General features: G+C 27.0%; 102 protein-coding genes, 1 riboswitch and 1 other annotated feature. Of the genes, 25 read left to right on the top strand and 77 right to left on the bottom strand.

Going from position 1 to position 115,343, the window contains the following annotated elements:
* Nucleotides 1-187 precede the first annotated feature (187 nt).
* Nucleotides 188-2,311: a BglG family transcription antiterminator gene (locus ACYUET_RS05605; protein WP_460278304.1), complete on the bottom strand. Its 2,124-nt coding sequence runs from the start codon at nucleotides 2,309-2,311 to the stop codon at nucleotides 188-190.
* Between the two features lie 384 nt (nucleotides 2,312-2,695).
* Here ACYUET_RS05605 and ACYUET_RS05610 point away from each other — a divergent pair, with 384 nt between their 5' ends.
* From ACYUET_RS05610 to ACYUET_RS05625, 4 genes are read left to right on the top strand one after another with little or no spacing between them, the layout of a single operon-like run.
* A complete protein-coding gene (locus tag ACYUET_RS05610) occupies nucleotides 2,696-2,947 on the top strand; it encodes a kinase to dihydroxyacetone kinase (protein WP_460278305.1) in 252 nt (83 codons plus the stop codon).
* A 52-nt stretch (nucleotides 2,948-2,999) separates the two neighbouring features.
* On the top strand, nucleotides 3,000-3,530 hold the full coding sequence (locus tag ACYUET_RS05615) for a GNAT family N-acetyltransferase (protein ID WP_460278306.1): 531 nt from the start codon (nucleotides 3,000-3,002) through the stop codon (nucleotides 3,528-3,530).
* Between the two features lie 49 nt (nucleotides 3,531-3,579).
* On the top strand, nucleotides 3,580-4,152 hold the full coding sequence (locus ACYUET_RS05620; RefSeq protein ID WP_460278307.1) for a hypothetical protein: 573 nt from the start codon (nucleotides 3,580-3,582) through the stop codon (nucleotides 4,150-4,152).
* Nucleotides 4,153-4,188: 36 nt separating this feature from the next.
* Nucleotides 4,189-4,644 carry a GNAT family N-acetyltransferase gene (locus tag ACYUET_RS05625; RefSeq protein ID WP_460278308.1) on the top strand — a complete coding sequence of 152 codons (456 nt, stop codon included), beginning with the start codon at nucleotides 4,189-4,191 and terminating at the stop codon, nucleotides 4,642-4,644.
* Nucleotides 4,645-4,744: 100 nt separating this feature from the next.
* Here the strand turns inward: ACYUET_RS05625 and ACYUET_RS05630 are convergent, their stop codons facing one another.
* From ACYUET_RS05630 to hypB, 24 genes are all read right to left on the bottom strand, one after another.
* Nucleotides 4,745-5,056 carry a PTS lactose/cellobiose transporter subunit IIA gene (locus tag ACYUET_RS05630; protein WP_460278309.1) on the bottom strand — a complete coding sequence of 104 codons (312 nt, stop codon included), beginning with the start codon at nucleotides 5,054-5,056 and terminating at the stop codon, nucleotides 4,745-4,747.
* Nucleotides 5,057-5,085: 29 nt separating this feature from the next.
* Nucleotides 5,086-5,694, bottom strand: a complete 609-nt coding sequence (locus ACYUET_RS05635) for a copper homeostasis protein CutC (RefSeq protein WP_460278310.1) — start codon at nucleotides 5,692-5,694, stop codon at nucleotides 5,086-5,088.
* A gap of 214 nt (nucleotides 5,695-5,908) precedes the next feature.
* Complete coding sequence (gene recQ / locus ACYUET_RS05640; protein WP_460278311.1) at nucleotides 5,909-7,672, bottom strand: DNA helicase RecQ; 1,764 nt, start codon at nucleotides 7,670-7,672, stop codon at nucleotides 5,909-5,911.
* A gap of 23 nt (nucleotides 7,673-7,695) precedes the next feature.
* Entirely contained in the window at nucleotides 7,696-8,217 is a 522-nt protein-coding gene (locus ACYUET_RS05645) for a hypothetical protein (protein ID WP_460278312.1), read from the bottom strand.
* A gap of 2 nt (nucleotides 8,218-8,219) precedes the next feature.
* Entirely contained in the window at nucleotides 8,220-8,630 is a 411-nt protein-coding gene (locus tag ACYUET_RS05650; protein WP_460278314.1) for a DUF4430 domain-containing protein, read from the bottom strand.
* A gap of 352 nt (nucleotides 8,631-8,982) precedes the next feature.
* Nucleotides 8,983-9,654 carry a hypothetical protein gene (locus tag ACYUET_RS05655; RefSeq protein WP_460278316.1) on the bottom strand — a complete coding sequence of 224 codons (672 nt, stop codon included), beginning with the start codon at nucleotides 9,652-9,654 and terminating at the stop codon, nucleotides 8,983-8,985.
* A 13-nt stretch (nucleotides 9,655-9,667) separates the two neighbouring features.
* Nucleotides 9,668-10,231, bottom strand: coding sequence for a hypothetical protein (locus ACYUET_RS05660; protein ID WP_460278318.1), 564 nt, complete (start codon nucleotides 10,229-10,231; stop codon nucleotides 9,668-9,670).
* Nucleotide 10,232: 1 nt separating this feature from the next.
* Complete coding sequence (locus ACYUET_RS05665) at nucleotides 10,233-10,931, bottom strand: hypothetical protein (RefSeq protein ID WP_460278319.1); 699 nt, start codon at nucleotides 10,929-10,931, stop codon at nucleotides 10,233-10,235.
* 10 nt (nucleotides 10,932-10,941) lie between these two features.
* A complete protein-coding gene (locus ACYUET_RS05670) occupies nucleotides 10,942-12,231 on the bottom strand; it encodes an SPFH domain-containing protein (RefSeq protein WP_460278321.1) in 1,290 nt (429 codons plus the stop codon).
* 340 nt (nucleotides 12,232-12,571) lie between these two features.
* A complete protein-coding gene (locus ACYUET_RS05675) occupies nucleotides 12,572-14,551 on the bottom strand; it encodes an ABC transporter permease (RefSeq protein WP_460278323.1) in 1,980 nt (659 codons plus the stop codon).
* Nucleotides 14,544-15,311, bottom strand: coding sequence for an ABC transporter ATP-binding protein (locus ACYUET_RS05680; RefSeq protein WP_460278324.1), 768 nt, complete (start codon nucleotides 15,309-15,311; stop codon nucleotides 14,544-14,546). The genes ACYUET_RS05675 and ACYUET_RS05680 overlap by 8 nt, the downstream gene beginning before the upstream one ends.
* 142 nt (nucleotides 15,312-15,453) lie before the next feature.
* Nucleotides 15,454-16,470 carry a sensor histidine kinase gene (locus tag ACYUET_RS05685; protein WP_460278325.1) on the bottom strand — a complete coding sequence of 339 codons (1,017 nt, stop codon included), beginning with the start codon at nucleotides 16,468-16,470 and terminating at the stop codon, nucleotides 15,454-15,456.
* A 1-nt stretch (nucleotide 16,471) separates the two neighbouring features.
* Complete coding sequence (locus ACYUET_RS05690) at nucleotides 16,472-17,146, bottom strand: response regulator transcription factor (protein WP_460278327.1); 675 nt, start codon at nucleotides 17,144-17,146, stop codon at nucleotides 16,472-16,474.
* Between the two features lie 302 nt (nucleotides 17,147-17,448).
* Entirely contained in the window at nucleotides 17,449-17,808 is a 360-nt protein-coding gene (locus ACYUET_RS05695; protein ID WP_460278328.1) for a hypothetical protein, read from the bottom strand.
* Between the two features lie 101 nt (nucleotides 17,809-17,909).
* The gene (locus tag ACYUET_RS05700) at nucleotides 17,910-18,680 is read right to left on the bottom strand and encodes a DUF2087 domain-containing protein (RefSeq protein WP_460278800.1); all 771 of its coding nucleotides are present in this window, start codon (nucleotides 18,678-18,680) and stop codon (nucleotides 17,910-17,912) included.
* A 264-nt stretch (nucleotides 18,681-18,944) separates the two neighbouring features.
* Nucleotides 18,945-19,307: a response regulator gene (locus ACYUET_RS05705; RefSeq protein WP_460278329.1), complete on the bottom strand. Its 363-nt coding sequence runs from the start codon at nucleotides 19,305-19,307 to the stop codon at nucleotides 18,945-18,947.
* Nucleotides 19,308-19,341: 34 nt separating this feature from the next.
* Nucleotides 19,342-22,188, bottom strand: coding sequence for a PAS domain-containing hybrid sensor histidine kinase/response regulator (locus tag ACYUET_RS05710; protein ID WP_460278330.1), 2,847 nt, complete (start codon nucleotides 22,186-22,188; stop codon nucleotides 19,342-19,344).
* A 16-nt stretch (nucleotides 22,189-22,204) separates the two neighbouring features.
* Nucleotides 22,205-23,275: an HD-GYP domain-containing protein gene (locus ACYUET_RS05715; RefSeq protein WP_460278331.1), complete on the bottom strand. Its 1,071-nt coding sequence runs from the start codon at nucleotides 23,273-23,275 to the stop codon at nucleotides 22,205-22,207.
* Between the two features lie 296 nt (nucleotides 23,276-23,571).
* Nucleotides 23,572-24,408 (bottom strand): ABC transporter ATP-binding protein, encoded by an 837-nt coding sequence (locus tag ACYUET_RS05720; RefSeq protein WP_460278332.1) that lies wholly within the window; start codon nucleotides 24,406-24,408, stop codon nucleotides 23,572-23,574.
* A 2-nt stretch (nucleotides 24,409-24,410) separates the two neighbouring features.
* Nucleotides 24,411-25,490 carry a FecCD family ABC transporter permease gene (locus ACYUET_RS05725; RefSeq protein WP_460278334.1) on the bottom strand — a complete coding sequence of 360 codons (1,080 nt, stop codon included), beginning with the start codon at nucleotides 25,488-25,490 and terminating at the stop codon, nucleotides 24,411-24,413.
* Nucleotides 25,490-26,512: an ABC transporter substrate-binding protein gene (locus ACYUET_RS05730; protein WP_460278335.1), complete on the bottom strand. Its 1,023-nt coding sequence runs from the start codon at nucleotides 26,510-26,512 to the stop codon at nucleotides 25,490-25,492. Before ACYUET_RS05730 ends, ACYUET_RS05725 begins: the two co-directional genes overlap by 1 nt.
* 134 nt (nucleotides 26,513-26,646) lie before the next feature.
* Entirely contained in the window at nucleotides 26,647-26,988 is a 342-nt protein-coding gene (locus ACYUET_RS05735) for a hydrogenase maturation nickel metallochaperone HypA/HybF (protein WP_460278337.1), read from the bottom strand.
* An 86-nt stretch (nucleotides 26,989-27,074) separates the two neighbouring features.
* Complete coding sequence (locus ACYUET_RS05740; RefSeq protein ID WP_460278338.1) at nucleotides 27,075-29,774, bottom strand: FAD-dependent oxidoreductase; 2,700 nt, start codon at nucleotides 29,772-29,774, stop codon at nucleotides 27,075-27,077.
* A gap of 36 nt (nucleotides 29,775-29,810) precedes the next feature.
* Nucleotides 29,811-30,482, bottom strand: a complete 672-nt coding sequence (gene hypB, locus ACYUET_RS05745) for a hydrogenase nickel incorporation protein HypB (RefSeq protein ID WP_460278339.1) — start codon at nucleotides 30,480-30,482, stop codon at nucleotides 29,811-29,813.
* 420 nt (nucleotides 30,483-30,902) lie between these two features.
* Here hypB and ACYUET_RS05750 point away from each other — a divergent pair, with 420 nt between their 5' ends.
* Nucleotides 30,903-31,292 (top strand): hypothetical protein, encoded by a 390-nt coding sequence (locus ACYUET_RS05750; protein ID WP_460278340.1) that lies wholly within the window; start codon nucleotides 30,903-30,905, stop codon nucleotides 31,290-31,292.
* 103 nt (nucleotides 31,293-31,395) lie between these two features.
* Here ACYUET_RS05750 and ACYUET_RS05755 read toward each other — a convergent pair whose 3' ends face one another.
* The 8 genes from ACYUET_RS05755 to ACYUET_RS05790 all read right to left on the bottom strand — a co-directional run bounded on the left by ACYUET_RS05755 (nucleotide 31,396) and on the right by ACYUET_RS05790 (nucleotide 45,210).
* Nucleotides 31,396-33,057, bottom strand: coding sequence for a glutamine--tRNA ligase/YqeY domain fusion protein (locus tag ACYUET_RS05755; RefSeq protein ID WP_460278342.1), 1,662 nt, complete (start codon nucleotides 33,055-33,057; stop codon nucleotides 31,396-31,398).
* A gap of 191 nt (nucleotides 33,058-33,248) precedes the next feature.
* Nucleotides 33,249-34,910, bottom strand: a complete 1,662-nt coding sequence (gltX, locus tag ACYUET_RS05760) for a glutamate--tRNA ligase (protein ID WP_460278343.1) — start codon at nucleotides 34,908-34,910, stop codon at nucleotides 33,249-33,251.
* 277 nt (nucleotides 34,911-35,187) lie between these two features.
* Nucleotides 35,188-35,408: a binding site (T-box leader), on the bottom strand.
* 117 nt (nucleotides 35,409-35,525) lie between these two features.
* Nucleotides 35,526-37,415 carry an ABC transporter ATP-binding protein gene (locus tag ACYUET_RS05765; protein ID WP_460278801.1) on the bottom strand — a complete coding sequence of 630 codons (1,890 nt, stop codon included), beginning with the start codon at nucleotides 37,413-37,415 and terminating at the stop codon, nucleotides 35,526-35,528.
* A gap of 10 nt (nucleotides 37,416-37,425) precedes the next feature.
* Nucleotides 37,426-39,165, bottom strand: a complete 1,740-nt coding sequence (locus ACYUET_RS05770; RefSeq protein WP_460278344.1) for an ABC transporter ATP-binding protein — start codon at nucleotides 39,163-39,165, stop codon at nucleotides 37,426-37,428.
* A 50-nt stretch (nucleotides 39,166-39,215) separates the two neighbouring features.
* Nucleotides 39,216-39,647, bottom strand: coding sequence for a MarR family winged helix-turn-helix transcriptional regulator (locus ACYUET_RS05775; RefSeq protein ID WP_460278345.1), 432 nt, complete (start codon nucleotides 39,645-39,647; stop codon nucleotides 39,216-39,218).
* Between the two features lie 281 nt (nucleotides 39,648-39,928).
* The gene (locus tag ACYUET_RS05780) at nucleotides 39,929-41,224 is read right to left on the bottom strand and encodes an endonuclease (protein WP_460278346.1); all 1,296 of its coding nucleotides are present in this window, start codon (nucleotides 41,222-41,224) and stop codon (nucleotides 39,929-39,931) included.
* A 512-nt stretch (nucleotides 41,225-41,736) separates the two neighbouring features.
* The gene (locus ACYUET_RS05785; protein WP_460278347.1) at nucleotides 41,737-43,446 is read right to left on the bottom strand and encodes an ABC transporter ATP-binding protein; all 1,710 of its coding nucleotides are present in this window, start codon (nucleotides 43,444-43,446) and stop codon (nucleotides 41,737-41,739) included.
* Complete coding sequence (locus tag ACYUET_RS05790) at nucleotides 43,447-45,210, bottom strand: ABC transporter ATP-binding protein (RefSeq protein ID WP_460278348.1); 1,764 nt, start codon at nucleotides 45,208-45,210, stop codon at nucleotides 43,447-43,449. It lies immediately after the preceding gene.
* A gap of 224 nt (nucleotides 45,211-45,434) precedes the next feature.
* Here ACYUET_RS05790 and ACYUET_RS05795 point away from each other — a divergent pair, with 224 nt between their 5' ends.
* Nucleotides 45,435-46,412, top strand: a complete 978-nt coding sequence (locus ACYUET_RS05795) for a helix-turn-helix domain-containing protein (protein ID WP_460278350.1) — start codon at nucleotides 45,435-45,437, stop codon at nucleotides 46,410-46,412.
* 229 nt (nucleotides 46,413-46,641) lie between these two features.
* Here ACYUET_RS05795 and ACYUET_RS05800 read toward each other — a convergent pair whose 3' ends face one another.
* The 3 genes from ACYUET_RS05800 to ACYUET_RS05810 all read right to left on the bottom strand — a co-directional run bounded on the left by ACYUET_RS05800 (nucleotide 46,642) and on the right by ACYUET_RS05810 (nucleotide 49,345).
* Nucleotides 46,642-47,802, bottom strand: coding sequence for an alpha/beta hydrolase family protein (locus ACYUET_RS05800; RefSeq protein WP_460278351.1), 1,161 nt, complete (start codon nucleotides 47,800-47,802; stop codon nucleotides 46,642-46,644).
* A gap of 219 nt (nucleotides 47,803-48,021) precedes the next feature.
* Nucleotides 48,022-48,795 carry a helix-turn-helix domain-containing protein gene (locus tag ACYUET_RS05805; protein WP_460278352.1) on the bottom strand — a complete coding sequence of 258 codons (774 nt, stop codon included), beginning with the start codon at nucleotides 48,793-48,795 and terminating at the stop codon, nucleotides 48,022-48,024.
* A 13-nt stretch (nucleotides 48,796-48,808) separates the two neighbouring features.
* Nucleotides 48,809-49,345, bottom strand: a complete 537-nt coding sequence (locus tag ACYUET_RS05810; RefSeq protein WP_460278353.1) for a cysteine hydrolase family protein — start codon at nucleotides 49,343-49,345, stop codon at nucleotides 48,809-48,811.
* Nucleotides 49,346-49,519: 174 nt separating this feature from the next.
* On the opposite strand from ACYUET_RS05810, the gene ACYUET_RS05815 reads away from it, so the two are divergent.
* On the top strand, nucleotides 49,520-50,377 hold the full coding sequence (locus ACYUET_RS05815) for a LysR family transcriptional regulator (RefSeq protein WP_460278355.1): 858 nt from the start codon (nucleotides 49,520-49,522) through the stop codon (nucleotides 50,375-50,377).
* 112 nt (nucleotides 50,378-50,489) lie between these two features.
* On the opposite strand, the gene ACYUET_RS05820 is transcribed toward ACYUET_RS05815, so the two are convergent.
* Nucleotides 50,490-51,110 (bottom strand): hypothetical protein, encoded by a 621-nt coding sequence (locus ACYUET_RS05820; protein WP_460278356.1) that lies wholly within the window; start codon nucleotides 51,108-51,110, stop codon nucleotides 50,490-50,492.
* Nucleotides 51,111-51,451: 341 nt separating this feature from the next.
* Here ACYUET_RS05820 and ACYUET_RS05825 point away from each other — a divergent pair, with 341 nt between their 5' ends.
* Nucleotides 51,452-51,592 (top strand): hypothetical protein, encoded by a 141-nt coding sequence (locus tag ACYUET_RS05825; protein WP_460278357.1) that lies wholly within the window; start codon nucleotides 51,452-51,454, stop codon nucleotides 51,590-51,592.
* 426 nt (nucleotides 51,593-52,018) lie between these two features.
* Here the strand turns inward: ACYUET_RS05825 and ACYUET_RS05830 are convergent, their stop codons facing one another.
* Nucleotides 52,019-52,669, bottom strand: a complete 651-nt coding sequence (locus tag ACYUET_RS05830) for a CatB-related O-acetyltransferase (RefSeq protein WP_460278358.1) — start codon at nucleotides 52,667-52,669, stop codon at nucleotides 52,019-52,021.
* 700 nt (nucleotides 52,670-53,369) lie between these two features.
* On the opposite strand from ACYUET_RS05830, the gene ACYUET_RS05835 reads away from it, so the two are divergent.
* Nucleotides 53,370-54,683, top strand: coding sequence for an FAD-binding oxidoreductase (locus tag ACYUET_RS05835; RefSeq protein ID WP_460278359.1), 1,314 nt, complete (start codon nucleotides 53,370-53,372; stop codon nucleotides 54,681-54,683).
* Nucleotides 54,684-55,505: 822 nt separating this feature from the next.
* Here the strand turns inward: ACYUET_RS05835 and ACYUET_RS05840 are convergent.
* On the bottom strand, nucleotides 55,506-56,015 hold the full coding sequence (locus ACYUET_RS05840; RefSeq protein WP_460278360.1) for a GNAT family N-acetyltransferase: 510 nt from the start codon (nucleotides 56,013-56,015) through the stop codon (nucleotides 55,506-55,508).
* Nucleotides 56,016-56,221: 206 nt separating this feature from the next.
* Here ACYUET_RS05840 and ACYUET_RS05845 point away from each other — a divergent pair, with 206 nt between their 5' ends.
* On the top strand, nucleotides 56,222-57,547 hold the full coding sequence (locus ACYUET_RS05845; protein WP_460278361.1) for a DUF4317 domain-containing protein: 1,326 nt from the start codon (nucleotides 56,222-56,224) through the stop codon (nucleotides 57,545-57,547).
* 307 nt (nucleotides 57,548-57,854) lie between these two features.
* Here ACYUET_RS05845 and ACYUET_RS05850 read toward each other — a convergent pair whose 3' ends face one another.
* The 6 genes from ACYUET_RS05850 to ACYUET_RS05875 all read right to left on the bottom strand — a co-directional run bounded on the left by ACYUET_RS05850 (nucleotide 57,855) and on the right by ACYUET_RS05875 (nucleotide 62,995).
* The gene (locus ACYUET_RS05850; protein WP_460278362.1) at nucleotides 57,855-58,001 is read right to left on the bottom strand and encodes a hypothetical protein; all 147 of its coding nucleotides are present in this window, start codon (nucleotides 57,999-58,001) and stop codon (nucleotides 57,855-57,857) included.
* 87 nt (nucleotides 58,002-58,088) lie between these two features.
* Nucleotides 58,089-58,676 (bottom strand): rubrerythrin, encoded by a 588-nt coding sequence (gene rbr / locus ACYUET_RS05855; RefSeq protein WP_460278363.1) that lies wholly within the window; start codon nucleotides 58,674-58,676, stop codon nucleotides 58,089-58,091.
* Between the two features lie 152 nt (nucleotides 58,677-58,828).
* Nucleotides 58,829-59,104 (bottom strand): CD3324 family protein, encoded by a 276-nt coding sequence (locus tag ACYUET_RS05860; protein WP_460278364.1) that lies wholly within the window; start codon nucleotides 59,102-59,104, stop codon nucleotides 58,829-58,831.
* Between the two features lie 514 nt (nucleotides 59,105-59,618).
* A complete protein-coding gene (locus tag ACYUET_RS05865) occupies nucleotides 59,619-60,239 on the bottom strand; it encodes a DUF1062 domain-containing protein (RefSeq protein WP_460278365.1) in 621 nt (206 codons plus the stop codon).
* A gap of 528 nt (nucleotides 60,240-60,767) precedes the next feature.
* On the bottom strand, nucleotides 60,768-61,745 hold the full coding sequence (locus ACYUET_RS05870; RefSeq protein WP_460278366.1) for a hypothetical protein: 978 nt from the start codon (nucleotides 61,743-61,745) through the stop codon (nucleotides 60,768-60,770).
* Nucleotides 61,746-62,083: 338 nt separating this feature from the next.
* Nucleotides 62,084-62,995: a PhzF family isomerase gene (locus ACYUET_RS05875; protein WP_460278367.1), complete on the bottom strand. Its 912-nt coding sequence runs from the start codon at nucleotides 62,993-62,995 to the stop codon at nucleotides 62,084-62,086.
* A gap of 166 nt (nucleotides 62,996-63,161) precedes the next feature.
* Here ACYUET_RS05875 and ACYUET_RS05880 point away from each other — a divergent pair, with 166 nt between their 5' ends.
* Nucleotides 63,162-63,515, top strand: a complete 354-nt coding sequence (locus ACYUET_RS05880; protein WP_460278368.1) for a winged helix-turn-helix transcriptional regulator — start codon at nucleotides 63,162-63,164, stop codon at nucleotides 63,513-63,515.
* Nucleotides 63,516-63,560: 45 nt separating this feature from the next.
* Here ACYUET_RS05880 and thiE read toward each other — a convergent pair whose 3' ends face one another.
* From thiE to ACYUET_RS05930, 10 genes are all read right to left on the bottom strand, one after another.
* Nucleotides 63,561-64,196 carry a thiamine phosphate synthase gene (gene thiE / locus ACYUET_RS05885; protein ID WP_460278369.1) on the bottom strand — a complete coding sequence of 212 codons (636 nt, stop codon included), beginning with the start codon at nucleotides 64,194-64,196 and terminating at the stop codon, nucleotides 63,561-63,563.
* Nucleotides 64,197-64,627: 431 nt separating this feature from the next.
* Nucleotides 64,628-65,458, bottom strand: coding sequence for a hydroxyethylthiazole kinase (gene thiM / locus ACYUET_RS05890; protein WP_460278370.1), 831 nt, complete (start codon nucleotides 65,456-65,458; stop codon nucleotides 64,628-64,630).
* A gap of 2 nt (nucleotides 65,459-65,460) precedes the next feature.
* Complete coding sequence (gene thiC / locus ACYUET_RS05895) at nucleotides 65,461-66,777, bottom strand: phosphomethylpyrimidine synthase ThiC (RefSeq protein WP_460278371.1); 1,317 nt, start codon at nucleotides 66,775-66,777, stop codon at nucleotides 65,461-65,463.
* 385 nt (nucleotides 66,778-67,162) lie between these two features.
* Nucleotides 67,163-67,969 carry a bifunctional hydroxymethylpyrimidine kinase/phosphomethylpyrimidine kinase gene (thiD, locus tag ACYUET_RS05900; protein WP_460278372.1) on the bottom strand — a complete coding sequence of 269 codons (807 nt, stop codon included), beginning with the start codon at nucleotides 67,967-67,969 and terminating at the stop codon, nucleotides 67,163-67,165.
* A 127-nt stretch (nucleotides 67,970-68,096) separates the two neighbouring features.
* Nucleotides 68,097-68,615, bottom strand: a complete 519-nt coding sequence (gene thiW, locus ACYUET_RS05905) for an energy coupling factor transporter S component ThiW (RefSeq protein ID WP_460278374.1) — start codon at nucleotides 68,613-68,615, stop codon at nucleotides 68,097-68,099.
* Nucleotides 68,616-69,079: 464 nt separating this feature from the next.
* A riboswitch (TPP riboswitch) is annotated at nucleotides 69,080-69,190 on the bottom strand.
* A 94-nt stretch (nucleotides 69,191-69,284) separates the two neighbouring features.
* Complete coding sequence (locus ACYUET_RS05910) at nucleotides 69,285-70,505, bottom strand: FMN-binding protein (protein WP_460278376.1); 1,221 nt, start codon at nucleotides 70,503-70,505, stop codon at nucleotides 69,285-69,287.
* 69 nt (nucleotides 70,506-70,574) lie between these two features.
* Nucleotides 70,575-71,621 carry an FAD:protein FMN transferase gene (locus ACYUET_RS05915; RefSeq protein ID WP_460278377.1) on the bottom strand — a complete coding sequence of 349 codons (1,047 nt, stop codon included), beginning with the start codon at nucleotides 71,619-71,621 and terminating at the stop codon, nucleotides 70,575-70,577.
* Nucleotides 71,622-71,801: 180 nt separating this feature from the next.
* The gene (sdaAA, locus tag ACYUET_RS05920; protein WP_460278378.1) at nucleotides 71,802-72,680 is read right to left on the bottom strand and encodes an L-serine ammonia-lyase, iron-sulfur-dependent, subunit alpha; all 879 of its coding nucleotides are present in this window, start codon (nucleotides 72,678-72,680) and stop codon (nucleotides 71,802-71,804) included.
* 1 nt (nucleotide 72,681) lies between these two features.
* Nucleotides 72,682-73,362, bottom strand: coding sequence for an L-serine ammonia-lyase, iron-sulfur-dependent subunit beta (sdaAB, locus tag ACYUET_RS05925; RefSeq protein ID WP_460278379.1), 681 nt, complete (start codon nucleotides 73,360-73,362; stop codon nucleotides 72,682-72,684).
* A 624-nt stretch (nucleotides 73,363-73,986) separates the two neighbouring features.
* Nucleotides 73,987-75,636, bottom strand: coding sequence for a nucleoside kinase (locus tag ACYUET_RS05930; RefSeq protein WP_460278381.1), 1,650 nt, complete (start codon nucleotides 75,634-75,636; stop codon nucleotides 73,987-73,989).
* A 129-nt stretch (nucleotides 75,637-75,765) separates the two neighbouring features.
* Between ACYUET_RS05930 and ACYUET_RS05935 the strand changes: the two genes are divergently transcribed.
* The 3 genes from ACYUET_RS05935 to fba all read left to right on the top strand — a co-directional run bounded on the left by ACYUET_RS05935 (nucleotide 75,766) and on the right by fba (nucleotide 78,175).
* Complete coding sequence (locus ACYUET_RS05935; protein ID WP_460278382.1) at nucleotides 75,766-76,479, top strand: DUF421 domain-containing protein; 714 nt, start codon at nucleotides 75,766-75,768, stop codon at nucleotides 76,477-76,479.
* Nucleotides 76,480-76,482: 3 nt separating this feature from the next.
* On the top strand, nucleotides 76,483-76,863 hold the full coding sequence (locus ACYUET_RS05940; protein ID WP_460278384.1) for a DUF4363 family protein: 381 nt from the start codon (nucleotides 76,483-76,485) through the stop codon (nucleotides 76,861-76,863).
* A gap of 379 nt (nucleotides 76,864-77,242) precedes the next feature.
* On the top strand, nucleotides 77,243-78,175 hold the full coding sequence (fba, locus tag ACYUET_RS05945) for a class II fructose-1,6-bisphosphate aldolase (protein WP_460278386.1): 933 nt from the start codon (nucleotides 77,243-77,245) through the stop codon (nucleotides 78,173-78,175).
* Nucleotides 78,176-78,705: 530 nt separating this feature from the next.
* Here the strand turns inward: fba and ACYUET_RS05950 are convergent.
* From ACYUET_RS05950 to ACYUET_RS05960, 3 genes are all read right to left on the bottom strand, one after another.
* A complete protein-coding gene (locus ACYUET_RS05950; protein WP_460278388.1) occupies nucleotides 78,706-79,671 on the bottom strand; it encodes a WG repeat-containing protein in 966 nt (321 codons plus the stop codon).
* A 181-nt stretch (nucleotides 79,672-79,852) separates the two neighbouring features.
* Nucleotides 79,853-79,981, bottom strand: a complete 129-nt coding sequence (locus tag ACYUET_RS05955) for a hypothetical protein (protein WP_460278389.1) — start codon at nucleotides 79,979-79,981, stop codon at nucleotides 79,853-79,855.
* Between the two features lie 49 nt (nucleotides 79,982-80,030).
* Complete coding sequence (locus ACYUET_RS05960; protein ID WP_460278391.1) at nucleotides 80,031-80,792, bottom strand: lysostaphin resistance A-like protein; 762 nt, start codon at nucleotides 80,790-80,792, stop codon at nucleotides 80,031-80,033.
* A 470-nt stretch (nucleotides 80,793-81,262) separates the two neighbouring features.
* On the opposite strand from ACYUET_RS05960, the gene ACYUET_RS05965 reads away from it, so the two are divergent.
* From ACYUET_RS05965 to ACYUET_RS06000, 8 genes are all read left to right on the top strand, one after another.
* Nucleotides 81,263-82,486: an argininosuccinate synthase gene (locus ACYUET_RS05965; RefSeq protein WP_460278393.1), complete on the top strand. Its 1,224-nt coding sequence runs from the start codon at nucleotides 81,263-81,265 to the stop codon at nucleotides 82,484-82,486.
* Between the two features lie 2 nt (nucleotides 82,487-82,488).
* Nucleotides 82,489-83,877, top strand: coding sequence for an argininosuccinate lyase (gene argH / locus ACYUET_RS05970; protein ID WP_460278395.1), 1,389 nt, complete (start codon nucleotides 82,489-82,491; stop codon nucleotides 83,875-83,877).
* A 1-nt stretch (nucleotide 83,878) separates the two neighbouring features.
* Complete coding sequence (gene argC, locus ACYUET_RS05975; RefSeq protein ID WP_460278396.1) at nucleotides 83,879-84,913, top strand: N-acetyl-gamma-glutamyl-phosphate reductase; 1,035 nt, start codon at nucleotides 83,879-83,881, stop codon at nucleotides 84,911-84,913.
* 155 nt (nucleotides 84,914-85,068) lie between these two features.
* Complete coding sequence (gene argJ, locus ACYUET_RS05980; RefSeq protein WP_460278397.1) at nucleotides 85,069-86,292, top strand: bifunctional glutamate N-acetyltransferase/amino-acid acetyltransferase ArgJ; 1,224 nt, start codon at nucleotides 85,069-85,071, stop codon at nucleotides 86,290-86,292.
* 271 nt (nucleotides 86,293-86,563) lie between these two features.
* Nucleotides 86,564-87,418 carry an acetylglutamate kinase gene (gene argB / locus ACYUET_RS05985; protein ID WP_460278398.1) on the top strand — a complete coding sequence of 285 codons (855 nt, stop codon included), beginning with the start codon at nucleotides 86,564-86,566 and terminating at the stop codon, nucleotides 87,416-87,418.
* 76 nt (nucleotides 87,419-87,494) lie between these two features.
* Nucleotides 87,495-88,676 carry an acetylornithine/succinylornithine family transaminase gene (locus ACYUET_RS05990; protein WP_460278399.1) on the top strand — a complete coding sequence of 394 codons (1,182 nt, stop codon included), beginning with the start codon at nucleotides 87,495-87,497 and terminating at the stop codon, nucleotides 88,674-88,676.
* An 87-nt stretch (nucleotides 88,677-88,763) separates the two neighbouring features.
* Nucleotides 88,764-89,684 carry an ornithine carbamoyltransferase gene (gene argF, locus ACYUET_RS05995; protein ID WP_460278400.1) on the top strand — a complete coding sequence of 307 codons (921 nt, stop codon included), beginning with the start codon at nucleotides 88,764-88,766 and terminating at the stop codon, nucleotides 89,682-89,684.
* A gap of 227 nt (nucleotides 89,685-89,911) precedes the next feature.
* A complete protein-coding gene (locus tag ACYUET_RS06000; RefSeq protein ID WP_460278401.1) occupies nucleotides 89,912-91,627 on the top strand; it encodes a diguanylate cyclase domain-containing protein in 1,716 nt (571 codons plus the stop codon).
* Nucleotides 91,628-91,703: 76 nt separating this feature from the next.
* Here ACYUET_RS06000 and ACYUET_RS06005 read toward each other — a convergent pair whose 3' ends face one another.
* Nucleotides 91,704-93,101 (bottom strand): glycoside hydrolase family 1 protein, encoded by a 1,398-nt coding sequence (locus ACYUET_RS06005; protein WP_460278402.1) that lies wholly within the window; start codon nucleotides 93,099-93,101, stop codon nucleotides 91,704-91,706.
* Nucleotides 93,102-93,512: 411 nt separating this feature from the next.
* Nucleotides 93,513-94,553, bottom strand: a complete 1,041-nt coding sequence (locus ACYUET_RS06010; RefSeq protein ID WP_460278403.1) for a nucleoid-associated protein — start codon at nucleotides 94,551-94,553, stop codon at nucleotides 93,513-93,515.
* A gap of 381 nt (nucleotides 94,554-94,934) precedes the next feature.
* Here ACYUET_RS06010 and ACYUET_RS06015 point away from each other — a divergent pair, with 381 nt between their 5' ends.
* Entirely contained in the window at nucleotides 94,935-95,495 is a 561-nt protein-coding gene (locus tag ACYUET_RS06015; protein ID WP_460278404.1) for a class IV adenylate cyclase, read from the top strand.
* A gap of 265 nt (nucleotides 95,496-95,760) precedes the next feature.
* On the opposite strand, the gene ACYUET_RS06020 is transcribed toward ACYUET_RS06015, so the two are convergent.
* The 9 genes from ACYUET_RS06020 to ACYUET_RS06060 all read right to left on the bottom strand — a co-directional run bounded on the left by ACYUET_RS06020 (nucleotide 95,761) and on the right by ACYUET_RS06060 (nucleotide 103,434).
* Nucleotides 95,761-96,687, bottom strand: a complete 927-nt coding sequence (locus ACYUET_RS06020) for a 1-phosphofructokinase family hexose kinase (RefSeq protein WP_460278405.1) — start codon at nucleotides 96,685-96,687, stop codon at nucleotides 95,761-95,763.
* Between the two features lie 123 nt (nucleotides 96,688-96,810).
* Nucleotides 96,811-97,668 (bottom strand): tagatose bisphosphate family class II aldolase, encoded by an 858-nt coding sequence (locus ACYUET_RS06025; RefSeq protein WP_460278406.1) that lies wholly within the window; start codon nucleotides 97,666-97,668, stop codon nucleotides 96,811-96,813.
* A gap of 44 nt (nucleotides 97,669-97,712) precedes the next feature.
* On the bottom strand, nucleotides 97,713-98,144 hold the full coding sequence (locus ACYUET_RS06030) for a PTS sugar transporter subunit IIA (RefSeq protein ID WP_460278407.1): 432 nt from the start codon (nucleotides 98,142-98,144) through the stop codon (nucleotides 97,713-97,715).
* 360 nt (nucleotides 98,145-98,504) lie between these two features.
* The gene (locus ACYUET_RS06035) at nucleotides 98,505-99,668 is read right to left on the bottom strand and encodes an SIS domain-containing protein (RefSeq protein ID WP_460278408.1); all 1,164 of its coding nucleotides are present in this window, start codon (nucleotides 99,666-99,668) and stop codon (nucleotides 98,505-98,507) included.
* 53 nt (nucleotides 99,669-99,721) lie between these two features.
* Nucleotides 99,722-100,447 (bottom strand): GntR family transcriptional regulator, encoded by a 726-nt coding sequence (locus tag ACYUET_RS06040; protein WP_460278409.1) that lies wholly within the window; start codon nucleotides 100,445-100,447, stop codon nucleotides 99,722-99,724.
* 182 nt (nucleotides 100,448-100,629) lie between these two features.
* Nucleotides 100,630-101,478 carry a PTS system mannose/fructose/sorbose family transporter subunit IID gene (locus ACYUET_RS06045; RefSeq protein ID WP_460278410.1) on the bottom strand — a complete coding sequence of 283 codons (849 nt, stop codon included), beginning with the start codon at nucleotides 101,476-101,478 and terminating at the stop codon, nucleotides 100,630-100,632.
* A complete protein-coding gene (agaW, locus tag ACYUET_RS06050) occupies nucleotides 101,468-102,235 on the bottom strand; it encodes a PTS N-acetylgalactosamine transporter subunit IIC (protein ID WP_460278411.1) in 768 nt (255 codons plus the stop codon). The genes ACYUET_RS06045 and agaW overlap by 11 nt, the downstream gene beginning before the upstream one ends.
* Nucleotides 102,236-102,295: 60 nt before the next feature.
* On the bottom strand, nucleotides 102,296-102,772 hold the full coding sequence (gene agaV / locus ACYUET_RS06055; RefSeq protein ID WP_460278412.1) for a PTS N-acetylgalactosamine transporter subunit IIB: 477 nt from the start codon (nucleotides 102,770-102,772) through the stop codon (nucleotides 102,296-102,298).
* 110 nt (nucleotides 102,773-102,882) lie between these two features.
* Entirely contained in the window at nucleotides 102,883-103,434 is a 552-nt protein-coding gene (locus ACYUET_RS06060; RefSeq protein WP_460278413.1) for a hypothetical protein, read from the bottom strand.
* 277 nt (nucleotides 103,435-103,711) lie between these two features.
* Between ACYUET_RS06060 and nagA the strand changes: the two genes are divergently transcribed.
* Complete coding sequence (nagA, locus tag ACYUET_RS06065; RefSeq protein WP_460278414.1) at nucleotides 103,712-104,848, top strand: N-acetylglucosamine-6-phosphate deacetylase; 1,137 nt, start codon at nucleotides 103,712-103,714, stop codon at nucleotides 104,846-104,848.
* Nucleotides 104,849-105,245: 397 nt separating this feature from the next.
* Nucleotides 105,246-105,977, top strand: coding sequence for a DUF6033 family protein (locus ACYUET_RS06070; RefSeq protein WP_460278415.1), 732 nt, complete (start codon nucleotides 105,246-105,248; stop codon nucleotides 105,975-105,977).
* 240 nt (nucleotides 105,978-106,217) lie between these two features.
* On the opposite strand, the gene ACYUET_RS06075 is transcribed toward ACYUET_RS06070, so the two are convergent.
* From ACYUET_RS06075 to aroE, 8 genes are all read right to left on the bottom strand, one after another.
* The gene (locus tag ACYUET_RS06075; RefSeq protein WP_460278416.1) at nucleotides 106,218-108,803 is read right to left on the bottom strand and encodes a helix-turn-helix transcriptional regulator; all 2,586 of its coding nucleotides are present in this window, start codon (nucleotides 108,801-108,803) and stop codon (nucleotides 106,218-106,220) included.
* A 315-nt stretch (nucleotides 108,804-109,118) separates the two neighbouring features.
* Nucleotides 109,119-110,090, bottom strand: coding sequence for an ABC transporter permease (locus ACYUET_RS06080; protein WP_460278417.1), 972 nt, complete (start codon nucleotides 110,088-110,090; stop codon nucleotides 109,119-109,121).
* A complete protein-coding gene (locus ACYUET_RS06085; RefSeq protein ID WP_460278418.1) occupies nucleotides 110,084-110,824 on the bottom strand; it encodes an ABC transporter permease in 741 nt (246 codons plus the stop codon). The genes ACYUET_RS06080 and ACYUET_RS06085 overlap by 7 nt, the downstream gene beginning before the upstream one ends.
* 11 nt (nucleotides 110,825-110,835) lie before the next feature.
* On the bottom strand, nucleotides 110,836-111,774 hold the full coding sequence (locus ACYUET_RS06090) for an ABC transporter ATP-binding protein (protein ID WP_460278419.1): 939 nt from the start codon (nucleotides 111,772-111,774) through the stop codon (nucleotides 110,836-110,838).
* 137 nt (nucleotides 111,775-111,911) lie between these two features.
* Nucleotides 111,912-112,745, bottom strand: a complete 834-nt coding sequence (locus ACYUET_RS06095) for a prephenate dehydrogenase (protein WP_460278420.1) — start codon at nucleotides 112,743-112,745, stop codon at nucleotides 111,912-111,914.
* A gap of 19 nt (nucleotides 112,746-112,764) precedes the next feature.
* Nucleotides 112,765-113,778: a 3-deoxy-7-phosphoheptulonate synthase gene (gene aroF / locus ACYUET_RS06100; protein WP_460278421.1), complete on the bottom strand. Its 1,014-nt coding sequence runs from the start codon at nucleotides 113,776-113,778 to the stop codon at nucleotides 112,765-112,767.
* 180 nt (nucleotides 113,779-113,958) lie between these two features.
* The gene (locus ACYUET_RS06105) at nucleotides 113,959-114,468 is read right to left on the bottom strand and encodes a shikimate kinase (RefSeq protein WP_460278422.1); all 510 of its coding nucleotides are present in this window, start codon (nucleotides 114,466-114,468) and stop codon (nucleotides 113,959-113,961) included.
* Between the two features lie 12 nt (nucleotides 114,469-114,480).
* A complete protein-coding gene (aroE, locus tag ACYUET_RS06110) occupies nucleotides 114,481-115,293 on the bottom strand; it encodes a shikimate dehydrogenase (protein WP_460278423.1) in 813 nt (270 codons plus the stop codon).
* Between the last annotated feature and the right edge of the window lie 50 nt (nucleotides 115,294-115,343).

The following is a 115,343-nucleotide window of genomic DNA, read 5'->3' on the forward strand; positions in this document are numbered from 1 at the left end:
GAGCGAACTGGCATTGGAATTTACTTTTTAGAACTCTTAATGAAGATTTGTACAATTAATTGCTTGTCAGCAATCTTTGATTGGGAACATGCATTAATTGGACTAATCTTTATTTTTAGAGTTCTTAAAGTAAATTCCTCTGTCCATGAGCTTTATCTATAATATAAACATATAATTAAAAAATAGCTTAATATTTTTTAATTATCTCTATCACTTCATCTTTTGAAGAAGTAGATATTAAACTATTTAAATCATTTGAATTATTTATTAAATTCATAAATCCAAGTAATGCATTTAAATGAGATTCTTTATCCTTTGTTGCAAAAGTTAATACAACTCTTACTGGATCATTAAATTTACTATTAAATTTAATAGGATATTTTAAATTTATAAGACTCATACAAGTTCTATTTATCTCATCTACCATATCTACATGTGCTAAACATACTCCTGGTGCGATAACCATATATGGTCCTATTTCTTCTAACTTTTCAATTATTCCCTTTTTATAATTTTCTGTTATATAATCTTTTTTTATTAATATATCTGAACCTTTAGAAATAACATCTTTCCAATCTTTGCAGTTTAACTTTAATTCTATATTCTCCTTCTTTATAAAATGACTTAGTGAATACTTTTCCTTGTTCGAAAATTCTATTTCCTCTTGCTTTTTCATTTCATATAAAATTTCATATCTTAACTGCTCTTCATCTCTAATTTCGCAATATTTCTTTACCTTTTCTATAATTCTATCCAATAATAATATCTCATCTTTACCCTTATCTATTTTTGTAATTGGGTTCATGTACTGTTCTAATTTCTCTAAGTCTTTAGTTGTAACAAGTGGAGAAACTTTTATATATTTATCTTTATTTAAACTTGGTATATCTATAGTACTTACAATATAATCACAACTATTTTCTAATTCTGATGTTATGTTTCTACTACTATAAGTTCCTAAAATATTAACATCAAATCTTTCTAGTATTTTAGATGCAACCAACTTAGATGAACCAATTCCTGAGCCACAAACAACTATAATGTTAGCTTGCCCATTAGTTTTTTGTTCATATCTAGCTATAGCAGCTGCATAATGAAGGACTATATATGAAATTTCATGTTCTCCTAAGTCTTCACCTATGTATTCTTCTAAATATTTGCATGCTGTTGTAACAACTTTAAATAATCTTGATTGTTCTGATTTTATTCTTTCAAAAAGTGGATTTATTATTTTTGATCCATATTTAACTCTATATAGACTGGGTCTTAAATGTAATAATAATCCTTCATATAATCCATCTCTTTCTTCATCAAGATTTATTTTGTAATATGACTCTATATATCTAGTCATGAAATTAATTATATCTAATAATTTATTATCTTCTTTCTTATTTACCAAAAACTTATTGTTAACAACTTTTGCACCTAAAAGATGAATAACTATATAACCTACCTCTTCATTTGGCACTTTTATTTTATATTTATCTTCAATTTTACTAATAATATCTTTTGTAACTTCATATTCTAATGTTTCTTTAACAAAATCATTACTAAATGGTTGTATGCTTATTACTTTTCCTATTTGCACTCTTTTTATCATTATTGCTAAATGTGTTACTAAGCCACCATATGCTTCATCACTGAATTCTCTTTTTAATTTAACTTCAGCATTTTTTATAAGCTCATCTATAAAATCAATATCTATTTCCTTAAATAATGCATCAAATTGAAGCATACTTATTTTGGATTGACTTGATTTTTTTGAAACATAGTTAACAACATCCTCTACAGATACACTTTCTGAGATAATATCTATTACAGCATTTCTTTTATCTATTTCTAGACCTTCAACGGTAAGTCCAACCCCTGATTTTCTAATCAAATTTAAATTGTACTTTTTTAAATTTTCTTGTATTACATCAATTTCTTTTAATAATGTATTTTTAGAAACACATAATTTCTCTTCAAACTCCTTCATTTTAATATTTTCATTTTGTTGAAGAAGTCTTAATGTGATAAAAAGGATTCTCTCCTCTTTTGAATATGCATATTTATATGGTGTAAATTCTGAAACGAATTTCTTTATGTATACCTTTACTTCTTTGGTATTAGTTACTCTAATGCCTTTTCCATACTTTTTTTCAAAATATTCAAAACCGTTTTTAACTAAAAATTTTTCTATTTTGTCTATCTTGTATCTAATAGCTCTATCAGTTATCTTATATTTTTTAGCTAATTCCTCAGTTTTTATGTAATCATCTTTTTCAAGCATATATCGAAGTATTTCCATGCACTCTTTATTAAGTTCCATGTATATCACTCCTTTTCTTCTCATTTTAATTATATAAAATTAACCATTAACATTTATATACTGTTATCGCATCTTTCTTTTCTGTTTAAATTTGAAAATTTGAACTTATTGATTTATATAATTGGCTATGCTTTAAGTAAATGTTGATATTGTAGCAATATAATTAAATCTTTATAATCTATAAAAAACAATCTTATTTTATAAAAATATAATCTGTCAAAATATCATCTAATCATTTAATTGTATTTTTTTGAAACTATTGTAAATATAGTTATTATTATGTACAATTAATAATAATTTAAATTAAATATGAAGTAATTATTGTTTATATAATTCATAAACAAATATTAATTTTTATAATAGAAAAATTAAGGAGATTTTATTATGCTTGAATACAAATTTGATACCCAATTACTAATAGAAGGACATAATCTTTCAGAAGATGCAATAAACGAATATATTACGCAAAATATTGAAGGTGACTGTTTACTTGCTGTTGGTGATGATGAATTAATTAAAATTCATTTTCACACCAATACTCCATGGAAAGTGCTTGAGTATTGTGCTTCTTTAGGGGAAATTTTTGATATAGTTATAGAAAATATGGAACGCCAAGCCAATGGTCTTAAAGGTTAAACAATTTTTATCTTATTATAATTATTAGCAAAGTTAAGGGGGCAATATAAAAATGAGTTATTTTAAAAAATTAATAGGCAAACGAGTCTATTTATCACCTATGAATGTTGAAGATGCAGCAACTTACGTTAAATGGCTTAATGATTTTAATATTACAGATGGATTAGGAACTTCATCTATAATTATATCTTTGGAAGGGGAAAAAGAATGGATTTCACACAACTCTGATAAATACCACTTCGCTATAATCAATTTAGAAAATGATGAATTAATTGGTAATTGTGGATTTAATGAACTTGAACAATTAAGACAATGTGCAGAAGTTGGATTATTTATTGGTGATGAAGAAAATCGTAATAAAGGATATGGGGAAGAAGTACTTAATTTATTATTAAATTATGGATTTAATTATTTAAATTTAAATAATATAATGTTAAAAGTTTTTTCATTTAATAAGAGAGCAATTAATTGTTATAAAAAAGTTGGTTTTAAGGAGATAGGAAGAAGAAGACAAGCATACTATTTAAAAGGCAAATTCTATGATGAAGTGTATATGGACATATTAAGGGAGGACTTAAAATAAATAATGTTTCTTATATTAGATTTTATAATATGAAGAGAAGTGATTTAAAGTGATAAAAAAATGTTTATTAGCTATTATATTAATTATTTTTATTTTCTGCATTGCTAGATGTAATAGATCAAGTTCAAATATTAAAGATTATCTTAATAGTGATACTCAAATTGATTTTAGAGCAAAAGATATTATGCCTAATCTTGATGATTTACCTAAATATAAGAATATAGACTATAAATATACTCATACACCAATGTTTATATTTGAAGCTGATTCCGTTGCTCTTATTGTAAATTATGATGATACAACATATAAGAATGAAAAAGATAAATTAGATCAAGAGTATATTTTTTTAGATAAAAAAGTTAAATTTAATATTGATGACAGTGACTATGTTATTCCTCAAAATGAGTTTTCAATAAATAGTTATAATTTTAAAGTTGTATCTAGAAATAAAAAAGATTATACAGATTTTCCAAAATCCTTTGGTATGATTGGAACATCTGACGAGAAAAAAAGCATAGCATATTTATATTTTTATGATAGTGATTTAGATTTCATAGGAGAAAAAGATGATAAATCACCTATGGCTAATTTTGTTAAGAGGTATTTTAAATATAATTTTTAGTTATGTATTTTTGAGGGATAAAGGAGATGATTTAATATGCTAATTATCGAACACTTAGCAGACCATAAAGAATATTTAGATAATGTAATAGATTGGCTTTGGAAAGAATTTGGTAATGAAGATAATTATGCTTTTTGGGAAAGTATAGTGAAAAATAGTTTGAGAAAAAATCAATTACCTTTAACATTTATTGCACTTATGGATAATAAGTTGGTTGGAACTATAGGATTATGGAGAGGTGATTTATTGAGTAGACAAGATCTTTATCCATGGTTGTCAGCATTATTTGTTAAAGATGAATATAGAAGTAAAAATATTGGACAAGAGTTACAGCGATTTTTAATTGATTATTGCAGAAAAAAAGGATATGAAGAACTTTTTCTTTATACCGATATTCACAATTATTATGAAAAAACTGGATGGCAGTATCTTGAAGACGGTATTGAATACTCGGGTGGAAATATAAAAATATATAAGAAAAAACTAAGTTAATAATAAATAATATTCATATATTGCAAAGAAAAGCACTATAAATAGTGACTGTGTCATACTTTTTTTGATACAGCCACTATTTTATAATAATTTAAACATATTATTTTGAAAATTTTTTATTCATTAATATCATTTCTTTTACAATACTTTTTAATGTTTCTGTTGTAATTAATTGATCTTCTGCATGCATTAAAAGCAATGATATTTCAACTTTATTTCCTGATGCTTCCTGTTGTATTAATGAAAAATGAGATTCATGAGCCTTTAACATACTAGTTTCTGCTTCTTCAATCTTTTTTTCTGCTTCTTCAAAGTTTCCTTCTCTAGATTCTCTTAATGCTTCAAACAATAATGATCTTGCTTCACCAGAATTACTAATTAATTGGAATGATATCTCTTCTAAGTTATTCATCTTTCTTCCTCTTTTCTCATAATTATATCTTACACTACTTTACTACCATGAATTTCTTTTGCTCCAGTAAAATTTAATATAAATTCTCTATTTTCTTTCGTTACTCCTTTTCCTGGCATAATAGAAATTCTATCATTTGAATATTCAACTAAACTTTTTATCATTTCTTTTCCACTTAATGCATCTTTATTTCCACCTTTAGTCAATATTCTATCTACACCTAAAATTACCAGTTCATCAATAGCTTTATACTTATCTTCTATTTCATCAAAAGCCATGTGAAAGGTTATACTCATAGGTTTTGCTATTTTCACAAGTTCTTTAATTGCATTTATATCTATAGCATTATTCTTAAGCGCACCTATAACTACTCCATATGCTCCGAGTTTTTTACAAATTCTAATATCCTCTTTCATTATTTCAATTTCTTCTAAAGAATAGTTAAACTCTCCTCCTCTTGGTCTAATAATAACCATGACCGGAATATTTAAATCTTCTATTGTTCTCTTTATAGTCCCATAACTTGGAGTAGTTCCATCTTCTAAAAGATTGTCACACAATTCAATTCTATTAGCACCTAGACTTTCAGCTTTTAAGGCTTCATTATAGTTACCTACACAAGCTTCATATATATTCATTAAAAGTTTCCTCCATTAAATTTTATTTTTGAACTATGTTTTATAATATTGTAGTATAATTTTAAATTCCACTGTCCATGATTCTTTATCGATAACTAATATCTATAATTTCATAACAACTACACGTTCCTACATGACTACTTATAAACATCACCTAAAGATAAGCTTTATGTCATGCTAAGAATTCTGTTTATACTACAATATCAACATTTACTTAAAACATATTTATAATTTTTAATATTTCTTCACCATATGCACTTATCTTCTTCTCTCCGACGCCTCTAATTTCTAATAATTTTTCTAACGTACTTGGTTTATTATTAGTAATATCTATTAATGTAGTATCTGAAAAAATTATGTATGGTTTTATTCTATCTTTATACGCTCTTTCTTTTCTCCATCTCTTTAATTCTTCAAATAGCTCCTTATTTAATATGGTATCTTCCTTATCCAAAATCTTAAAAACTACTTTTTCCTTACTTTTTAATACTCTAAATGAACGTGCATTAAGTTTTAACATTGAATATGTCCTTTCTTTTAAATCAACATATCCATCATTTAATAAGCTGTTAATTAAATCTTTAATAAGCCCACTTCCATACTCCTTCATTATTCCATATGTAGTTATCTGATCTAAATGATTTTTTATTATTTTAGGGCCTTTAAAGCCTTTTAAAATATCTATAAGTACTGATATTCCATACTGCTCCTTTGTTCTAAAAACAGTTGATAAAATCATCTGACTTTCTCTTGTAAAATCTTTTAATTCATCATCATTTAAACAGTTGCTACAATTGTTACAATAACTCCCTTGAACATCATTTTCAAAATATTTTAAAATAAAGTTTCTATAACACTTTTTTATATTACAATAATCAATCATTGATTGTAGTTTTCTTAATTCAATCTCTCTTCTACTCAAAGTAGAACTTTTATTTATTATGTATTCAACTCTACTTATATCGTCTTCTGAGTAAAATAAATAACAATTGCAAAGTTCTCCATCTCTTCCCCCTCTACCTATCTCCTGATAATAACATTCTATATTTTGAGGAAGAGTAAAATGTACGATAAATCTAATATTAGATTTATCTATTCCCATACCAAAAGCATTAGTAGCAATAATCACATCTAATCTTTCATATAAGAAATCTTCTTGAAAATTTTCTTTTTCTTCATCTTTTAAACCACCATGATATTTACCTACATTAAAACCTATATCTTTTAAATAATAATATAAATTATCTACTTCACTCCTTGCAGCACAATAAACTATTCCTGATTCACCCTCATTATCTCTAATTATATCTTTAAGCGTTTCAAGCTTATCTATTTCCTTTAATACAGTTAAATTTAAATTTTCTCTATTAATATTCCCTTTATATATATAAGGATTTACAAGACCTAATAATTTAACTGAATCCCTTCGTACTTCTTCTGTTGCAGTTGCTGTAAATGCAGATATTACTGGTTTAGTTTTTAGTTCTTTAACAAAACTTTTAATAGATAAATAACTTTTTCTAAAGTCATGTCCCCATTGTGATACACAATGGGCCTCATCAACAGCAATTTGAGATATTTTTAGTTCCTTTATCATATCCCTAAATATTTTAGATTCAAGTCTTTCAGGTGAAATATATATTATCTTATATTCACCAATTGACGCATCAAATAATATTTCTTTTATTGTATCTGTATTTTGAGTACTATTTATATAAGTTGCTTTAATACCTAATGAAGTTAAATTATCAACTTGATCCTTCATAAGTGAAATTAGTGGAGATATTACAATAGTTATACCCTCTAAAATTATTGCAGGAATTTGATAACAAATAGATTTTCCTCCACCTGTTGGCATAAGACAAAATGTATCTCTTTGTTGAAGTATACTATTTATAATCTCAAATTGCCCTCTTCTTAAAGTATTAAATCCATAATATTTCTTTAAAACGAAAAAAATCTTTTCTCTATTATCCACTATATCCCACCTCTTTTTTTGTATTAATTTAAATTATATTTTTTATTCAAATTAATTATTAAATTAAATAATCTTTCTCCTAATAAAAGCATTATAAAATAATTGCTAACTCCATGTATTATATCAAATGGAATTCCTGCAACCCAATAAGTTATACCTGCATTTATTCCTCCAAATATAGCATAAGGAATTGCATAAAAAAATCCAAAAAGTAGTCCAAAAATCCCTGAATAAATTGATAATAATAGATACTTATTTAATAAAACGCTTCTTATTAAAACTGTTAAAATAGATAGTAACGGCCATAATATCAAATATCCTATCCACCATGTTCCAAACCCATGTATAAGTCCCATTGCTACTACAAAAATTCCAGTAATATATAATGCCTTTCTTTTATATATTAAAGAAAATAATATAATTAATAATGTAACTAGCTCAACATTAGGAATAAAGCTCAAAGCTATCTGAGAGACTATAACTACTCCTGAAAGTATTCCAAATAATATAAGTTCTCTTATGTTTATTTTAATATTTGTATCCATATTTACCAACCCTTAGTTAGCACAAATTCTATTTTATCCTTATTTTTTATGTATGTACTGTCTATTCCTGTTTGAGAATTCTCTCCATTAATTTTTAAATTCCACCATTCTTCCTTTGAGACATCAGCTTTTATCCCATCAACAAGGGTTACAAACCTACTAACCCCACTATTATCAGTTTCTATAATATTTTTTTCATCTAGAGCTTCTCCTAATAATTCTTTATCTGTGTTAAACTTATATTCTTTATTATATGTATTTTCATAATCTCTAACTATTAATGTATATTGCTTATTACCTTCTTGTTTATTTAAATTCTTGAAAAAACTCTTATATCCTACCAAAGATAAAACTGCAATTAAAACTACTATTACTGATGTTAGTATTGTTTTATTTTTTATTTGTGTTTTCATACTTTTTAATCCTTTCTTTTGTTCTATGCCCATTTAAAAATAATATCTAAATATTATTTTTATAGCTTAGTTTTTTTAATTTTATATTAATAGTATATACCAGAGATAATAATTCTCAAACATAAGTTCACTTATTTTTACTATAATCTATATTTTAACTAAATTATTATATTGTAAAACATATTCCAAATAAAAAAGTAATATCTAAATATTAAATTATCTAGATATTACTTTTTTTTACTTAATTTTAATATACTCTGTATATCAAATACTTTAATTAAATTTTAACATTTACTTTTCTAAACCTTAATATTATTTCCATAAAACAATTAAATTCTTTAAATTAAAATATTTACTTATCACTTAATATAGAACCACAGAATTCACATTCACAAGTTTCTCCTGATATAAATTTATTATTAGCGCCACAATTTTTACACTTAATTTCCTTAACTTTCGGCTCTTTATTTATTGAATTATCTTTCTCAGAAGTATTATTAAATTGTTGAATTTTTTGCTGTTGTAAAATTATTTTTCCATTATTTATATCTATATGAGAACCTTGGAAGTATCCTTTATCTATCATTTCATTTAAATCTTTAAAGACTTGATCATAATTTGTTGAAAATATCTTTGATATATCATCGATAGATGTTTGATTTTCATTTGCTATAACAGAAATATATTTTTTACATTTTTCTGCATTCTGCTTCATTTTTTTTGCAGCACTTAACATAAAACTACCACCAATAGCAAAGAAAATAGTTACCACATATAAACGAATCTGTGGATTTCCATTTAAATCTTTTGCATTTCCTGAAGCTATCATAATAAAATAAAAAATAGCTAAAAAAGTAAATATATATCCAATAACATTTAAAGTTTGACTGTTTTTTAATGCTGCTGTTTTATCACTATTTACTTTTTTATAAAATAAATATAATCCAATCGGCCAAAATATAATAAGTGCTATAATTACAAGCGCCCATGAAGTAGATTTTTTATTGTTAGCATCTGATAACATGTTCATTATCCCCCTATTTTATTTGTGAGCCACAAAATTCACATTCCCCAGTCGTTCCTTTAGGTATTTTATTTTCTGCTCCGCAATTTTTACATTTTACTGTAGTATATTCTATGTTAGATTCAGGTATTTTTGAAGATTGTTGAGTTGTAGACTTAATTTGTTCTGATTTTGATGGAAAAACAATACAATTCCTTTCAGTATCTAGATATGCATTTACAAAATATTTTTTATCACACATTAATTTTAAGTTGTTTTTTACTATATCTTGAGATGTACCTAAACTAGATGCTAAATTTTCTAAAGATCCTGTTGGATCAACTGATAATACAGAAACATAGGTTTTAAAATTTTTAATTAGCTTATTACGTTTTCTACTTAAAATTATAAGCCATACACCTAAAGAAAGAAAAACAATTGCTAAAATAATAGTTACAGTATCAATATTTCCATGAGAAATACATCCTAAAAAGCCTATTCCAAAAAAACATATAATTATTATACCTACTATTAACTGTATTTTTTCTACTATTTGACTTACAACAATAGTAGTTTTTGATTTACTATCTTGATCCATTTTAAATTCCCCCCAATTTTATATTTTTTACTTCACTTTTTCTTTTATTAATTAACATTAATATTTCTTCTATCAAATTTATTACTCTATCATTCTTATCGTCATCATTACTTAATAAAGCAACTTCCAATTTAGTAATTTTAACCTCTAAATCTGAATCACTAGGTACTATCTCTGAAATGTCACTATACCTTAAATTCTCATAAACTTTTTCAAGCAATTTTTCATAATTTTTATTATTAGAATCAATTTTAAGTAAATTAATTCTTTCAATAAAAATATTAATTCTATTAGTAGCATTTAATACTTTGTTGCTATCTTGTCTAACCTTATTTCCACTAATTATAAATACTATAATTAAAACAGTAGTAAAAACCAAAAGAATTGCTTGTAAGCTTATAAAATACTTAATAGATTCTCTTTCTGATTTAATAAACATTAATGAAATAAGAAAAGAAATTATCCCATATCCAACCAAAGTAACACCAATGCCAGCTCTAATAATAATTTGAGATGATCTTTGTGCAATATATTCAATAGATACATGTCCACCAAATAAAATAAGTTCAGATAATAACATAAAAATTAGGCAAATCCAACTTATAGATGTTCTATCTTTTATAAGCATGAAAAATATGAAAATAGTTAAAACTTCAACAAGCAATCCAATAATAGAAAATGCTTTTATTCTATTATTCATAGCATCCTCCTTAACAAAGATTATTTCCGCATTCTGGACAGAATTTAGGTGTTCCTTCAATTATCGAATTACACTTTGAACATTTATTAACTAAAGACTCACCACATTCTGAACAAAACTTAACCTTTTTAGATATCATAGCACCACATTTAGGACACTTACGTGGAAGTTCATGTCCACATGATTGGCAAATATTACTATCTATTGACATATCTGCTCCACATTCTTTACACGGATTATATTTTTTTCCGCACTCTGGACAAAATTTTGTTTTTATTGTTAGTTCACAACCACATTTACAACATAATATTTTAGTCTTCTCTTTATCTACTTTAGTTTCTATATCATATCCGCATGCTCCACAAAATCTCTGATTTATATCTAACTGAGAATGACATTTAGGACACTCCCTTTTATTTATAGAAGCTTTTGTGTTAATTTCTTTAGAAACATTTCCAAATGCTCCTCCTAGACCAACACCCATTCCAAGTCCCATTCCTGCACCCATTATATTTGAGCCAGATGAATTTGTATTTTTAGCTGCACCTTCTAATGTATCAAAAGAACGTTCTTGCTCATAATTGTAGCCTATTATATTCATTTCAGCTCTTTTAGCCAATGCATCCTTTAACTTAATTACAGCTGTATCATCTTCGGGCACACTTATATCATTTACATAAAAATTAACTAGTTTGATTCCATATTCACTTAATGTTGGTTTAATTCTCTCCATCATATAATTAGAAATTTCATCAATATAAGCATTAATTTCTAAAACACTTACTTGCTTATGTATCAAATAAGAAGAAACTGCATCTTTTACTTTTGTAACATATAATCCCCTAAAATACTTTACAAGACTACTTTTATCAAACATTTCCAAGGTGCCTACAAGTTTTATTAAAAATTTCTTTGAGTCTTCTATTTGTATACCAAACATACCATTAGAACGAACAGGCACAAATACCCCATACTTTGGGTCTTGTATTTGAATAGGTGAAGACGTTCCCCACTTAATATCTAATGAATAAACTTTATTAACGTACCAAACCTCGGCAGTAAATGGTGAACGTCCACCAAAAGGCAAATTTACTATTTTATTAAGCAATGGAATATTTCCAGTATCTAAAGTATGTCTTCCACTTTCAAAAACATCTAAAACCTTTCCACCTTTAAGAATAATTGCTTGTTGTGATTCATTAACGATTAATTGTGTCCAAGTTCCTAATTCTTCACTAGGATACTTCCATGCAAAAACATCTGGTCCACCATTATATTTAACAACTTCTACTATAGACATATAATACCTCCTAAGCTAATAATCATCAAGAATTTTACATAAATATACATAGTATATTATACCATTTATAGATATTTCATTCAACTTTAACATTATATTGTTATGGTTCGTTTATTAGTATTAAATATAAAATTATGCCACATTACTATTACTTATATTATAATATTTTAAATTTCTATAATTTTTAAAATAAAAAAGTAATATCTAAATATTAAATTATCTAGATATTACTTTTCCGCATTATATATAAATTCCTCATTATACTAGTTAATTAATCAACGAACTTTATTGGAACTTATATATTTAAATTTTTTAACTATGATATTATTAATTTTAATTTTTAATCTTCTTGTTGAACAATATTATAATAAGTTTTTGCTGTTAATTTATAAACTAATATATAAACTATAGCAAAAGTAATCATTGTTCCTAAAGTACATTGCAAAAATAAACTTGTATTGCTTATTGCAAATAAAGCTAACATTTTTTTCATTACTTTGAATGCAAAAACAATATGAATTACAGCTGTAACTAATGGTAAGAAAAATACCATTAATATTTGTTTACTAATCGTCTTTTTAACTTCTCTTTTACTCATACCAACTTTTTGCATTATCTTAAATCTTTCACTATCATCATAGCCTTCTGAAATTTGCTTATAATAGATTATTAAAACTGTAGCCATTGTAAATAATAATCCTAAAAAGACACCTATAAATAAGAATCCGCCATTAAATGTATAAAAATCTTCCCTTTCAGTATATATACTATGACAATTCCACTTAGCCACATTATTAACCTTAGCCTTCAAGTTATCAGAAAAATTCATAATAGAATTATTATTTTCTCCTTGAATATCAAAAGTAACATTATAGCTCATAGCCTCTAATTCTTCATTATTCATATCTTTATATATTTCTTTTAGAATGCTTTCATCTTTTGCAACAATATAATATTCCTTAATCATAGGATTATCTTGCTTTTTTGATATTTTCAATTCATTTAATTCTTCTTTTATATTAAAATTTCTATTTCCCAAAGTTATAGAATTTTTTCCAAAATTATCTTCTACAGAAAATATAAGAACTTCATTGTTATCTAGAGAAACCTTTTTTCCTTCTAATTTATTATAATCATCTAATGTTAAAAATTCTAAAGACATCATATTTTCCATGCTAGACATATTAGGTTCTGTAACTTCAAATGTTTCTCCATTTTTTCTTACCATCATATCTATAGAATTAAAAGTTAATTCATTTTTTAAACTTACATTATTAACTTGCAATTCTTGATTTATCATCATATCAATTTTTTCAATATTTTCTTTTGTTGATTTATCTAATGATATATTTACATCTTGAGTGTATTTATTTCTAAGACTATCTTCCTGTCCAATATATAAACATACTGTAGTAGATACTGTTAATAATACTGCTGTACTAAGAATACATATGTTAGCAAGTCCTATAGCATTTTGCTTCATTCTATATATCATTCCTGATATTGAAATAAAGTTATTTGTCTTATAAAAAAATTTATTATTCTTTTTTAATAGTTTTAATAAAGCTATGCTACCAGCTCTAAAAGTACTATATGTTCCTGCCATTACTAAAAGTACTGCGATAAAAAATACTTGAATAGCAGCTACTGGAGATTCCACGGTAAGTGCTATACCATAGCCTATCATTAATTCAATAATTCCTGAAATAGCCAACCATCTTGATGTTTTTGGCACTCTTTCTCCCTTTTCTCCACCTTTTAATAATTCTATAGGATTAGAAATTTTAACTTCTATAAAATTTTTAATTAATATAGCTATAAAAGTTATAATAAAAATCTTAACTGTAGAAATTATTGCTGGAATTGATATTGAAAAAGATAATGTAACTTTAAATCTTATTAAATTAAGCAGTATTAAAAACAATAACTTGCTTATTATAATTCCCCCTATTAATCCTAACACTAAACTTGTAATTGCTACTATTAGTGTTTCAAAAAAGAGTACTTTTGCAATATGTTTTTTTTCCATTCCAAGAATATTATAAAGCCCAATTTCTTTTTTTCTACGTTTTATTAAAAAACTATTAGTATAAAATAGAAATATTATAGAAAATATAGCTATTACATACGATGTAAATCCTAATAATGATTTTAATGCATCAGCACCTCTCATTGTGTCTAATCCTTTGTTTAATACCATAGACTTCATAGTATAAAATGTAATTACTGCACAAATTGCCGCTATAATATAAGGAAAATAAGTCTTACCATTCTTCTTCAAATTAGTCAGAGCTAATTTAAAATAAAATGAATTATTCAATTTCAGCACCTCCTGTTGTTAAAACAGTAAGACTGTCTGAAATTTTTTGATACATTTCATCATTTTTCATAGACCCACGATAAATTTGATGAAAAAGCTTTCCATCCTTTATAAATAATACACGATTAGCATGACTAGCTGCTTTAGTACTATGAGTAACCATTACTATTGTTTGACCTGCTTCATTTATATCTGAAAATAAATTTAATAGTTCAGTAGATGATTTTGAGTCTAATGCTCCTGTTGGTTCATCTGCTAATACTAATTTGGGATTTGTTATAAGTGCTCTTGCCACTGCTGCTCTTTGCTTTTGTCCTCCAGATACTTCATATGGATACTTTTCTAATAGATCTCTAATTCCTAATTTACTAGCAATTGGTTTTAATCTTTCATTCATCTCTTTATATTCTTTTCCTGATAACACCAAAGGTAAAAATATATTGTCCTTTAATGAAAATGTATCAAGTAAATTAAAATCCTGAAATACAAATCCTAAATGATTTCTACGAAAAGCAGAAATTTCTTTTTCATTTATATTAACAATATTATTTCCTTCTAATAAAACCTCACCACTTGTTGGTTTATCTAATGATGCTAATATATTAAGTAGAGTAGTTTTTCCTGAACCTGATTCTCCCATAATAGCAACATATTCTCCCTCTTCCACTGAAAATGAAATATCAGATAATGCCTCTACCTTATTTCCACCAAATCTTGTAGTATATATCTTCTTTAAATTTTTAACTTCTAATAATGCCATTTATTATTACCTCCAAATATTTTTCGATGTTCCTTATTACAAATTAAGTATAATAAAAAAAGAAATGTATTGCCTTAATCTTGACTTACATTTCTTCTTTTAACCTTACATATGTGTAAGATTAGGCACATTTTATTGTGCCTTACTCTATTTCAATCTTCTTTCTTGAAAAATCAATAGTTACCATTGTTCCTTTTCCTACTTGTGAGGTAATAAATATTTTATGAGAAATATTATTTAAAATATTCTTACATAAATATAGCCCTATACCTGTAGACTTTTTATTCATTCTACCATTATATCCTGTAAATCCTTTTTCAAATACCCTAGGTATGTCCTCTTCTTCTATTCCAATTCCAGTATCCTTAATTATTAAAGTATCTTTATTTTGTTTATCCATATAAATAGAAATTGTACCTTCTTTGGTATACTTTAGTGCATTAGATAAAATCTGTTCTAATACAAATGTAAGCCACTTTTCATCAGTTATCACTCTATAATCTATTTCTTCTAAATCCAATTTAATCTTCTTATTAATAAACATTAAAGCATGCTTCTTAACTACTTGATGAAGAATATTTTGTAAATTATATTCTTCCAATCTTAAATCAGAAGACATACTTTCTAATCTAAGGTAATGAAGTACCATCTCAACATATTGCTCTATTTTAAATACTTCTTGATTCATAAGTTTCTTATTTTCAAATGAATCCATAGATTGTAAAATCATATGTAATGCTGAAATAGGTGTTTTTATTTGATGTACCCACATTGTATAATAATCTATCATTTCACTACGATTATTATTAATCTTATACTCTAAGTCTGACTTACTATTATATATTTTTTTAATAATCTCTTGGTAATCTTCTTCTATCAACTTATTATTTTCTGGCATCTTTTCTAATTTATCTTCTACTGTATTAAAAATATATTTTAAAAATATATGCTTATTATAAAATCTATAGAAATCATATAAGCTAAATAGAAACCCTAATGTAATTGTTAATAAACTAGCATATAAAACAGGTTCTAACGGAAGATGATATAATAAATATACAACTAAAAATATACTAATAAATATAAAAAATGCACCAATAATCTTTGTTCTTTCTTTAAAATAAGAGAATATCATAAAAAAAATAGATTCTTTTTGCATACTAATCACCTACCATATAACCAATTCCTTTTTTAGTTTTAATAAAATCTTTAAGTCCTATATCCTCTAATTTTTTTCTAAGCCTAGTTACATTAACAGTTAATGTATTATCATCAATAAAACTGTCACTATTCCAAAGATGATTCATAATGTCATCACGAGAAACAGCTTTATTTTTATTTTCAAAAAGTATTTGTAATATCTTAAATTCATTTTTGCTTAATTCCAATTTGTCATCATTATATGTAAGAGTTGTATCCCCTAAATTAAGAACTGCTCCATTGCTTTCTAATATATTTACTTTTCCTTGAAATGAATAAGTTCTTCTAATTAATGCTTGTATTTTTGCAACTACTACATTTAAATCAAAAGGCTTTGCAATAAAATCATCAGCACCCATATTAATAGCCATGATTAGATTCATATTATCACTAGCAGATGATGCAAAAATTATAGGCACCTTTGATATTTTCCTAATTTCTGTACACCAATGAAAGCCATTATAAAAAGGTAAAGTAATATCTAAAATTACTAATTGAGGATCATATTTAATAAATTCATCAATAACATTATTAAAATCAGAAATAATTTCTGCTTCATATCCCCATTTACATAAATGATTTTTTAAAATACTTGCTATAGTTATATCGTCTTCTACAATTAATATTTTGTACATTAATTTCCTTCTCCTGTGCTTGATTTTTCAATTTTAATTATTACTATAATTTTTTAACTATATAATTAATATAGCTTTGTTTTATTTTTCTACTCTTATAGATTCTATTAAATAATCTAAATTCCCTTTATTGCAATAATTTAAAAATTTATAATTGTGTTGTCTATAAATTATAATGTTATCCCCCTTTTTGTTATTTATCATTAATCTTAATATTACATAATTATGGTATAATATTCAAATTAAAAATAAAAACTAGTAACATTAAAATATAATTTAATAATTACTAGTTTTCATATGAATTATTTTTTTCTCTTCTTTTTAAATATCTTGCCTAAATTTTCAAAACAATTTACAAAATTAATATATTCTTTTGTATCTTTTATAGCGTTTCTAAACTCTTCATCCCTATAATTACATTTTGGTGTTGTATAGACATCTTTTCCATCTATAGAAACATTAAAACTATATATATTATTTTTTCCTTCTATTTTTATTAATTCATCTTTATTAAGTTTAATAATAACATCTAAGTACTGTATTCTTTTACTATCTTCTGTAATTTCCTTTTGTTCAGCTTTTAATATAGTGCCTATTTGGGTTCTAGTTGTATAATGACTTATATCCTTAATTAGTTGTGAATGATATTTATTAAAATCCATTCTACGTTCCTCCAATCATATATTCTATAATAAATTAACTTTTTATAAATATATTCTGTTAAGTACATTTGTATTACAGATTATATGATTTGTTTTAAGAACTATTCTTTTATCCAATAGCTACTACAATCATTAGAACGTTCAATAAATCCATATTCTATCAGTGCTCTTCTAATCGAAGCATAATCTTCATATATTCTTTTCAAAATCCTATTTATTTCTTTTTCTGAATATTTCTTTCCCTTTGAAAAATTCTTAACTACTTCTCCTAATATTATTATCTTCTTTTTCTCTTTAGCCGGATATGTCTTTATAGCTCCATTTTCATCCATATAGTTTTTAATTGTACTTTCTCTTTCCTTATCAGTAATGTTATATCTGTCATCTATAGTAGTTGCTGTTTTATGTGCATCACATAAAGACTCTGTATCTAATTTATTTATCTTTTTCTTTGTTCCACTAGATATAAGCTCCATCATTGCTAAAAATAATCTTGCTTGTTTCTCTTTTTCACGTAATTTATAACGATGATTTCTTATTGTTGAATGTGCAACACCTAACTTTACAGCAATTTCTTTATCCGTTAACCCTGAAGCTATTAAAACTAACAATTCCCTTTGCACCTCAGATATGCCTGTAAAAGTATTATTCATTTCTAATAGATACTCTAATGATGAACCATGACTTTTTTCTATATGAAGTTCTGTTGCCTTTTTTGCATCATAAAGCATAGAATCTATTTCATATATTCTTCCTTTTGTAAATTCCTCTTCACAAATAATGCACTTATAACTCTCATCCCCCTCAATATACCCTCTTTTTACCTCTTCAATCGTTGCATCCCAAAATAATTCTTTATTATTTTCATTCATATTACTCAATACCTCTTTCATTTTTATCTCTATATTCATATTATGACTATTTTGCAATTTTGTCTATATATAAATAAACTTTTTATGATAAAGTTTATATTTAAAATTGTTGACTGTTCGATAGTTGAAATTTTACGAGCTATTTTCTATCACAAATTATTCTATTAACTCATTAAAAAATTCTAAATCTATGTATAAGAAAAACCCTAGACTAATCTAATTAATCTAGGGTTTTTCTGTTAGTATAAATAATATTTCTGTATACTATTTATATTCTTCTAATGTTTTTAATAATTCTTCAGTATCAAAAGGTTTCCTAATATATCCTTTAGCTCCTAGTTCTATACATTGATTTTTTACACTTTCATATCCTACTGCTGAGATAATAAATACAACTGCTTTAGGATTAATTTGCATAATTTCAGTCAATACATCAATACCATCCATTGTAGATTCAGACATGTTTAAATCCAGAAACACAATATCTGGATTTTCAGCATTAAATATCTCTATGGCATCTTCTCTACCTGATGCCTCGAATATTGTATGGAAACCTCCTTGTTCAATAATCTTTTTTACAAACATCCTCATAAAAGATGAATTATCAACAATTAAGATCTTTTTCACATTAAAAACTCCTTTATATATGTTTTTTAATTTCCTAGCAAAGTAAGTCTTTTATTTTACCAAAAAATCTAATACATTCATCTATTTCTTGTTTTAAAACTGCTTCCTCCAGCTTTATGGCTAATTCATAAATAGAAATTATTCTTAAATTTCCGGAAGAACCTTTTAATTCATGAACTAATCCTGCTAATTTATGAAAATCACTATTATCAATAGCTTTATTAATATTTTCAAATAAATCAGGTAAATATTTTATATATTCTTCAAGAATTTCTTTTGCATCTTCTTTTTTAAGCCCTGTATTTTGAACAAAATAATTAATATTATTTTCTATAATATTATTATAATCGAGTACTTTACAATTTTCTTTAGTATTATCTTCTATCATATTAAACATAATATCAAAATTAATAGGCTTACTAATATATGCATCCATTCCAGCTTTAATACACTTTTCATAGTCACCTTCCATCACATTAGCAGTCATTGCAATAATTTTAGTATGTTTTTTAGTCCCTTCAATCAACCTTATTTTGGATGTACATTCATATCCATCCATTACTGGCATTTGACAATCCATAAAAATAACATCATAATCTTTTCCTTCTACTGATTTTAATGCTTCACTACCATCAACGGCTATATCACAGGTCATATTATGAGTTTTAAGCATACTTATAACAATTTTACGATTCATTTCATTGTCTTCAACCAATAAAATTCTTGGTTTTAATGCATTTTTAACTTCTTTAACTATATGTTTTGTTACAACTTGAGGTTCTTCATTCTCTTTTTTCAAACCCAATGTTATAGCTATACACTCAAACAGTTCATCTCTTCTTACAGGCTTACCTAAATATGATGAAAATCCATATTCTTTTGCAAGTTTAGTATCTCCTTTTTGAGTTACTGAAGTTAAAAGTATTAGTTTAATATCCTTTGCAAAAGGTATTGTTTTTAATGTAGTTGCAAGTTCATAACCAGTCATATCAGACATTTTATAATTTATAATGGCAATATTTATTTTATTTTTTGTATTTACATTTGAAAGAATTGTAGTAATTGCACTATTACCGTCTTTTGCTTCAAATACTTTTAAGCCAGTAGCCTGAAGATATGATGTAACAATTCCCCTATTATTTGTATTATCATCAACAATCAAAATATTTAAACCATTAAGCTTTTCAAATGCAAATTTCTGCTTTAAAACTCCCTTAGCAATTTTCAATCTTACATTGAATTTAAATGTAGACCCTTCCCCTAGTGTGCTTTCAACCTGGATTTCACCGCCCATCATTTTCACCAATTCATTAGATATTGCAAGTCCAAGTCCTGTTCCTCCATACTTTCTAGTCGTAGAAGCATCTCCCTGACTAAAAGATTGAAAAATTGTGTTAATATGCTCATTATGAATTCCAATTCCAGTATCCTTCACTTGAAAGTTAAGCATAACTATTCCATTCTCTTCTTCTAAAGAATCAACTGTAACAGTAATCTCACCCTGTTCAGTGAATTTTACTGCATTGCTTATAAGATTGTTTAAAATTTGACTAAGTCTTGCTGGATCACCAACAACCTTTTCTGGAACTCTTGATGTAATCATAGTATAAAGTTCAATTCCTTTTTCTTCTGCCTTAGGAGCAAGAAGTGAAACTGCATCTTCAATAGTATTTCTTAAATCAAACTCAATTTTTTCCATATTTAACTTTCTAGCTTCAATCTTTGAAAAGTCCAATATATCATTAATAATATGTAATAATACCTCTGAAGCAGCTTTTGCTTCACGTATAAACTCGTTTTGTTCTAAAGACAGATTAGTTGATTGCAACAACTTAAGGAATCCAAATATTCCATTTATCGGTGTTCTTATTTCATGAGACATATTTGCAAGAAACTGGCTCTTTGCTATACTAGCTGCTTCTGCTTGTTCTTTTGCCTTATATAGCTCCAGCTCTGCTTTCCTCTGTTCTGTAATATCTTCAGCAGTACAAACTAGATATTTAATATTACCATCCTCATCTTTATGTGGTTTACTTTTAATTTTAAGTAATCTATTTTCACCTTTATAATTCTTAATCTCAAGCTCTTTTTCTGCTAATTCATTTTTTTCGAATAACTCCCAATTATTTTCAGAAAATTTATTTGCGGTTTCTATATCGAATATATCATATAAATCCTGATATTCTAAATCACTTTTCTTCTTACCAAAAAACTTTGCATGTGCTTCATTAACAGTTGCATAAGAAGTAACATTACTTAAAGCCCAAATCTGTGATTCAGAATTATTAAGCAAAATTGATTGTCCATTAAGTATTAATTCATATGATTTTTCCTTTGCAATCCTTGATTTTGTATATGAAAAAGCTTTTGAAGTATCTATTAATATGTTAATTTTCTCTTCTTCCCATATTATAGGTTTTGATAAACTTTCATATCCTATAAATCCAATCAACTCATTTTGACTCTTTAATGGAATTATAAGCGCAGATTTTATTCCTTCCTTTAAAAAAGCTTCAGTTGCAAACACAGCTTCAGGTGGCAATTCCTCTATGCTATTTATTGCAACAAAATCATTATTTTTAATTTCACGCATCAGCCATGGAAGAGCATAAACTACCTCTTCTTCCTCAATTTTTCTTTTAGGGGGTATTTCTTCTTTATTCCATTGACATTCTATTTTCATAAAAGTAGGGTCTTTAGAAAAATAATAAATATAAATCCTATCTAAATCAAAAAATAAACCTATTTTTTCTAATGAGCTTTTTAACTCACTTTGATAATTAACACTATTTACATCTAAAACTTTCTTAAAAATATCATTAATTAATTTTAAACATTCATTAGAATATCTGATATTTGTATAATCATCTTCACTACTCATAAAGTCCTCCACTAAATTAAAGTTCACAGGTTTTTATAATAAAAAGAGTTAATTCTTTTAATAAGTCAATTTCATAAGGTTCTAAAAGTAAATTTCCAAGTTTATCATATATAACTTTTACCACAGGTCTTGTTGGCATTGATGTATTTTGTCTTATAACTAAACCCTTTTCATTTGAACTTAGAATAACAGCACATCCAGTCGGGAAAGCAGCTATATTACTAGTAAATTTTTTTACTATCTCTCCATCAAAATAAATGTTACTCATACCAACAAGGTACTCAATAACCTCAGGAACAGTTTTACTTTCCTTCATATTTCTACCTGATATTAAATTATCAAATACATCACATATAGACACTATCTTTGCAATTTGGTTTATTTCATTTCCTTGTAATTTTAAAGGATAACCACTCCCATCACTTCTTTCATGATGCATTAATGCTACCACTTTAACAGCTGCATTCCAAATATACTGTTCTCCTAAAAAATCATAACCAACCCTTGGATGCATTGATTTAATATACTTATCTAATTCATCCTTAGTCTTAAACTGGGTTAAAAGCTTTTTATCATTCATGATTTTTATCTTTCCTATATCATGCATTAATGCACCCGCAGCTATATCTTTAAGTTTTAACATACTATATCCCATATGAGTTCCTATTATTGTAGACAATACACAAACATTTACTGAATGTGAATATATATTGTTATCACTTGAACTTATTTCTGCAACATTTATTAAAACATTTTTATTTGATAATATATCTTCAATGACTGAATTTACTGAATTCATAACACTTGTACTATCAGTTTTTCCTTCACGACAATATCTTTGAATCATATCCTTAACAGCATGTTTACTCATTTGCCTTGTCTTTTCGGAAATGCTTTCTTCAATATCTACATCTTTTGATATATCATCATCAATGTATACTGAGTTAATTCCAATTTCTTTAATCTTTTCAATATAATAAGGTTTCAATTTTACTCCAACATTAAGTAAAACTCTACCTAATTCATCATAAATCTGTCTTCCTAGAATTTCGTCTCCCTTTAGGCTGGAGACACTAATAAGTCTCATATATACCTCCAACTAAAATAATTAGTTTTTTACTAGATACTAAAAGAATCATATAAAAAATCGCCAGAGTAGCTTTGAAGCCATCAAATTTTTCACTCATCTATATTTTTGAACATATTTGAAAAAATCTAGCAAAAATATCTTTCATATTAAACACAAAAGAAAACACCATCCGTAACGATTATTATTTAAATATCTTAGCATACTCTTACATTTTTGACTACACAAAATAATGTGTAAATTTAGGCACATGAAATAAAATAATAAATCAAAGAGGCGTTGTCTATTTTAGCCTTTTAATGAGTATGAACTCCTGTAAATCCATCTTCATGTATATGATCAGTTCCAAGACCTTTGATATGCTTATGTGTGTGCATAAATGATACTTGTAATTTTTTATTTATAGGATTAACTCCCACATACGCATTTACACCAAATACCTCTTTTAACATTTCAGAATTTATTACTTCTTCTACTGTTCCGAAATTCTTTATCCGTCCATCTTTCATTACAATCAAATAATCACAATACATAGATGCTAGATTCATATCATGTATAGCTGCTAAAGTAGTTATATTAAGACTTTTAACTAAATCCATAAGTTGTATCTGATAGCCTATATCTAAATGATTTGTTGGTTCATCTAGTATTAAAAAATTAGTATTTTGAACTAAAGCTCTTGCTATTAAAGTTCTTTGTTTCTCTCCTCCTGATAATTCTGAAAAACTCCTCTGACTATAATTTTCTAAACCCACCTTTTTTAGCATTTCCTTAACCATCTGTAAATCGTATTTAGAGTAATTTTCTAAAACAGATTTATATGGATATCTTCCCATTTTTACTATTTGTTCAACCGTAAAATCAAAGTGAGTATTACTTTCTTGAGCTAAAACTGCAATCTCTTTTGCACAATCTTTATGTTTCATTTTAATTAACTCTTTATTATCTAATAATATACTTCCACTTGATGGTTTATAGAGTCTATATATATTTTTAAGTAATGTAGATTTTCCTGAACCATTAGGACCTATAATTCCTACAAATGAACCTTTCTTAATATTAAAAGATATATCTTTTAGTATTGCTTTTTTATCTATGCTAAAACTTAAATTTCTAACCTGCACTTTAAACATTACTATTTTCCTCCAAATGAATAATTTTTCTTAGAAATCAAATATAAGAAGAATGGACCTCCAACTAATGAAGTTATTATTCCTATAGGTATTTCTATTGGTGGGAAAAGACCTCTAGCTACAATATCTGATAATATTAGAAATATAGCACCTATTAATGATGAAAGTACTATAAGTTTTTTATGATCACTTCCTACTATAGTTCTAGATATATGTGGCACTACAAGTCCTATAAATCCTATCGCTCCAGTTATAGAAACTAATGTTGATGTAAGTAATGTAGCTAGTATTAAAATTGTAGATTTTATAAGTTTTATGTTAATTCCAAGTATTATTGCGCTATCATCACCAAGAAGTAATATATCTAATGATTTAGACATTATTAATGCTCCTATCATAACTATAATTAATATAATAAACGGAAATATTAAAACATCCCATTTCGCTCCCCCTAAACTACCAACAGTCCAAAACAAAGCAGTTTTTGCTTGATTTGAATTTTCTGCTGAATATATAAGTAAATTAGTAAGTGACGAAAATATTGTTGATATTGCCATACCTGATAATACTAATCTTGTTGTAGACGTTGTTTTACCCATTTGAGTGCCTATAGCAAAAACTAATATTCCTGATATAAGAGAACCTACAAACGCCCCTGCTCCAACACTATTTATCCCAAGTGATGATATTCCTCCTAAAACTATAACAAAAACAGCACCACAAGATGCTCCTGATGATATACCTAATATATAAGGTTCAGCTATTGGATTTTTAGTGACACATTGCATAAGGACTCCACAAATGGCAAGTCCCGCTCCACATATAAATCCAAGCAATACTCTAGGGAATCTTATTTCCCATATTATATTTTGTGTCATTACACTTCCAATATCGCTATACAATGTTCCATTTGTTAATTTGCTAAGTAGTATTTTATATACTTCTCCAGGTTTAATATACGTACTACCTACAGCTATTGCTGCAATTATTATAACTACTAAGATTAAACTTAAAGCTATAAGCCAAAGTAAAAAACCTTTCTTTTTAGAAAGGCTTTTTTTCTCCTCTAAAGCTACTTGCATTACTTATTTTCTCCAAAAAAATATCCATACATTTGCTCAATAAGCTTAGGATTTCTAACACCTGGAGATAAATCAGCTAATCCTACAACATATATTTTGTTATTTTTTATAGCAGGTACATCTTTAAGCGCAGGATGTGCTTTCAAGAAATCTATTTTTTCTTGTACTGGTTCCCCTGCCATAAAATCAGTTACTAATATAACTTCTGGATTCTCTGCTACTATACTTTCCCATGAAACATGTATATAAGGCTTGTTTGCATTCTTAGCAAACACATTTTTTCCCCCTGCAAGGTTTATTAAGTTATTAGCAAGCCCTGCTCCAACTACCATTGCATCATTTTCACCTGAATCATATACCATCATTTTCACTCTATCTTCTTCTTTTATATCCCCAACTTTATCAGTCACAACTTTTATATCACTTTTCATTTTAGTTATTACGTCTTTAGCTTTATCTTGTACTCCGAATATTTTTCCTAATAATTCAAAATCTTCATAAACAGTCTCTACTGTAGAGTCTGCCCTATAAGACTTAGCCATAAATGGGGTTATATCTTTTGATATAAGTTCATCTGGTGCTCCTGTAGTTTGTTCACTTATAGATGAATCCCATCCACTTACAAAATCTGCACCGGTAGCTATAAAAGCTTCTTTAGATATCGAATGACCTTCTCCAATTTTAAGTACTGGTATTTTGTTATACGCTTCTTCAAATTCAGGTAATATAGGATTATCTAAAAGAGCTGTTCCCACCATTCTATCCCCTAAATCTAGTGCTAATAGCATTTCTGTCATAAATTGAGATAATGTTACTGCCTTTTGTCTTGGTGATTTTACTGTTACATCATAATCTTTAGCACCATCTGAATATACATATTTTACTGTTTCAAAATTACTTTCATGAACTTCAGCATTTGTTTTTTTTACATTATCTTTTCCATTATTAGAACATCCTACTGCACTTACAGATAATGTAGCTATTGTTAATGTTATTATAAATTTTATTAGCTTATTATTCATCCCTATTTTCTCCTCCTTAATTATGTTACTTAAATATAGAAAATTCACTAAGTTACTGTGGAACGTCTATTTTTTTATCTATGCACCCATTTCCAAACGTAGTGCATGAACAATGGTGCGCCCTTCTAACAAGTTTAAAAAGCAATGACTTCCTTAATAATAAACTCTTTTCCACCTAATATATCAAAATCTGTACTTTGGCAGTATGGACATTTACCATCATTCTCTATAAGATTAAAAACTTTACTACATTTTTTACATATACCATTCCCCGGTAATATTTCAATTTTCAATTTTGTGTTCTGCAATAATGTACCATCCACAGCTGCAGGATAACATGATTCAATATATCTTGGAATTATAGATGATAGCTCACCAATTTGGAGCACTAGTGTATCAATTTTGGTTAATGAATTTTTTCTTGCGAAATTTTCGATAGTTTTAACAACTTCAATTACAACTCCTAATTCATGCAATTAGCCTCACCTCGCTTATATAAGTTTAAGGAACATGAAAGCGAGAGAAACATAGTTCTCCCGTCTTTTATTTTGTATGATTTATATTATTTGTCTTTTTCACTGTAAAAAATTGATTTTAATGCTTTTACTGGCTTTTTCACAGCAATTCTTACCTTACGTTTCAACGCATATTTTATAATCGTAGATTTCATATCTTTAAATTCTGGATTTTGCTTGTCATACTTTCTTACAAGTTTAATTGCATCATATTTACATTTTGTAGTACATACACCACATCCTAAACATAGATATTGATCTGCAACTGTTGCTCCACAACCAAGACATCGCTGTGTTTCTTTTTTTACTTGTTCCTCTGTAAATGTACCACGTAAATCTTTAAATGTTTCTTTAGATTCATTTTGGCTAATATTCCTTGCTTTTTGTCTTGGAATATTATCATATCCTTCAATAATAAGATTTGCTTTATCAAAAGCACGATATTCTCTCTTAATACGACCAAGAGTTAAACTTTGTCCTGGTTGAACATAACGATGAATTGAAATTGCACCTTCCTTGCCTAAAGCAATTGCATCAATAGCAAACTTAAGACCTGTCAGTGCATCTCCACCCGCAAATACATCTGGTTCTCCTGTCTGTAAAGTAAATGGATCAGCTTTAATCGTCTTATTGGGATTTAACTCCATTTTAGAGTTTTCTAATAACTCGCCCCAATCCATTCCTTGACCTACTGAAATTAAAACATTATTTGCTTTTACTATTTTAGTCTCGTTTTCATTAAATTTAGGGTTAAATTTTTTATTTTCATCAAAGACAGAAATGCATTTTTTAAATTCTACACCTACAACATGTCCATTTTCCACAAGAATTTGTTTTGGTCCCCATGAATTATTAATACTAATGTCTTCCTCTAATGCTTCTTCAATTTCTTCATCAAGAGCGGGCATTTCTTCTCTGCTCTCAAGACAATACATATGAACTTTTAATGCACCAATACGTGTAGCAGTTCTAGCAACATCAATAGCAACATTTCCTCCACCAATTACAATAGTTTCTCCTTCTATCTTCAAACCTTCACCTAAATTTACTTTACGTAAAAATTCTACACCAGTAATTACCCCATCAGCATCTTCACCATGAAGTCCTAATTTTCTACCAATTTGAGCACCTATTGCAAGATAAAATGCTTTAAATCCTTGATCTCGTAAATCATTAAGACTTACATCTTTACCAACTTCAATACCATTCTTAAACTCAACACCTAATTCTTTTAAAATATCAATTTCTGCATTTACCACATCTTTTTCCAATCTAAAAGAAGGTATTCCTAGTGCCAACATTCCTCCAAGTACTTTCTGCTTTTCAAATACAGTTACCTTATAACCATCAATAGCTAAATAAAAAGCGCAAGAAAGTCCTGAAGGACCTGCACCGATAACAGCAATTTTTTTCCCATATTGATGTCTTTTTTCAGGTATATAACGAATATCTTTATTCAAATCTTGCTCTGCAATAAATTTCTTGATATCATCAATAGCAATGGGATCATCAATATCTCCTCTGGTACAAGCTGATTCACATTTTCTTGGACAGATACGTCCACATACTGCTGGAAATGGATTTTCATGTTTAATAAGTTCTAGCGCTTCAGTATACCTTCCTTGAGATGCCAACTTGATATACCCCTGAATCCCTATATGAGCAGGGCATTCTGCTTTACAAGGACTTGAACCGGTATCTACAACAACTTTTCTATTGGTACGATAATCAATATTCCATTTGTCCGGACCCCATTCTGTATCATAAGGAAGTTCTCTTTTCTTTTCTGGAATAGGTGTTTTTGTACATATTTTTTGACCTACTTTTAATGCACCTGTAGGACAATTTTCAACACATTCTCCACAAGCAACACATTTCTCTGTATCTACTTGTGAAACATAATTTGAACGTACCATATCATGATTTACAAACATATTAGCAATTCTCACAGCAAAACAGCCACACCCACAGCAGTTGCAAATCGCATGAGTTTTTCCTTTACCATCTGTATTTGGTATATTATGCATCAACCCATTTGCTTCAGCTTTTTTAATAATTTCAAAAGCTTCTTCACGAGTAATCTGTCTTCCTCTACCTGTACGAATATAATATTCAGCAGCATGTCCTAGTTGAATACACATATCTTCCTTTAAGTGACCACAGCCTTCTCCCATAACTTCTCTTGCTGTACGACAAGAACAATCGGAAACTGAAAAAATAGTATTTTCATTAAGATATTTGGAGACTTCCTCATAAGATGCTCTTCTAGTTTCACCTGAAATAGACTGTTCAATAGGGATAACACGCATAGGACCAGAACCTACAGGAACATTACCTGCCGCTTTTGGACCTCTTAATTTTCCATAATCATCAAAAGCTTTCCCGATTTGAGGATACTTTTTAACATTTTCCTTGTTGTTAACCATCATTTCCATGTGACCTGGGACCCAAATTTCATGCCAGTATTTATCAACTCCGTCAATTTTATTAACAAAAGCAGCCCCAGCCATTGCTAATTCCCATAAAAGTTTCTCTGTTTCCTCTACTGATTTACCACATAAAGGGGAAATTTCCTTAGCACTCATTGGTTTACGTAGCTCAAGGCAAAGTCCTACTTCTGCCATTTCATCTGTAACAACAGGTTCCAAAATTTTATATTCAGGATCTTCTGGTTTAATTTCTGTTTTTGAACCACGTTTTTGCCTGCTGAACTTATTTGCCAGATTAAGTACTTTTTCTTTTACCATATAAATTTACCTCCAAATTTAATTTTTATTATGGTACTATTTCTCATTCCAATTTTTCACTTCAGTACGTATCCAATCAGCCCATTCATTAATTCCATTTCCATTTTTAGCGGATATAGGTATAATCTTGATATTTGGATTCAATTTTGTTGCATATTCTTTAACTGCCTCTAAGTCAAAATCAAAATAATCCATTGCATCAATTTTATTAATTAATAATACATCAACAATTGAAAACATTAATGGATATTTTAATGGTTTGTCATGTCCTTCTGGTATGCTTAAAATCATAGCATTTTTTGATGCACCAGTATCAAATTCTGCTGGACATACCAAATTACCTACATTCTCCAAAATTGCAAAATCAATTTCTTCTGTTCCTAATCCCTCTAATCCCTGTTTTGTCATATCTGCGTCTAGATGACACATTCCCCCTGTGTGAAGTTGTATTACTTTGGCACCAGTTTTAGATACTATATTAGCATCTACATCTGAATCAATATCTGCTTCTAAAATTCCTATTCTCATTTCATCTTTCAAAGCCTCAATAGTTCTTAAAACAGTTGTTGTTTTGCCTGAACCTGGTGATGACATTAAATTTAATAAAAAAGTTTTGTCTCTTTTTAATTCTTCTCTAAGCAAATTTGCTTGTTTATCGTTATTTTCGAAAACACTTTTCTTAATATCAATAACTTTATACGTATCCATATCATTCCCACCCCCACTTTGTTAAATTTTATCTTTTTATTTTTTAATTTAAACCATAAAAAAATATTATTTCAATCAAAATTATACCATATATTACAAATTAAAGAAATTAGTTTTGATTATATTAAGATACGGAAAATTAAATGGATTTTAGTTCTATCAAATATAGTCTAATAAAAAAAAATGTTCTTCAAGATGAAATACAGTTGATTTGATAAAAGAATTAAATTGATTATACATAGTAGTCATAAAAATATTATTTTAACTTATTTAATTGCAAAAACATTGTATAACCTCATTAACTCTAAATTAGATTTTGTTTTTATAATTATTAAATAGTAACATTTTAATTATAAAATCATATAATAATATAAATAATAGTTACTAATTCTATAATTAGTGGGGGAACTAAAAATTACTATGGATGATGCATTTGTTATTCAATTAAAAAACTTAGCAATACAATTAGGGGAAGTTGGTGTTCAATACGCTATAGAGTCATTAGCTGATTGGATTATTCCTAAAAATTCAATTACTTTAAATAGAGATGGTGGATCTGAATTAGTTCGTACAATTTCTTTTGAAGATGGTACAACCTTTGATATAATTATAAGATTAAGACAAGAAATGGTAGCTGAATTATTAAGTAAGAGTTCAAGACTAATTTATAATTCATATGTTACTCAATTTTCAGAGGAAGGAAACCAATGCCCTAACTATGAAGATAATGTATCTGTTCAAATAAAAGCTCATTCACCTAACAGAGGAGGAATTAGTCTTATTAATGGTTTAATCGGGATAAACTGGTAATATAGTATAAAATAAAAAGGCCGTCTCAAATTTGAGACGGCTTGTTTTTTATCACTTTAATTATTGGTTTATATATTTAATTTTCTATTTCTTTTCTTCTTTGTTATTTTAGCTTAAATGAACTTTTAAGTGATACTATTCTATTAAATACTAATTTTTCATCAGTAGTATATTTTGAATCTACTGTAAAGAATCCATTTCTAATAAGTTGTAACTTATCTTGTGCCTTAACATTTTCTACAGCTGTTGGTTCAATAAATCCTTGTAATACTTCCATTGAGTTTGGATTTATTTGTTCTAAGAAATTCTTTCCTTCATTTTCTTCTTCATCATCTAATATTAAAGGTTCAAATAATCTAAATTCTGTTGGTTTTGCTGTTTTAGCATCTACCCAATGAATAGTCCCTTTTACTTTTCTTCCTGTAAATCCTGAACCTGATTTTGTTTCTGGATCATAAGTACAGTGTATTTCTACAACTTCATCATTTTCATTTTTTATAACATCTGTACATTTAACAAAATATGCACCTTTTAATCTTACTTCGTTTCCTGGGAATAATCTGAAATATTTCTTTACTGGAACTTCCATAAAATCTTCTTGTTCTATATATAATTCTCTTGAAAATGGTACAAGTCTCTTTCCTTGAGTTTCATCCTTAGCATTATTTTCTACTTCTAACATTTCTGTTTGATCTTCTGGATAATTTGTAATAACTAATTTTAATGGTCTCATAACAGCCATTGCTGATGGTGCTTTTAATTGTAAATCTTCTCTTATAAAGTATTCTAACATTTGAGAATCTACTAATGAATTAGATTTAGCTACACCTATTGCTGTGCAGAAGTTTCTTATAGCTTCTGGTGTATATCCTCTTCTTCTTAATCCAGATATAGTAGGCATTCTTGGGTCATCCCATCCATCAACTATTCCTTCATCAACTAATTGCTTTAATTTTCTTTTACTCATAACTGTATTAGTCATATTTAATCTTGCAAATTCAATTTGTCTAGGAACAGACTCCATTTCACATTCCTTTACAACCCAATCATATAAAGGTCTATGATCTTCAAACTCTAAAGTACATATTGAATGAGTTATTCCTTCAATAGCATCTTCTATTGGATGTGCAAAATCATACATTGGATATATGCACCACTTATCTTTTGTATTATGGTGTTCTGCATGAGCAATTCTATAAATTATAGGGTCCCTAAAATTTATATTTGGAGAAGCCATATCTATTTTAGCTCTTAAAACTTTTTCCCCATCTTTAAATTCACCTTTTCTCATTCTTTCAAATAAATCAAGGTTTTCTTCAACAGTTCTATTTCTATAAGGACTTTCTTTTCCTGGTTCAGTTAAGCTTCCTCTATATTCTTTCATTTCTTCTGGAGTTAAATCACAAACATAAGCTAATCCCTTCTTTATTAAAAGGATAGCTTTTTCATACATTGTATCAAAATAGTTTGATGCAAAGAATATTTCATCCCAATTACCACCAAGCCATTTTACATCTTCTTTTATTGATTCAACATATTCAGTATCTTCTTTAGTAGGGTTTGTATCATCAAATCTTAAATTAAATTTTCCATTAAACTCTTCAGCTAATCCTGAATTTAAAACTATTGATTTAGCATGCCCTACGTGTAAATAACCATTTGGTTCTGGTGGGAAACGAGTTATTATTTTTTTATGTTTTCCAGTCTCTAAATCTTCAACAATTATATTTCTTATGAAGTTAGATGAATTAATTTCATTAGACATATCTTATCTCTCCTATTAATTATTTTCACATCTGAAAGTGACTACATAATATACTTATATGTATTTACATCTATTGTTAATTTTAATCTAATATATTAAAAAAATAAAGGTATTGAATTATGAATTTAAATATTCAATTTATTTTTTAAGATTCCATAATAAGACGAGCTTCTAATCTCGTCTTATTATGCCTATATTTCTAAAAATTTCTCAAATCTTTCTTTTGATTTATCTTGACCTAGTATATTCATAATAGTATAAAGATCTGGTGTGTTGCTTCTATGTGATATAGCGGCTCTTACTGCGCCTGCAACATCTGAAATCATACCTTTATATTGGTCTGGATTTGCTTTATATTCTTTTCTGTTTGCACAATATCCTAAATCTAAACCAATAGCTTTTAAATCTTCAAACCATTCCTCTTGACTATTAACATTAGTGTTATATTTATTCATATAAACTTTTATTACTTCTTTTGCTGATTCTAATGTTACTGTCTTGGGTAATTCAACTTGTTCTGCCTCTTCCTTATAGAATAATTCATCAAAGAAATAAAAGATTTTTTCTTTTACTTCATCCCACTTAGCATAGTCTTTTCTTGGTTTTGGACCTTCTTTATCTATATTAAACATTTCTTTAGACATTTTTTCATTAGCTGTAACTAATTCATAAATCTCTTTATCAAATTCTTTTGCCCAAGCCACATAATTATCATAAACTACATCTGCTTTCATTTTACAAATAACATTTTTACTTACATCATGTAATTTTACTATATCAAATAAAGCTCCTGATTTACTCATTTTATCTAAAACTACTTTAAACTCATGATAATCAGCTGTAGGATTTTCTTCTCTCCATTCTTCAAATGTTGAATTGATTATATTTAATAAATACTCAATAACTGAAACAGTTGGATATCCAACTTCATTATAATAAGAAACAGCAGCTTCAGCATCTTTTCTCTTTGATAATTTTCTCTTTGAACCATTGTCATTTTTCATTATTGTTGGAATATGAGCATATTCTGGTCTTTGTAAACCTAATACTTCAAATAATTGAACATGTATAGGTAATGATGATAACCATTCTTCTCCTCTTATAACATGAGTAGTTCTCATTAAAGAATCATCTATAGCATGTGCAAAATGATATGTTGGTAGTCCATCACCTTTTATTAAAACAATATCTTGATTGTTCTCTGGGAATGATATATCTCCTTTTATTAAATCATAAAATTCAATTCTATTTTCTATGTTTCCAGGTGATTTTAATCTTAATATATACTTTTCACCTGATTCTATTTTAGCTATAGCTTCTTCTGGAGTTAAATTTCTATACTTAGCATATTCACCATAATATCCTGGTGTTATTTTTTGAGCTATTTGCTTTTCTCTTAATTCTGATAATTCTTCTGGAGTACAAAAACATGGGTAAGCTAACCCTTTAGCAATTAAGTCCTTAGCAAAAGTTTTATATATTTCCGCTCTTTGACTTTGTCTATATGGACCATATTCCCCTTTAAAAGTTTCTTCTCCTGTCATACCTTCATTAAAGTCCATTCCAAAGTTATGCATTGTTTTTATTGTATCTTCAATTGCACCTTCAACTTCTCTTTTTTGATCTGTATCTTCTATTCTTAAATAAAAAATCCCTTCACTTTGACTTGCTAATCTTTCATTTATTAAAGCTGCAAATACTCCACCTATATGTTGAAACCCTGTTGGTGATGGGGCATATCTAGTAACAACTGCACCTTCTTTTAAATTTCTCTTTGGATATTTTTGAATATAATATTCTGGTGTCTTATCAATATCAGGGAATATTATATTAGCTAATTTTTCTAAACTCATTCTCTTTCCTCCTAAAAATTGTATAATGCACATGAAATAAAATAATAAACCCAAGAAGCCTTGTATATTCTTTATCAAATAAATAGATAAGTTCAGCTAATAGAAAACTATTAGCTAAATTTACTTACACAATATGATGTAAAATAGACGAGTATACTGATCTATTATTTTTTTAATGTGCCTAAATATAACTACTATGTTTTAAAACAGTGTTTATATTTTAGTATAAACATTCACTTAAAACATAGAAAAATATAAAAAAACTTTCGCCCTAAAACCTTAGGACGAAAGTTAATTCCGCGTTACCACCTAAATTGATTAAGTAAACTTAATCCACTCATTATCTCTATATGGGGAGATTACCCTAAAACTACTACACAATAAAGCTTTCATTTTAAACTCCAGAGCTTCTTTCTATAAAACTAACTATCAGGCTTACACCATCCCTAACTCGCTTTAAATTAATATTTATATACTCTTCTCTTTCAATGCAATTATCTATATTAATCTTTATAAAACATAGTATTATTATATATATACAAATTATTATTGTAAATAGTATATTAGATAATATCTTTGAATTAATGATATTATCTTAATAGTTATAAAATTTCTTTAAGATAATTCGAAAGCTCCTGTATAAAGTTGATAATACTTACCTTTTTGTTTAATTAAATCATCATGATTTCCTCTTTCAATAATTCTTCCTTGATCTAATACCATAATTACATCAGAGTTCTTAATTGTAGAGAGTCTATGAGCAATTACGAAAACTGTTCTTCCTTTCATAAGTTTATCCATACCATCTTGAACAATAACTTCTGTCCTTGTATCAATACTAGATGTCGCTTCATCTAATATTAAAACTGGTGGATCAGCAATAGCAGCTCTAGCGATTGTTAATAGCTGTCTTTGTCCCTGTGATAAATTTCCTCCATCACCTGTAAGAACTGTTTCATATCCATTTGGTAGATGTTTTATAAATTGATCTGCATTTGCAAGTTTTGCTGCTGCATAAACTTCTTCATCTGTTGCATCCAATTTTCCATATCTAATATTATCTGCAACTGTTCCAGTAAATAAATGTGCATCCTGCAGTACAATTCCAAGTGACTTTCTTAAATCAGCTTTCTTAATTTTATTAATATTTATACCATCATATCTTATTTTCCCATCCTGAATATCATAGAAACGGTTAATTAAATTAGTAATAGTAGTTTTTCCTGCACCTGTAGCACCTACAAAAGCTATTTTTTCTCCTGGCTTTGCATAAAGTTTTATATTATGTAATATAATTTTTTCATCATTATAACCAAAATCAACATCATCAAATACTACATCTCCAAGGAGTTTTTTATAAGTAACTGTTCCATCTTCATGTGGATGTTTCCATGCCCAAATTCCAGTACGTTCTTTTGCTTCTATTAATTCTCCATTTTCATCTTCTTTAGCATTAACTAAGGATACATACCCTTCATCCATTTCTGTTTTTTCATCAAAAAGTTTAAATATACGTTCAGCTCCTGCTAAAGCCATAATAACAAAATTAAATTGTTGAGCCATTTGATTTACTGTTTGGCTAAAACTTCTTGTTAATTGTAAGAATGATGCAAGTCCTCCAATAGTAAATCCACCAAATGATCCAATAGCAAGTATAGATCCTAAAATAGAAACAGATACATAATTTATATATCCGATATTACCCATAACTGGCATTAAAACATTTGCGTATTTATTTGCATTATTTGCACTATTAAAAAGCATATCATTTAATTTATCAAAATTAACTTTAGCTTCTTCTTCATGACAAAACACTTTTACAACCTTTTGTCCTTCCATCATTTCTTCTATATAACCATTTACTGCACCTAAATCTTTTTGTTGAAGACCAAAATATTTTCCACTCTTTTTGCCAATAAATTTAGTAACATAAAACATTAAAATTATAATTAAAACTTCAACCCCTGTTAGTGGTAAACTTAAATAAATCATAGAAATAAATATACTAACAACTGTTATGATTGCCGATAACAATTGTGGTATACCTTGACTAATCATTTGTCTTAATGAATCTGTATCATTTGTATATAAGCTCATTAAATCTCCATGTGAATGTGTATCAAAGAAGCTAATAGGTAAAGTTTCCATATGCGCAAACATATCATCCCTTATTCTTTTAAGAGATCCTTGAGAAATTATAATCATTATACGACTATATATATATGTTGATAAAACTCCAATATAATAAATTACTGCCATAGTAATTATCATTTTAAGTAATGGTGCAAAATCTACCCCAGATTTATTCAAAAGCGGTGTTATATAATCATCAATTAAATTTCTCAAAAATAATGTACCAACAACATTAGCAAGAGAACTTATAATAATAGTTAATAATACAATAAAAAATAGAAACTTATATCCCTTAAATACATAAGATAATAATCTCTTCAATGTTTTTAAAGAATTCTTACTAACCTTTGCATGGCCACCTCGCCTATTCATCCCTCTTGTTTTACTTTGACTCATTCCTATCAGCTCCTTTCACTTGAGATTCATAAACTTCAATATATATATCATTCGAATTTAATAACTCTTCATGAGTTCCAAATCCATCTATTTTCCCATCATTTAATACAATAATTTTATCTGCATCTTGAACTGAAGAAATACGTTGTGCAATAATAATTTTTGTAGTATCTGGTATTGTTTCTTTAAATGCTCTTCTAATAAGAGCATCAGTTTTAGTATCTACTGCACTAGTAGAATCATCTAAAATTAATATTTTAGGTTTCTTAAGTAAAGCTCTTGCAATACATAGTCTTTGTTTTTGCCCTCCAGATACATTTGTTCCACCTTGTTCTATAAAAGTATCATATTTGTCAGGGAAACTTTCTATAAATTCATCTGCTTGTGCTTGCTTACATGCTTTAATTAAATCTTCATCAGTAGCATTCTTATTTCCCCATCTTAAATTTCCCTTTATCGTTCCAGAGAATAATACATTCTTTTGTAATACCATTGAAACTTCATTTCTAAGAGTCTCTATATCATATTTTTTAACATCAACTCCGCCAACTTGTACACTTCCTTGTGTCACATCATATAATCTTGGTATAAGTTGAACAAGAGTAGATTTAGCACTACCTGTTCCCCCAATGATACCTATAGTTTCACCAGAATTAATTTTTAAATTTATATTTTCTAAAGTTAAGTTGTCCATATTCTTGCTATAACTAAAATCAACATTTTCAAATATTATAGACCCATCTTTTACTTCATAAACTGGATTTTCTACATTTGTTAAATCGCTTTTTTCATCTAAAACTTCTATAATTCTTTCAGCAGATGACTTTGACATAATTACCATTACAAATACCATAGAGATAATCATAAGACTGATTAATATATTCGTTGTATATGCAAATAAACTCATTAATTCTCCAGTTGTCATGGAATTTGAAACTATAGCCTTTGCTCCAAGCCAAGATAAAAGTAAAACACAACTATAAATTGTAAACTGCATTGCAGGAGCATTAAGTATAATTAATTTTTCAGCCCTTATGAAATATTTATATATTGTTTCAGATGCTTTATAAAATTTGCTTATTTCATGCTCTTCTCTTACATAAGCCTTTACTGCACGAATACCAGTCAAATTTTCTTGTACACTAGCATTTAAATCATCATATCTTTTAAAAACTTCTAAAAAATATGGATGTGCTTTAGTCATAATAAAATATAATAAGATTCCAAGAAAAACTATTGCCCCTAAAAATATTAGAGATAATTTTGCATTAATATAAAATGACATTGCCATTGCAAAAATCAGCATAAGTGGTGCTCTTACAAATATTCTTATTATCATTTGAAATGCATTTTGAACATTTGTTACATCTGTAGTTAATCTAGTTACAAGACCTGCTGTAGAATATTTATCTATATTAGAAAAAGAATAATTTTGTATATTATAATACATTCCTCTTCTTAAATTTCTAGCAAAACCGGAAGATGCTTTGGCTGCATATTTCCCACCTAATACACCAAAAGTAAGAGATAAAAATGCTGTTACTATCATCACTGTTCCAATAATACATACATACTTCATATCCCCTTTTCCTACTCCATTGTCAATGATTAATGCCATTAATAATGGAATGATTGTTTCCATTATTACTTCTAAAACAATATATACAGGAGTAATAATACTATCTCTTTTAAATTCTGCTACATACTTTGCTATTTTTTTTATCATGAATTTCCTCCTTTTGTTAGATTTCTAACTAATTATTTAAAAAATTGCATTTAATCAGCAATCTTTCTTGATAATCTATCAATTAAATTAATTAAGGTTTCTACTTCATCCTCACGTAACTCATCTCTTAAAGATTTTTCAAATTTAAGGATAAAATCATATACTTTTTTTTGGATTTCTAAACCTTTTTCTGTAAGGATTATCTTTTTAAGTCTTGCATCTTCACAGACGCTTACTCTTTTGATAAGTTCATTTTTTTCCATTAATTTAAGAACACTAGTTACAGAAGAACGTCTAACATCAAGTTCTTCTTCTATATCTTTTTGAAATATATCTTTTTTATTGGACTTATGATATATAAAACCAAGAATCCTCGCTTGAACACCTGTTAAACCATATTGTGAAGCTTCTTTGCTTATTTTTCTACCAATTCTATTAGCAAAAATAGCTACTTCTTTCCCAATATGTTTTTCATTATTCATTACTTCACCCCTATTATTTGTTAGATTTCTAACTAATTATATTTTTAATTATTTTATTTGTCAATGAAATTTATATATTTTTTCTATAGCATTATTTATAAAAAATCTCAAAAAAAATAGTAACTCCAATTTTGAATTGAAAGCTACTAATTATAAATAAACTCTTCTATATTTAATATTATTATTAAAATAATTTTTACTGCCTATTTGGGCTTTTTCTATATAATTTTTTAATTCTTATATTATATAAATTCATATATTTAATTTAGATTTTTTTAATTTTAACCCCATATTTGATTTACCCATTCTGGATGATCAATAAATGGATTTCTGTTGTGCTGATATTTTTTATATATTATTTCATTTCTCCTTTTTTCAAATTCATCAACGGGATCTTGCATATTCCATTTAAGCAATGTACTTAATTTTCCAAAGTACGGATCAAATCCATTATTAACTTTATCATTTAATTCTAAATTTATTTCTCCATTATCACCTTCGTATCTTACATCCATATAAAATAACATTCTAGCTACATCACCTTTTACACTATCTCTTGGCTCCCATGAATCATTATCATATTTACATAAAGTTGCTTCACTGTGTGCCACTCCACCATTGTCAAAATCTAAATTTCCCCTTGTACTGTTTACAGATACATCTGCTGGTTTTAAGTGATGTAAGTCTGTTCCTGGACCTGGTTTAGTTCCAAAATTACCATGTGATTTTGCCCAAACATGTTCTCTATTCCAATTATCTACACCTGATCCTTTTGTAGCTTTTGGTTGTGAACGACCTGTATATAATAGTATTACATTATTTGTATGATTAGGATCTTCATCAGTATCCATCAATGCTTCCCAAACAGCAGCGTATGATAACTTTTTATTATTATCAATTATTTCATGAAGTGATGATTTTAAAGCTGTTCCTGTCTTTCCAATAGCATTTGCATAATACGTAGAATCATATGAAGTTGTTGTCTCAATCCTACTTCCTTCAGTTATTTCTTCATTATCTCCACTATTATTTCCACTATTATCTTCATCAATTCTCTCGTCTGAAGTGTTATCAACCGAAATGCTGTCATCTGAAGTATTATCATCTGGAATAGTCACATCTGATGAATTTACTTTTGTTATACTCTCAATATCTTTTAATCCATCATGTGAAAAATATGAAGTCAAATAACCTGTAACATTAACTTGTGTGCCATTTAAACTTGGATTTGTTTTTAGTCCAAAAGAGTCTCGATAATTTGCAGGGAGTTTAACATAAATCATATTTGAAGTCTTAGTTTCCTCTGCATTATCTGCAATTGCAATAGCAGTATCAGTAGTATATCTTTTTGTCAAAACCTTAGTATTAGATATTGGCTGTCCAATTATATATCCCTGAACAGTTTTTAATGTATTATCTTGATTTTTCATAGCTTGTGATACTGAATATGGCTCTGTAGTTGTACCTGTTCCAGTTATAGCATATGTTACCTTAGTTATAGACAAAGAAAACACTACTATTAAACTAAGTATAAATAATTTTGTAAACCTTTTCTTTTTAAGCTTTTTTAATTCCAAAGCTACCCCTCCAAAAATATTTATTAATAATCCACTTTTTAAGACCTAACCTCCCCCTCCTTCTAGTCATATATTTAAATATCATTGAATTATTATATTAAAAATATATTCAGAACATTGAATAATAATTTCAAATTTTTTCAATATATATTTTTATTAAATTAATAGATTTATATTCTTTTTAAAAAGAGTACTGCTCTACTACCTTATGAATACCACAAATTATCTTTAATTAACAATATAAACTTAAAATCATATATATAATAAATTTACTATATAAGTCCCTCCTATACTGGTGATCAATGTGATTTATAAAGATTTTAATATTTATATTAATGAACAAACTTTATTAAATCTTACATATAAATACTTATTTACTTATAACAAAGAAATTATTCTACATGATAAACAATAATAAAAAAATCTGAATCTTAAATTAATGCTAACACTAACCGTTAATAGATCTAATTTCAGTGTTTTTATTAATTAAAGATTCAGATAAACTAAAAATGTTATTTATTTAATTCTTCTTCCGCACTCCACATTGAAGCAAATTTTCCCTTTTCCTTTATTAAATGTTCTGCTGTACCCATTTCAATAATATTACCATTGTCAATCACTATAATTTTATCTGCATTTTTAATTATAGATAAAGTATGTGCTATCATTATTACTGTTTTTTTAGCATTTAATAAATTTTTAATAGCTTCTTTAACTGCAATCTCATTTTCTATATCCAAAGATGATGTAGCCTCATCAAGTAAAAGAATTGGACTATTTTTTAGTATAGCTCTAGCTATAGAAATCCTCTGTCTTTCACCCCCTGATAACTTGTCACCATTCTCTCCAACTGCTGTATTATAACCTTGTTTCATTTTAATAATAAAATCATGGCAGTTAGCAAGTTTACATGCATTTTCTATTTCTTCATCTGTAGCTTCAGCTCTTGCATATCTTATGTTATTTTTAATAGTATCATTAAATAAAAATACATCCTGATCTACCATAGAAATTTTATCTAATATTTTTGATGAAGATATTTCCTTTATTGATTGTCCACCAATTTTTATATCACCTGTATCTGGAACATAATATTTTGCTATAAGGTTAAGAATTGTAGACTTACCTGAACCTGATCCGCCAACAATAGCAGTTAACTTTTGATTTTCAGCTTTAAAATTTACATTTTTTAAAACTTTTTCACCCTTTATATAAGAAAATCCTACATTTTGAAATTCTATACTATAATCATTTGGTACAAAATCTAGATTATTATCTTTTTCTTCTTCTTCATTCATAACTTTTAAAACTTGTTTTTTAGATATAATCAAATTTTTATATGCTGTTAAATCTATAAAAATTGTCATAAAAAGTTTACATGTAAATATCGGAATTATACTAACCATAAAGAAACTAGTAGTATCTAACACCCCTTTAGCCCAAGAATCTCCTGCTAAATACATTACAAGAGGTAAACTACACCAATTTAATATAAAAAATATCATACCTATAGGTATAACTTTCTTTTCATATAAATAACTTACATTGCTATATTCTCTCATAGATTCAGTAACACTCTTATTCTTTGTTCCAGCAATTCCATAAGCACGAAGAGTCTGTATTCCTTTTATGTACTCAACAATATTACTAACATTCTCTGTTAACACTCTATTTTTATGATTTCCATATTTTTTTACTGAATAAAAGGACAATGCTAATGCTGGTATTAGTAATAAATTTGCAAATAATATTACAATTCCTGCTGACAAAAATATTTTTCCTACAAAAACTATAACTAAAAGTATCAGTGTTATGTTTTTTACAATATCTCCACTTTTATGCGTTAATATATTTTCATAATTATTGATACTATCAGTTGTAGCATTTATATATTCTCCTGTTTGGTTTTTAGTAAACTTTGTTAGTGGAATTTTTTTTATTTTATTTCCTAAAAATATTCTTATTCCTTTACTAATACTAGCTCCACCTACTTGACCTATAGTATATCCTATACTATAAGCCAAAAGTCTTATTATAAATACTAAAGCTAGAATTCCTGTAAGAGTAAGTAATAACTTTTTATTTAAATTTTTATTTATTAAAGCATCCATTGTAAAATATAAAACCATAAAGTTACATCCTGACAATAATCCTTCTATTATATTCAATAACATTGATAAATAAAAAGCTGAATTTTTCTTCATTACTTTTTTTGAATTCATCTAACATCCCCCCTGTTCAGCTTTTAAGTTATAGCTAATGCCCCTTGCTTCTTTATAATCTTTCCATATGTTTTTGTAGTAATCATTCTTTTTTAATAGTTCTTCATGGGTTCCAAAATTTGAGACTGTATTCTTTTCAACAACAGCAACTCTCTTACATTGTTTAACTACGCCTAATCTATGTGCAACTATTATAACTGTCTTACCTTTACATAAATTGTTTATTGCCTTATCAATCTCAACTTGATTTTCTGGATCTGCTGCTGATGTAGCTTCATCTAAAATTAATATTGGAGAATTTTTAAGAATTGCCCTAGCAATTGCTATTCTTTGCTTCTCTCCTCCTGAAAATCTTGAACCATAACTCTTAACCAATGTATTATATCCTTCTGATAATCCCATAATAAAATCATCAATTTGTGCTTTCTTTGCTGCTTCTCTAACCTCTTCTAAACTTTTATTCATCCCCATACATATATTTTCAAATATAGTTCCACTTGTTAAAAAAGTCTTTTGAAATACTATTGATACTTTTTCTAATAATTTTTCATAATCAATATCTTTTATATTTTTTTTACCAATTAAAATCTCACCTTCTTTTGTATCATAAAAACGAGAAATTAATTGAATTATTGTACTCTTACCAGCTCCAGATTGTCCAACTATTGCTATCTTTTCTCCTTCATTAATTTTGAGATTTACGTCTTTTAATATGTTTGTTTTATTATCATAAGAGAATGTTACATTCTTCATTTCAATATCATAATTTTTAGGGAATTCTCCTCCCTCATTAAAGACTTGTATATTTAATATATTTTTTAGTAAATTAACCGAATTAAGAACTTGAGCAAATTTAGAACCTAGTTCTTGTAATGGTCTAATTTCTGTTAAATATAAAGATCCAACAAAAGCAAATAATATAAATGTACTTTGAATTACAGAACCCTTTAAAAACCACATTCCACCAATAGGTACCATTAACAATAGTCCACATTCAATAATAACAACATAAGCTGCATATGGAGGCCCCATCTTCCAAGACATCTCTTTCCACACATTATATTCATCATCAACAGCATTTGAAAATTTCTTAAAAGATTGACTTCCCATATTGTAAGCTTTAATTATTCTCATTCCAGTAATATACTCAATTATAGAAGAATTTAAATTTGCAATTGACTTTGTTGCTCTCTGCATCATTTTATCTGTACCTCTAAACATAATTGCAATAACCATTAATGCAAGTACTAAAGGAACTAATGATATTAAAGCTAGCATAATATTTACTGAACATAAATATATAAATATGACAATAGGACCTGTCATATAGAATATTAATTCTGGTAAATGGTGAGCTAAAAATAATTCTAATTTTTCAATTTCTTCATTTAACAAAGTTTTAATATCACCTGTATTTTGTTCACTCAAATTTCCTAAAGGCACCTTTGCCATATGATCTACCACCATACAACGTACCTTAAATAAAGTGTTGTAAGCTCCTTTATGAGATAATACTCCTGATGTAGAAAACAATACAAATCTAATTACAATAGCTAAAGCTAATATAAATAGATAATTAACAAATTCTTCTCTGCTAAAACTATTTTCATAAACTTTTCCCATTACCTTGTAGATAATATAATAAGGAACCATTGTTAATATTCCACTTATAAATGAACATATTATCGATAAATACATATAATATTTATCTTTTCCTGCCCATTTTAAAAGTAAAGAAATTGAATTTTCCTTTTTAAAATTCATAAAATCACGTCCTTTCACGATACGATAAAAATTTTTAAATTAGGCTATCTTTTAAAACAGCATTGACCACATAAAATAATAATGTTACAATAAGCCAAAGTTATATTTTACCAATCCGACACTTGTAAGTATACATTGCAAGCCATAGTCTAACAATATCTAAACATATGAAACGCCTAATCATAATATTTTTTCGTCTAATCGTAATATACGGAGGGAATTAAATGAAAGATAGTATTATAGATATGAGAGAACCGTATTTATTAGAAAATGGATTCAAAAATGAAAAGAATAATAAACTGTTTAATGAAGAAGGTTTATGTTATCATTTTGATCCAGAGATAGGGGATGGTTGGTATTGGATTTATACTCATGAAAATTTATTTTCGATAACAATTCATGATTTTGTTGTATATAAAGATACTTTTATCAACTGCACCATGCCAGAATATCTAGGTATTATTTATTATGAATCTATTTCTGGAGAAGAATTAAACCCATATAAAAGATTAAATGCAGGCTGTATAAATGGATATTTCAATAGTAAAAAAGGTTATCAAGCCTTAATTCACAAAAACATACCAATTAAATCTATTGGAATTGATATAACACCAGAATATTATGAGGAATATTTAAAAAGAAAATATTCAGATGAATATATAAATCCATCTTCTGCTTTTTTAAGTATAGATGAAACAACTGAGTTTCCAGAAATGGTTTTGCTTTTACATCAAATAAAAAATTACCGTGGTACTGGAATGCCCGCTAAATTATTCTATGAAGGAAAGGTAGCTGAAGCTGTATCCCTTATTGTAGAAAGAAATACTCACTTAAAATCAAAAGTACAAAATAAAATATCAAATGAAGATTTACAACATTTAAATACGGTAACTGCATATATTAATGACCATTATGCCTTTGATATACATCAAGAACGTCTTTGTAAAATTGCATGTATGGGAGCAACAAAACTAAAATCAACATTTAAAAAAGTCTATAAATGTACAATTACTGAATATATTCAGCAACGTCGTATGGGGCATGCTGAACATTTATTATCAAATACTGATTTAAATATTCAACAAGTTGCTCAAATTGTTGGATACAATAGCGCTAGTCGTTTTTCTACTCTTTTTAAAAAGAGTACTGGTCTACTACCTTATGAATACCAAAAACTATCATCAGGAATAAATTCACAATAAAAAGATGGCTTATTTTTTAACCATCTTTTTATATATAATTAATTATATATACATTCTAAAAATCCAATTTAAATTAATATATAAGTTCCAATAAAATTTATTTATTAATATAAATCTTAGAAGATTTATAAATGGTATGATTAACAAGTTTAATAAGGAACTTATATAGAAAAATTATGATATATATATATGCTTCTAACTAGATATTATTTATTTAAAATTAATATAATTATTTAATTTGTTCTATCCAATTAATCATAGTATCTAAAGTAAGTTTTGTATTTCCCATATTACAGTGATTAGAAGCAATTTCTTTATCTGTAAAAAGGCGAAAAGTTAAAGAATGTATATTATTTAAACATTCTAATTCATCCTTAAAAATTTTATAATTAATAAAATGATCCTTATTTGCCCCTATGACTAATACATCCTGATCAATTAAATGTCCGATATTCTCTATTTGGAATTCATTTAACTTTACTGCATAATCATAAGGAGATTTTGCATTATAAGCATACATACCATGCTTAATTCCCCAATCTACAGTAGCATCTTTTTTTGCAGATAAATTAAAAAGTAAATTAATTATAGGTGCTACATGAAACTTCATTAATAACTTTACTATCTTTTGTTCACCATAAGGCATCCTACTTAATACTACTGAAAAGAAATTAGGAAAAATAGACCATGCTATAACTCTCTTAATTCTTTTTTCATAAGCTGCTGCTCTAGGTGCCAACATTCCCCCTAAAGATGCCCCTATTATAGTAATATCATCAAGGTCAAGATATTCAATAATTGCTTTTACAGGTTCTTCCCATTTATAAGTAAAATGTTTTCCTTGAATACGCATTACCCCACCTTGTCCTGGTCCTTCAAAAAGATATACGTCAAAACCATTCTCTGCAAAATAAAGCATTACAAAAAATAGTTCTTCCATATAAGAATCATTTCCTCCATGAAGTAAAATAGTGTCTTTCTTTTTACCTACAGCTTTCGTATATAATACTGGTAACATTACATTTTCATAAGGTACTTGATACTTAATTACAGTTTTATCATCAAAATATTCTTTATAATAATCATAAAACATCTCTACAGCTAATTTATAATACTTCACTTTATCTGGATCTTTATCATACATAAAAAATTCGCTCATTCTGTAATACGCAATAGCTTCTTTTATTTTCCCTTCATTCACAGCTTTATTTCCTATGTCTATTAGCTCTTTTTTCCAAGTATCACTATTTCTAATTTTGTGAGCAATTCTTTTTATCTCTTCTAAATCTCCATCATTCCACATTACTATACGATTTAACTGAAAATTAAAATTTGGTTCTTTATTTAAAGAATATATTCCTTTATTAAAAGTAATCTTGTCTTTTTTCATTTTTCTCATCCCCTATAATATTTTAAAGGCATAGTCCTTTTAAGTTGACTATGCCTTTATTGTATTTGAGAATTGAAAATAAGACTTCCAAATAATAGCTAAGTTTAAAATATTATAAATTTATTAAATGTAATTGTAATATATTTATAAAAAATTCATTTCATTAAATATATTAATATTATTTCTAGTGTTAATATATTTATTTTAAAACCCTCTTAATTATTTTATCTTTATAACTTTAACGTCTTTTCTAAATTCACTTGCTGATATTCCAAACATATTTTTGTTGGTCGTAGCAAAATGAGAAGGGCTATTAAATCCAGCTTTTATAGATGCTTCTGTAATACTTTCACCTAACAATATATATTCATATGTCTTTGCTATTTTCATAATAACTAAAAAACTACTTAATGATATCCTTGTTTCCTCCTTAAATAAATGAGAAAGTCTACTCTTAGATAAGAATACCTTTTTTGCTAAATAATCTGTTATACCTTCTGTGATTTCTTCCATATCTTCAAGTAAAAACAATACTTTTTTAACTCTTTCATCTGTAACATAAGGTTTGGATGTATCTAAATTACACACCCTTAATATTTTTTGATAAATACTATAATAATTTTTTTGTATTTCTTTATTATTTTTTCTCTTTGACATATCCTTCTGCCAAATCATCTTAATTTCCTGTACAATAGATGAGTTCAAAGTATAGTAAAAACTATCTTGTAAATATTTTTCTTCTATTTCCTTAGCTATATCTGTTGTTTCATCAAATAGATACACTAAAATATCATTATCATTATTTTCAATTGTGTGAAATACATTAGAAGAAATTATAATTCCTTTACAAGTAACCTGTTCATCTTCAACCAAACAAGTTATTTCGTCTCCTAAACTAATTAATAAATGTTTTGCTAAATGTTTATGTCTTTCAGGATCATTATAATCAGCTAATAAAAGTACATGATCCATTGAATAAAAAATCTCTGTCATATTTTCACCTATTTTAATTATCTTGCAAAATTTTTATCACATCATCAATTGAAATAACATTAGCAAAACGTCTGTTCCATATTTTATAATTATAAAACTCATAAAGCTTATCACCAGGTAGATACTCGTTATCAAAAGTTGTATTTGTTCCTTCTGGAATAATTATTTTATATCCATAATCAAACGCACTTTTACAAGTAGCATCAATACAATATTCTGTTTGAAGTCCTACCAATATAATTGTATCTATCTCTTTACTTTCTAAATACTCTCTTAAATTAGTTCTAAAGAAAGCACTATTGTATTGTTTATCGAAAATCAATTCACCACTATTAGGTGCTATATTATCATAAACTTGCCATCCATGTGTACCTTGTTCAAGCTCAGATCCCTTTCCATCATCATGACATACATATAGAACTTCTTTTTTATTATCTCTTGCAGTTAAAATCAGTTTTTTAATATTTTCAATTACTTTTTGTTCATTATAAGGATGTGCCTTAATCAATGCATTTTGGCAATCTACCACCATTAAAACAATATTTTTCATACACTTTTTCCTTTCACTAAAAAAAATATATATTATATTTTTTATAAAAATTCCATTATCACTATATAGTGCATCATACTTTTATTATAAGAAATAGCGTATAATTTGTATAACAAATTATTTTGTTTATATTAATCTATCATATCGATAGCAATAGAAAGGTAACTATTAACTATGAATTATGATTTTTATAAAACTTTTGTAATATTAGCTGAAACTAAAAATTTTTCCAAAGCAGCTCAAAAACTAAATATTGTTCAATCAACTGTATCTAATAGAATACAAGAGTTAGAAAAATATCTTGATGTTGAATTATGTTCTAGAACTAATAAATCTGTGGCATTAACTCAATCTGGTTTATATTTTCTACCTTATGCAAAAAGAATAGTAGCGATTGAAGAAGAAAGTTTGCGCATGTTAAGTAATTTAAATTATAAAAATACACTTAAAATAGGAACACTCCATTCAATTTATTCAGGATATATCAAAAAGGCTGCTAAAAAATTTATGAAATTTAGACCAGATATCTCTTTAGAAATTATAATAAATCATACCCCTGACTTGTTAGAAATGCTTTCTGATAACCTTATTGATATTGGTTTTGTTTTTAACATGCCAAAGTCAAATAAGTTTATTTGTTCAAATATATTAAAAGACGAAATTATATTAGTTACTAAAAATTCAAATGATTTTAAAGATGAGCTTTTTATGGAGGAATTAAAAAATGTTCCTCTTCTTTATGCTGATACTGGAGATAGTTTCATTACATATATTGAAGAACAAATCCACTGTAAGCTTAATTTTCAACTTAGTATAAATCAAGTATCAGAAATTGTAGAGTACTTATATGAAGGCTTTGGATATTCATTTGTCCTAAAATCATTGGTATGGGACTTTATTCAAAAAGGAGACTTAAAAGAAGTAATAATAAAAAATGCACCTCCATGTATTATAGAAAGATATGGTGTTATTGAACGAAGTAGTATAAAAAAAGAAATTATAGATTCTTTTTTTGAATTGCTATTGGAATAGTTATTTGATTCATATTTATAATATATATATTATAAAAGACTTTAATTTATCTTTTTTTATGTAATTAAAAAAGGTAGATTTAAATTAGTAACTCTACCTTTTTTAGTTGAAATTAATATTCTTTATATAATTTCATATATTTCACTATACTATCTATTGCTTCTTGTTTCATATCTTTTACAAGTGTTTTATCATTTAAAACATTCTCTGTATTAACCCAAATCATTCCCCAATTACTATTTTCAATATTAGCTTGTCCTTTTAAAATACTTTCAATTAGTGCAATTGTAAAATTAGTATTATTTTTTTCATAGGCTTTTTCCATTAATAACAATGCCTTATCAACATGAAAATAATCATCTAAAGCCATCATATAGCTTATGCAAAAAATTTCATCTCCAGATAATGAACCTATATCTAATTTATCTATATCACTTGAATACATTAGCTTAACATAATTTTCTGCATTATTTTTGCCCTCGTATTTCCAACCCAATGCATTAATAACTGCTGCTTTAACATCAATTGGATTTTTGCTTGAATATAAGTAATTAGCTATTTCTTGATCTATAACTCCTTTTTCTTTAGCTGTTTTTACCATATCAACATCAATATAAGCTTTGTAAAAATCAGTAGATGTTACTGGTGAATCTGCAAATGTAGTAATTGGATTCATTGAAAAAAACATTGCAACTATAATAAACAAACTAAAAATATATTTTTTAATATGCATTCTTCATCCCCTCTTTTTAACTATTTTACATATATTATACATTATAAATTGTAATATTAAAATCTTTTTAGGATGTAATGTTTTTACCCATACAGCAAAACTCAATTTAGTAGTTTGAATATTTAAAATTTATTTTAATATTTATTTATGGTACAGTTAGATAATTATTTAAATTTTAAAATACAGAAATAAACTTTATTAATGCTATAATAATCGTTTAAAGTGATAAACTTCCTGTTATAAACGGAAAAAATAAAGATAAAATATATTTATTAGGCAAATTAATCATGCCTAGATTTTTAGTGATTAAAAATTGCGAAAAATGAAAGGAGAATATAATTATGGTTAGAAATGCTAAAGACGTACCTGGTTTAAAGATATTAAATTCACCACCTTCACAACGAAACTCCTCTAATAATATTTTTGATAACAATACTCAAAAAGCTAAACAAAATGTAACTTCAAAAAAAAGAGGAAAATAATATATTAATTTTAATGAAATTCTAGTAATTTCATAATAGTTCATGTAAATTTTATAAAAATAGTATAAAAAATTATTAACTGAAGTTTACATGAGCTATATATTTATTCTAAGTCATTTTAAATACGCTCACTTTCTCACGAATATTAATAAATTTCTTGTAAACTCCTTCTTTATCTATTAAGTATTCATGTGTACCTTTTTGTTTAACCATTTAGATATTTTTTATTTAAAACCCATTATATATAATAAATTTTTTTGTTTACTGATTTATCATCAAGTTTCTTTTTAAAAAATTAAGAAAGAGAATCTAATCTATTATCTAGACTTGATTCTCCTACATATTTTAAATACATTATTAAATTATTATTTATGTTAAATTATATTGATACAGTTTTTATAACTTTTTTCATATAATTTCTTTGAATTATTTTATATTAATCTTATAATATTTATACAATTCATTTATATCTGAGCTAGATAATATATCTATGCAATTTTTGATATGATTTTCTTCCCAATCCCACCATTTCATTTCAAGCAACATATCTATCTTTTCTTTATCGAATCTTTCTTTTATATGTTTTGCAGGATTTCCTCCTACAACAGTATAAGGTTCTACATTTTTGGTAACTATTGACCTAGCCGCAATTATTGCCCCATCTCCAATTGTAATTCCGGGCATAATCATTGCTTCTGTTCCAATCCATACATCATTACCTATAATTGTATCTCCTTTAGGCTTATATGAATCTAGTAGCTTATCTTTAAATGGATATACAGTTATCCAGTTTGGATTATGATTATGATTTCCTCCCATCATAAATACTACTCCGCTAGCAATACAACAATATCTACCTATTTTTATTCTATCTAAAGTCCATCCATAGTCTTCTATAGGATTATACATTTCTTTTGATTTTTCATCTCCCCATATATACCTAATACAAATATCTTCAAAATCTCCACCTGCGTAATATCCTGAATAATATGTGTATTCTCCTACTTCAATTAATGGATTTTTTATTGAGTCCTTTAAATATTTTATTTCTGTCCAATGATTAAATGTATTATTCATCTTGTCCTCCTAAGTTTTTATTTTTTAATATCCCTTAACTTAGTTCACACTGCTACATTCCTAATCTTTTTAATTTTCTTTAACATTCTAAGATACTCCCTTTAATTTTATTAGTTCTTGTTTTATATAAGTGGATGTATATGCATATTTTAGACATAAATAAATAATAACTCACTTATCTTACACTCTTTATGTTTTATATTCCTCTAAGATTATAAAACTAATTCTTTTCTAATTATATCATAATTCTATTTACTTTTTAGTTTGCTTTAATTTTTTTAAGCTATCTAAAATACTCTTACATTCTTTTTCATATTTTACTTTTTTCTCTAAGTTATTTTCTATACAAATCATAGATACTATATTACTTAACTTATTTTCTAAAACTAAAATTTCATCATTAATTCGTTGGTCAATTTTATTTGGTTTTACTTAAGATACCTACTTTTTTATATACATCATCACCCTTGAATCCAAATAGATTTAAATTTATTCTTATAAAAGTTTCATTAAATGAAGATATATTCTTTATATTATCTAATATACTTTTTGAAACAGTTCCACTTTGAACTGTTTTATTATCGCTACATATTACTCTAAATAAGGAGAATAATCGATAGTTTTCGAGTTATTACATATCACTTATATATATTAGCAGCATAAAATATATAAAACACTTTTTTAACAAAGGAGTGAGAATATGCATTTTGATGGGTTAACTGGTATAGTAATAACCCCTTCAGATAAAGAATATCCTATTTTAAGACTTGAATATAATCTGGCTATTAATAGATTTCCATTAGCCATCGTTTATTGTTATACACCAACAGATGTATCCAACGCTATTATATGGTGCAGAAAACATCATGTAGGACTTCGTATTCGTACAGGAAAGCATAATTACGAAGGCTATTCAACAGGTAACGGTATAATAGTAATCGATACAACCTTTATGAACAAAATTCAGATTAATACTGTAAATAATACTGTAAAAATTCAGGCCGGAGCAAGATTAGGAAATATATACTCAATCACTTCAAAAAAGGGATATGCCTTTGATGGTGGCACATGCCCTACAGTTGGAATTTCTGGGCTGGTATTAGGTGGAGGAATAGGTTTATCCTGTAGAAATTTTGGCTTAGTATCAGACAACCTTTTAGAGCTGCAATTGGTTAATGCCGAAGGCAATCTGATAACTGCCAATAACCATATAAATCATGACTTGTTCTGGGCCTGTCGAGGAGCAGGTGGAGGAAACTTTGGAGTGGTGACCAGCTATACCTTTAAGCTTCATAAAGTAAATAATATTACTCTTATACAACTTAGATGGAATCATATTTCCAGAGAAGAATTTGTTAAACTGTGGCAGTGCTGGTTAAAAACTGCAGACAGAAGGATTAGCTGTTTTGCTGGTTTTAATAAAAAAGGTATATATTTAAACGGATTTTTCTATGGAACTAAGCTGGAAGCTGAAAGGATTTTAAAAAAATTTTTATTACTTCCCGGCCTACTTGATGACTCTTTAATAGAATATGTACCTTTTATCGATGCTGTACGAGCCATTGGTGCTTTTTATGGACCTCCTGATAGATTTAAGGCTACTGGAAGGTTTGTTTATAGTCCTCTGTCTAAAACAAACATCAGAAGATTAATTAATTATGTGGACAATAGTCCGGGAGATGATTGTTTTATCAGACTTTATACTTTGGGAGGCAAAATAAAAGATTTCTCCAGTAGTTATTCAGCTTATTACTATAGAGGAGCTAGTTATATCATTGGCATAACAGCAGATTGGAAAGAAGATGACAATGATAATCTGTTTAGAAATTGGGTGTCACTGGTTTTCAACTATGTCAAGCCTCTGACAGAGGGTTCTTATGTGAACTTCCCTTACGCTCAGCTTGAACATTATGGATATGCATACTATGGTAAAAATTATGAAACTCTTAGAAAGATAAAAAAACTTTACGATCCTAAAAATGTTTTCAGATTCCCACAATCAATAAAACCTTAAATTGGAGAATATAGCATGCTGATTCTATTTATAATCAACAGGCTATTTCTCTTATAATAAACTAATTTTATATACTTATAATTACGCCTTTTCATATAAAGCTTCTTTTTAAATTTTTATTCCATTTATTACTGATGGAAAACCAGTTACATCAGTGCCTGTAAAGAAAGTCTTCATCATTTATGGTACGGTTCACTGTATCGATAGTAATGCTAATACTTTAATATTAGGTTTTAGAATAATGTTGATACTATATCAATTTTTAAAATAAAGAAATATTGGTTCTGTCTGGATTGGCCCAATAAAATTTTTCTTAAAACTAGAAGATGAAGTCAAAAAACTTGATGTTCTTGAAGGCTATGAACCTATACTATCTAAATTAACATCAAATTGATCTTGTGGTTCTGTAATGGTTACAAAACTCTCTAAATACTTACTATCAAACTTTTTATTAATAACATTTTTTTAGTTAATTCAAAAGAATATCCTAATACAATTTTATTATTATTTTTCTTTGAGTTAATTATAACTAATCCAGCTACCCCTATTATAAATATTATTAAAGTATATATTATAAGTTTTCTTTTTTCATTAACTATCTTCTTCTAACATTACTCATTGGTTTATCTAGAACTCCAAGCATATTTTTATTTATTATATTTTAAAACGAACTTCTTGCAATCTTATAATTATATAAAAATAAAGTTAGGTGAAATTTTCACCTAGCTTTATTTTTAATTATTTTATAATTAGTATAAACATTAAAATTCATTATAAAAAATAGGTATTTGGGTACATAGACTCCTCCTAAAATGGAAGAATTCAGGAATCACAAAGGCTATATACTTTAGCCATATAATACTCATCTACATAATTTCCATCAATAATCATTGATTTTTCTTTTAATCCCTCAATTTTAAATCCACTTTTTTCATATAGCTTAATAGCAGCTTTATTACCTTTTACAACTGTCAACTCTAATCTTGTAATATGATTTTCTAAAGCCCATTTTTCAACTTCTTCAAATAATTTTGTTCCAAGTTTCTTTCCTCGATATTCCTTAAGTATACCAATAACTATATATGCACTATGACGTATTCTATTTAGAATCCCTCTTTCGGATAATAAAAAACCACCTATTTTATTTCTATCTTCTATTAGAAATATAATCCCATTCTTTCCGTCCATAGTCGCAATTCTTTCTTTAATTTGTTCAACAGTTGTTCTTCTTTCACCTGGCTCAAACATCATATTTTTCGTTTCAGTATCTAATTGTTTTAACATTTGTAGATATTTTTCTGAATCTTCTATACTTGCTTTTCTTATAATCATTATTTTACCTCCAAGTGATTTCATAAATGTTATTTTTTATTTAATAAATTATATCATATTTTCACATATATTATATTTTTTTCCTATTGTGAGCAAATAAATTTACTTAATAAAATCTTTAATTAATATAAAAAAAATACTATACTTAATAATAGTATGTTAAGTAATACCTACAAATAGGATATATTAGATTGAGAGGTTTATATATGAAGAAAAAAGATATACTTGAGTTAAAAAAGCGTTTAAAGAAGGATAATTGCACCTTCACTAAAATGTGTGGTTGCTATGTTAATGGTGAAAAAAATATCCTTTTAAATTTTAGAGAAACCTTTTTAAATTTAGATGAGGACGAATACTTTAAGTATTTAGAAATTGCTAAAAAAGTCCTATCTGGAACTATTGGTAATAATATTTTAGAACTTAACTTTCCACTTAATGAAAATCTTGAAAATGAGAAACAGCTTTCTCTTATGCAACTAAAAAAAAGCCAATTAAAAGATGATGCATTACTTGAAGATTTTTATAAATCTATTATAGATACTTATGATTATACTGGTAATTTTTTAATACTAGTCTTTCATGATGCTTATGATGTTATCACTAAGACTACTGATAATGCTAAAATAGATGAATCTGAAGAGGTATATGAGTATATTCTATGTGCAATATGTCCTGTTTCACTTTCAGAACCTGGACTTAGATACTTTGAAGAAGAAAAGAAAATAAAAGCACGTATTAGAGATTGGGTGGTGAATGCTCCAACCCTTGGCTTTGTATTTCCTGCTTTTATTGATCGTAGTTCAGATGTTAACTCTGTGATGTATTACACTAAAAATGCAAAGGATCCACATCCTGAATTAATGGAAAATGCTTTAGGTTGTTCTTCAAAACAGACTGCTACTATACAAAAAGAAGCTTTCCAAACAATTATTAAAGATTCTATTAGCGATGATGAAAAAAAAGCCGAGAAAATTTTTATGGAAATACAAGAAAATCTAAATACTATGATAGATGAATACAATGAAATATATGATGATACAGATGGTGAACCTATAATATTAAAACAAAAAGATATACAAAATATTTTAATAGAAAGTGGAGTTCCTGAAGAAGCTACTACTAAAATTGAAAAATCTTATGTAGAAAACTTTGGTGAAGATCTACCTTTGGCAGAACATTTAATTGACTCAAAAATACTTAAAGCAAGTGCTCAAAGAAAAAAAGAAGAACACCTTGAAAAGCAGGTAGAAATACTACAATCTAGACTTGAGGAAGTTAAACAAGAGGTTGCTGTAGATAATGAAACTGACCTTTCTACAGAACTTAATGATGATAATATAATTTTAGAAGAAACTCAGGATGTAACTTTAGAAGATAACAATACGTCTTCTAGCTATGATGTTATACTTCAAGTAAAACCTGAAAAAATACCTCAAATAAAATCTCAAATAATTGATGGGCAAAAATGTATAGTTATTCCTATTAATGAGGATGAACAAACTACAGTTAATGGATTAAATGATTTGATTTAATTTATATAAATTAATAAAGAAAAGTAGCACATCTCAAATCAAACTGATTCCTGTCAAATGGATAGTAGAAAATTTAAAAAGATTTTACATGGCCAATCGCTTTCGTGATTGGCCATAATTTATGTGAGACTCTAGATAATAATTATTAGATTCCTTTATTATCTTAATATGCTTCATATCCTGAAAAACACTTCATTCCAAAGAAATTTGAAATTGCTACTCTAGCATGTACAACTTTCCAACGTTTATGAGAAATTTTCTTTCCTATTTTAAGAGCTTGTATTTCTGTATCAAAAAAAGTTAAATCTCATTCTTTAATAGTTCTAGGATTCTCTATTAATACGTATTTATCTTTAAGTATCTCGTACGGAAAATCAGCCATATCTAATATTTGATTAGGATCATCAGGATTATCGTATTCGGGTGCTTTAGTTGGGTCATATCCTTTAAACATTTTATACCTCCATTTAAAAATAATGTTTAAATAAAAAAGGATAAACCTCCTATACGGATGTCTATCCAATAATTTTTATAATATATCTTAATAATTTTCTACAAATACTTCAAAATATCCTTGAGGGTGTGCACAAGCTGGACAACTAATAGGTGCTTCTACACCTTCATATATATACCCACAATTTAAACATTTCCATAATACAGATTCTTCTTTTTTGAATACTAAATTTTCTTCAATATTTTTAGCTAATTTTAAATATCTAGCCTCATGTCTTTTCTCAACTTCAGAAATTCTTTCAAAAGTCACAGCAATTGCTTCAAATCCTTCTTCTCTTGCTATTTTTGCAAACTCTGGATATAAGTCTGTCCACTCTTCATTTTCACCAGCAGCAGCAGCTTTTAAATTTAATAGTGTATCCTCATGGAATGATACTGGATATGATGCTGTTATCTCAATAGCTTCATCTTTAAAATCTTGCTTTAAAAATTTATAAAACTTTTTAGCATGTTCCTTTTCCTGCTCAGCAGTTTCCATAAATATATTTGAAATTTGAACATAGCCTTGGTTTTTTGCTATACTTGCATAATATGTATATCGCGTTCTAGCTTGGCTTTCTCCAGCAAATGATTTCATTAAATTTTCCGCAGTTTTTGTTCCTTTTAAACTTTTCATAACTTCCTCCATTAAATCAGTTTTATAAAATAACAATTATTACCACTTATGTGATTATACAATACATCCTACCTTTTTTTAATGACAACCTCATACTTAATTCTTAAATAAAAATGTGCCACCTAAAAACAAATTAAGTAGCACACTTTATGTTATCTCATCCTCTTTTTTTCTAAAATAATCCTTTGTATAGTTTTGGGTGACAAATAATATATTTCTGAAAGACTATGTGTTGACATCCCTTTTAAATAATCTTTATATATCTTTGTGTTTCTATTCAAAAGTTCCTTTTTACTCTGAGATAGTTCACCCCATGCAATTTTATTTTCTTCTTTCCTAGGTATATAAATATATTCACCGTCCACGTAGTTTTGAATTATTTCTAATATTTCATTAGGGAAAATATCCCTTGCATTTGCATAGCTCACTATATGCTCCTCCTAAATATAAATATAATTTTAATTTTAGGATTGAGCAAAGGCTATTATATATATGTTCTAATTAAGTTATTACATTTATGATCTTTTATATAATTTTTATAGTAAATTAATAATATCTAGTTAGAATCATATATATCATAAATTTTCTATATAAGTTCATCACTATAGCGATCAGTAATATCATTTATAAATATTCTAAGATTTATATTAATAAACAAACTTTATTTGAACTTATATATTTTAATCATTAACTGTTATGCAATAGCCTCTGCTATGCATAAATAACATATTTTCTCATAAAAACTATGCCCCTTTCTTAACTGCAATTGTATAAATTCTTTAAAAGTTACTTCATAAGAGCAATAGTTACTATAACTTGCACCTTATATATACAATTATAATATATATATAACCAATATATGTCTAATAATTTCAAATTATTTATTATACTAGACTAAACCTGCTAGATTGTAATTTTAATCATACAAGTTGATGAAACAGCTTATACTATAATAGCTTCTAAAATTTCTATATTCTCTACTACCTTTAAAACATGTATCTCCATTCCATCTCTTACTTTTATATTTAATGAATTTTTATCATCATTAATAAAGATTACTCCTTTTTTCTGCATATTTTTTATTTTACTTCTTGAAAGTTCAAGTTTATCACTTAAAAGCTTATCTACTCTCAATTCTATTGGGTACTTACAAACAATTTCAATAACAAATTCATTTTCATTTATATAATATGCATCTAATTTCTTTTGGATTAATTTATAATTTACATTTTGTAAATTAACTTCAGCTTTATTTTTATTATATATGCCTAAATTAAAAGCATATTTTCTAGCTAACTCTTTATCATTAGAAAAAAATTTTTCATACTCATATTTATTAATATCACAAGGCTTTATTCTTTCATATATTGTCATATTCCAAGTTGATTTACATTTTTCACATTGATAAATTAGCCAAACATCAATGTTATTTTTATTTGCATTTACTCTAAATTTTTCACTATTTATATAATGTGTTTTTTCATTACATTTAGGACAATTTCTTTTTACTCTTGGTAAGTTTTCAGGTATTAATTCCCATTGATATTTTTTAAAATAGCTCATTTTGCTCCTCCTAGTCATTCAAGTTTTAGGATTTGCAAAGACTATTTCATCATATTTTTATAATAATGTAATAGCCTCTGCTATACATTAAAAATATCTATTGTCATAAATAATTCCTCCAATCTTTTTTCTATATATTTTATCAGCTCTATATACTACATAGAACCTCATTCTTATTTCATAAATAAAATTGAGCCCATATGATAAAAATCATACTGACTCAATACTTTACAATAAATAAGTGAGGTTTTTATTAATTGTTATAATTATCATAGATCTAAAGTCAAGTATTTTTACTGATATGAAATCATTTGATTTCTAAATAAATAAAAAGGGATTTAATGATATCTATTATGGATTAAATGTAAATGAAGTTCACAGATAATATAAAAAAATTACCTACAATTAAGTAAGTAATTTTATTATCCATATATATTTTTTAAAATTAATTTTTAACTTCATCTTTGACTGTTTTTTATACATTTTTCAATGTTTTATCATCTCTTTAATACTAATATTTTTCTTTTTTTATTGCTCTATAGTTTTAAATTCAGCATCTGGAGTAAGTGTTATATTATTTGGTATTTGATTTTGTCCTGTCATTACTAAATAATCTGATACAATTTTTTCGGCATTTATAGATTCTACCATTAGCCATTCTGTATACAGATTACCAAATTTATTATCAAACCATTCTGTTGAATATGAACCAAAATGGTAAAACATTTGATATATATCTCCTACAGAATTATATCTCTTTATACCTTTATCATCTACCCATTCAACAATCTTATTTAAATCAACATTTCTTATATCTTTTACTTTTATACTTTGGATATTCCCATTTAATTGATAATAAATCTCAACTACCCCCTCATATTCATGCCCTCTAATTTTTTGCCATCCTTGCATATCTCCAGTTGCTGGTTCAGCATATAATTTTTTTTGATTATCTGAAAAACCATTTTGATAGCTATTATAATTCACGTTATTTAAGTTAGCCTGTCCCCCTACATATGCAGTTAATGTAGGTGCATCATATTTAACACCAATATTCAATATTTCACATGCTGCCTTTAAAGAAACAAAAGTTGTATTTTTATATGATATAGTCATAGCATTAACCGTTTCTCCATGAACTTTAATATTAACATTATTAAATGCTACATCAATATTATTTAATCCTTTTTGAATTGTATCTTTAGCTTCCTCATATAATTTACAAGATTCAGCAATATTTCCAGCAGGTAGACATCCCATATATATTGTATTTGTAGGTTTATAGTAATACACAGATAAGTCTAATAGTTTTGAAAGATCTCCTACTGGCAAGTATATAGTATCATTGTATACCATATTATCGCCTTTAAAATCAACTCCATTAACCTTAATATTAATTTCATTAAAAGATACATTAATATTTTTGCTCTGAGTATCTGCAAATGCCCAAGTTGGCATAATAAAAATTGTAATTAGTATTAACATAAGCATTCTTTTTATTTTCATTCTTATACCCCCATTTTTATACATTTTATCATTAATTTTACATGAAATCTATATGATTGTATTAAACTTTATTATTTTTAAATGTTTTATCTTTATCCTATTAGCTATTTGTGAATTATTTTACTATAACTATGGGGTGGTATCTGATATGTTTGATACTTTTATAAAGTGTGCATTCGTTGTTTATATAATAAAATTAGTTTTAGTTACCATTTTTTATTATTAGTTAACTTAATCCTTATTGCAATTATAATATTTTTAAAGTTTTATTAATATACTTTTCCTCTTTTTACAATATCAAATTCTCTATCTCAAAAACACTAAATCGTATTTTTTCTCTAATCATTAAATGACAATTCAGTTTTAAATATTATCACCGCATTCCCAGAAACCTTAACTTCAACAGGTTCTTTATCTTCTATTTTCACAGCAACTTCAATAATTCCTGGTCGTTTTATAGCTTCGCCTTGTTTAGCCTTAAATTTAAATAACGAATTATTATGTTTAACAAAATTATGGTAAATAAGATATGCACCTAAAGGACCATTTGCATTACCAGTTACAGGATCTTCATTAATACCTATTGCAGGTGCAAACATTCTGCCATGAATCAAAATATCATCATCTTGTGAATCAACTGTGAAAACATAATATCCATTGCATTTAATAACCTTACTCAACTTAGAAAGTGCATCATAATTCGGATGTAATGTATTTAAAGTTTCAATACTTTTTATACCAACCATCACCTTAGAATGACCTGTTGAGACAATCTGAATTTTATAGTTTTCCAACAAATCACTATTTTTTATATTGAGTACCGATAAAAGTTCTTCTTTATTTATGCCATCAATAATAGTTCCAAATTCAACGCTACCCTGTGTCATAACAATTTTATAATCCTGATTTTCCTTTATTATATCAACAGGTAAAATTCCTGCACCTGTTTTATGATAAACCCTTGAAGTATCAAGTCCATTTTCAACAGCACGGGCATAATGAGCAGCAATAGTAGCATGTCCACAGATTGGCACTTCATTTGTAGGAGTAAAAAAGCGTATATGAGCATCATACTCATTGCTATTTGAAGAAAATATAAAGGCTGTCTCAGAATTATTAAGTTCCTTGGCTATTTTCTGCATTTCATAATCAGTTAATCCATCTGCATTTGTTATTACTCCTGCTGGATTTCCTGTGAATTTTTCCTTTGTAAATGAATCAATTTGATATAAATTATATTTTCTTAACATGATTTGCCCCCTAAATATATTGTGATTTTATAGATTAAACACTATTTTCTTTGTTTATGACAATTAATATCTATGTATAATATAATTAATTATAATTTTGTTGGAATACACATACAAGTACGCACTTTTTTATCAGATAGTTACCATTTGGAAAGAAGGATAAGATATGACTAAAGACATGATTGAAAAATTCCCAAATCAAAAGAAAAGGCAAAAGGATTTTAAATGTTCAATAGGATTTACGATGACTGTAATTGGAAGTAAGTGGAGAGCTATAATATTATGGCACATATTAAATACCTCTCACATAAGATATGGTCAGTTGAAAAAATCTATACCCAATATAAGTCACAAGATACTATCTCAAGAGTTAAAAACTCTTGAGATGGATAGTCTTATTGAAAGAATTGCTTATACCACAATTCCACCTAAAGTAGAGTATATACCTACAGCTAGAGGAAAATCCTTAGAAAATATCTTAACTGAACTATGCCTTTGGGGCAAAAAATATATGGATTAATTTTAAGTCTAAAAAATAGTAGCTCCATGCCGAATTGGTTAGCTACTAATTTTTTATTTTTAAGAATAATTCTTTTAATTCTTTTGTAGCCTTTTCAATATCTTTCTGAGCTATAATTGCTGATATAATCGATAGTCCATCAATATTAGTATACTTAAAATCTTTAACTCTTTCTTTATTTATTCCTCCTATTACTACAATAGGAATTGATACATTTGATCTGATTTTTTTCAATTCATCTATTGATGTTTTATTTGCATCTTTTTTAGTTCCTGTTGCATACATTGCACCAACACCTAAATAATCCGCTCCATCCTTTTCTGCTTTAAGTGCTTCTTCCAATGAGCTAGCTGAAACTCCAATGATTTTATCATTTCCTATAATATTTCTTATCACACTTGATGGTATATCACTTTGTCCTACATGGACCCCAGCTGCATCTACTGCCATTGCAATATCCACTCTATCATTTATTATTAATGGTATATTATATTTTTCAGTTACTTTTTTTATATTTAAAGCAGTATTATAGAAATCAAGTGATGTACATTCCTTTTCTCTTAATTGAACTAAAGTACATCCTCCTTTAATGGCTTCTTCTACTGCTTCTTCTAATGTATCAGTACTCATTAAGTCCCTATCTGTTACAAGATAAATACTATAATCTATTTTAGGTTTCATTCCTCTTTATTCTCCTTGTAATTTATTATTCTATTCTTTAATTCTAGGCTACATTTTAAAATAGTGTTGATATTATAGTATAAGGGCGAACTGGCATTGGAATTTACTTTTTAGAACTCTTAAGTAAGAGTCAAAATTTTATATTTTGCTACTCGAACTTACTCAGCGAATGTACATGAGTCGAGTTTCCTTTTAGTCTTACAATTAATTGCTTGTCATCAATCTTTGATTGAGAGGATGCATTAATTGGACTAAGTTTTATTTTAGAGTTCTTAAAGTAAATTCTTCTGTCCATGAGCTTTATACTATAATATCACCCATATTTAAAAGATAGGCAAATTTTATTAAGACATATGAAAATAACTAACCCTTATACAATCTATATTAGGATTGTTATTTTTTCATATGTCTTAATTTTTAATTTTTAATTTTTATATTTCTTTAACTTTTGCCATATTTATAATTACATCAGAATTCATATTGCTTATAGCATCTATAATTCCAACTCTAAAACTTCCAAGTCCTATTTCTCCTGATTTTTTAAAAGCAATCTCTCCTGCTATTCCCATGGAAATAATCCCTGCAATTGCCCCTATAAAATAATCATTACTAGCTCCACAAAAGCCACCTATTAAAGCACTGCTCATACATCCTGTTCCCGTAACATTAGCAAGCATTCTAGTTCCATTTTCAAGTATAACAGTACGTTTTCCATCAGAAACTATATCTGTCACCCCTGTAATCGCTACAGTACAATTAAGTTTATTGGCTAAATTTTCAGCTATATTAACGCCTTCTTTATCTCCACTTTTCATATCACTTTCGGAAGCATCAACACCTTTAGTAGTAGATTCTAAGCCACTTATAAATTTAATTTCAGACATATTACCACGTAAAACATTGATTCTTACTTCTTCTAATATTTTCTTAGTAATTGAATTTCTGAATTCAGATGCACCTGCACCTACTGGATCAAAAACTACTGGAACATTTAATTCATTTGCTTTTTTACCAGATGCAATCATAGATTTAATTGTTCTTTCATTTAATGTCCCTATATTTATTACAAGTGCATCTGAAATTTTAGTAATATCTGCTGACTCTTTAATGTCATCAGCCATAATTGGTGATGCTCCCATTGCAAGCAGTATATTAGCACAATCATTAACTGTAACATAATTTGTTATATTATGTACAAGAGGTTTTTGATTTCTAACATCTTTTAATAATTCACAAACTTTTTTAACTATTTCCTTGCTCATAATTATTTAACCTCATTTTGTAAAAGTTCAACTTTTTCACCATTTAATATTCTATTTGTAGTTCTTACTGCACACATTTTTCCACACATAGAACAACTATGCTTATCTTCTGGTGGAACACTTTCAAAATATTCCTTAGCTTTTTCTCCATCAATAGCAATCTTAAACATTTCTTCCCAATCAAGTTTTTGACGAGCATCCGCCATTTTATTATCTCTATCTCTTGCACCAGGAAGTCCATTAGCTATATCTGCTGCATGTGCTGCAATCTTTGATGCAATAATCCCCTCTCTAACATCAGATAAATCTGGAAGCCTTAAATGTTCAGCTGGAGTTACATAACAAAGGAAATTTGCTCCATGTGTTGCTGCAATAGCTCCACCAATAGCTGAAGTAATATGGTCATATCCTGGAGCTATATCAGTAACTAATGGTCCAAGTACATAAAAAGGTGCTCCATGACATAATCTCTTTTCGATTTGCATATTGGCTGCAATTTCATTCATTGCCATGTGGCCTGGACCTTCAATCATAACTTGTACATCTTTTTCCCATGCTCTTTTTGTTAGAAGCCCTAACTCTATAAGCTCTGCAACTTGTCCTGCATCTGTTGAATCATCAAGGCATCCTGGTCTCATAGCATCTCCAAGACTTATTGTTACATCATATTCTCTAAGTATTTCTAATAACTCATCATAATATTCGTAGAATGGATTTTCATTTCCTGTCATTTCCATCCATGCAAATAATAAAGATCCGCCTCTAGATACAATATTCATCCTTCTTTTATCTTCTTTAAATAAAGAAATTGTTCTTTTATTAATTCCAGCGTGAATAGTTACAAAATCTACACCTTGTTTTGCATGTTGTCTAACTACATTAAGAAAATCTTCTGCTTTTATATCTAAAAGATCTTTTTCAAGATATCCAACTGCATCATACATTGGAACTGTACCAATCATAGCTGGAGATTTTTCTATTAATTTTGTTCTAAATTCTTGAGTCTTTCCATAATTACTTAAATCCATTATAGCTTCAGCACCAAAATCAATTGCTAATTTTACCTTTTCCATTTCTCTACAGTAATCAATTGAATCTCCTGAAATACCTAAGTTTACGTTTACCTTAGTTCTAAGTCCGTCTCCAATCCCCTCTGGACTAAGTGATTTATGATTAACATTAGCTGGTATAACTATCTTTCCTTCTGCTACAAGTTTAATTAATTTTTCTTCTGAAATATTTTCCTTAGAAGCTACCATCTTCATTTCTTTAGTAACTATCCCTTTTTTTGCTGCTTCCATTTGAGTCTTATAATTCATCGTCTATTCCTCCGTTAATATTAAAATTTATAAAATATATTTGTTTAGCATATTTTTCTCACAGATATCCAAAAAGGTATATTATGAAAAAATTTGCTACATCCACATTCTTAATGATTTTTTTATTCTTGAATTTTACTTTAATTTAGGCTATATTTTAAAACAGTGTTGATATTGTAGTATAAGGGCGAACTGGCATTGGAATTTGCTTTTTAGAACTCTTAATGAAGATTTGTCCAATTAATTGCTTGTCATCAATCTGTGATTGGGAACACGCATTAATTGGACTAAGCTTTATTTTAGAGTTCTTAAAGTAAATTCCTCTGTTCATGAGCTTTATACTACAATATCAACATTCCCTTAGAATATAGCATTAATTTAAAAGTTACTCTATTATTCCAGCTCTTTTATAAAGTTCATAAAAATGATTAGTAGGCCCAACACCTCTTCCAAGTTCAAATCCATGTTCTATTGCACATGTTGTGTATCTTTTACCTTCTTTAACTGCCTCCTCAATCGTCATCCCTTTAGCCAAATTAGCAGCTATTGTAGATGATAGTGTGCATCCTGTTCCATGAGTATGCTTTACATTTATTCTTTCTTGTGGTAAAAAAATAAAATTTTCACCATCAAACAATAAATCTGTTGCTTCATTTTTTAAATGTCCACCTTTAATAAGAACATATTTTGGACCAAACTCCTTAAGCTTTTTTGATGCTTTTTTCATATCTTCTAGAGTTTTTATTTTTATTCCTAAAATTTCTTCTGCTTCTGGTAAATTAGGTGTTATTAGGGTAGCCAATGGAAATAATTCTTTAACTAAAGTATCCTTAGCATCCTTTGACAATAAATTAAATCCACTTTTAGAAATCATAACTGGATCTAAAACAATTAATGGTAGTTTCTTCTTTTTTCTTAATGAACTTGATATAGCTTTTATAGATTCAATTTTAGATACCATTCCTATTTTTATGGCATCAACTCTAATATCTTCAAAAATCACATCCATTTGTGATCTAATCATTTCTGGGCTTATATCTTGAATTCCAAAAACACCCATTGTATTTTGAGCTGTTATTGCTGTTATAACACTCATGCCATAAACTCCATTAGCTGAAAATGCTTTTAAGTCTGCCTGAATACCAGCTCCTCCACAACTATCAGAACCTGCAATTGTAAGTGCTCTAAACATTTTTTCTCCTCTTCTTTCTAATCTATCTTTTAAATAAATGTTGTTCTTATAAGGTATAATGATCATCTGTAATTAAAATTTATTTTTTACTGACATATAAACATTATTTGAAAATACAACTTTTTTTCTAAATACTTTGTGATTTTATATTTTCATTAGTCATTAAATATTTTTCTATGACAGGAATTTTTAAAAATACATAAGCAATAATTGCTCCTACACTACAACTAAAAGTAAATGGTATAACATATACAAATACTGCTACTTCTTTTCCTAAAAGTACCGCTGCTATTGGATAAGCTATTAAAGCACCTAATATTCCTGTACCTATTACTTCACCAATTGCAGCTATGAATTTTTTCCTAAATTTTTTATAAAGAACTCCTGCTAAAAATGCACCTATCATACTTCCTGGGAATGCTAATAAACTACCTGTACCTAAAATATTTCTTATTAATGATGCAATAAATGCATTTGTTAAAGCATAAATTGGACCTAAAACTATTGCTCCAATTACATTTACAAAGTGTTGAATTGGTGATATTTTTGCTACTCCTATTGGAATTGAAAATGTTCCGAAAAAAGTTGCTATTGCTATCAAAATTCCACTTAATGCAATTTTTTGTGTCTTACTTTTTTCATTCATAATATTTTTTTAGTCCTCCTTTCATTTTTTATTTAATGTACATTCAAAAAAATAATAAACCAGTATACTTTTATATTTTGCTACATACTTCATCATCAAAATATACTGCACATCTTTGATCTATTATTTTACTTTCATATGCCTAACGTAATGAAACTGCACTAAATTTTTAATTAATTCTATATTTTAAGTGAATGTTGATATTCTAGTATAAGGGCGAAGTAGCATTTGAATTTGCTTTTTAGAACTCTTAATGAAGATTTGTACAATTAATTGCTTGTCAGCAATCTTTGATTGGGAACATGCATTAATTGGACTAAGCTTTATTTTAGAGTTCTTAAAGTAAATTCCTCTGTCCATGAGCTTTATACTACAATATCAACACAGTTTTAAAACATAACTTTAACTAATTACTTATTTTGGAATAAAAAAAATGTAGCCCAAGGGCTACATAAATATACTACGCATTATTTAGTGTACTTCCCTACGTTGGTATTAACCAAATCAGGTTATAAGAGTCCAGGAAATCAATCTTTCCAATCTCAGCTAAAATATTAGCTCCCCTAGTTATAAAATTATTAAATTATCTTTTACAATTTAAAGCTTATACCTTTAATTCTTATCCGTCAAGTAATAAATATATTATTACTATAGAACTAATTATAAATTTTAAGCTTTTGCTTGACTTAAAGCATTAGTTACCGCTTGAATAATCCCTTTAGAACTATAAGTAGCTCCTGAAACTGTATCTACTGATGTTGACTGTTTAGAAACTATGTTATTTATTATAGATTTCGAAGCTCTGTCATAATAGTTAGGTGTATCTCCATATGATAAAGTTTCTATTTGGGCTATTTTCCCACTCTGTATTGTAACTGAAATTTTAGTTGTTCCTCCTTTGAATCCTTTTCCGGTTCCTATATATGTTCCATCTTTATATTCTTGTGAAGCCTTATTGGGATTTTGTGACACATTATTATTTTGTGAAACCCCATTTTTATTTTCATTTTCTGAAACTGATTTATTATTTATATCTAAATTAGAATTATTTAAATGACTTCCGGCAAAAGATGTAGCTCCATAGACTCCTACCATCGTTGCCAGTGCTATAGTACTAGCCATTTTAGAATCTAAATCTTTTTCAAGTATATTTACATTGGCATTACTTCTAGGACATACATCAGTACATTTTAAACAATTTATACATTCTCCGCCTTTAACAGACTCCATCTCATAAAGTTTTATTCCCATTGAACATTTAAGTGTACAAGCTCTACACTTTCCACATGCTTCTTTAGGCTTATTAATTTTTACTATTCCAATCCTAGAACATATTGAGAATACAGCACCTAATGGACATAAATATCTACAGAAAAATCTTTCAATAAAAGCTGCTCCTATTGTAATTAAAATTAAAAGTATAAATCCAATAAGTAATGTAGATAGAACACCAGATATATTAGTTATTTCTCCAAAGGCATCCCAAGGACTTGTACTTTGTAAAATATTACTTCCCATTGTCCAAGAAACAATTCCTATAAATACTAATACTAAATACTTTACATATTTTAATATTGAATCAACTTTTTCATCTACTCTAAAATTTACTTTAAATAATTTTTTAGATATAAAAAATATTAAATCATTATAAGCTCCAAAAGCACACAACCACCCACAAAACCATCTTCCTATTAATATCGTTAATAATATAGCTGATGAAATCTCTATTAAATTTGGCAGTGATTGAATAAAATTAAAATTTCCACTAAGAATCATTTTATAAACTATTTTCAATTCACCAAGAGTCATTGCATATAATCCTGGTAACAATAAAAACATTATCAGTTGTACTATATGTCTAAAAGTTTGTGATACTTTCACTCTTTTCATACTCTCTTCCCCCTAAGTTCACTATAAACTTATCTTTGGTTTTTAATCAATTTAATTCTCTTTATTTAGTTAAATTGAAAATTCGTTATCCGTTAAAATAAAATCGTCTTTAATACCTGAAGTTATATATATTTTTTTATCTGCTGTTACTAATATCCCATCTATACCTTGCATTGATTCTATAATACTTATTGCTTTATTAATTCCAAGAATATATATACCAGTTGATAATCCATCACCATCAATAGAGTTATCCGATATTATTGTTGCACTTATTATCTCACTTTCTGATGGATAACCTGTTTTTGGGTCAATTATGTGATGAAACTTCTTTCCATCTTCCATAAAATATCTTTCATAATTTCCTGAAGTCACTACTGATTTATTTTTTACATTTAATAGTCCTATATGTTCTCCTCTAGTTTTAATTGGGTTTTGAATTCCTACTTTCCAATTTGATCCATCTTCTTTTAATCCTAAGGCAAATATGTTTCCTCCTAAATCAATTAAAGCACTTTTAATATCATATTTATAAAATATATTTCTAACTTCATCTGCTGCAAATCCTTTTGCTATTCCTCCAACATCTAATGATTGATTTTTATGTTTTAACATTACTGAATGGCTATTTTCATCTAGTATAATATCATTATAATTTACAAGCTTAATCTTTGATTTTATTTCATCTTCATTTGGAATACGTCCTCCATTTCCTGATATATTCCAAAGTGATACTAATGGTCTTATTGTAGGGTCAAAAGTTCCTTTTAATATTTTGCTATACTCTAAAGATTTCTTCAAAACAAAATAAGTATCCTTTCCTACAATTTGTGATTCAATTCCCGCTTTTGAATTTATCATAGATATTTCACTATTTTCCTTAAATACTGACATCTTATCATCAATATTGTTTAATCTTTTTATTGATTTTTCTATTGCCTCTTCTGCATTACTACCACATGCTTTTAAATTTATTATTGTTCCAAGAGAATAACTACTCCTTACTATTGAATGAGATTTATTATTTAAATATTTTTTTCCATTACCTTTGGTAAACAAAAAAACTAAAATTAACAATGTTGCCATTATGAATATCACTAATAGCATATTTATCATAAAAATCACCTAAACATTAAAATTATTTATTATTTGTATTATAGCAGTTTAAATTTATTAATCCATTAAAATAAAATTAATTTTTTTGAAATTTTAATAAAAAAATGTGTATAAAATAGAGTTCATTTCCATTTTATACACATCCCTTTATATTAGCACAATTTTAAAACATAATTATCTTTATTCTTTTCCAAAAACTTGTTCTTTAAGTCTCAAACCTTCTTTAGTTACTGCAATCCCACCTAAAGCTGTTTCTCTAAGAGCTGATGGCAAACTTTTTCCAACTTTATACATAGCTGTTACTGAATCATCAAAAGGTATTTTAGCTTTTACACCTGCCATCACCATATCTGCTGTACATAAAGCAGTTATAGCACCTTGAGCATTTCTTTTGGCACAAGGAATTTCTACAAGTCCTGCTACTGGATCACAGACTAATCCTAAAATATTTTGTAGTATTATTGATGCAGCATCTAAGCTCATTTTTGGTGTCCCACCCATCATTTCGACCACTGCTGCTGTTCCCATTGCTGAAGCAGAACCACACTCTGCCTGACATCCACCTTCTGCGCCTGACAAAGTAGCATTTAATCCAATAATCATTCCTACAGCAGCGGCTGCAAATAATCCTTTTAAAAGTTCATCTTCATCTAAACCTAGTTCTTTTCCTGCTGATAATATTACTGCTGGTAAAATACCACATGAACCTGCTGTAGGACATGCAACTATCTTCCCCATAGAAGCATTAACTTCAGATGAAGAAAGAGCCATTGCCATTGCCATTGTTGTTGCTCTTCCTGTAAGAGTCTTTCCATTCTTAGCATAATTATATAATTTATGCCCATCTCCGCCTATTAAACCACTTACTGAATATACTTCTTTTTCCATACCTTCATTAGCTGCTGAAATCATAACGTTTAGATTTTTTTTCATCTTTTCTATAACTTCTTCTCTGGTTACTTCTTTTTCTTCGATTTCACATCTTATTGCATATTCACTTAAAGTAATATTATTTTTTTCACATATTTCTAAAAGTTCTTTTCCCGATCTAGCAAGCATATTATTCACCTTCCTTTGCTGGACTTATTGAAATAACATTTTTAACTAACTCTATAGCTTTTATTTCCTCTATAATATCTTTACTAACTTTATTATCCATTTCAAAAATCATGCCAGCTTCTTTTCCCTTACTATTTCTAAATACTTTCATAAAAGCTACATTAAGATTTTTTCCTGAAAGAACACTTGTTACACTATGTATTACTCCTGGAAGATCTGTATGGGTAATTATTAAAGTTTCATACATACCTGTAAAATCTACACTATTATTATTAACTTCAGAAATTTGAATATTTCCTCCTCCAATAGAAGATCCCTTAACCTCACAATATGTATCATTCTTAGTTTTTATAAGAAATTTAACTGTATTAGGATGTACATCTCCCAAATCTGCTTCTTTAAATTCAAATTTTAATCCCTTTTCTTTAGCTATATCAAGTGAATCCCTAAGTCTTTCATCACTTGGTTCCATACCTAAAATTCCAGCAACTAATGCCCTATCTGTTCCATGTCCTTTATATGTCTTTGCAAAAGAGCCATGTAATAAGAATGTTACTTCTAAAATTTCATTTCCAGCTATTGTTCTTGCAATTTTTCCAAGTCTTGCAGCTCCAGCTGTATGAGAACTAGATGGTCCTATCATTATAGGTCCTAAAATATCAAATACGCCTACATTTTTCATAATGCGTTATTTAGTGAAATATCTAATTTTTCACTAAATCCCCCTTCCGTTTAATTTTATTCAAGAGCTAGCATTCTTAATACTCAACTTGTTTAAGTGGGCTTTAATTACTGCATGCTTCTATTTAACTTTTCTATCTTTTGGTGTTATATTTTAAAATAGTGTTTCTATTGTAATATACACTTTCAGTTAAAATATAGCTTTATTTTTAATAATATATTTTCTAAGCTTAAATTAATAAATTTATATAAAGTATATTTATATAAAAATCTACTTAAAATATATTTTTTTAATAAAAATTATATTACCCTATATAGAATGCATAATTTATCTATGATAGTCAAGGGGGATTTTACTTTCTTTAAAAATATCGCAAACAAAATAAATCTACTATAATAAAAATTCCTCTGGCCATCAGCTTTATCCGATAGCTAGTATCTGTAATTTCATAACAGCTACACGCTCCTGGATAACGAATTCTTAATATCAGTCAAAGACAAGCTTTGTCTGATATTAAGAATTCTGTTTATACTAAAAATTCAACACCTTTTTTAAAAATAGCTATAGTAAAATAGACCAAATATACGAACATATTTGATCTATTTTTTGTACTTATATTTAATTTTAATATTCGTAAAAACAGCTTCCACCTATAAATTCTCTTAATATAGAATTCATAGGAACATAAGATGAATCTACTTCTTTAAAAAAATTTAAAATAGATTTTAATCTAATCGCCTCTTCATATAATTCACTTTCTTCTTTTACCTTATCTAACTCTTTTAAAGCATATGGTTTTAATAAGCTTAATTCATATACTAATGTTGAATTAAACATAGCGTCTGCTTGATCTTGATAAACAAAAATATTCTTTTTTTCTCCTCTTTTTATTGAAGGCCACATTTTTAACGTAGCTTCAGCATCATGCCCTCTACTTAATGAATCTCTAACAATTCTTCTTACTTTTCTTACATCTGTTGTAGTTATTCTATTATGATTATCTAAATTTAATTGAGTTAATGCTGATATATATACCTTAAAAAGATTCTCTTCAGGTATACTTGATGTTAATATTGGATTTAAACCATGTATTCCTTCTAATATTAAAACTCCATTTTCAGGTAATTTTACTTTTTTACCATTCCATTCTCTTTGTCCAGTTATAAAATTATAAGTTGGAATATCTACTTTCTCACCATTCATTAAAGCCATTAATGATTTATTAATTAATTCTAAATCTAAAGCATAAACAGATTCATAATCATAATCTCCATTTTCATCTTTAGGAGTATTTTTTCTTTCAACAAAAAAATCATCCAATGATAAAGGTATTGGAATTAAACCATTAACTCTTAACTGTATTCCTAATCTATTGGCAAAAGTTGTTTTTCCCGAAGATGATGGCCCTGCAATTAGAACTATTTTAACTTCTTTTTTATTTGTTATTTGATCTGCAATATTAGCCATCTTTTTTTCATGAAGAGCTTCTGATGTTAAAATTAAATTTTGTGCTTCATTGCTAGATAATTTTTCATTTAACGTTCCAACTTCACCTATATTTAATATGCTAAGCCATCTTTCTGTTTCTAAAAAAATTTTACTTAACTTTCTTTGTTCTTTATATTCTGGCAAAACATCTAAATTTTCTTGCTCTGGACTTCTTAATATAAATCCCGGTTCATAATATATTAAATCAAAAGCTTTTATTATTCCTGTTGAATATGCCATATATCCATAGAAATAATCATATCTTCCATCTAAATTATAAAGTTTAACGTCCTTTAAATTTGAGTATTCTAAAAGCTTTACCTTATCTTCCATATCATATTTATCAAAAATTTTTATTGCTTCTTCTTTAGACATTCTTACACTGTTTATTGGAATATTTTTGTTTATAAGCTCACTCATTCTTTCTTTAATTAATTTAATATCATTTTCATTTAGTGGTGAATCCTTAATAATCTCTCCAAATAATCCTTTACTTATAGAATGTTCTATTTTTATTTTAGCATTTGGAAATAAATCTAAAGTGGCTTTAATAAAAATGAATTGTAATGTTCTAGTATAAATTTTCATACCTAGTTCTGTATTAAATTCTATAGGCTCAATTTCACCTGAATCTTCTACTAAATTATTTAATTCATAACATTTATCATTCATTTTACATACAGCTATATCATTAATATTTCCATTAAATTTTTTAGATATTAAATCATAAAAGGTTGTTTTATTATTTAACTTATTTTTATCTATCTCAGAATATACCTTAACCATATTAAGTGTCTCCTTTTCAATATATTCCCCTCTATAATTCTATTATATATATTTCTACTTAAAAAGGTAAAACTATTTTGCATATTAAGACGAAATTTTACAAATATTATTTATACGAGGTGTTTTTTTATGTTTATAGTATTTATTCGAACTACAATACTTTATTCTTTAGTTGTTTTAGTAATGAGATTAATGGGAAAGCGTCAAATTGGAGAACTTCAACCCTATGAATTTGTAATAACAATTATGATTTCTGATTTAGCAGCTTTACCTATGCAAGATTCAAGGCTTCCATTATTACTAGGAATTATACCAATAATTACATTATTATTTCTAAAAACAATTTTAAGTCTAATTCAATTAAAATCGCAAGCTTCTAGAAAAATAATTGATGGTGAACCTAGTATTCTAATATATAAGGGAAAAATTAATTATGAAGCACTAAAAAAACAACAAATAAATTTAGATGAATTGCTTGAAGAATTAAGACTTGCAGATTACTTTAATCTTGAGGAAATACAATATGCTATTTTAGAAAATGGAGGTCAACTTTCTGTACTTCCAACTAACTACAATTCTCAATCTGGTAATTCTAATAGTAATGATAATACATCCAAAACTAAAGAAGTACAATTACCTAAAATACTGATATCTGATGGAAAAATTAATAAAAGTTCGTTAACTCGCATGGAGAAAGATGAAGAATGGATTATTAATGTATTAAAAAATCATAATATTGATTCTATTAATGAAGTATTAATAGCTTTGTATGATACAGAAGGTAATTTTAAATATCAACTTTACGATGAATATTCAAATGAATGTAAGAAAGAAGGAGTGTAAGAAATGAGAAATGTTGTATTTTCTATACTAATTTTCTGTGCTGTTCTTATATTAGTATATTTTGCAGATAATTCATTACTAAAGTTATGTGATAATATTACTACACTTGCCGAGGATATAGAGATTACTTTAATAAAAGGAGAAACAGAAGATGCTTATATTAAATCTATAGATTTGTTAAATTTAATACATGAAGATGGATTTGTAACATCAATTTATGTAAATCATCAAGAATTTGATAATTTAGTTAATGACACAGTAAAACTTTCAGTTTATTTAAGTCATAAAGATATTCCTGATGCAAACTCTACATTACACACTTTAAAATATAATGCTCAAAATTTAAAGAAACTTCAAAAACCAACTTTAAAAAATATACTATAACACAACATATTTAAATAAGGCATAATCAAAAAAATAATAATTCCGTCTACCAATCCTATTTTCCATTATACTGCGGATGCAGATTTGCCTAATAGGCTAACTATGAGACCAATCTACTTCCTTGCCTAATGAAAAATAATCAGGGCATTTTGGACTTATTATTTTTCTTCATATGCCTAAATTCTCTTAAAACGGTGTTTGGTAAAAATAATTAACTAAAATCTATAAAATACTGCAAAAATCATGCCAAAATAATGATTTTTTTGAATTTTAATTCGTTAAATGTAGAAAATACATAAACTATAGTTTATAATTGATTTGTTAAGACAACTTTTAGTTGTTAAAATTTTTTCAAAATTTGAAAGGTGGTAAAATTAACATGGCATTAGTTACTACAAAAGAAATGTTTAAAAAAGCTTATGAAGGAGGATACTCTATCGGAGCTTTCAATATTAATAACATGGAAATAATCCAAGGTGTTGTTAATGGAGCAAAAGCTAGAAATTCAGCAGTAATCCTTCAATGTTCAACTGGAGCAATAAAATACGCTGGAGCTAAATACTTAAAAGCAATGGTAGACGCTGCTATAGCTGAAACTGGAATAGATGTTGCTCTTCACTTAGATCACGGTCCAAGTTTTGAAGCTGTTAAAGAAGTTATAGATGCTGGTTTCACATCAGTAATGTTTGATGGTTCTCACTTTGATTATGAAGAAAATGTAAAGAGAACAAAAGAAGTTGTAGATTACGCTCACGCTAGAGGAGTTGTTGTTGAAGCTGAACTTGGAGTATTAGCAGGAGTTGAAGATGACGTTGTTGCTGATTCTCATGTTTATACTGATCCAGATCAAGCAGTTGACTTCGTTAATAGAACTGGAGTTGATTCATTAGCTATCGCTATAGGAACTTCACACGGAGCTGTTAAATTCCCACCAGATGCTAAACCAGAATTAAAGTTCCACATATTAGAAGAAATTCAAGCTAAATTACCTGGTTACCCAATAGTTCTTCATGGAGCATCAGCTGTTGACGCTAACACTGTTGCAACTTGTAACGAATTTGGTGGAAAAATTGCAAACGCTAAAGGTATTCCAGTTGATATGTTAAGAAAAGCATCTTCAATGGCTGTATGTAAAATCAACATGGATACTGATTTAAGATTAGCTATGACTGCAGCTATAAGAAAAACTTTCGGAGAAAAACCAGAAGTTTTCGATCCAAGAAACTACATGGGTGCTGCAAGAACTGCAATCCAAGAAGTTGTTGAATCAAAAATTGACAATATCTTAGGATCAGCTGATTCTATGAAATAATTTCTCTTTAAAAGACGAGGTATAAACCTCGTCTTTTTTTATTCTTTAGGAAATTATATTTTTTAAATCTGTGAATAACTTAGATTATATTTTTGCTTAAAGATTAAGAAATAAAACCTAAAGAATAAAAAGAAAATATATTCGCCTGCCAGATTTTTCTCACATACGTTCGAAAAGGCAGATGCGTAAAAAAAATCGACGGCTCCACAGTCGCCTTGGCGATTTTTTTATTTGTGACTATGTTTTAAGTGAATGTTGATATTGTAGTATAACGCTCATGGACAGGGGAATTTACTTTAAGAACTCTAAAATAAAGTTTAGTCCAATAATGCGTGTTCCCAATCAAGGATTGTACTCTGTGAAAGTTCGAAGAACCAAATATAAAATTTGGATTCTCACTTTTGACAAGCAATTAATTGGACAAATCTTCATTAAGAGTTCTAAAAAGCAAATTCTAATGCCAGTTGGCTATTATACTACAATATCAACACTGTTTTAAAACACAGCCTTTTATTTTAATCTATATTTTACTATTTACCCGATAAATTACTAGGTGTCCACACTCTATTTCCATTTCTATCTATATATATTGGTATTCTCATTTCACTTATAAACACTCGTGCTAGTCCATTTGTAAAATTAAGTGCAAAATCAAATTGTGGTTTAATAATCATATCTCCATTTTTATTTATACAACCCCATTTATCATTTATTTGTACAAATGCTCTTCCTTCTTTAAAACTAAATGCATTATCAAATTTAGGTTCTATAATCATCTCATTTTTCTTATTTATATATCCCCATTTATTATTTAACTTTACATTGGCTAATCCATCTGAAAACCCGTCTGCTATATTATATTCATTATATATTACTAAATTTCCAGACTTATCTATAAATCCTAATTTTCCATCAATCTTTACTGGTGCTAAGCCTTCCTTAAAGCCGAAAGCAACTTCAAAACTTGAATCAAATATTTTTTTACCTGATTTGTCTATATAATTCCATCCTTCATTTGTTTTAACCCTAGCTAAACCTTCTGAAAAACTCCCTACATGATCATATATAAAATCAGTAATAAATTCACCCTTAGAATTTATAAAAGCATACTTTCTATCCTTATTTCTCACATAAGAATAACCTTCTGAAAAATATGCTATAAAGTCAAACTGCGGTTTTATTATGATTTCGCCATTTTTATTGATATAGCCCCAATTATCTTTAATTTTTACTCCAGCTAAACTTTCTTTGAAAGAATTCGCGTCATCAAATCTATAATCAATAACTATCTCTTCATTTTTATTTATAAATCCAAACTTATCATTTAGTGCTACAGCAGCAACTCCTTCTGAGAATTCAGATCCCATATTAAATTTTGGTTGAATGACTATTTCTCCATGCTGATTTATATAACCAAGTTTATTATCTCCACGTGGTTTCATGTACCCTACTTTGTTATCTATATAAATTTCAAATAAATTAATAATTTCCGACACACTATTTACCTCCAATATATATTAATTAAATAATAAATAACTCTTGTAACACAATAAAAAATATTGTTCAATAAATTTATTATATTAAATTACATTTCTATTTATATATCCACTCCTATACTCCAATTTATTTCTATATGTAATGTAATATACTATAAATAGCATTTGATATAAACACATATCAAAACAGTTTCCTAATAAGTTTAATAATTGCTTTAAAAATCAAACCTGCAAGTTCCATTATTCTTCCAAAAAGCATTCCAATTATTATCATTATTAAGACAGCAATTATACCTGATATAATTTCCACTTAAATCCTCCTAGATTCTTATATAAGATTAACTTAAATAGTAACTAACTCAATTCTTAATTACGTGTATTTGATTTTTCTTATAAACACTTATAAGAAATAATTCGACTATAACAAATCCTGTTAAAACAACATAGACAGACTTATTTAGTATTAATATTTCATTTACACAATTGAATAATATATGAAAAACAATAGCACCCCATAGGTTTTGTTGTTGTAAAACTAAAAAGCCTAATATAATACCAATAATAAGAGCATAAATAAATTCAAGTAAATTTTCATATGTTGGATTGACAATATGAATTGCCGAAAAAATAATTGCTTGTATAATCACCGCTTTATTAGCTACATGTGTCTCTTTATAAACAAGTTTAAAAATATATCCCCTAAATAAAATTTCTTCCGAAAATCCAACAATTATATAGTTACTTAACATAACCATCATTCCTATATTAAAAAATGGTTTAATCGCTATACTATATCCTAATAATAAATTTATTCCTATTATTGTTAAGTAATAAATTATACAAAGAGCAAGTCCATATGAAATATGTTTACAGACATTTTTACTTGTAAATCCTACTACCTTTAATGATCCAAACTCCTGTTTTATTGCTAATAATGAACCAACCATTAAGCAAATTACTATAGAACATGAAGGTATTTTTCCATTATTAAATAATATCCCTATAATAACTAATGGTAAAAGACATAGAGTAGCTATTAAAAATACTTTAATAATTTTTAAAATTACTTGTATATATGCATTCGATGTAAATAAGTTAAATCTTTTCTTATCAAAATTCAATTTAAAATCCCCTCCTTTAATTAATACATGATAAATTATTATTATTTTCTTCATTAAACTTCAAGTTAAATTATATCATTTATGTAATATTAATACTATTCGCAATTCTTTTATTTTATATTTATACATTATTTGTGAATACTTATATATTTTATATGAATATAATTACACATATTTTTTATAAATATTAATATTATATATTGCTCGTTTTTTATTTTTATAAATATAAAATTACTTTTAACGAGTTTATTATATGTTTTTATTAAAAATAAAGTGATTTTTTTAATAATTTTATATAAATATTAATTTTTAGTAAGTATTTAAAAATAACATTGTCAATATTTTTGTTTTATTTTTATGCATAAAGTTATTGATTATTTATACATATAATTGTATAATTATAAAAAATGATTTTTTGAACATAATATTAATATATATGTTTTTCAATATTAATTAAGGGGGCTTTAAAAATGAAAAAATTTAAAAAAGTAGTTTTAGCATACTCAGGAGGATTAGATACATCTGTAATCATACCATGGCTTAAAGAAAATTATAAATGTGAAGTTATAGCTGTAGTTGGTAATGTTGGGCAAAAAGACGAACTAGAAGGATTAGAAGAAAAAGCAATAAAAACTGGGGCTTCTAAAATCTTTATAGAAGATTTAACAGAAGAATTTGTTAATGATTATATATTCCCTACTATTCAAGCAAATGCAGTATATGAAGGAAAATATCTTTTAGGGACTTCATTTGCAAGACCTTTGATTGCTAAAAGAATAGTAGAAATTGCTAAAGCTGAAGGTGCTGATGCAATTTGCCACGGATGTACTGGTAAGGGGAACGACCAAGTAAGATTTGAATTAGCAATTAAAGCTTTTGCTCCTAATATGCCAATTATAGCACCATGGAGAATTTGGGATATAAAATCAAGAGAAGAAGAAATAGCTTATGCAGAAGCAAAAAAAGTTCCTATCAAAATAAATTATGAAACTAACTATAGTAAAGATAAAAATATATGGCATTTAAGTCATGAGGGTTTAGATTTAGAGGATCCAGCTAATGAACCTAAATATTCAGAAATATTAGAGCTTTGTAATACTCTTGAAGATGCACCTGATAAACCTACTTATATAACATTAACTTTTGAAAAAGGAAATGCAGTTGCATTAAATGGAGATAAAATGCCTAGTGTTGAACTTTTAGAAGAGTTAAACAGAATCGGTGGAGAAAATGCTATAGGTATTATCGATATGGTTGAAAATAGACTTGTTGGAATGAAATCAAGAGGTGTTTATGAAACTCCTGGTGGAACAATTTTATATGAAGCTCATAAAGCTTTAGAAGAGCTTTGCTTAGATAAAGATACTTCTCAATACAAACAACAAATTGCTCTTAAATTTGCACAATTAGTTTATGACGGCTTATGGTTTACTCCACTTAGAGAAGCTTTATCTGAATTTGTTAAAAAGACTCAAGAAACCGTTACAGGAGAAGTCAAATTAAAATTATACAAAGGTAACATTGTAAATGCAGGTATGACATCTCCTTACTCATTATATAGTGAAGAATATGCTACTTTTGGAGAAGATCAAGTATATGATCAAAAAGATTCAGCAGGATTTATAAGTTTATTTGGCCTTCCTTTAGTTGTTAGAGCTAAAATGAACGAAGCATTAAATAAAAAGGAGAAATAATTATGAAACTTTGGGGCGGACGATTTAAAAAAGGAACAGATGAATTAGTTAATGATTTTAATTCTTCTATTAACATTGATTCAAGAATGTATAAAGAAGATATAGAAGGAAGTTTAGCTCATGCTTCAATGCTAGGAGAAAAACAAATAATTCCTAAAGAAGCTAGTGATAGAATAACTTCTGGACTTTTAGAAATACTTAAAAGAATGGATAACGGGGTTATTGAAATTGATTCTACTTCGGAAGATATTCATAGCTTTGTTGAAAGTACTTTAACTTATTATATTGGTGATTATGGAAAAATGCTTCATACAGCTAGAAGTAGAAATGACCAAGTAACACTTGATTTAAGACTATATTTAAAAAAAGCATTAGTTAATTTAAAATATGATGTTTTAAATTTAGAAGAAGTTCTTTTAGAAAAAGCTAATGAAAACATAGAAACTATAATGCCTGGATATACTCATATGCAAAAGGCTCAACCAATCACTTTTGCTCATCATTTATTAGCTTATGCTGAAATGTTTAAAAGAGATATCGGAAGAATAGATGATACTTATAAAAGAACTGATGAGATGCCTTTAGGAAGTGGAGCTTTAGCTACTTCTACTTATCCTATTGATAGAAATCTTGTTGCAAAAAATCTTGGATTTTCTAAAATAACTTTAAATAGTTTGGATTCAGTTTCTGATAGAGATTATGTTATTGAAGCTTTATCTACCCTATCATTGATTATGATGCATCTTTCAAGATTTTCTGAAGAAATTATTCTTTGGTGTACTGGAGAATTTAGTTTTATTGAACTTGATGATGCTTATAGTACTGGTAGTAGTATAATGCCACAAAAGAAAAATCCTGATGTTGCTGAACTTGTTAGAGGTAAAACCGGTAGAGTTTATGGGGATCTTATTACTTTACTTACTGTTATGAAGGGAATACCTTTAGCTTACAATAAAGATATGCAAGAAGATAAAGAAGCTCTTTTTGATGCACTAGATACTGTTACATTATCATTAAAGACTTTTACTGGAATGCTTAAAACTATGAAAGTAAAAAAAGATAATATGAAAAAAAGCGCTGCATTAGGATTTACTAACGCTACTGATGTGGCTGATTATTTAGTTAAAAAAGGTGTTGCATTTAGAAATGCTCATGAAATAGTCGGTGAGATTGTACTTGAATGTATAAAACAAAATAAAATGATTGAAGAATTGACTTTAGATGAACTTAAGACATTCTCTCCTATATTTGATGAAGATATATACAAAGCAATAGATTTATTAACTTGTGTTGAAGAAAGAAATGTTATTGGGGGGCCTTCTACTCAATCAGTAAAATTACAAATTAATGAATTGGAGAAATTTATTAATTTAATGAAGGAGAATGATTGAAATGATTAAGGTTGGAATAATTGGTGCTACCGGATATGTTGGTTGTGAACTTTTAAGACTACTATTAAACCACCCTAAAATAGAGATTGGAGCCATAAGCTCCGTTTCTTTTGAGGGGCAAGAAATTAATAGTATATATAAAAACTTTTTTAATAAAACAAATCTTATTTGTGAAAATATGAATGAGGTTGTTAAAAAATGTGATGTTATATTTACTGCACTTCCACACGGTTTAAGTGAAGATATAGCTAAAGAAGTAATTGATAATAAAAAAATTTGTATAGATTTAGGAGCAGATTTTAGATTAAGTGATGAAAATGAATATAAATTTTGGTATGGAAAAGAGTTTTCTTATCCAAAGCTTCATGAACAAAGTGTTTATGGGCTTCCTGAATTAAATAAAGAGAGAATTAAAAACTCTCATTTAATTGCTAATCCTGGTTGTTATCCCACTAGTATAGAACTTGGATTAATGCCATTATTAAAAAATTCTTTAATAGATACAAATAATATTATTTGTGATTCAAAGTCTGGTACAACAGGCGCTGGAAGATCCTTAAGTTTAGGTACACATTTTCCGGAAGAAAATGAATCATTTGCTCCATACAAAATAGGTGATCATAGACATACTCCTGAAATTGAAGAAATATTATCATCTATAGCTAATAAAAAAGTTAACGTCACCTTTACTCCTCACCTACTTCCAATAAATAGAGGAATACTTTCAACAATTTACTGTACTCCAAAGGATAATGTAGACCTTGAATATATGCACAAATTATATAATGATTTTTACAAAGATGCTCCATTTGTTCAAGTATTACCATTAGGAGAAATTGCAGCAATTAAAAACATACGTTTATCAAATAATTGCCATATTTCTTTACATTTAAATCATAGAAAAAATCAAATAATAATTATAAGTACTATTGATAATATGATTAAAGGAGCAGCTGGGCAAGCGATTCAAAATATGAATCTTACTTTAGGGTTTAATGAAGATGATGGATTAAAACTTATCTCACCAGCTTTTTGATAATATATACCTTTTAAGCAATAAGTAAAAAAGATTATGTTTTAAAATTGTATTGATAATATACACTCAGGACACAGACTAAATAAATTTAAATAATATAAGATTATTCTAAAATTATCGATTAAAAATTTTATATTCAGAAGGGGGTTATAATTTTGGATATTAATTATATACAAGGAGGAGTAACTTCTCCTCAAGGATTTTTAGCTTCAGGAATACATTGCGGACTAAAAAAAAGTACAATAAAAAAAGATTTAGCTTTAATCTATTCTGAAGTTCCTTCAAATGCTGCTGGAGTTTTTACAAAAAATAAAGTTAAAGGTGCTCCACTTTATATAACAAAAGAGCATTTATCAAATAAAAAAGCAAGAGCAATTATAGTTAATAGCGGTAATGCAAATACTTGTAATGGAGAAGATGGATTAAAAAAAGCTAAAAAAATGGCTATGCTTCAAGCAAAAGAATTAAATATAAAAACTGATGATGTTTTAGTTGCATCAACTGGGGTAATTGGGGTGCCTTTAAATATAGATGCTATAAAAGATGGTATTCCTTTACTTACTAAAGAATTAGCTAAAAAAGGATATGAAGATGCTTCTTCTGCCATTATGACAACAGATACATTTAAAAAGCAATTAGCATTAGAATTTTATATTGGAGATGTAAAAATAACATTAGGTGCTATGGCAAAAGGGTCTGGAATGATTGAACCTAATATGGGAACCATGCTCTCATTTATAACAACAGATTTAGCTATTTCTCCTGAATTACTTGATGAAGCATTAAAATCAAGTGTAAAAATAAGCTATAACAGAGTTAGTGTTGATGGTGATACAAGTACAAATGATATGGTATTAATTTTAGCCAACGGACTTGCTAAAAATGATCCAATTACTGAAAAAGATGAAAAATATGAAGCATTTTTAAATGCATTAAATGATTTAAATATAAAACTTTCTAAAAATATTGCTAAAGATGGTGAAGGTGCTACTAAACTAATTGAATGTAAAATATCAGGTGCAAAAACTGAAGATGATGCAGTAACTTTAGGAAAAAGTATAGTTAATTCAAATTTAGTTAAAACAGCTATATTTGGTAGCGATGCTAATTGGGGAAGAATTTTATGTTCTTTAGGATATGCACAAATCGATTTTGATCCTAATAAAGTTGATGTTTATTTTGAAAGTTGCGCCGGTTCTATTAAAGTGTGTGAACATGGAACATCAATAGAATTTAATGAAAGCAAAGCAAAAGAAATACTTATTCAAGATGAAATTACTATTAAGGTAGATTTATTTTTAGGTGATGGTAATGCTTGCGTTTGGGGATGTGATTTAAGCTACGATTACGTAAAAATTAATGGTGATTATAGAAGCTAAAGCAATATGTAATTAAATGACTGTGTTTTAAACAGTGTTGATATTCTAGTATAAATCTCACATGGACAGGGGAATTTACTTTAAGAACTCTAAAATAAAGCTTAGTCCAATTAACGCATGCTCCCAATCAATATTGTGACAAGCAATTAATTGTACAAATCTTCATTAAGAGTTCTAAAAAGCAAATTCCAATGCCAGTTCGCCCTTATACTAAAATATCAATATTCACTTAAAACATAGTAAATTAAATAAATATAGGGGGTGTATTTAATTGAATCATAATGAAAGAGCTGAAGTATTAATTCATGCTCTACCTTATATTCAAAGATACTATGGTAAAACTATAGTTGTTAAATATGGTGGAAATGCAATGATAAGTGATAAGCTTAGAGAAACTGTAATAAATGATATTATTTTAATGAAATGTGTTGGTATTAATCCTGTTGTAGTACATGGTGGTGGTCCTGATATATCAGACTTTTTAAATAAACTAAATAAAAAAAGTGAATTTATCAATGGATTAAGGTATACCGATGAAGATACTATGGATATAGTACAAATGGTTTTGGGCGGAAAAGTAAATAAAAATTTAGTTTCATTAATAGAAAAATTCGGAGGTAAAGCCATTGGACTATGTGGAATTGATGGTTGTCTTCTTAGAGCTAAAAAACTTAAATCTGATATTGACTTAGGATATGTTGGGGAAATAACTGCTGTAGATACTAATATTTTAAAAACAGCTTTATCTGCAGGATATATCCCTGTTGTTGGAAGCATTGCCTTAGGTGAAGATGATAATAAAGCTTACAATATAAATGCAGATATATGTGCTTCAAAAATAGCTGCTGCATTAAAAGCTCAAAAATTAATACTGCTTACCGATGTGCCTGGAGTACTTATGGATCCAAGTGATAGTGATTCCCTTCTAAGTGTATTAAGACTACATCAAATCCCAAAACTTTCTTTAGAGGGAGTAATAAAAGGTGGTATGATTCCTAAAATTGATTGTTGTGTAGAAGCAATTAGAATGGGTGTTGAAAATGCAACTATTCTTGATGGACGTATCCCCCACTCTATTCTTTTAGAATTATTTTCTCATGAAGGTATGGGAACTATGATTTATTAAAACTCTATTTAATTTAGAAGTAAAATATCAATATTAAACCAGAGTTGAAATTCACTTTATATGGGAGGTACTTTTTATGTCATATGATTTTAATGAAGCAAAAGAATGCTTAGTCAATTCTTATAATTTTTTAGAACCAGTAATATCTTATGGTAATGGTGTTTACCTTTATGATACAAATAATAATAAATATTTAGATTTTACAAGTGGTATAGGTGTAAATAGTTTAGGTTATAATCATAAAACTTGGATTGAATCTACTACTAACCAAATGAAAACACTTCAACATTCATCTAATATATTTCTTAATAATACAACTGTTAAACTTGCTAAAAAATTAACTGAAATCTCTGAAATGAGCAAAGTATTTTTAGCAAATTCAGGAGCTGAAGCTAATGAAGGTGCAATAAAACTTGCTAGAAAATATAGTTATGATAAGTATGGAAAAGGAAGGTCTACTATTCTTTCTTTAGTACAATCTTTTCATGGAAGAACTATAACTACATTAAAAGCTACTGGTCAAGATAAATTTCATCAATATTTCTTTCCATTCACAGAAGGCTTTAATTATGTAAATGCAAATGATCTTGATGATTTTAAAGCAAAATTAACCTCTGATGTTTGTGCTATTATGTTAGAAGCTATTCAAGGTGAAGGTGGTGTACTTCCACTTAATAAAGAGTTTGTACAAAGTTTAGTGAAAATATGTAATGAGAAAGACATACTTGTAATATTTGATGAGGTTCAATGTGGAATTGCTAGAACTGGAAAAATGTTTGGATTTAATAATTTTGATATTAATGCTGATATAGTTACTGTTGCTAAAGGTTTAGGCGCTGGTCTTCCTATTGGAGGAATTCTTTGTTCTAAAAAAGTAGAAAATGTATTTAATCCTGGCGATCATGGTTCTACATTTGGTGGAAATCCAGTTGCTTGTGCTGGTGCATTAGTTGTACTTGATACTCTTTGCACAGAAAAATCTTTTGATGAAATATCTAAAAAAGGTGCTTACGTAAAAGACCTATTAACAAAATCTAATAATCATCAAATATTAGAAGTTAGGGGTATGGGATTAATGATTGGTATTAAAACTAAATGTCCTCCTTCATTAGTTCAAAAAGAAGCTCTAAAAAAAGGGTTATTAGTACTTACAGCTGGTAAAGATACAGTACGATTATTACCACCTTTAGTAATAAACAATGATGAATTAAAACAAGGAATATATATTCTACTTGATGTACTAAATTCTATTAACTAATAATTCTATGTTTTAAAACATCAACACTCACTTAAAACATAGTGTTAAATTAAATTTTAATTAGGAATAAAATGGAGGTTATTTTATATGCAAAAAGATTTATTAAAGATGGATGATCTCTCTAAAGAAGAGATTTTGGATATATTAAATTTGGCTGATCAGCTAAAATATGAACAAAAACATGGTATAGAACATCATCATTTAAAAGGAAAAAGTTTAGGAATGATTTTTGAAAAATCTTCAACTAGAACAAGAGTATCTTTTGAAGTTGGTATGTATCAATTAGGTGGAAATGCTTTATTTCTAAGTAATAAAGACTTACAAATTGGTAGAGGTGAACCAATTCAAGATACTGCACGAGTTCTTTCTAGATTTTTAGATGGAATAATGATTAGAACTTATTCTCAAAAAGATATTGAAGTTTTAGCTAAAAATTCTTCAATTCCTATTATAAATGGATTAACTGATGAAGAGCATCCTTGCCAAGTTTTAGCTGATTTAATGACAATTAGGGAATATAAAAATATTCTTGAAGGTTTAAATGTAGCATTTATTGGTGATGGCAATAATATGGCAAATTCTTTAATAGTTGGTTGCTTAAAAGTTGGAATGAACTTTTCTATTGCATCACCGCAAGATTATACTGCTAATGAAAAATATTTAAATCGTGCTAAAGAAATTGCTGAAAAAGAAAATGTTAAATTCACAACAACAACATCTCCTTTAGAAGCTACTAAAAATGCTGATGTTATTATTACTGATGTATGGGCAAGCATGGGCCAAGAAAAAGAACAACTAGCAAGAATTAAAGCATTTGCTGGGTTCCAAGTAAATGATGAGATAATGAGTGTAGCTAAAAATGATGCTATTGTACTTCATTGTCTACCTGCACATAGAGAAGAAGAAATAACAACTAAAGTTTTAGAAGAACATTCATCAGAAATATTTGATGAATCAGAAAATAGATTACATGCACAAAAAGCTGTACTTGTAAAATTAATGAAATAAATTTCTAAAAAAGATGGTAAATAAAGTATTTTTATTTACCATCTTTTTTATTATGTTAAACATTATTTATATGTAAAGAATAAAAAATATGGTATAATTTATTATATAATTAAAAATTTTCTAGATAAAAATATTACACTAAAATATGTATTAAATTTATAAATTAATATAATTGTATTTTATAATTTCAAAGCCTTTTAATTGTTATAATTCAAGGTGGTGTTAATATGAATAAATTGGTTAGAATTGATCATAAAAATATTATTGTAAAGCTACTAGTATTTTCTGTAGTTCTTTTTTTAATATCAATTATTATTTCGGGTATTTTTATGCATTATAATAACAATGAATTTATTGAGAAAAGTGTTATTAATTTAGATAATAATTGGATCTTTATAAACAAATTTACTGATGAACAAGCTACGATTAAATTTCCTCTCAATTTAAAGTATTCTAAAGGTACTATTTATTCTTTTTCTACAACTATTAAAGAGGATAATTTGAGTAACGATAAACTATTATGTTTACGTACCGGATTTGCTAATTTAGATGTGTATATAAATGATAAATTAATATTTAATTTTTCTGATGATAGTTATGATAAATTTTCAAATCGTGGCAAAAATACTTTACATATTATAAAGTTACCTAGTGAACTTTATAATAAGAATTTAACTTTCCAGGTTAAGATGGGATCAAATCCTTATTTACCTTATGATATAAAAACACCATTAATAGGAACCAAATCCGAAATCATTTACAATCTTATATCTAGTCAAATTTTAAATTATATTATATTATTTTTGATGATTAACTTTACAATAATAATATTTAATATTTTAGGAATAGCACTATTAAAAAAAATAAATAATTTATTTCATTTATTTTCAATAGGAATATTTGCATTATTAGCAACTACATATTCAATTTCTGAAACAAATATCATGCAATTGCTAATACAAAATCCTTATTTACTTAACAATTTAACATTTATGTCATTAATGTTGGTTTCAATACCAATAATAATGATAATGTTAGAAACAACAAATAAAAAATATAATAAAATATTAATCCCAATAATTTATTTAGATTTAACTAATTTTATTGTACAATCTCTTTTAAATTCTTTGGGTATATTTGATTTTAGAAGTATGTTATTTATTTCCCATATCCTAATAATTACAAATAGTATTCTTTGTTTATATATAATAATAATTTCTAGAAAAAATAGAATTATAGGAAGTAAATGTTTTGAAATTTCAATAATACCAATGTTAATTGGCACATTAATAGATATAACATTATTTTATCTCCATATTTCAGCATACTATGGTATATGTTTTCAAATGGGAGTATTATTCTTTATAATGATACAACTAGGATATGTTATAAATTCACATTTTAATTACTACCGTTCATCAATACAATCTACAATTTATGAAAAAATGGCTTTTACTGATATAATGACCGCTCTTGAAAATAGAGCTGCATTTGAAGAAAAAATTATAAATATAAACAAAAATCTAAATTCATATGATTCAATATGGTGTTTATCTATGGATATTAATAATCTTAAAGAAATTAATGATACTTTAGGACATAATAGTGGTGATAAATTAATAAATTCATTTGCTAATATTTTAAATAAAAACTTCAGCGGAATTGGACATTCTTACCGTATTGGTGGTGATGAATTTATAACTATTTTGATTAATATTTCTGAAAAAAATTTAAAAAATAAACTTAATACATTACATTCTATGATTACAGAGCATAATTTAAACTCACATCTTAAGCTTAGCACTGCAATAGGATATGATAACTTTAAATTTGATCAAGACATAAACTTAAATGATTTAATATCTAGAGCTGATAAATTAATGTATGAAAATAAAAGAACTATGAAGAAGTTAATTGCATTAAATGAAAACCAACTAATTTAATATAATATAAAAAAACAGCCTCAAAATATTTTGAGGCTGTTTTTATAAGTGCATTAAAACTTTTCCATCTACAAAATTAAAAACCATTATTTTCTGAAACCTTTTTAATCCATCTTCCTGATTTTTTTATTGTTTTAACTTGTGTATCTAAATCTAATGCAATAAATCCATATCTATTTTTATACGCATTACACCAAGACCAACAATCTATTGAAGTCCATGCATGATATCCAAAACAATTTGAACCTTCTATTATTCCTTTATGAAGATATGATAAATGCTCTTTATAAAAATCTATTCTATAATCATCTTCTATCATACCATCTTTATTTATATATTTTTCTTCATCTTCAACCCCCATTCCATTTTCTGAAATATACCAAGGAATATTATTATAATTATCTCTTATATTAATAGCAATATCATACATACATTGAGGATATATTTCCCATCCCCTATATAGATTCATTCTTCTTCCTGGCATCTTATAGTTATCAAAATACTTATCTGGCAACCATACATTCTTTTCATCAAATTGTGATTCTTTTGCTTTTACTCTTCTTGGCTGATAATAATTAACACCTAGAAAGTCTATTGTATTCTTATTTATGATTTCTAATTCATCATCAGTTGATTCCCATAAAATATTATCTTTTCTTAACATTTCAACAAGTAAATCTGGAAAATATCCTTTAACTGCTGGTTCTAAGAATGATTTATTAAAATAACTATCAACTATTTCAGAAGCTACTATATCATCTACATTATTTGATCTTGGATATGCTGGCGTTAAATTTAGAATTATTCCTATTTTCCCTTCCTCATTATCACATCTCATTTTTCTAAAAGCTTGTATTGATTTTGCTGATGCTAAATTTAAATTATATATTGCTTGAGCTGCTCTCTTACTATCAACAATTTTAGGATAATGAAATTTATATAAATACTGACCTTCTACTATAACCATAGGTTCATTAAATGTAGTCCAATATTTAACCTTATCACTAAATAATTCAAAACATTTCTCAGCAAATATAACAAATAACTCCACGACATGTTTAGATTCCCATCCACCATATTTATCATATAATTCTACAGGTAAATCAAAGTGATGTAAGTTTATGATAGGAATAATATTATTTGCAATACATTCATCAATTACTGCATTATAAAATATTGCTCCGTCCTCATCTATTTCTCCAGTTTCAAAATCTTTAATTAATCTAGTCCATTGAATTGATGTTCTAAAACTATTTAGTCCTATTTCTTTCATTAATTTTATATCTCTTTTATAATCATTATAAAAATTAGATGCCCTATCAGGTCCTACATTATTAAAAAACATTTCTGGTTCTACATCATACCAATAATCAAATATATTATCATGTTTTTTATCAAATCTTCCTTCAGATTGAGGTCCTGACGTAGCTGCTCCCCATAAAAAATTTTCTAGGAACTTATATTGTACACTCATTTCATGTTCCTCCTAAATTTATCTTTTTATATTTATTATATTTTTAGATAATTACTCATTGGTTCAGTAAAAATTAAAGCCATTTTATCTATTACCCAATTATTATATTTATTCTCAAAATTTATATTATTTCCTTTCTAATCACTGTTTTCTATTGATACTTTTATTTCTTTATTCTTATATTTTATCTTCCAATCTTAAAATAAAATTATGATTTTATTTATTAAAAATCTCTCAATAATATAAATTCCTAATAAACAAAAAACTGCACTCTAATTTATTAATTCATAACTTTATAATAAGTTAAATCAATAAATTAGAGTGCAGCATAAATCTTAAAAGTTTTATTCTTTACTTTGTTTTAATTAAATTTTTATATCATAGTATCAAACACTATTTTAAAATATAAACTTACTTTTCTATATAATTCATAACATTTTTAACTACTAAATTTATAGTTCCATCACCATTTCTCTGAATCTCAAATTTACTATCATCATGATATGTTTCTTCATTGATATATAAATCAATTTGTTTATCTATATTTAATCTAACTCTTTTAAGCTTTTTCTCTACCCAAGTCTTATCAACTAAAACTTCTTGGTCTAAACCCTGTGCTTTAACAAAATTAGAAAAGTCTTCTTTTACTTGAGGATGTTCTGTAAAAAGTTCCTTTGATAAATCATCTATATTTATACTATCCTCTTCTTTTAATTTACTTTTAACTGTAGTCCTAATTTTCTCTGCTTTTTCAGCATCATTTTCTATATTTTTTCTAGTCCAATCTTCAGTAGCTTTTAAAAATGTTTTGGTCATATCTCTTTCATTAATTATTAACTTAGCATATAAAAAATCATTTAAGAAATAGTTTATTCCCATTTCTTGTTCTTCTTTGCTTCTTTTTTCCTTATCTAATATCATTAAATTATATCTTTCATCTTCCCTGATAGGTTTTATAAATGCTGCCTTTTGTATTTTTTGACTGCTTCCTGGAAGACCTGCTGATTGTGGTACTATTCCTATTCCTATTTTTTCATCTATAAATTGAATTTCATGGGTGAAATTTTTAATATAATCCATCTTTAAAATTCCAATCATTGGCCCTTTATCTGTAATTAAAGATATAACAATTAAATCACATGATGGAATATTTTCATCCATTTGCATTACAGCAAATAACTGTCTAGCTAATTTTTTTGAAATAGATATCAAATCATTATCTATACCATTTAAATAATCTTGAACACATTCTTTCACAGTGTTAGTACCCTGAATAAATGCACCATACTTAAGTTCTTCATCCTTTAAGCATTTCTCTACATGCTTATATAAAAATTTATATATATCCTCATTTAACTCTAAGCTATATTCATTTAATACAGGTTCTGAACCATTTTTATCCAATATATGTATAACTGCTTCATTTATATTTATCTCACTTATGTATTCCATATTTTTCTCCTTTATTACCTAATTACCTATATTTATAAAAACATATCCGTTTCCTTAAATATTATACAATTTATTGATTATAAAAAAATCGCTAAATGACTGTGGAGCGTCGGTTTTTTTAGCCATGCACCCGTTCCAAACATAGTGCGGGAATAATGGTGCGTCATATGATTATTTTTTATTCTTTAGGTGATACTTATAATACCTCCAAAACAAGATATTCTAGAAGTTATCCACAGATTTTAAAATATATAATTTTCTAAAGAATAAAAAAGCTCAAAACACTAATTAAGACACTAGCAATTTCAAGAATTATATTATAACATTAAATTACTTAGGTTTAATAATTATACCTAAATTTTTTTACTGGAGGAATTATATATGCAAGAATTAGAAACTAGAATTGTTGATATTGACGTTGATAATATAAGAAAGATACTTTTATCTCATGGTGCAGAAAATGTTAAAAAAGAAGATCAAGTTAATGACATATATGACTTTGAAGACGGAAGACTTCTAAGTAAGAAAGGATATGCCCGTATAAGAACTGTTAATGATAACCTTAATAATAAAGTTGTATATTACATGACTACTAAAAAGATGTTATCTCAAGATAGATTTAAAGTTATGGAAGAAAATGAAGTAATAGTAGATAATAAAAAAATGGCTGAAGGAATTTTTAAATCTCTTGGATTAATATTAAAAGAATCAAATAAAAAATATCGTGAAAGCTATAAAATAAAAGATTCATTAGTTGAAATAGATATAAATGATAAATCTTTTTGCCCTTTTCCTTACATTGAAATTGAAACAAATTCTGAAAATAAATTAAATGAGATTGTTTCTTTGTTAGGATATTCATTAGAAGATACTACCTCAAAAACTATTTATGAAATTTTAGCTGAAAGAGGATTAGCTAACGAAAAACATAAAGGTATTTAAAAATAATAAACTTTATGAGACATTAAAGTTTCAAAAACACTATAAATTAATATAAAATTAAAAAGGTGAAAATCTTAAAAACATATTTATGTATTTGAGATTTTCACCTTTATTTATATAAAATGGGTAAGGTACTCTTTATAATTTATTTTTTAGACTATATTTTAAAGTATTATTGATATCATAGTAAATCCCTCTGTCCATGAGCTTTATCTATAATATCAACCTAAACTAAAAACATAGCTATGTTTTTAATAATAAAATATTATATTTCTTCTATAATAATTTTATTAAATAAATCATCCACTACAGATTTTTTTATAAATCCTGTTTCTTTTTCCATTGCATTTGAGGTTCCACAAGCTGATGCTAATTTTAAAATATTTATAATATCATCTTCTCTTTGAATTGCTACTGCTATCCCTCCTACATAAGCATCGCCTGAACCAACTGGGTTTACAACATTAACTTTAGGAATAGTTACTTTATAAAACCTTTCTTCAAATCCAATAATCGATCCCTTTTCACCTAAAGATAATGCAATAAATTTTATCCCCTTATCTTGTAAAAATTTAATTTCTCTTATAGCATCTTCTTCACATAAAATTTCTCTACCTGTTAAAGCTTCTATTTCATCTTTATTAGGCTTAATAAAATATGGTTTTCCCTCTATACCTTCTTTTAATGCTTCTCCACTAGCATCTAATAAAAATTTCTTTCCTTTAATATTAGCAAATTCTATTAGCTTTCTATAAAAATTTTTAGGTACATTCCTTGGAATACTTCCAGATGCTACAATTACATTAGCCTTTTCAAGTAATTCATTATATTTATTTAAAAAGTGTTCTTGCTCTCTTTTGGTTACCACTGGACCTGGTTCAAGTATTTCTGTTTGAACAAGATCATCTGTAATAAATGCTAAACACTCTCTTGTATCTCCGTTTATTTTTATAAAATCATTCTTTATCCCATAAGCATTAAGCTTCTCTTCGATAAATTCTCCATTCTTCCCCCCAAGTAATCCTGTCACTATACAATCTTCCTTTAATATAGTTGCTATATTTGCAACATGAATTCCTTTACCACCAGGAGTATTTTCCACATATCTTGCCCTCATTACTTGGCCTTTTTTTATATCCTCAATTTCATATCTTTTATCTATAGAAGCATTAAGATTTATAACTAATATCATATTATTTTGCTCCTTTTTTAATAAAATCCATTTATTGCTCTATATTTAAGTATACGTTGATATATACAATAGGCAAAGTGGCATTGTATATATCAACATTTCACTTAAAACATAGCATCTACCTCAATATCTATTGGCACTTCCACAAACTTCTATTTTGTGTTCTACTATTTTTCTCATTGCTTCTTTTCCTGGAGTCATATATTTTCTTGGATCATTTGCCTTTGGATTTATTTTAAAGTATTCTTTAACAGCATCTGAAAAAGGTATTTTTAAATCTGTAGCTATATTAACTTTACATATTCCAAGTGAAATTGCCTTTTTAACTAATTCATCTGGAACATCTGATGCTCCATGCAATACTAAAGGCACACTTACTTTATTTCTTATTTCTTTTAGTCTTTCAAAATCTAACTTTGCTTCACCTTTATATAGCCCATGTGCTGTTCCTATTGCTACCGCTAAAGAATCTACACCTGTCCTTTTTATAAATTCTACTGCATCATCTGGATCTGTATACATTGCATCTTTTTCATCTACTATTAAGTTATCTTCTTTACCTCCAAGTTTTCCAAGTTCTGCTTCAACAGTAGCATCATATTTATGTGCATATTCCACTACTTCTTTTACCTTTGCAATATTAATTTCAAATTCTTCTTTAGATGCATCAATCATACATGATCTGAATCCAATATCAATATTTTTCTTTATTTCATTTATATCTTCAAAATGATCTAAGTGAATAGCTATAGGTATATCATATTTTTTTGCTGCCACCTCTGCCATCGCTTCTATATAAGCCCCACCTGCATATTCTATTGTAGATGGAGTTCCTGCTATAATTACAGGCGATCTCATTTTCATAGCTGTATCAACAACTACTTGTAATGTTTCTAAGTTGTGTATATTAAAAGCAGGTACAGCATATCCTTCTTTTTGTGCTTTTAATAACATTTGCTTTGTTGAAAGTATTTTATGCATAACATATCTCCTTTCTTATAAGTTAAATCCAACTTTACCAACATTTATATTCCATCACAAATTTCTACAGATTCTTTTATTTCTTTTTTCTTATATTCTCTAATTCCTATAGTTGCAGCAGTTTTAATAGCTTCAACTAATTTTTCCATCGTATAATCATTCCTTAATAAAGATGCCTCTAATACCATAGGTAAGTTTACTCCAGATATAACTCTAATTTTTTTATCTTTTCTATTTTCACTAATAATAACAGATACATTAAAAGGTGAACCTCCTGCTAAATCTGCTAAAATTAATACTTCATCTGTATTAAGATTATCAATAGCCTTTCCAATATTTTTTTTTAACACACCCAAGCCTTGTCCAGATTCAAAATTTACTCCTATAACCCCTTTTTGTTCTCCTGCAATTAATTTTACTGAACTAAGTATTCCTGTCGGGAAAATCCCATGTCCAACAATAATCAATCCTATCATTGCTATTTCCCCCTATCACCATATTTATTTAATTTATATCTTTAAAATCAAGGTATGTTTTAAAACAGTGTTGATATTATAGTATAGAGCGAACTGACATTGGAATTTGCTTTTTAGAATTGTTAATGAAGGTTTGTCTAATTAATTGCTTGTCAGCAATCTTTGATTGGGAACATGCATTAATTGGACTAATGTTCATTCTACAATTCTTAAGTGAGAGTCAAAATTTTATATTTTGTTCCTCGAACTTACTCAGCGAATACATATGAGTCGAGTTTCATATTTCAGTTCTGTCCATGAGCTTTAACTATAATATCAACATTCGCTTAAAATATATGCAAAAATTATATAAATTAAAATCTAAAAATTTTGTTTGTGAATGTGTACTCCTTTAACAACTCTATTAACAGTACCATCTGGTCTTGGATTATCTGGAGATACTTTAAGTTTTATTGAATTAAATAATCCGAACATTTGTCCAAATAACATATAATTAAACACTGTATAAATTTCTGGTACATTTTTACCATCGATCTCTATATATTTATTACACATATTTTTTAATTTTTCATTCTTTTCATAACTTATTACTGCAAGCTTATGATTTCCAGAATCATTATATATTTCATTTATTAAATCTAAATCATAAAGGTTAGTATATTTATCTATAGAATTCATAATAATAACCAAAGTATCATCATTAATTATTGACTTAGGACCATGTCTAAAGCCCATAACAGATTCAAATATTGTTACTATTTTACCACTTGTGAGTTCTAAACTTTTTAGTGCCATCTCTTGAGCTAAACCCTTTAATATTCCTGATCCTAAATAAACAACTCTATTGCTTTCATAATTAACCAAGTCATAAACATCAGTCCACTTATTCTCTAAAATATATTCTGCTTGTTCTGATATTAAATCAACAAATTCTCTATTCTTCTCTATATTATCTATATTAAACATTAATACTGTCGCTAATAACATAGAGCTAAAAGAACTTGTCATCGCAAACCCTTTATCATTTGATTCTTCTGGCATAAACAATACTAAATTCTTATTATTTTTAATAGCCTTTTTAGCTAATTCCCCATCTTCATTACAGGTAATTACCACTTGTGATATATTAGTAACATTCTCTTCAAATAAATCATATGCTCCAACACTTTCTGGTGAATTTCCTGATCTTGCATAAGACACTAAAATAGTTTGTGTATCTTTTTCTATATATTGATTAGGGTTTGATACTAAATCAGTAGTAGCAATAGCTTCAATTCGTGCATTTACTTTGCTTTTTAATTCTAATAGAACAGTATGTCCTACATAATCTGAAGTCCCTGCACCTGTTAATATTATTCTTGTATTCTTTGATATATTTTTATTAAAAAATGATTTAATTTTATCTCTTTTATCATAAATCATCGTATATGTTTCTTTCCACAAACGAGGTTGTTGTCTTATTTCTTTTGCTGTATTTATTGAATTTAATTTTTCTAATTCTTCAATAGTTTTTCCAAAAATCATAATGCCCTCCTTCACTGGATACGTCATCATTACCAGTTTCTATAAAATTTTTATTAGTTTTTTAAACACACTCTATATTTAAATTTATCTCCTCTTGCAATACTTAATGTATATTCAATAACTTGCTTATTTTCATATGTTGTTCTTTCAATTTTCAATCCTGGTTGACCTTGTGATACATCTAAATAAATACTTTCTAATTTATTTATTAAAACACTTTCAAGTGCTTCTTCTGCCGACGTTATATGAACATTAAAATTTCTTTTAAAAATTTCATACATAGGATTTTCTTCTAAATCTTTTTTGGTCATTCCGTTAAATTTCTCATATGGTAAATATGTTACTTCATATATCATTGGAATATCATCTGCTATTCTTATTCTTGTTATTTTATATACCAGTTCATTTTCTTTTATTTTTAATTTTCTTGATATTTTACTACCTGGTTCTGCAATTTCAAAATTTAATAATTTAGATACAGGTTTTTTACCTAATTTTCTCATTTCATCAGTAAATGAATAAACTTTTATTAACTCTTGTTCAAATCTTCTTGATGATATAAAATTTCCTTTTCCATGAACTTTATATATATATTTTTGTTTTTCTAATTCATCCAATGCTTGTCTTACAGTTGTTCTACTAACACCATATTTTTCACAAATCTCTCTTTCAGAATCTAATTGATCACTTTCTTCCATATAATTCTCTATTTGATTAATAAGAATATCCATTAGTTGTACATATAATGGAATCTTAGAGTTTTTATCAATTTTATTCATTTAAGTATACCTCTTTACAATTTAATCTATTTTTTCATAATTATAACATATTATTATTAATTATAGAAATTACCTTTTATCATTGATAATAATTTATACATACTACTTTTAATAATTATTTTAAGTATTTGAAAAGTTCAGATGGAGTTAAAACTCCACCCGAAACTTTAAAAATTTATATATTATAGTATAGGGAAATGTGTAACATGTTCTATGAATTTTGCAATTAATCCTAATGCAATTGTAATTACTATTAATTTAATTGGTGAATATCCTTTCTTCAATAACTTATACATTAAAAATGTATAACCTAAAGCTAACATGTTAGGCATTACTTGATCTAAAACACCTTCTTGTAATTTTATTGCTGAATCACCTTTTGCAGAACCTACTGAAATTACCATTGTTGTTTTTAAATTAACCATTGATGCTATTAATCCACCAACAACTGTTAATCCTAATATTGATGCTGCATGAGATATTTTTTTAGTTTGTTCTTTTAATGATGAAAGTGCTTTAACTCCTGTCTTATATCCATAATTCATTAAAAAGAATCTTAAAAAGAAATGTAGTGTATTAAACATTATCAAGAAAACTATAGGTCCTGCAACATTTCCTTCCATAGCCATTGATGCGCCTATACCAACACAAATTGGCAAAGCTGTTAACCAGAATAATGCATCTCCAATACCACCTAAAGGTCCCATAGTAGCAACTTTTATCGCCCTAATTGTATTTCTATCTTCTTTGTTTTCTTCCATTGCCAATATCAAACCCATAATAAAAGTTACTAAAAATGGGTGAGTATTAAAAAATTCCATGTGATCTTTCATTGCTTGAGAAAGATCTTCTTTATTAGTGTGAATTTTCTTTAAACCTGGTATTAACCCATAAAGCCATCCACAACCTTGCATTCTTTCATAATTAAATGATGCTTGTAGAAAAAGTGAACGCCAAACCATATGATTTAAATCTTTATTAGTAAGTACCTTTTTAGGACTCGGATCCTTATATACTACATTAGATTCCATCTTCATATTCCTCCTCTACCACTTTAACTGTTTGCTTATTACTAGCTGAATAATAATCATATAATGCTATACTTAATCCAACTAAAGCTAATCCCAAGATTGAAATATGACCATATGTTACAAATAAGAAACCAATAATAAGAAACGCCATATATTCTTTCTTTAACATAATCTTTAATAACATTGCAAATCCAATTGCAGGCATTACTCCACCAGCTACTTTTAATCCTTCAATAATCCATTGTGGAACTGCGCTTACAATGTCTGCAGCTCTGTCTGCTCCAAAGAATATTGGTAAAAATGCAATAATAAAATAAAATACAAATAAACAAAGCATTCCCATATAATTAATTTTATCTATCCCTTGTGTATCTGCATTTTCTGCATAAGTATCAGCTTTGTGCATAAAGAATGAAAATGCTGTAAAAATAAATGTTATAGCAGCTTGTACAGCTACAGCAAATGGTATCGCTACTCCAACAGCCGCTTGGGGTTCTAATTTACCTAAAATAGCTATACTTGTTCCAATAATACCCCCAATAACTACATTTGGAGGTTGAGCTCCTGCAAGTGGAACCATTCCCATAAAAACAAGTTCTAATGCAGCTCCAACTATAAGTCCAGTTTGTACATCTCCTAAAATTAAACCAACTACAAGTCCTGTTACTATTGGTCTGTGTATGTGAGTTAATCCATCATATAAATCTATTCCTGCAATACCTGCCCAAATCGCAATTAATAAAGCTTTAACAAACATGAGTTTCCTCCTTCATTAATATATTTTTCATAATAAAAATAATTTCTTAATTCTACAGGGTTATATGTGTTTATAAATATCTTCATCTATTGCTTCATCAGGTACTCTTCTTATTTCTAATTCAATTCCCAATTCTTTAAGTCTTCTAAATGCTTGTATATCATTTTCATCTATAGAAACTGTTGATGAAATTTGTTTTTTACCTTCACTAAAATGTAAATTTCCTATATTTATCTTTTTAATAGGAACACCGCCTTCTACTAATCTAACTGCATCTTGTGGTGTCTTACAGACTAAAAAAATCAATTGTCTTGGCGCTGCTTTGTTTATTATTTTTATAGTCTTTTGTATTGAGAAAAACCTTATCCCTATTGTATCTGGAATAACCATTTCCATTAAATTTTGTTGAATAGGGTCTTTGGCAACCTCATCATTTGCTACTACAAGTAAATTAGCTCCTAAATGATTTACCCAAGTTACTCCAACTTGACCATGCACTAACCGGTTGTCAATTCTTGTTAATAATATATTTGGCATTTCTCACCCCTCCTATAAATACCAGTTAAATTTTTACCAATTGGTAATTACCATACCTCAATGTTAATCCTTTACAATTGAACTGTCAATATTTTGAAATAAAATATTTTTTAAATTATTTTTTTACTTCTAAACATAAAAAAATAGATTATACTAGTAAGTAAAGATGATATTGTTATCAAGCTTATTGAAGTTAATAAGTTTAATAATTTAAATAATATACTATATACAACGCAACTCATTAAAAACATTAAAATAATTTTAAATATCTCTATAATGCTATGTTTTTCTGATATTATCTCAAGCATTTGATGCTCTGATAGAGTATTATTCTTATATTTTTTATTTAAATATCGACTTATTATACTAGATAAAAATATTTTTATAATAAATTCTCCAATAAAGATTATAAATACACTTACAAATGATATTATAAAAATTTTATAAGCAGAAATATTAACTGGTAATGTCCAGTTTGCTAATTTTAAAAATAAACTCATAATTATAAGTATAAATAAAGCTATCGGTAAACTGAATAATATAAAAAAACTTGAAATCTTTAAATTTTCTTTTCCAGCAGTTTTTAAAGCAAATATGTTGTATACATATATAGTTGAAAATGACAAAATAATTGCTAATAAAATAAAATTAAAATAATACATGACACATCCCCCCTTTTAACTTAATTATATTTTTGCTTTAAATAATTATAACCTCATTTAATATTTCTATAGATTTACTAAAATTTAAAATACATATTTATCTATTTTAAATTTTTTTCATATACATATTAAATTTTTAATATTATTTTATCCTATGTTTTACATGAACATTAATATTGTAGTATAAGAACGAATAGGCATTGGAATTTGCTTTATACCACAATATCAACACTATTTTAAAATATAATTGTATTTTACAATATTAGGAGGTTTTCTTATGTTAATTAAAAATTGCAATATTATTTATTTAAACAAGATAGAAAATGGTTCTGTTCTTATTAAAGATGGTAAAATTAAAGAAATTAATCCATCTAATTTTACTGATGATGAGATAATAGATGCAGAAGGATTATATCTTTCCCCTGGATTTATTGATGTTCATATTCATGGTGCTGGCGGATGTGATACTATGGATGGAACAATAGATTCACTTAATACAATTTCAAAAATAATAGCTAAGCATGGTACAACATCTTTTGTACCAACCACTATGACAGTATCAATAAACGATATTAATAAATCTATGAGAGTAATAAAAACATTAAAAGAATATGGGGCTGAAGGTGCTCATGTTTTGGGTGTCCATTTAGAAGGACCTTTTATAAATCCAAATGCAATTGGAGCTCAAAATCCAAAATATATTTTACCTCCATCAATTTCTACTTATAAATCTATGGTTAAAGATTGTGAAGACTGTGTTATTTCAATTACATTAGCACCAGAAATTAATGGTTCTAATGAGTTAATTAAATTTCTTTCTAAAAATAATGTTATATGTTCACTAGGGCATACTAAAGCTACCTATGAAGAAACAATTGATGCAATAAAGTGTGGCGCATCTCATTCAACACATCTTTTTAATGCAATGCCACCTTTTAATCATAGAAATCCCGGAATTATAGGTGCTATATTTGATACTAATATGACAACTGAAACTATTGCTGATGGAGTTCATGTATCATATCCTGCATTAAGAATTGCTTATAAACAAAAAGAAACTGATAATGTTTTATTAATAACTGACGCTATTATGGCATGTTGTATGCCTGATGGAAAATACTCATTAGGTGGACAAGAGGTTATAGTAAAAAATGGTGTAGCTAGAGTTAATAGTGGTTCTTTAGCTGGTTCTGTTTTAACTCTTGATAAAGCTGTTAGAAACATCTATAAAAATTCTGATTTACCTTTAAATGAAATCATAAAAATGGCATCATTTAATCCTGCTAAACATTGTAAAGTAGCAGATCATAAAGGGTTAATCAAAGAAGGTTACGATGGGGATTTAATATTATTTGATGATAATATTGACATAAAAAAAGTATTTATTTTAGGTAAAGAATTCTATTCAAAATAAATAGCTATGTTTTAAATAATAATTAATATTGTAGTATAAATTCCAATACCACTCGAATTTTATACTACAATGTCAATACTATTTTAAACCATAGCTTTTTTATATTATTTCATTTATTACATCTTTTAAATTTATATTGAATCTTCATATGCATATATACCTGTACTCCCAAAATATATATTCCTAAAACCCAATAAATCTGTGGCCAAAATAAACGAAACAATTCATTACATATCTTAGAAAACGTGTAATGAAATTCTAAAAATGGACGATATATAATATAAGTAACCATTTATGGATTAAATTAGACTTTTTTAAATTATTTGTAATTGATTATATTTAAAAATAAATTTATTAATTTTATAGATTAATTATATTGAAAGGAATGAAACGCTTTATGGAAAACATTAATTTGAGTTTAAATCAAGATTTTATACAAAAGTTAACCAATTTAAGAAAATCAGATATGAGTATTGAAAATTTACAAAATAACAATATAACTACAAATTTTAGTGATTTGTTATCTAATGTAGATAATAATCAATTAGATGTAAAAACTATAAATATCATAAAAAATTTAACACAAAAGTACAATATATGTATTTCAGTAACTCCTGATCCAAATGATAAAAACTCTGTTCAAAAAGAGTCTTTTGGTAATATGAATGTTTCTGGAGATAACAATTTAGTTATTATTCCACGTAATCTATTGAATAAAATGGTAAATGATCCTAATCAACTAAAATCAGTTGAAAATGTAATAAAAAGTGATATTAGCGCATTTAAGCAAACTGAATGTATACGACGCTTAACAGGAGAAAAAACAACATCAACTCCCCTTACTTTTGATGAAGATGGCAATTGGATCAAGTGTGGCTGGTCTATTAGTAATTCAACTTCAAAAGAGTCAAAAACAACTAAATCAAAACAAGAAGAACTGAACTTATTACAACCAAAATTGTCCAACACCAATTTCAATAAAACTGCATATAAAATTAGTGAGGTATATGAACAACCACTTTTAAACTCATCATTAAATAGCATGGTAAATCCATACTTAAATGTAATAAACAATTATTATAGTTTTGTAGGTCTAGATAAAAATAAATACCTTAAAGCTTATAAATAATATTATATTATTTATAAAATTTAAGCGTAAAAATAAAGATTATATTTAGTATTTTTTAATATAATTAATAATTAAATCTGATATAAACTTTATTATTCTATAATAAATTATAATCTTAACAAATCCATATGATCTTTATAAAATAATAGCAAGTCCAACTATCATTGCTTTACAGAAATTTCAAAGAGTTCTTGTATAGAAAATAATATTGAACTTGCTATTATTCACTCATTTTTTAATTTATATTTTTCTAAAATCATATTTGATTTTATTAACTGCTGCCACTCTATTATTTACTCCAAGTTTCCCATAAATATTTATAATATGAGATTTTACAGTTGATAGTGAAATATATAGATTTTCTGCAATCTGTTTATTAGTGCTTCCTTTTGCTAATTCATTTAAAACTTCTTTTTCTCGTTCTGTTAAATCATATTGATTTTTTTCTATTTCTTTTATCCCATTCTTACAATCTGAATTTAAAATACATGAAATAAAATCAATTTCTTCTGATGAAAGTTTATTTTTTAATTCTGCACCCATGTCTGCCATTACTTTATTAGTTGTTTTCTTTTCAAACCAAAACGGGAGTGCAAGTCCATTTTCTGTTCCATAAGCAACTGCTTCTAAAAAAATATTCTGAATATCATTTTTGTTACCTTCTCTATCTAACAACATACGAATTTTAAATAAATCACACTCTATAATCTTTAACTTATTCTGCATTTTTCTAGCTTTTTGAGTAATCTCATTGACAAGTTTCTTTGCTTCTTCTATATTAGCATTTTCATATTGAATTATAGAATATAGTAAATTACACTCCATTATCTTTAATGAATCATCAGCATCTTCATATTCCTTTAAAAATTGTTTTGCCAATTTTTTATTATTATCGCGACAAATCGGATATCTTAAAAGTCTTGCAGAAAAATAAATATTCTTAAATATTTCCTTATGCATTATATCCGTCAATATCTTTTCTGTCATTTCATGATTTCCAACCAAATAATAATATTCTGCTAAAGTATATTGATAAGCAAAATTAACTGCTGATGAATCATTAATTAATAATTCTTTTGCTTTTTCTAATGCCTCAAATGTCTTGTTAAGAGCAAGTTTTTTGGTATATGCTCCTGCAATACCAATATAATAACAAGTTGCTACTAAGTTAAGCTTTGGAATCATTAACTCCATTTCTTTATATAAACTAAAACATGTATCTAAGTCCCCTATATCCTCACAAATTTGTGCTTTTTCTGAAAGTATAAAAAATCCAATATAAATATTTCCAGTTTGTTTATATACTTCATTTGCAAAATTCAAGTATTCTATTGATTCCTTATACTTTGAAGACGCAAATAAAAAATAAGCTTCCTTTATTAATAAGAATGCAGTAGTTACAGGATTAAGTGGTAATGAATCAATTTGATTTAATGAAAGAACCTTAACCTTATCTAATTCCAATCTATAATTAAAAAACATATCTGCATGTTTAAATGCTGCAAATGTTTTATCATTTTTCATATATTTATTAATAAAATTATATATTTTTTTACATACTTCTGTATCAAAACTAGCATAGTAATAAAAAAAATATTGATAAGCAAAATCCTTATTTTTTATAATTTCCTCCATTGGTACTTTCATAATATAGGAAAATGTCAATGCTGTTTGTGGCATTTTAAGAATTAGTTCCATTATTTTTTCATATTCTTTAATAATAAATAGATGGTTAAGAGTTTCTTCATAATCTCCTAATTCATAATAAATATCTGCTGCAAAATTATGTAAGTATGTTTTCTTATCATCATCAAACTTATTAAAAATACCTTTTAAATATTCAGCTAGAATAGAATGATACCTATAAACTCCTAAATTATCATCAATATTTATAACAAAAAGATTCTTTTGCAAAATAGACTCAATCATACGGTCAAAGTCAATTTTGGGTTGATATTTATCGCATATTTCTTCACTGAAATATCTTAAAATTGATGTTTCTACCAAAAAATCTTGTTCTTCTTGAGTTAAAAATTCAAAAATTTCTTTTGTAATATAATCCTCAAGTAGACGATTAGACAGTTTTATTGTTTTCATTGTTTCATTAATCTTTTCTTTTGAAGCTATTGCAAGTAATTGGAGTCCACCTATCCATCCTTCTGAAGCTTCTATCATATCATTAATCTTTTCTTCATCTTTATCAATTTTCAATGTCTCTGTTAAAAATTCAATACTTTCTTTTTCTGTTAGTTTAATGGAATCTTCCTCAATAAGCATTATCTTACCTTCTATAGCAAGTGTCCCAAGGTATATCTCTGGTATTTCTCTTGTAAGAAGTACTAAATGTAGATTTTCTGAAATATTTTCAATAAAATAATTAATCGTAGAAATAAGAAAAGAATCTGAAATCATTTGAAAATCATCAATTATTAAAAATATATCTTCTTTTATCGATAATTTATTAACTAAAAGAGATATTATTTTCCACAAATTCTCTTTCTGCATATTGCTATCAAAAAGAGTTTGAAAATCTGCTTTTGTATCTCCAAAATAGTCATTTAAAACTTCTATTACATAATTCCAGAAAACAAAAGTTTGATCTGTGTTTTCATCTAATGTAATCCATTTTACATTTTCAAGCTTTGTTTCCTTAACAAAACTTGAAAGTAAAGTAGTCTTACCACATCCAGCACCAGCCTTTACAATAGTAACCGTATATTCTTTTATATTTTCTAATTTATTAAACAATTCTCTTCTTATAATATAATTTTTTCTTGGTTGTGGCATTTTTAGTTTTATAGATAAAATAGGCATTTCATATTTCACAAATTGCCACCTCCTCACTTTAGAGATATTTTTTTACTAACACTTAAATATGCCATTTCATTTTTCCTTAAAATTATTCTTTTCATATTATGCATTGTATAATTTTAACATAATCATGCAGAATAATTCCACAAGTTTCTATACGTAATGATATATATGCTTACATTTTAATCTTTATAGAAATAAAGTTATAGTGTTACATCAAAAGATAATGTGTATGTTTCTTGATTATAAGTATTTCATTTGTTGATTGTTACCAACTTGTTTGAGGAACAAGCAACAAACGAAACTACTCTTAGTACATATCAAAAATAATTATTCATGATATATATAATCTTTTCTAGTCTTAACAATAGCAAAAATAAATAATATAACTGAAAGTCCTATAACATATATAAGCTGTAATTCAATATTCTTAGAAACATTTCCTTTTTCAAGTGCATCTACAAAATTAATAAAATCCTTTTGTGGAATAATGTGAAGTAATTTATTAAACAATGTCTGTTTTCTTGTAAATGAATAAAAACTGCCTGCAAGTATAGAAGATAAAATAATTATTGAATTTCCAAGCATATTAGCAGTATCTGCTACACAAAATAGTGAATTTAAAAATAATGCAAATGCTGTGGATAATATTCCTAGAACTAATATCAATCCTGCATATTGAAGCAATGAAAAACCAATTGCAACTCCAGCAATTTTTGCAAAAGCAATAATTGTAAATGAAGGAATAAATATTATTGAAATTATAAAAAATGAATGACCAAGTAAATACTTTATAAAATATATTGGAGACATAGCCACTCTTTCTATCATATGCTTTTCCTTATCCTCTGCAAAAAACCTTGCATAAAGCACTCCCTGCATTAATAAAAACATCATCATATATCCTATAATATTAGTTCCAATTCTTCTTGAAGTGTCCATATTAGGTATAAATGTATCTGGATGTTCTAATGCATCATCAAGCATTGCTTTGAATTCATCACTTTTTATTGTATCAATGCTATATGAATCATCTTTTATTGTAACTACAGCATCATATCTATCTTGAAGTAATTCAGATCTTGGTAACTCAGAGTCCAATTTTGTTATATTAAAATAATTACAATTCATAAATTCTATATTAGAATCTTTTGATATGACTGCAATATTTCCCTTTATCTGAATTTTATTAGTTAGTATAATCGCTGATGTAACTGCACATACGGTAAGTGCAATTGCAACAATTAAATAAGCTTTTTCTGCTAATATCCTTCTCCAGTTATTATAAAATACTGCTAACATATACAATCCTCCTTTTTAAATGTTTTATCAGAAATCACAAAAACTACTACAATTGCAAATATTAAAATTAATGCTGTAATATAAAACATTGAAAAATTGTTATCATATATAATAGAAAATGTTGTTTTCATAACCCATTTTGCTGGTGAAAGATAACTAATACCACGAACTACTTTTCCATAACCATCCATTGGAAACAAAAGTCCTCCAAATACAGCAAATAAATTAATTATCATCCCTAATATTTGATTTGCCATTGCTTCTGTCTTGAAAATACAACAAAACATAACACCTATAGCTACTGAAAAAAGCTCTGTTAAAGTAAATAGAATTATGATTTCAAATGTTACACTAATATGAACATGATACATTATATAAAGTACTACCATATCAAACAAATGACATAAACATGAAAATACAAAAGATGATATTATTTTTGATATATAAATTGACTTCACATTTCCTGGTGCATAAATAATACGCATATTGGGCTTTCTAATTCTCTCCTCCATAAATGCATTGGCAGAAGTCATTCCACTACTAAGAATACAATAAATCATTAAAGTAATCCCATAATAATCATATGATGTCACATCACTTCCATAACTTTCTTTGCTTAAAAAACCTAGTATTGAAACAAATAAAATAGGAAATACAGTTCCATAAAATACCCACATAGGATTTTTAATTAAATTTTTAAAATCCTCTTTACTTATTAATAATAAATTTCGCATCTCTCTAACTCCTAATCTCTCAAGCTTTTACCAGTTAAACGTAAAAATACATTTTCAAGACTTGCTGTCCTACAAAATAAATTTAAAATTTTAGCTTTACTTGATATCACTAATGAAATAATCTTTTCTAAATTTTCAACATTCTTTAGTGTAGTAATTGTTAACTGTTCTGACTGCCTTTCCACTTTTTTAATTCCTTCAATATCATAAAAAGAATCTATATTAATATTTTTATCATCCTCTAATTCTAAAATAAATTGTCTATCATCAAAAATTTCTTCTTTAAGACTCTCCTTTGTACCTTCTGCAATAATATTTCCACTGTCCATAATCAATATACGCGTTGAAATTTCCTCAACTTCCTCCATATAATGAGTTGTGTAAATAATAGTTGTCCCTTGTTTGCTTAGCTTTTTAATTGAATTTAAAATATGATTTCTAGATTGAGGATCAATACCTACTGTAGGTTCATCCATAATCACAAGTTCTGGTTCATGTGCTATTGCGCATGCTATATTTAATCTTCTCTTCATTCCTCCAGAAAAAGTCTTTGATTTATCTTTTCTTCTTTCTAAAAGTCCTACAAACTCAAGTGCTTTGCTTACCTTATCTTCTAACTCTTTTCCCCTTAATCCATATAATGATGCAAAAAATTTCACATTCTGTTCTGCACTCAGATCCTCATAAATTGCTAACTCTTGTGGAACAACTCCTAAATGCTTTTTAAATTCATTTAAACACACTTTAACATCTCTGCCTTTATAATCAATCTCCCCAGCATCATATCCTAAAATTCCACAAAGAATATTAATAGTTGTACTTTTGCCTGCACCATTTGGTCCTAAAAAGCATAATATCTCTCCTTCATTTACCTTAAAAGATATTTCTTGTACTACATGTTTTTCTCCATAGCTTTTATCTAAGTTATTTACACATAAAATTGAATTCATATTTTTCATCCTTTCTTAAATATTAAAATAAATTAATAGAACAACTTATAAACACTCTATGTTTTAATACGCCCTATATAAATAATTATAGAAAAAAGCAAAAAAAATAAATCAACCAAAAGGTTGATTTATTAGGTCTATAATTTTTCACGCCTCTTAGTTGATTTTATAAATAATTCTTTTAAAGATTCTTTATCATCATCTCTTATAGCATCTTTTAATTTATCTAGCTCTATTTCAAATGACTCTATACACTTTAATAAATTTTCTTTATTTCCTAAGAAAAGTTCACTCCACAAATTTTCGTTTATGTTAGCTATTCTAGTTAAATCTCTATAACTATCTCCAATGAAACTCCCAGTATCTCTTCCTTCTATATCACTATTAATTAAAGCTACAGCTAAAGCATGAGGAAGCTGACTTGTAAAACCTATCATCTCATCATGATATTCTGGAGTTATTCTTTTAACTCTTTTAAAACCTATTTTATAAGCTAAACTTTCTATAAGTTTTAAATTCTCTTCTTTATTTATCTTAATAGGGGTTAGAATATAATTTGCTCCTTTAAACACATCATTTGTAGCAAAATGTATTCCCTTTTTTTCTCTTCCAGCCATAGGATGACCAAAAATAAAATCTATATTTTCTGGAAGTACATCTATTATATCTTGAATAAACATTTTTTTAATACCAGTAGCATCAGTAATTATTGCTCCATCTTTAAAATTATCTATGTTGCTTATAATAAACTGCTTAACAAGCTTAGGATAGATTGAAATTACAACTAAATCTGCTGTTTTTAAAATTTCTTTTCCATCAACAAATCCATCTTTTATTAATTTAAGATCTTTAGCTTTCATCAATGTCTCTCTATCTACATCTATCCCATAAACATCTTCATAACCACATTCTTTCAATGCCATAGCAAATGAACCACCAATAACTCCAAGACCAACCACTACTACTTTCATATTTCTTACCTTAAGAAGTTTAAACTTCTTTACCTTCCATCTCAGCTACTATTTTAACTTTATCCATTAAAGTTTTAAATTCTTCTGGCCTAATTGATTGTTGACCATCGCTTAATGCATTTTCCGGATCATTATGAACTTCTATCATAAGTCCATCTGCACCTGCTATAACTGAAGCTTTAGCCATAGGTTCTACTAAGTAAGCATATCCACCAGCATGACTTGGATCAATAATAATAGGTAGATGAGATAATTTTTTAATAGCTGGAACTGCTTGTAAATCTAAAGTATTTCTAGTGTAAGTCTCAAATGTTCTAATTCCTCTTTCACAAAGAATTACATTTTCATTTCCTTCAGACATTATATATTCTGCTGACATAAGCCATTCTTCTATTGTTGCAGATAATCCTCTTTTTAATAAAATAGGTGTCTTAGTTCTTCCAATTTGTTTTAATAAGTCAAAATTTTGCATATTTCTAGCACCTATTTGTATAACATCTACATCTTCAACAAACTTATCTATATAATCTGTAGACATAAGTTCAGTCACTATTGGAAGGCCTGTTTCCTGTTTTGCAATTTTTAATAATTTTAATCCATCAAGCTCTAATCCTTGGAAGCTGTAAGGTGAAGTTCTAGGCTTAAATGCTCCTCCTCTTAAGAAATTTGCTCCTGCATCTTTTACCTTCTTTGCAATTTCAACGATTTGTTCTTCACTTTCAACAGAGCATGGCCCTGCTATTATTCCTAAATTTTTTCCTCCAATAATTGAGTTTTGAACTTTTACCACAGTATTCTCTGGCTTAAATAATTTATTGGCTTTCTTAAAAGGTTCTTGAACTTTTACTACTTTATCAACACCTGTAAGAGCTAATAGTTTTTTAGGATCTATTATAGATGTGTCACCTATTACCCCTAATATATAATTAGTAGCCCCTTTAGATAAATTAATCTCTAATCCCTTAGACTCTACTATCGCCTTTACTTTTTTTACCTCAGTTTCTGTTGATTTTGGTTTCATAACAATTATCATTTTTAATTCCTCCTATACTTCTTAAGTCATAATCTAAAAATAATAAATCAATATATATTTGAGCTATTATCTTCTTTCATGTACTTAAATCTTTTAAAATTTCTACTATTCTACTGTTCTACATTATAAAAATGTTTTTATATTTAAGTATATTTTAAAATATTTATTTAAAATATAATCTTAATCTGAATTAATATTTGAATTTATTATATCTTTAAATTTAATTATTACATCTTCTATATTACCATCATTTATAATAATTTCGTCTGCTGCTTTTTTATAAAGCTCATATCTTTGCTTATGTAGTTTTAATAATTTTTCTTTTCCTTCTTTTAGAAGTGGTCTTTTAGATATATCTATATCTGAAAGAATTTTTTCAATAGGTCTATCAAGAAATATTATTAAAGCCTCTTCTTTTAAAATATCAATATTTATATTTCTTTTTATAATTCCTCCACCTGTAGAAATCAATACATTGTTATATCTTACAAGTTGTCTACAAGCTAGTGTTTCTATATCTCTAAAGCGATTTTCCCCTTTTTCAAAAAGCTCACTAATAGTTTTAGATGTCATATTTTCAATATATTCATCCATATCATAAAATTTCATTGATAATTTTTCTGCTAACATTCTTCCAATAGTTGTTTTACCACATCCTGGCATACCTATAATAACTATTCTATTCTTCATAATGAAACCTCTCTATTTAAAGTGTTTATCAATATATAAATTTACTTGATTTGTTATTTCATCAGTTATAGATATATCATTCCAAATTTCTTCTGATTTAATAGCTTGACCAATTAACATTTCAAGTCCTCCACAAGCTTTCTTATTTAGTTTTTTTCCTATCTTTAAAAACTTAGTTTCTTTTGGATTATATATTAAATCAATTAGTATATCAAAATTATTAATAATAGTTTCATCAACAACTGATACATCAACTTTAGGATGCATTCCTAAAGGAGTAGTATTTATTAAAATACTTCCTTTTATATCATTGATTTCTGAATAAGTCATATATTCAACTCTTGAATCTTCATATTCAGGATTAACTTTTTTATTTCTAGATACTAAATATATCTTTTTTATTTCCTTATCTAATAATAAAGTAATGACAGCTTTAGATGCTCCTCCACTTCCGAGTACCATAGCAGTTTCACCTTTGGTTTTAATATTATTTTTAATTAATATACTTTCAAAACCATAGTAATCTGTATTATATCCATACAATTTATTATCCTTTAATAAAATAGTATTGACAGCTTTTATTTTTTCTGCTTGTGGTGATACATAATCTAAATATTTTATAACTTCTTCTTTATAAGGAATCGTTACATTTGTTCCTTTTATTTTCAAAACTTTTAAGCCATCTATAAATTTTTCTAAATCTTCCTTCTCTACTTCAAATTTCTTATAAGCAGCTTCAATTCCCAATAGAGAAAAAACTTTATTATTAATCATTGGTGAAATAGTATGTGGTAATTTTTCTCCTAATACTCCGTAAAACTCCAAAGAACTCACCCCTAACAATATTTAAATTTTTGTCTATATTTTAAGCTATT

Source organism: Clostridium sp. CTA-5 (assembly GCF_054768135.1).

Bases quoted from the DNA above. Each gene is read 5' to 3' on its own strand.
- ACYUET_RS05605 (WP_460278304.1), bottom strand. From the start codon at position 2,311: ATGGAACTTAATAAAGAGTGCATGGAAATACTTCGATATATGCTTGAA.
- ACYUET_RS05610 (WP_460278305.1), top strand. From the start codon at position 2,696: ATGCTTGAATACAAATTTGATACCCAATTACTAATAGAAGGACATAAT.
- ACYUET_RS05615 (WP_460278306.1), top strand. From the start codon at position 3,000: ATGAGTTATTTTAAAAAATTAATAGGCAAACGAGTCTATTTATCACCT.
- ACYUET_RS05625 (WP_460278308.1), top strand. From the start codon at position 4,189: ATGCTAATTATCGAACACTTAGCAGACCATAAAGAATATTTAGATAAT.
- ACYUET_RS05630 (WP_460278309.1), bottom strand. From the start codon at position 5,056: ATGAATAACTTAGAAGAGATATCATTCCAATTAATTAGTAATTCTGGT.
- ACYUET_RS05635 (WP_460278310.1), bottom strand. From the start codon at position 5,694: ATGAATATATATGAAGCTTGTGTAGGTAACTATAATGAAGCCTTAAAA.
- ACYUET_RS05645 (WP_460278312.1), bottom strand. From the start codon at position 8,217: ATGGATACAAATATTAAAATAAACATAAGAGAACTTATATTATTTGGA.
- ACYUET_RS05650 (WP_460278314.1), bottom strand. From the start codon at position 8,630: ATGAAAACACAAATAAAAAATAAAACAATACTAACATCAGTAATAGTA.
- ACYUET_RS05655 (WP_460278316.1), bottom strand. From the start codon at position 9,654: ATGTTATCAGATGCTAACAATAAAAAATCTACTTCATGGGCGCTTGTA.
- ACYUET_RS05660 (WP_460278318.1), bottom strand. From the start codon at position 10,231: ATGGATCAAGATAGTAAATCAAAAACTACTATTGTTGTAAGTCAAATA.
- ACYUET_RS05665 (WP_460278319.1), bottom strand. From the start codon at position 10,931: ATGAATAATAGAATAAAAGCATTTTCTATTATTGGATTGCTTGTTGAA.
- ACYUET_RS05670 (WP_460278321.1), bottom strand. From the start codon at position 12,231: ATGTCTATAGTAGAAGTTGTTAAATATAATGGTGGACCAGATGTTTTT.
- ACYUET_RS05680 (WP_460278324.1), bottom strand. From the start codon at position 15,311: ATGGCATTATTAGAAGTTAAAAATTTAAAGAAGATATATACTACAAGA.
- ACYUET_RS05685 (WP_460278325.1), bottom strand. From the start codon at position 16,470: ATGCAAAAAGAATCTATTTTTTTTATGATATTCTCTTATTTTAAAGAA.
- ACYUET_RS05690 (WP_460278327.1), bottom strand. From the start codon at position 17,146: ATGTACAAAATATTAATTGTAGAAGACGATATAACTATAGCAAGTATT.
- ACYUET_RS05695 (WP_460278328.1), bottom strand. From the start codon at position 17,808: ATGGATTTTAATAAATATCATTCACAACTAATTAAGGATATAAGTCAT.
- ACYUET_RS05700 (WP_460278800.1), bottom strand. From the start codon at position 18,680: ATGAATGAAAATAATAAAGAATTATTTTGGGATGCAACGATTGAAGAG.
- ACYUET_RS05710 (WP_460278330.1), bottom strand. From the start codon at position 22,188: ATGAGTAGTGAAGATGATTATACAAATATCAGATATTCTAATGAATGT.
- ACYUET_RS05715 (WP_460278331.1), bottom strand. From the start codon at position 23,275: ATGAGACTTATTAGTGTCTCCAGCCTAAAGGGAGACGAAATTCTAGGA.
- ACYUET_RS05720 (WP_460278332.1), bottom strand. From the start codon at position 24,408: ATGTTTAAAGTGCAGGTTAGAAATTTAAGTTTTAGCATAGATAAAAAA.
- ACYUET_RS05725 (WP_460278334.1), bottom strand. From the start codon at position 25,490: ATGCAAGTAGCTTTAGAGGAGAAAAAAAGCCTTTCTAAAAAGAAAGGT.
- ACYUET_RS05730 (WP_460278335.1), bottom strand. From the start codon at position 26,512: ATGAATAATAAGCTAATAAAATTTATAATAACATTAACAATAGCTACA.
- ACYUET_RS05740 (WP_460278338.1), bottom strand. From the start codon at position 29,774: ATGGTAAAAGAAAAAGTACTTAATCTGGCAAATAAGTTCAGCAGGCAA.
- hypB (WP_460278339.1), bottom strand. From the start codon at position 30,482: ATGGATACGTATAAAGTTATTGATATTAAGAAAAGTGTTTTCGAAAAT.
- ACYUET_RS05750 (WP_460278340.1), top strand. From the start codon at position 30,903: ATGGATGATGCATTTGTTATTCAATTAAAAAACTTAGCAATACAATTA.
- ACYUET_RS05755 (WP_460278342.1), bottom strand. From the start codon at position 33,057: ATGTCTAATGAAATTAATTCATCTAACTTCATAAGAAATATAATTGTT.
- gltX (WP_460278343.1), bottom strand. From the start codon at position 34,910: ATGAGTTTAGAAAAATTAGCTAATATAATATTCCCTGATATTGATAAG.
- ACYUET_RS05765 (WP_460278801.1), bottom strand. From the start codon at position 37,415: ATGAATAGGCGAGGTGGCCATGCAAAGGTTAGTAAGAATTCTTTAAAA.
- ACYUET_RS05770 (WP_460278344.1), bottom strand. From the start codon at position 39,165: ATGATAAAAAAAATAGCAAAGTATGTAGCAGAATTTAAAAGAGATAGT.
- ACYUET_RS05775 (WP_460278345.1), bottom strand. From the start codon at position 39,647: ATGAATAATGAAAAACATATTGGGAAAGAAGTAGCTATTTTTGCTAAT.
- ACYUET_RS05785 (WP_460278347.1), bottom strand. From the start codon at position 43,446: ATGAATTCAAAAAAAGTAATGAAGAAAAATTCAGCTTTTTATTTATCA.
- ACYUET_RS05790 (WP_460278348.1), bottom strand. From the start codon at position 45,210: ATGAATTTTAAAAAGGAAAATTCAATTTCTTTACTTTTAAAATGGGCA.
- ACYUET_RS05795 (WP_460278350.1), top strand. From the start codon at position 45,435: ATGAAAGATAGTATTATAGATATGAGAGAACCGTATTTATTAGAAAAT.
- ACYUET_RS05800 (WP_460278351.1), bottom strand. From the start codon at position 47,802: ATGAAAAAAGACAAGATTACTTTTAATAAAGGAATATATTCTTTAAAT.
- ACYUET_RS05805 (WP_460278352.1), bottom strand. From the start codon at position 48,795: ATGACAGAGATTTTTTATTCAATGGATCATGTACTTTTATTAGCTGAT.
- ACYUET_RS05810 (WP_460278353.1), bottom strand. From the start codon at position 49,345: ATGAAAAATATTGTTTTAATGGTGGTAGATTGCCAAAATGCATTGATT.
- ACYUET_RS05815 (WP_460278355.1), top strand. From the start codon at position 49,520: ATGAATTATGATTTTTATAAAACTTTTGTAATATTAGCTGAAACTAAA.
- ACYUET_RS05820 (WP_460278356.1), bottom strand. From the start codon at position 51,110: ATGCATATTAAAAAATATATTTTTAGTTTGTTTATTATAGTTGCAATG.
- ACYUET_RS05825 (WP_460278357.1), top strand. From the start codon at position 51,452: ATGGTTAGAAATGCTAAAGACGTACCTGGTTTAAAGATATTAAATTCA.
- ACYUET_RS05830 (WP_460278358.1), bottom strand. From the start codon at position 52,669: ATGAATAATACATTTAATCATTGGACAGAAATAAAATATTTAAAGGAC.
- ACYUET_RS05835 (WP_460278359.1), top strand. From the start codon at position 53,370: ATGCATTTTGATGGGTTAACTGGTATAGTAATAACCCCTTCAGATAAA.
- ACYUET_RS05840 (WP_460278360.1), bottom strand. From the start codon at position 56,015: ATGATTATAAGAAAAGCAAGTATAGAAGATTCAGAAAAATATCTACAA.
- ACYUET_RS05845 (WP_460278361.1), top strand. From the start codon at position 56,222: ATGAAGAAAAAAGATATACTTGAGTTAAAAAAGCGTTTAAAGAAGGAT.
- ACYUET_RS05850 (WP_460278362.1), bottom strand. From the start codon at position 58,001: ATGTTTAAAGGATATGACCCAACTAAAGCACCCGAATACGATAATCCT.
- rbr (WP_460278363.1), bottom strand. From the start codon at position 58,676: ATGAAAAGTTTAAAAGGAACAAAAACTGCGGAAAATTTAATGAAATCA.
- ACYUET_RS05865 (WP_460278365.1), bottom strand. From the start codon at position 60,239: ATGAGCTATTTTAAAAAATATCAATGGGAATTAATACCTGAAAACTTA.
- ACYUET_RS05870 (WP_460278366.1), bottom strand. From the start codon at position 61,745: ATGAAAATAAAAAGAATGCTTATGTTAATACTAATTACAATTTTTATT.
- ACYUET_RS05875 (WP_460278367.1), bottom strand. From the start codon at position 62,995: ATGTTAAGAAAATATAATTTATATCAAATTGATTCATTTACAAAGGAA.
- ACYUET_RS05880 (WP_460278368.1), top strand. From the start codon at position 63,162: ATGACTAAAGACATGATTGAAAAATTCCCAAATCAAAAGAAAAGGCAA.
- thiE (WP_460278369.1), bottom strand. From the start codon at position 64,196: ATGAAACCTAAAATAGATTATAGTATTTATCTTGTAACAGATAGGGAC.
- thiM (WP_460278370.1), bottom strand. From the start codon at position 65,458: ATGAGCAAGGAAATAGTTAAAAAAGTTTGTGAATTATTAAAAGATGTT.
- thiC (WP_460278371.1), bottom strand. From the start codon at position 66,777: ATGAATTATAAGACTCAAATGGAAGCAGCAAAAAAAGGGATAGTTACT.
- thiD (WP_460278372.1), bottom strand. From the start codon at position 67,969: ATGTTTAGAGCACTTACAATTGCAGGTTCTGATAGTTGTGGAGGAGCT.
- thiW (WP_460278374.1), bottom strand. From the start codon at position 68,615: ATGAATGAAAAAAGTAAGACACAAAAAATTGCATTAAGTGGAATTTTG.
- ACYUET_RS05910 (WP_460278376.1), bottom strand. From the start codon at position 70,505: ATGAAAAGAGTGAAAGTATCACAAACTTTTAGACATATAGTACAACTG.
- ACYUET_RS05915 (WP_460278377.1), bottom strand. From the start codon at position 71,621: ATGATAAATATGCTATTAGTGATATTCATAATGGCAACATTGTTAATT.
- sdaAA (WP_460278378.1), bottom strand. From the start codon at position 72,680: ATGCTTGCTAGATCGGGAAAAGAACTTTTAGAAATATGTGAAAAAAAT.
- sdaAB (WP_460278379.1), bottom strand. From the start codon at position 73,362: ATGAAAAATGTAGGCGTATTTGATATTTTAGGACCTATAATGATAGGA.
- ACYUET_RS05930 (WP_460278381.1), bottom strand. From the start codon at position 75,636: ATGGTTAAGGTATATTCTGAGATAGATAAAAATAAGTTAAATAATAAA.
- ACYUET_RS05935 (WP_460278382.1), top strand. From the start codon at position 75,766: ATGTTTATAGTATTTATTCGAACTACAATACTTTATTCTTTAGTTGTT.
- ACYUET_RS05940 (WP_460278384.1), top strand. From the start codon at position 76,483: ATGAGAAATGTTGTATTTTCTATACTAATTTTCTGTGCTGTTCTTATA.
- fba (WP_460278386.1), top strand. From the start codon at position 77,243: ATGGCATTAGTTACTACAAAAGAAATGTTTAAAAAAGCTTATGAAGGA.
- ACYUET_RS05965 (WP_460278393.1), top strand. From the start codon at position 81,263: ATGAAAAAATTTAAAAAAGTAGTTTTAGCATACTCAGGAGGATTAGAT.
- argH (WP_460278395.1), top strand. From the start codon at position 82,489: ATGAAACTTTGGGGCGGACGATTTAAAAAAGGAACAGATGAATTAGTT.
- argC (WP_460278396.1), top strand. From the start codon at position 83,879: ATGATTAAGGTTGGAATAATTGGTGCTACCGGATATGTTGGTTGTGAA.
- ACYUET_RS05990 (WP_460278399.1), top strand. From the start codon at position 87,495: ATGTCATATGATTTTAATGAAGCAAAAGAATGCTTAGTCAATTCTTAT.
- argF (WP_460278400.1), top strand. From the start codon at position 88,764: ATGCAAAAAGATTTATTAAAGATGGATGATCTCTCTAAAGAAGAGATT.
- ACYUET_RS06000 (WP_460278401.1), top strand. From the start codon at position 89,912: ATGAATAAATTGGTTAGAATTGATCATAAAAATATTATTGTAAAGCTA.
- ACYUET_RS06005 (WP_460278402.1), bottom strand. From the start codon at position 93,101: ATGAGTGTACAATATAAGTTCCTAGAAAATTTTTTATGGGGAGCAGCT.
- ACYUET_RS06010 (WP_460278403.1), bottom strand. From the start codon at position 94,553: ATGGAATACATAAGTGAGATAAATATAAATGAAGCAGTTATACATATA.
- ACYUET_RS06015 (WP_460278404.1), top strand. From the start codon at position 94,935: ATGCAAGAATTAGAAACTAGAATTGTTGATATTGACGTTGATAATATA.
- ACYUET_RS06020 (WP_460278405.1), bottom strand. From the start codon at position 96,687: ATGATATTAGTTATAAATCTTAATGCTTCTATAGATAAAAGATATGAA.
- ACYUET_RS06025 (WP_460278406.1), bottom strand. From the start codon at position 97,668: ATGCATAAAATACTTTCAACAAAGCAAATGTTATTAAAAGCACAAAAA.
- ACYUET_RS06030 (WP_460278407.1), bottom strand. From the start codon at position 98,144: ATGATAGGATTGATTATTGTTGGACATGGGATTTTCCCGACAGGAATA.
- ACYUET_RS06035 (WP_460278408.1), bottom strand. From the start codon at position 99,668: ATGATTTTTGGAAAAACTATTGAAGAATTAGAAAAATTAAATTCAATA.
- ACYUET_RS06040 (WP_460278409.1), bottom strand. From the start codon at position 100,447: ATGAATAAAATTGATAAAAACTCTAAGATTCCATTATATGTACAACTA.
- ACYUET_RS06045 (WP_460278410.1), bottom strand. From the start codon at position 101,478: ATGGAATCTAATGTAGTATATAAGGATCCGAGTCCTAAAAAGGTACTT.
- agaW (WP_460278411.1), bottom strand. From the start codon at position 102,235: ATGTTTGTTAAAGCTTTATTAATTGCGATTTGGGCAGGTATTGCAGGA.
- agaV (WP_460278412.1), bottom strand. From the start codon at position 102,772: ATGCCAAATATATTATTAACAAGAATTGACAACCGGTTAGTGCATGGT.
- ACYUET_RS06060 (WP_460278413.1), bottom strand. From the start codon at position 103,434: ATGTATTATTTTAATTTTATTTTATTAGCAATTATTTTGTCATTTTCA.
- nagA (WP_460278414.1), top strand. From the start codon at position 103,712: ATGTTAATTAAAAATTGCAATATTATTTATTTAAACAAGATAGAAAAT.
- ACYUET_RS06070 (WP_460278415.1), top strand. From the start codon at position 105,246: ATGGAAAACATTAATTTGAGTTTAAATCAAGATTTTATACAAAAGTTA.
- ACYUET_RS06080 (WP_460278417.1), bottom strand. From the start codon at position 110,090: ATGTTAGCAGTATTTTATAATAACTGGAGAAGGATATTAGCAGAAAAA.
- ACYUET_RS06085 (WP_460278418.1), bottom strand. From the start codon at position 110,824: ATGCGAAATTTATTATTAATAAGTAAAGAGGATTTTAAAAATTTAATT.
- ACYUET_RS06090 (WP_460278419.1), bottom strand. From the start codon at position 111,774: ATGAATTCAATTTTATGTGTAAATAACTTAGATAAAAGCTATGGAGAA.
- ACYUET_RS06095 (WP_460278420.1), bottom strand. From the start codon at position 112,745: ATGAAAGTAGTAGTGGTTGGTCTTGGAGTTATTGGTGGTTCATTTGCT.
- aroF (WP_460278421.1), bottom strand. From the start codon at position 113,778: ATGATAATTGTTATGAAACCAAAATCAACAGAAACTGAGGTAAAAAAA.
- ACYUET_RS06105 (WP_460278422.1), bottom strand. From the start codon at position 114,468: ATGAAGAATAGAATAGTTATTATAGGTATGCCAGGATGTGGTAAAACA.